Raw genomic sequence first — 114,703 nt, forward strand, 5'->3', positions numbered from 1 at the left:
CATTGCTGGCGTCGGCCGCGATCATCATTTCGCCGTTCGCAGCCGAGGCCCAGACCGAGCGATCGAATCTCCCGCCCGTGACCGTCACGGCGCCGGAACAAAAACGCGCCGCCGTTGCCCGCCCGCCGCGCACTGCCGCGCGATCGGCGCGCGCCGTTCGGGCGCCTACTCCCGCCAACCCGCCCCAGGTCCCCAGCGAAGGTCAGGGCGCTCGCGGCGCGCTCGCCGTGCTCAGCGCCCAGCAGGCGCTGACCGAGATCAACAATACCGCGGGCGGCGTCGCGATCGTGCCGGCCGCGGCCTACCGGAATTCGACCGTCGCCAACACCATCAAGGACGTTCTCGACTACGTGCCGGGCGTCTTCGCACAGCCGAAATGGGGCGACGATACCCGGCTGTCGATCCGCGGCTCCGGCCTGTCGCGCAACTTCCATTTGCGCGGCATCCAGCTCTACATGGACGGCATTCCGATCAACACCGCCGACGGCTATGGCGATTTCCAGGAGATCGAGCCGACCGCCTATAAATACGTCGAAGTCTTCAAGGGCGCCAACGCGCTTCAGTTCGGCGCCAACTCGCTCGGCGGCGCGATCAATTTCGTGATGCCCACCGGCCGCGATCCGTTCCCGAACGGCGCGTCCGTCGATTTCGGCGCATTCGGATTCAAGCGGCTGCAGGCCAATGCCGGCGGCGCCAACGGACCGTGGGACGGCTTCGTCACCGCATCGACGCAGGCCGCCGACGGGTTCAGGGACCACAGTTTCGGCAGCGCGACCCGCGTCAGCGGCAATGTCGGCTATCAGTTCTCGCCGGATGCCGAGACGCGGTTCTATTTCAACGCCAACGAGGTGCGTCAGCGCATCCCCGGCACCGTCACCAAGCAATCGGCGCTGACCAATCCCGAAGCTGCCGCGCCGGCGAATGTCGCCAACGACCAGCAGCGCAACATCGACACGGTGCGCGTCGCCAACAAGACCACGATCCGGTTCGATGACACCAAGGTCGAATTCGGCGCCTTCGGCGTCGACCGCCATTTGATGCATCCGATCTTCCAGTGGCTCGATTACAGCTACAAGGATTACGGCGGCTTCGCCAAGGTGACCGACGACCGTTTCATCGGCGGCTTCCGCAACCGCCTGGTCGCCGGCGTCAACGTGCTGAACGGCAGTATCGACAACCAGCAATTCGCCAATCTCGGCGGAGCAAAGGGCGCGCTGCAGTCGTCCTCGCTCGATCGTTCGAAGAACACCTCGCTCTATGTCGAGGACAGCTTCTACTTCCTGCCGAACGTGGCGGCGATTGCCGGCACGCAGTTCCTCTACGCCACCCGCAACCGGCAGGATCGCTTCCTTGGCAATGGTGACCAGTCAGGGGCGACCGAGTTCAATCTCTGGTCACCGAAGGCCGGCCTGCTCTGGAATATCGATCCGACCTGGCAAGCTTTCGCCAACATCTCGCGCAGCGCCGAAGTGCCGAGCTTTGGCGAAAGCTCCAGCGGAAGCGGCGGGACCCGGATCTTCGACTTCACCAAGATCCGCCCGCAGGTCGCCACCACCTACGAGATCGGAACGCGGATGAAGCGGCCCGATTACGCCTGGGAGATCACGGCCTATCGCGCCAATATTCGCGACGAACTGCAATGTCTCTTCGGCACCAGCGCCGCCACCGGCACCGGGACTTGCAATGTCGCCAACCTCGATCGCACCATTCATCAGGGCATCGAAGCCGGCGCGGGTGCTGCGATTTTCAGCGGCATTTTCGACAACGGCCCGGCGCCCGACAAGCTCTGGCTGAACGTGGCCTACACGTTCAACGATTTCCGGTTCGACAACGATCCGAACTACCGCAACAACCTGCTGCCGGGAGCCCCGCGCCACTACCTCCGCGCCGAGCTGCTGTACAAGAATCCGACCGGCTTCTATTTCGGACCCAATGTCGAATGGGTGCCGCAGGCCTATTTCGTCGACAACGCGAACACCACGAAGACCGAGGCCTACGCGCTGCTCGGGCTGAAGGCAGGCTTCGATAATGGCGGCCCGATCTCGGCCTATATCGAGGGACGCAACCTCACCAACAAGGCCTACATCTCGAGCACCAGCATCATCAACCAGGCGACCGCCACGTCACCATTGTTTGAACCGGGTAATGGCAGAGCTGTTTTTGCCGGGATGAAGTACAGATGGTAGGTATCCACCCGACGCAACCGTTGCGGAACCCGTTTGAACACGAAAGTCTGATCATGCAGAACATTAAGTACGCGCTGGCCGGCGTGGCCGCCCTGGTTTCACTCCTGGCTGCGCCCGCGCAGGCGCAGGAGGTCAAGGTCGGCGACCTCGTCATCACGCAGGCCTGGAGCCGGGCGACGCCGACCGGCGCCAAGGTGGCGGGGGGCTATCTCACGATCGAGAACAAGGGGGCGGCGCCCGACCGCCTGGCTAGCGGGTCGAGCGAGGTCGCCGGAAAATTCGAAATTCACGAGATGGCGATGAACAACGGCGTCATGTCCATGCGCCCGCTCGACAAGGGTCTTTCGATCGAGCCCGGAAAGACCGTCAAGCTGGCGCCCGGCGGCTATCATTTGATGCTGATGGATTTGAAAGCCCCGCTCAAGCAGGGCGACAAGGTGCCGCTGACGCTGGAATTCGAAAAGGCCGGCAAAGTCGTGCTGTCGCTGGACGTGCAGGGCGTCGGCGCGCAGGCGCCCGCCGGCGCCGGGCATTCCGGCGGCCAGCACGATATGAAGAAGTAAAGGGATAGCCGATGTCGAAGATCGCTCTTGCCGTCATCATCCTTGCGGCGCTTGGCGCCGCTCCGGCGGCCGCCCATGTCACCCTCGAAAAGCGGCAGGCGCCGGTCGGCTCGTACTACAAGGCGGTGTTTGCCGTGCCGCACGGCTGCGCGGGATCGGCGACGATCAAGCTGCGCGTGCAGATTCCGGAAGGCGTGATCGGCATCAAGCCGATGCCGAAGCCGGGCTGGACGCTCGAGACGGTGAAGGGTAAATATGCCACCGAGTACGAGTTTCACGGCAGCAGGCTCACCGAAGGCGTCAAGGAAGTGATGTGGAGCGGCGGCAAGCTGGCCGACGACAATTTTGATGAGTTTGTCTTCTCCAGCTATCTCACAGCAGGCCTGAAGCCGGACACCACGCTGTATTTTCCGGTGGTGCAGGAATGCGAACAGGGCGTCAGCCGCTGGATCGATATTCCCGCTCAAGGCGAAGGCGGCGGCCATGGTCCGGGCAGCAAGACGCCGGCGCCCGGGCTCAAGTTGACGACAAAACCGTAAGCGATCCCGATGGCGCGCGTGCTGGCCGGCCTTGCCGCGCTGCTGTCGGCTCTCTGCATCGCGAGCGCCGCGTGGGCGCACGCGACACTGGTCTCGTCGGAGCCGGCCGACGGCAGCGTGCTCGTTCAGCCGCCCAAGATGGTGCAGTTGCACTTCAACGAGGCCGTTGCGCCGGCTGCGATCGGCGTGATCGACGCCGCCGGCAAGTCGCGCGACGTCGCCGCCCAAGCGGCCGGCCATTCCGTGCTGATCGTTTTGCCCGACGAACTGCCGCAGGGGACGCAAATCGTCAGCTACCGCGTGGTTTCGGAGGACGGCCATCCCGTGGCGGGGTCGATGGTGTTCTCGATCGGCGCCGTCACCGGGGCTGCGCCACCGGCGAAAGCGGGGCCGTTGGCCGTGCTGATCTGGATGGCGCGGATCGGCGTCTATCTCGGAATGTTCGTCGGCGTCGGCGGCGTATTCTTTGCAGCCTGGATCGGGCGGGGGACAAGCGGGTCGATGATTGGCCGCGCTGCGCTCGCCGTCGGTTTGGTCGGCGCGGTGATTTCGCTCGGCTTGCAAGGCCTCGACCTTCTCAATCTTTCGCCGGGCGGCATCTTGATGGCGTCGCCATGGACGGCCGCGCTTGCGACCTCCCTCGGACCGTCGCTGCTGATCGCGACCGGCGCGATGGCCACTGCTTCTTATGCCGCTACACACTCGGGCATCGTGACAGCCCGGATGTTGAGTTCACTGGCAATAGCAGGCGTTGGCGCGTCGCTTGCCGCCAGTGGGCATGCCGCGACTGCTTCGCCGCAATGGCTGACCCGGCCGGCGCTGTTCCTGCACGGCATCGCCGTCGCTTACTGGGTTGGCGCGCTGGCCCCGCTGGCCGCCATGGTGCATCGGCGCAGCGAGCACCTGCCGCGCGCGCTTCGGCAATTCTCGGCCATCGCCGTGCCGCTGGTGGGACTGCTGGTGCTGAGCGGGGTGACGCTTTCAATCATCCAGCTCGGCAGCGTGCGCGCGCTGATCGAAACCAACTATGGCATCATTCTCTCGATCAAGCTGGCGCTGGTCATCCTGCTGCTCGCGCTGGCGACACTGAACCGGTTTGTCGCCACGCCTGCGGTGGTTGCCGATCACAACAACACCCGACTGCTGTCGGGTTCGGTGTTGACGGAGTGTGTTCTTGTTCTCGGTATCCTTGCCGTGGTCGCGGGCTGGCGCTTCACGCCGCCGCCGCGCGCGTCCGTCGCGCCCGTTGCCGCGCCGCTCTCGGTTCATATCCACACCGATGCCGCGATGTTCCAGATACTGGTGTCGCCGGGCAAGGTCGGCGCCAACGACTTCGAGCTGCAGTTGATGTCGGGCGACGCCGCGCTGCTGCCGGCCAAGGAAGCGACGCTGATCCTGAGCCTCCCTGAGCGTGGCATCGAGCCGATGGAGCGCCGCGCGACGCTCGGTCCGGACGGCAACTGGAATGTGCGCGGCGTCGCGCTGCCACAGCCGGGCCGCTGGCGGATGCAGATCGAGGCGCTGATCACGGATTTTCAGAAGATCACGCTGCAAGACGATTTACTGGTACAATGAAATGACCCGCGAAACCGTGCCAAAATAGCCTCAAATCCGCGTTTCCAGCGGCTTTTCACCTTTCCCGGCCTTGTCTTTTCGCACCCGATCCGGTTTCACTGCGTCTCTTCGCTTGGCCCCCCTGATTCCTTGAGCTGTCCCATGCGGTTGTCGCGGTTTTTTCTACCCATCCTGAAAGAGAATCCGAAAGAGGCGGAGATCGTCTCGCATCGGCTGATGCTGCGCGCGGGCATGATGCGGCAGGAAGCGGCGGGCATCTACGCCTGGCTGCCGCTGGGTTTTCGGGTGCTGAAGAAGATCGAGCAGATCGTCCGGGAGGAGCAGGACCGCGCCGGCGCATTGGAACTGTTGATGCCGACGCTGCAGCTCGCCGACCTCTGGCGCGAGAGCGGCCGTTACGACGCCTATGGCCCGGAGATGCTGCGCATCGCCGACCGCCACAAGCGCGAACTCTTGTACGGGCCGACCAACGAGGAAATGATCACCGAGATCTTTCGCGCCTACGTCAAATCCTACCGGAGCCTGCCGCTCAATCTCTATCACATCCAGTGGAAGTTCCGCGACGAGCAGCGTCCGCGTTTCGGCGTGATGCGCGGCCGCGAATTCCTGATGAAGGATGCCTATTCCTTCGACATCGACGAGGCAGCGGCGCGCCGCGCCTACAACAGGATGTTCGTGGCTTACTTGCGCACGTTCGCGCGGATGGGATTGAAGGCGATCCCGATGCGCGCCGAAACCGGCCCGATCGGCGGCGACCTCAGCCATGAATTCATCGTGCTGGCGGAAACCGGCGAGTCCGGCGTGTTCTGTGACAGCAACGTGCTCGACCTGCCGATTCCGGCCGACGATGTCGATTATGAAGGCGATCTCACCGGCATCATCAAGCAATGGACGTCGGTCTATGCCGCGACCGAGGATGTGCACGATGCCGCGCGCTATGAAAGCGAGGTGCCTGCCGAGCGCCGCGTCAACACCCGCGGCATCGAGGTCGGCCAGATCTTCTATTTCGGCACCAAATATTCCGACGCGATGAAGGCGCTGGTCGCCGGCCCCGACGGCGTCGACGTGCCGATCCATGGCGGCTCCTACGGCGTCGGCGTCTCGCGCCTGGTCGGCGCCATCATCGAGGCCTGCCACGACGATGCCGGCATCAAATGGCCGGAGGCGGTGGCGCCGTTCACCGCTGTCATCCTGAACCTGAAGCAGGGCGATGCTGCGGTCGATGGCGCCTGCGAGAAACTCTATCGCGAGCTTTCCGCCAAGGGCATCGACGTGCTCTATGACGATACCGACCAGCGCGCCGGCGCAAAATTCGCCGCGGCCGACCTGATCGGCATCCCCTGGCAGATTTTGGTCGGGCCGAAGGGCCTCGCCGAGGGCAAGCTTGAGGTCAAACGCCGCAGCGACGGTTCGCGGGAGAACCTCAGTCCGGCCGAAGTGGTGGCTAAGATCGCGGGATAGGCTTATCCACCGCGGCGGATATGTTAGCCATTGCGGCCACTTTTGGCCCGAATCATGGGATTATCGAGTAATGGATGAGACCATGACCGAGACCGTCCGAACCCCGCCCTTTGCGCCTTTCGAATGGCTGTTGTCCGGGCGTTACCTGCGCGCGCGCCGCAGGGAAGGCTTTATCTCCGTCATTGCCGGGTTTTCCTTCCTTGGCATCATGCTCGGCGTCGCCACGCTGATCATCGTGATGGCTGTGATGAACGGCTTTCGCAAGGAACTGCTGGACAAGATCCTCGGGCTGAACGGGCATTTGCTGGTGCAACCGCTGGAATCGCCGCTGACCGACTGGAAGGACGTCGCCGAGCGCATCAGCCAGGTCGATGGCATCCGCCTGGCCGCGCCGGTCGTGGACGGTCAGGCGCTGGCGTCCTCGGCCTTCAACGCTTCGGGCGTGCTGGTGCGCGGCATGCGCTCGGCCGACCTCAACAACCTCACCTCGATCGCCAAGAACATCAAGCAAGGCACGATGGAAGGGTTCGACGTGGGGCAGGGCGTCGTCATCGGACGCCGCCTTGCCGACCAATTGTCGCTGCATGCCGGCGACACCATCACGCTGGTCGCGCCCAAGGGCGCGGTGACGCCGATGGGCACGACGCCGCGCATCAAGCCCTACAAGGTGGCGGCGGTGTTCGAGATCGGCATGTCGGAATATGACGCCAGTTTCGTGTTCATGCCGTTGCCGGAATCGCAGGCCTATTTCAACCGCAAGGACGACGTGACCGCGATCGAGGTGTTCACCACCAATCCGGATCGTATCGACGCGTTCCGCAAGAGCGTGACGGAGGCGGCCGGACGGCCGGTATTCCTGGTCGATTGGCGGCAGCGCAACTCGACCTTCTTCAACGCGCTGCAGGTCGAACGCAACGTGATGTTTTTGATCCTGACCATGATCGTGCTGGTTGCCGCGCTCAACATCGTGTCCGGCCTGATCATGCTGGTGAAGGACAAGGGGCAGGACATCGCAATCCTGCGCACCATGGGCGCTTCGCAGGGCTCGATCATGCGAATCTTCCTGATCACGGGGGCGGCGATCGGCGTGGTCGGCACGCTGACGGGCTTCTTCGTCGGCATGCTGATCTGCCTGAACATCGAATCGATCCGGCAGTTCCTGTCCTGGATGACCAACACCGAACTGTTCTCGCCGGAACTGTATTTCCTGTCCCGGCTGCCGGCAGAGATCGATTTCGGCGAAACCACCGCTGTGGTGATCATGGCGCTGACGCTGTCGTTCCTGGCGACGCTCTATCCATCCTGGCGCGCCGCGCGCCTCGATCCCGTCGACGCGCTGCGGTACGAGTGAGGGCGAGATGGCCGAGGAGGCGCAGGAAGATGTACCGGTTATCTATCTCCACGAGATAAAGCGCGAGTACAGGCAGGGCGAGGCGACGCTGACCATTCTCAACGGCGCGAAACTCGCGCTATGGGCGGGGCAGTCGGTGGCGCTGGTGGCGCCATCGGGCTCCGGCAAGTCGACGCTGCTGCATATCGCGGGCCTGCTCGAAAGCCCCGACGATGGCGAGGTCTATGTCGCGGGCACGCCGACCTCGCAGCTATCCGACATGGACCGCACCCATATCCGGCGCTCCGACATCGGCTTCGTCTATCAGTCGCACCGGCTGCTGCCGGAATTCACCGCGCTTGAAAACGTCATGCTGCCGCAGATGATCCGCGGCCTCAAACGCTCCGAGACCATCAAGCGATCCGAGGAAATCCTGGCCTATCTCGGCCTCGGCGACCGCATGACGCACCGGCCCGCTGAACTTTCCGGCGGCGAACAGCAGCGCGTCGCGATCGCGCGCGCGGTCGCCAATGCGCCGCGGGCGCTACTCGCCGACGAGCCGACCGGAAATCTCGATCCGAACACCGCCGATCACGTCTTCAACGCGCTGATGCAACTGGTGAAGGCGACGCAGGTCGCGATGCTGATCGCCACCCACAACATGGAACTGGCCGGCCGGATGGACCGGCGGGTGTCGCTGGTCGACGGCCAGGTCGTCGAAATGGAATAGGGCGAGCGCTAGTAGCTGTCGCGGTGACGCTTGTGACGTCGCGGCGAGGGTTGCCGGGATGCGTGCGCGTAATACGGATTGATCTCGCATTGCGCCGAGCGGCCCGAAGCCGACAAGTTGCACTGGGGCAGCGAGGTATAGCTGCATTCGTAATAAGTGATCCTGCCATACACATGCAGGCAGACCGGATAGTTGGGATCGTAGGTCTGCGCCTGCGCCGGTGCCGCCGCCGAAGCGGCGGCGATCCCGAGGATGGCCAAAGTCAGGGCGCGCATCAAAATCTCCTTCAGAACGTGCGGCTGCGATCGATGGGCGCGTCCGCACTTGCGCTGGAACATGGGTTCGCGGCGCCGAAATCGTAGCCTCTGATACAGTAGGAAAATCGCGCGCGGGCGCGTCAAATCACGTTCGCGCGTTGTAGGCGTCAGCGGTGCGCAGCAGGCGCAACTCGCCGATCGTTCGGCGTGTCAGTATCTGCCGCCGGCGGGCGAGGGCGGCAATGCGCGGCCGGGCAGTGGGCGATAGGCGGACGGCGGCGGTTCGCCCTCGCTCATGTAATAGGGATTGGCGATGCAGTATAGAAAACGTCCCGAAGCGGTCGCCTGGCATTGTTCGTAACTGGTGAAGGTGCAGTAGCTCAGCCCCGGATGTTCCTGGCCCTGAAGGCAGAACGGATATCGGGTGCCGACCGCTTCGGCCGGCGCGGCGCCAAGTGAGGCCCATGCGCTCGCGGCCAGCCCGGCCAGAATCGCTTTACGCATTTCGAATCTCCTCATCGCGCTTTCCGGTTCCATTTCGTCGACACAAGCCGCACCGCAACGTTTACGTCAAGCTATACCACCTACTAATACCGGCGGAACCTGAATGTGGAATTTTTGCGGCGGGTTCCATTGCAAAGTTTCGAGTAACACTTGCGTTACAACATTAACTTGCGTTCTTACTGCGGCTCTTTGATGAGGGTTGTGGCCATGAGGTTACAGTAATTCGATCGAACGATGCTAATAGCCTGTCACGGCCTTGGGGGCTGTCTGAAAAGAAAACGGGATCTAAAGAATGAAGAAGTTTCTGCTCGTCACGTCCAGTCTGATCGCGCTCGGCGCGGCTGCGCCCGCTAGCGCCGCCGACATGGCTGCGCGTCCTTACACCAAGGCGCCCCCGATGGTTGCCGCCGTGTACGACTGGACCGGCTTCTACATCGGCGCCAACGGCGGTTGGGGTTCGAGCCGCAATTCATGGGATGCGGGTGTACTGTTCGGTTCCGAAGGTTCGCATGACGCGACCGGCGGCACGGTCGGTGGTCAGGTCGGTTATCGCTGGCAGGCCGGTACGTTCGTGTTCGGTCTCGAAGCTCAGGGCAACTGGGCCGATCTGTCGGGCAACAATGTGAGCCTGGCGTTCCCCGCTTTCCGCAACCACACCAACGTCGATGCCTTCGGCCTGTTCACCGGCCAGGTTGGCTACGCCGTCAACAACGTCCTGCTCTACGTCAAGGGCGGTGCTGCCGTGACCGCGAACTCGTATCGCGTCACCAACGTGGTGGGCGGTGCGCTCGCTGGCGTCACCGGCGATGACACCCGCTGGGGCGGCACGATCGGTGCGGGCCTCGAATACGCCTTCGCACCGAACTGGTCGGTCGGCGTCGAGTACAATCACCTGTTCATGCAGGATCGTACCTACACCTTCACCGCCCCCGGCGGCGGCCTGTTCGGCACCGATCGCATCCGTCAGGACGTCGATCTCGTCACGGCTCGCCTGAACTACCGCTTCGGCGGTCCGGCCGTCACGCGCTACTGATCTTTCGCACTCCTCGCGAAGAACAACGAAGCCCCGGAGCGTTGCTCCGGGGCTTTTTTGTCGGCGCGGCCGGTTGGCCGTTCGATGTGTCGCAGTTCCTCGGCTGGAAAAGCGATGAGTCCGTGCGCATATTTGCGGCATGGAAAACATACACAAATGCACATCCGCGCTACGCCCGCTGATCACGGAGGCCGAACCGAACGGCATTCCTCTGGCGGAAAGCGCCATCAACGAACTGGTCGCCACCACACCCGCGCCCGAGCGCAGGGATGCGCTGGAGAGTGTGCGATCGGCGGTAAAGGCCCACTGCGATTCGGACACCGGTTCGCAGTTCGACTTCGCCAATACCGTGAATGACTACATCGAGAAGCTGATCAGGGACCTCGTCTGACCGCCGGTCTGCTCGCAGGCCCCAACGGGAATTAACCAAGGGCTCCGGTCTCGGCATCCGCCGTCACGGGCCCGCTTGACTCCCGGAACGAAATGGGAACATTGTTCTTCATATGTTCTCATATCGTAGGGAGTCGGACGATGTTGCGGATGTTTGTGGAAGAGGCGGCGGCGCTGGCGTCGATTACGCTGTTTGTCGCGATGATTGCGGTCTGGGCGCAGGTGATTCCGCAGCTTTGAGGCGAGGCGAAGAGGGGCGTGTTGCCGGGCTGGGGATGTCGGGCACGGAGGCCGCGTTCCGCGTGGACTCCGCACCGCCGAGGCATCACGATTGCGGCTAGCGAGTCGGCGTGCAGACGCGGCCGGTGATCGCTTCCACCATGATGCGAGAGCCCGTCAAGCGCATGTCCAGTGCCGGATTTGTTCATCTCCACGTTCATTCGGCCTATTCGCTGCTGAAAGGCTCGATCAAGATCGCCAAGCTCGGCGAACTCGCCAAGGCCGATCGCCAGCCGGCGCTGGCGCTGACCGACACCGACAACATGTTCGGCGCGCTGGAATTCTCCGACAAGATGGCGGGCTACGGGATTCAGCCGATCGTCGGCTGCGAGCTCGCCATCGATTTCGGCGACCAGGACCCGAACGCGCGCAATGCGCTGGCCGCCGCACCGTCGCGAATCGTGTTGCTGGCGGCCAAGGAGCGCGGCTATCGCAGCCTGATGCGGCTGAACTCGCGGGCGTTTCTGGAAACGCCGGTGAATCAAGCCCCACACATCAAGCTCGAATGGCTGGAAGGCGATGCCGAGGATGTGATCGCACTGACCGGCGGCCCCGACGGGCCGATCTCGCTGGCGCTGCACGCCGATCAGGCCGCGCTCGCAGCCGACCGCTGCGAGCGGCTGGTTAGCCTGTTCGGAGATCGCCTCTATGTCGAATTGCAGCGCCACGGCATCGACAAGGAGCGCCGCGTCGAATCGGGCCTGATCGACCTTGCCTATGCCAAAGGGTTGCCGCTGGTCGCGACCAACGAGCCGTATTTCGCGACGAACGACGATTACGAGGCGCACGATGCGCTGCTGTGCATCGCCGGCGGCAAGCTGATCGCCGAGACCGATCGCGAACAGCTCACGCCCGATCACCGCTTCAAGACCCGCGCCGAGATGGCGGTGCTGTTCGCCGACATTCCGGAAGCGCTGGCTTCCACGGTCGAGATCGCGGAGCGCTGCTCGTTCCGTCCGAAGACGCGCAAGCCGATTTTGCCGCGCTTCACGGTGGGCGCCGCCTCAGGTTCGGACGCGGTGGGTGAGGAGGCCGCAGAACTCGAGCGTCAGGCCCAGGAGGGGCTCGCGCGGCGCCTGCGGGTGCATGGCCTGTCGCCCGGCACCACGGAGGAAGATTACGCAAAACGTCTCGCCTTCGAGATCAACGTCATCAACCGCATGAACTATGCGGGCTACTTCCTGATCGTGTCCGACTTCATCAAATGGGCCAAGGCGCATGACATTCCCGTCGGTCCGGGCCGCGGCTCCGGCGCCGGCTCACTGGTCGCCTATGCGCTGACCATCACCGATCTCGATCCGATCAGGTTCGGCCTGCTGTTCGAGCGCTTCCTCAATCCCGAGCGCGTCTCGATGCCGGACTTCGACATCGACTTCTGCCAGGACCGCCGCGGTGAGGTGATCGACTACGTGCAGCAGCGCTACGGCCGCGACCAGGTGGCGCAGATCATCACGTTCGGTACGTTGCAGGCGCGCGGCGTGTTGCGCGACGTCGGCCGCGTGCTGCAGATGCCCTATGGGCAGGTCGACAAGCTGACAAAGCTGGTGCCGCAGAATCCGGCAGCACCCGTGACGCTGGCGCAGGCGATCGAGAGCGAGCCGAAACTGCAGGCGTTCCGCGACGAGGACCCGGTGGTGGCGCGCGCCTTCGACATCGCCCAGCGCCTCGAAGGCCTGACGCGCCACGCCTCGACCCACGCCGCCGGCATCGTGATCGGCGACCGGCCGCTGAGCGAACTGGTGCCGCTCTATCGCGATCCCAAATCCGACATGCCGGTGACCCAGTTCAACATGAAATGGGTCGAGCCGGCGGGACTGGTCAAGTTCGACTTCCTCGGTCTCAAGACGCTGACGGTGCTCGATGTCGCGGTGAAACTGCTCCGGCAACGCAACGTCCATGTCGACCTGCCGACGCTGCCGATCGACGACGCGCCGAGTTATGCGATGCTGGCGCGGGGCGACGTGGTCGGCGTGTTCCAGGTGGAAAGCCAGGGCATGCGCCGCGCGCTGATCGACATGCGGCCGGACCGTTTCGAGGACATCATCGCGCTGGTGGCGCTGTATCGCCCGGGCCCGATGGCCAACATCCCGACCTATTGCGCGCGCAAGCATGGCGACGAGGAGCCGGAATATCTGCATCCCGTGCTGGAGCCGATCCTGAAAGAGACCTTCGGCGTCATCATCTACCAGGAACAGGTGATGCAGATCGCGCAGGTGATGTCGGGCTATTCGCTCGGCGACGCCGACCTGTTGCGCCGCGCGATGGGCAAGAAGATCCGCGCCGAGATGGAGAAGCAGCGCGCGATCTTCGTCGCCGGCGCGGTCAAGAACGGCGTGCCGAAGGGGCAGGCCGACACGATCTTCGAACTGCTGGCCAAGTTCGCCGACTACGGTTTCAACAAGAGCCACGCCGCCGCCTATGCGCTGGTGTCCTACCACACCGCCTACATGAAGGCGCATTACCCGGTGGAGTTTCTGGCGGCGTCGATGACGCTCGAACTCAACAACACCGACAAGCTGTCCGAATTTCGCGCCGAGGCGCAGCGGCTCGGCATCAAGGTCGAGGCGCCGAACATCAACCGTTCCGCCGCCACCTTCGAGGTCGGCGAGAATACGATCTATTACGCGCTGGCCGCGCTGAAAGGCGTCGGCCCGCAGGCGGTCGAGCAGATCGTCGAGGAGCGCAAGAAGGGTCTCTTCACCTCGCTGGCGGACTTTGCCGCCCGGGTCAATCCGCGCGCGGTCAACAAGCGCATCATCGAAAGCCTCGCCGCGGCCGGCGCCTTCGACACGCTGGAATCCAACCGCGCCCGTGTCTTTGCCGGCGCGGACGCCATTCTGGCCGCCTGCCAGCGCAGCCACGAGGCGGCGACGATCGGCCAGAACGACATGTTCGGCAACGCCGCCGACGCGCCGACCATCATGCTGCCGCAGATCGAGCCGTGGCTGCCGGCCGAAAAGCTCCGCCGCGAATACGATGCCGTGGGGTTCTTCCTGTCCGGCCATCCGCTCGACGATTACGCCACCGTGCTGAAGCGGCTGCGGGTGCAGAGCTGGGCGGAATTTTCCCGCGCCGTCAAAACCGGCGCGACCGCGGGCAAGGTCGCGGCCACGGTGGTGTCGCGGATGGAGCGCCGCACCAAGACCGGCAACAAGATGGGCATCATGGGGCTGTCCGACCCCACCGGCCATTTCGAGGCCGTGCTGTTCTCCGAAGGGCTGGCGCAATACCGCGACGTGCTGGAGCCGGGGGCTGCCGTGTTGCTGCAGCTCGGCGCCGAGCTGCAGGGCGAGGACGTGCGGGCGCGCGTGCTGCATGCCGAACCGCTCGATGACGCCGCGGCGAAGACGCAGAAGGGCCTGCGGATTTTCGTTCGCGACACCAAGCCGCTGGATTCGATCGCGCGCCGGCTCAACATGCCGGAGACCACAGCTTCGAATGGCTTGACGAAAGGCCAGCCGGTCAAGCCCGTGCCCGCGCCTTCGGGCGGCGCCGATGGCGACGTCTCGCTCGTCATCATGCTCGACCTGCAGACCGAGGTGGAGATGAAGCTGCCGGGACGCTTCAAGGTCTCGCCGCAAATCGCGGGCGCGATCAAGGCGGTGGCGGGTGTGGTGGACGTGCAGACGTTGTAGGCGGCGTCTGCGCAATTTTTTAAGGGAATGCGCAATGCAGCTAATGGGTGCTGTATGTATGTTTGCACCAAACTCCGTTACTTAAGATTGAAGTAGCGAGCAACGCCTAATCATGCGCCGCCGTCGAGCAGAACAAGCTGAAAGTGGTTGGCGGCATTCCGTGATGCGACCGTCGCTGCGTATTGCTTTGCTACTTCCTGATATTACCAACGTGCGCGCAGCGCCCCGGACGTACGACCCGGAGACGGAAGATATAAGGTCGATCCTTTCGGATCTGTGCAGAACTGTCGCGAAGGAGGGGCAATTTGTCGTTGCTGGATTTGGTCAAGATCGTTGGCCTGTCGATGTCGGTACCGATCTTGCAATTTTCTTAGAGCAGCTGCCGGATATCTTACGGGCGGTAAAAGCTGGTGCGGCAACTGAGATCGACTTCTACGAGCAAGGTATTGAGCGCAGAATAGAATTCTCTCCCGCAGGAAATGCCTACAAAGCGACGTGCATATCCCAGACGGAATGGCAGCCGAGCCCCGCAGTTGAGCAAGTGGACCGCGCAGTCCTGGAGGCAATGTTGGGGGGCGTGCACGAGGAGGTGGTGAGGCTCATAGAAGAGATCGCTCCCGATCTTGCCAAGCATGACTGGGTACGTAGATGGCGGGATGCGCCGATTGAGCGCTGATGCTTCAGGTCTCCACCAAACCAAAATGGGGGAATGTCGGATATTTTGTGTAAGAGCCCTCCGAAGGTTGAAAGTCTGGGGGCCTCGCTGGAAACGCGCTACAGCGACCGCGCGATCAACAGCTTCATGATCTCGTTGGTGCCGCCATAGATCTTCTGGATGCGTGCATCCACGAACATCCGCGAGATCGGGTATTCCTCCATGTAGCCGTAGCCGCCGTGCAGTTGCAGGCATTCGTCGGCGGTCTCGACCTGCTTCTGCGAGCACCAGTATTTCGCCATCGAGGCGGTGACGGTGTCGAGTTCGCCGGCAACCAGGCGTTCGATGCACCAGTCGACGAAGACGCGGCCGATCATGGCCTCGGTCTTGCGCTCGGCGAGCTTGAACGCCGTGTTCTGGAATTCGATGATCGGCTTGCCGAACGCCTGGCGCTCCTTGGTGTAGTCGGCGGTCAGCTTGACCGCACGCTCCATCGAGGCCACCGCGCCGACCGCGAGCGCGAGGCGCTCCTGCGGCAGTTGCTGCATCAATTGCGCAAAGCCGCTGCCTTCCTCGGCGCCGAGCAGGTTTTCCGGCGGCACGACTGCATTGTCGAAGAACAGTTCCGACGTGTCCGATGCGTGGAGGCCGATCTTGTCGAGGTTGCGGCCGCGGCGGAAGCCTGCGTTGCCCTCGGTCTCCAGCACGATCAGCGAGAGGCCCTTGGCGCCGGGGCCCCCGGTGCGCGCCACCACGATGATCAGGTCGGCGGCCTGGCCGTTGGTGATGAAGGTCTTCTGGCCGTTGATGACGTAGTTGTTGCCCTGCTTGCGCGCGGTGGTGCGCACGCCCTGCAGATCGGAGCCGGTGCCGGGTTCGGTCATCGCGATGGCGCCGACGAACTCGCCGCTCGCCATCTTCGGCAACCAGCGCAGCTTCTGCTCCTCGGAGCCGTAGTTCAGGATATAATGCGCGACGATGGCGCTGTGCACGGAGACGCCGGTCGTCATCTCGGGCACCACGGTTTCGATGTCCTCGAGGACGGCGGCGTCATAGGCGAAGGTGGCGCCGAGGCCGCCATAGGCTTCCGGCACGCTCGGCAGCAACGCGCCCATTTCCCCCAGCGCCCGCCACGCGAACCGGTCGACCATCTTCTGTTCGCGCCATTTTTCGCCGTGCGGCGCCAGATCCCTGGCGAGGAATTTCCTGAACTGGTCGCGAAACACGTCAAGTTCGTCGGTCATCCAGGATGAACGGTATTGCATCTGAGCCCTCGCATCGAACGATGAGACCGTCGCCGGCGACGATCGACCGACGGCTGGTATAGGCGTATTTCGGATTGCGTAACAGATGGCGACGTCGGTGATACCGCGCCGCCACAGCGTATGTTTTTCGCTTTGGATGCCGATGGGTTAAGTTGCAACCCCTCCGGGTTTTGGTTACTGAACCCTGGGGAATGGATTTTTGGGGTGTGCTGTGTTTTGGCGTGGCGTGGCGTTACTGATCTCGGTGTTGCTGCTGGGCGGCTGCGAGACACAGAGGGGCGGACTGGATTACTCGGCGATCTCCCGAAAAGTCGGTCCGCCCAAAGCAGGACATGCGCGTATCGTCGTGCTGCGTGAAAAAGGTTTTGGCGGCATCGTCGACGGCGCGTGGGACGTTCAGCTCGATGGCACGCCGATCGTTGGCCTTAAGACCGGGACTTTCGCCTTTGCCGACCGTCCGGGTGGCCAGCGTGAATTGACGGCGACGGAAGCCGCGTTCCCGGGCGTGACGCGCTACGCCATCACGGCGCAGCCCGGCCAGACTCATTTCTTCGTGGCGCGGATCAGCAAGCGAAAGAACGCCATGATGGCCGCCGCGGCCGGCACCGGCGGTGGCTTGCTGGGATTCGCGCTCAGCGCCGCATTGACCTCGGGTTACGACAATCCCGGACCGCTCGATTTCTTTCCCTTGGATGAGACGGCGGCGCGAACCACCATCGCCGAACTTCGGCTGGCCCAATAGAGGCCGCCTGTCCTGACTGAACGGAACCGGAAAGCGGCGGGATACCCGGCGCAATTTGGTCATGCTGCGCCTTGTTGCGAGCGCAATTGTTCAAGAAACGTTCAGCTGAATGCGCGTCCCATGCCGCGGGGCGGCGACAGGGTGGAATCCCATGCGTTTTGCAAGAAATTTTTCGATCCTCTCGGTTTGCCTGGTCGTGATATCGGGGCTGGCGGGACATTTGGATCGCGCCGCCGCGCAAGCGCCGGAAAAGCGCATTGCGCTGGTGGTCGGCAATGGCGCCTATGCGAAATCGCCGCTGGCGACCGCGGCCAACGACGCCGGCCTGATCGCGCAGACCTTGCAGGCGGCCGGCTTCGACGTGATCGGCGCCCGCGACCTCGACGGCGACACGCTGCGCAAGAGTTTTCGCGACTTCATCAACAAGGCCGAAAGCTCGGGACCGGATACGGTCGCGATGGTGTATCTGGCCGGCTACGGCCTGCAATTGTCCGGCGACAACTACTTTGTGCCGGTCGATTCAACGATCAACCGCGATACCGACGTTCCGGTCGAGGCGCTGCGCACCGGCGACTACATCCGCCAGCTCGCTTCGCTGCCGCTGAAGGCCGGCATCGTCGTGCTGGACGCGGCGCGGCAGCAGCCGTTCATCGAGGGGCAGATCGCCAGCGGCCTCGCGCTGGTCGAGGCGGACCCGCGCATGCTGATCGCTTTCAACGCCGCACCCGGAACGGTCGCGCCGGCAGAGCAGGGGGCGTATGGCGTCTACGCTCAGTCCTTGGCCGAAATGATCCGGACCGGCGGATTGCCGTTGCCGGAGGTGTTCAACCGCGTGCGGCTTCGCGTCAACGAGGCGAGCAAGGGCGCGCAGGTACCGTGGGACAGCCAGAAGGTCGATGCGTCCTTTACCTTCTTCGAGCGCGCACCGGATGCGCCCGCCGCGCCCGCTGCCGATCAGGCCGCTGCCGCCCGCAGCAGGCCGATCCGCGAGCTCGGCGTTCGGGACGCCTATGCCGCGGCGCTGGAACGCGACACGCTGCCGGCCTACGAGGATTTTCTGGCCGCCTATCCCGACGATCCCATGGCGAAGCGGGTGAGGGCGATCGCGGCGGCGCGGCGCGAGGCGATCACCTGGCGCCGCACCTATCGCACCGACACCCCGAACGCCTATTGGTCCTATCTGCAGCGCTATCCGCGCGGGCCGCATGCCGCCGACGCGCGCCGCCGGCTCGCCATTCTCACCGCGTCGCTGGAGCCGCCGCCGACCTTCGACGTCATCGAATACGACGTGCCGCCGCCGCCGCCGGATGAGCTGATGTATATTGACCGGCCGGTGCTGGCGTTCGGCGATCCCGAGTTCGATTTCGTGGCACCGCCGCCCGCGCCGATCTACTACCTGCCGCCGCCGCCGGACGATTTCGTGATCCTGGAGCCGCCGCCGCCGCCGATTGGACTGTTCATCCTGCCGCAGCCGTACTTCGTGCCGATCCCGGTCTATTACCGGCCGCCGCGTTATGTCGCGCCGCCGCCGAACAACATCATCTTTGCCAACATCCATAATCGCGCCGCCATCAACACTGTCATCAACCGGCGGCCCGGCGCCGGCGAGGGTAGTGCACCGGTGGGCGGCCCCGGCGGCCGGCCGAACGGACGTCCCGGCGCGCCGGTGGCGCCCGGTCAGGTCGGGGGCGCTACGCCAACACTGCCGCCCGCGGTGGCGCAGCGGGCAACGCTGATCCAGCAGGGCAAGGCGCCGGTGCCGCCGAGTGCCGCGATCAATCCTGCCGTGAGGACCGGCTTGCCCGGCGCTCCGGGGCAGGTTGGCCGGCCGAGCGCACCGTTGCCGGCCAACGCGCCCGCGGGGCTGCCTTCGAACCAAGTCTCGCCAAGGCCCAACCCGCTGCCAGTCCCGGGTGCCCGGGGCGCGCCGCCGCCGCCGAGCGCTGCCGTGCCGCCTGCAGGTGTCACGCCGAATGCAAGGGTGGCGCCGGGCGGCTCGCCACAGGGGGGTCCCGGGATGCGGCCCGGGCCCAGCGCGACCGATCCGATCGCTCCGGCGGGGCAGCCGAGGATGGCAGTCCCGCCACCCGGCGCACCGTTGCGGCCGTCGGCCGCCATTTCGCCAAGGCCTCAGCCTGAATTGCGGCGCGCGCCCCCGCCTTCGGCGGTGAATGCGGCAAGGCAGCCGCCACCGGCAGCCCGCATAGCTCCGTCGGCTCCGCCGCCTCGGATGGCAGCGCCGCCGCCGAGGATGGCAGCCCCGCCGCCAAGAATGGCCGCGCCGTCGCCGCCACCAAGGATGGCCGCGCCACCTCCGCGGATGGCTGCGCCGCCGCCGCCGCCGCCGAGGATGGCTGCTCCGCCGCCGCGCATGGCCGCACCGCCGCCTGCGCGTATGGCGGCTCCTCCGCCCCCGCGAATGGCGGCGCCCCCGCCGCCTCGGATGGCTCCGCCTCCGTCGCGTCCGGCGCCAGCGGCGAGAGCGTGCCCGCCGGGGGCGCGCTGCTGATTGATCGGCGCCCGCGTCTTTGCTGCCGCTGCGCTACAGCAGCGGCGCGATCGGCCGCGGCGCGCCATTTTGGTACGTGCGGTGTCGGATACCTGGCGAAAATCTGCGGATCTGGTCGCCGAGCACGTCCAGTTCGTCGGTCGCTCAGGATGAACGGTATTGCATCGGACAGGCCTCACACGATGAGGCCACCGCCGGCGACGATCACCTGACCGCTGATATAATTGGATTCAGGACTGCAGAACAAATAGACGGCATCCGCCGCTTCTTCGGGCGTGCCGCCGCGTCCGAGCGGAATCATCCGGGCCATGGCGTCGAGCATCTGCGGCTGGACCCCGACCTTGATGTCGCGGCCAGCGACGTCGATGGTCTTCTGCTGCGCCTCGATCGGCTGGGTGAGGCGGGTGTTGATCAAGCCAAAGGCGACGCAATTGACGTTCACCTTGTAGCGCCCCCATTCCTTGCACATCGTTCGTGTCAGTCCGATCAGGGACGCTTTGGCCGACGAATAGCTTGCTTGCCCCGCATTGCCGTAAAGTCCGGCAATCGAGGAGATATTGACGACCTTGCGGAACACTTCGCGGCCGGCCTCGGCTTCCTTCTTCGCCATGATCCGAATCGGCTCGGAAGCTGCGCGCAGAATCCGGAAAGGGGCCACGAGGTGGACGTCGAGCATGGCCTGGAATTGCTCGTCCGTCATCTTCTGGATCGTCGAGTCCCAGGTGTAGCCGGCGTTGTTGACGATGATGTCGAGCCCGCCGAAAGTATCGGTGGCGGCTTTGACGAAGCGGTCGGCAAAGCCCGGTTCGGCGACGCTGCCGTTGACCGCGATGGCTTCGCCGCCCGCCGCCCTGATCTCGGCAGCCACGGCATCGCCCGGCGCGGCGTCGAGGTCGTTGACGACGACGCGTGCGCCTTCGCTGGCGAGTTTCAGGGCGATGGCCCGTCCGATGCCGCGGCCCGATCCCGTGATCAGGGCGACTTTTCCCTTGAGCTTGGCCATTTGAAATCCTTCCGGTGCATAGCGTTTCCAGCGAAGTGGACCCGGGTCACGTCAAGAAAACGCGTCAAAATGAGAATCTAGATCGCGATGACGGCTTCGCCGGCAAGTTTGACGTCGCCGTTCTCGTCTTTGGTTGTCAGCGCCAGCTTCGCGCAGCGTTCGCCATTGTGTTCGACGAGTTCGGTGACATGGCCCTCGCAGGTCAGGCGCGCACCGAGTTGGGTGATGGCGATGAAGCGGGTTGCAAAGCTGCGCAGCCGCGGGGGATGGACCGCATCGGTCAGGGCCTGGCCGAGGCACGCCATCACGAACATGCCGTGCGCGAAGACATCGGGATATCCGGCGGCCTTGGCGAAATCCAGATCGACGTGAATCGGATTGTGGTCCCCCGATGCGCCGCAATAGAGCGCGAGCTTGTGACGGCTGATCGGCGGGAATTCCTTGCGCAGGACGCGGTCGCCGACCGCAAGCTGACGGTTGGAGGTCTCGCTCATGCGGCCACCTTGTTCCGCACCACGACCGTGCGGGAGCAGTCCGCGATATGGACTCCGTGCTGGTTGGTGACCTTGGTTTCGACGACGGCCAGGGTCATGGCGCCACCTTTCTTGTCGGTGATGCTGGCGATGCGCGGCTCGAAGCGCAGCGTATCGCCGACCATGACCGGGGCGAGGTAGGTGAAGCGCTGTTCGCCGTGCAGCACCTGCTTTAGGTCGGCGCCGAGCACGTCCAGGAATTCGAAGGCCTGTTCGGCGTCCATCATTTCCAGACAAAAGAGATAGGTCGGCGGCACCGGCAGTGCGGCGTAGCCGGCGGCTTTGGCGGCTTCGGCATCGGTGTAAACAGGATTGCGCTCGCCGAGCGTCTCCCGGAAAAACCGCAGCCGCCCGGGTTCGACATGTGCGGTAACCGGCGCGAGGCTTCGCCCGACAACGGAATGATCGACCATGTGCGGCCTCAGGCGCGTTCGTAGAGGGTGACGACGCAGGCGCCGCCGAGACCGAGATTGTGCTGCAATCCACGGCGGGCGCCATCGACCTGCGTGGCGTCGGCGGTGCCGCGCAACTGGCGGGTCAGCTCGTAGCATTGCGCCAGCCCGGTGGCGCCGAGCGGGTGGCCCTTGGATAGCAGTCCGCCGGACGGATTGGTGACGAACCTGCCGCCATAGGTGTTGTCGCCTTCGTCGATGAAGCGTTCCGCGCCGCCTTCGGGACAGAGGCCGAGGGCCTCATAGGTGATCAGCTCATTTTGCGCGAAACAGTCGTGCAGTTCGACGACGTCGATATCCTCGGGCCCGACGCCGGCGGCCTCGTACACCTTGTTGGCCGCGCTTTGCGTCATGTCGAAGCCGACCACCTTCATCATGTCGCCGGCGTTGAAGGTCGAGGCCGTGTCTGTCGTCATCGCCTGCGCGGCGATACGGACTTGCTGGTTCAGGCCATGCTTGCTGGCGAACCTCTCCGATACCAGCACGGCGGCTGCGGCGCCGCAGGTCGGCGGGCAGGCCATCAGGCGGGTCATGACCCCGGGCCAGATCACCTGATCGTTCATGACGTCGTCGGCGGTGACTTCCTTGCGGAACAGCGCCAGCGGATTGTTCCTGGCGTGTCGGCTCGCCTTGGCGCGGACCTTCGCAAACGATGACAGCGGCGTGCCGTATTTCTTCATGTGACTGAGGCCCGCGCCGCCGAAATAGCGCAGCGCCAGCGGTATGCCGGGGGCATCGACGAGCTGGTTGGCGGCCGCGTCGAACTCGTCGAATGCGCTGGGCCGGTCGGTGAACACCGCGCCGAGTGCACCGGGCTTCATCTGTTCGAAGCCGAGCGCCAGTACGCAGTCGAGCGCGCCGGATTCGATCGCCTGACGTGCCATGAACAGGGCGGTCGAACCGGTCGAGCAATTGTTGTTCACGTTGATGATGGGAATGCCGCTCATGCCGACCTGGTAGAGCGCGCGCTGGCCGCAGGTCGAGTCGCCATAGACATAACCGACATAGGCCTGCTGGATCATGTCGTAGCTGATGCCGGCGTCCGCGAGCGCGAGCCCGGTCGCTTCGGCGCCCATTGCCGGGTAGGGGGCATTTGCACCCGGCTTGACGAAGGGGATCATGCCGACGCCGGCAACATGGACGCTGGATGTCATGGTGCGCTCCCTTAAATTACCCAATGGACTTTTTCTTACCCATGGGTAATATACGGACAGCTTAATCGTCGAGTCAACCGCGCCGGGATCACTCAAGGATGGACGGATCAGCCCCTTCCCCGACCGGCCAGTCGCCCTGGATGCCGTTCGAGAGCCGACGTCGTGCCCGTGACGAGAAGCGTGAAGCCGTGCTGCGGACCGCCGTGGCGCTGTTTCTGGAGCAGGGCTATCACGGCACCACGCTCAACCACGTGGCCGAGCGGCTGAACATCACCAAGCCCGCGCTCTACAATTATTTCCGCAGCAAGGACGAAATCCTCTACGAATGCTGGGCGATCGGCGCCGAGCGTGTCGACGAGCGCATCGATGAAATCGCCGTTGCCGGCGGCACCGGACTGCAGAAATTGCGCAAGCTGATTGTCAGCTACGCCGAGACGATGACCACCGACTACGGCAAGAGCCTGGTGCGCTTCGATATCCGCGACCTCACCGAGCACAACCGCAAAATCGTTCGCTTGGCCAAGAAGAAGATCGACCAGGCCTTTCGCGACTATATCGGGCAGGGGGTCAACGACGGATCGATCAGGCCGTGCGACGTCAAGCTTTCCGCCTTTGCGATTGCGGGCGCGCTGAACTGGATCGGTCACTGGTACCTGCCGAACGGCGCGCTCGAAGCGGAGGCCATCGCCGGGGAATTCGCGATCCGCCTCACCGAGGGACTCGCGGTCAAATCAACACGGAAAAAGGCGGGCAAACCGTCAGTCGGGAAACGCAAGTCACGGGGAGTATCACGATGAACGTCACGCACGGGCTGCGGCGCGCGCTGCAGGTCAATCCGAACGGCCTTGCCATCGTCTGCGGCGATCGGCGCAAGAACTGGCGGGAGGTCGGCGACCGCGTGGCACGGCTGGCGGCCGGCATTCGGTCGCTCGGCGCGCAACCCGGCGACCGCGTCGCGATCCTGTCGCTCAATTCCGATCGCTATCTCGAACTCTATCTGGCGGCCGGCTGGTCCGGCACCGTGATCGTGCCGCTCAATATCCGCTGGAGCCCGCTGGAGAACGAAGACGCCATGCGCGACTGTCGCGCCGGCATCCTGTTCGTCGACAAGGCCTTCGCCGCGGTCGGCGCGACACTCGCGACCGCGATCCCGGGCCTCAAGCTGATTTATGCCGACGACGGCGACACGCCCGCCGGCATGGAGGGCCTTGAGGCGCTGATCGCGCGTTCCAGCCCGATGCAGGATGTGATGCGCGGGAGCAGCGACCTTGCCGGCATCTTCTATACCGGCGGCACCACCGGGCGCTCCAAGGGTGTGATGCTCAGCCACGGCAACCTGATGGTCAATGCGCTCAATGCGCTGGGCGAAGGTCTCTGGCCGAGCAGCACGGTCTACCTGCATGCCGCGCCGATGTTCCACCTCGCCAATGGCGCTGCGATGTATTCGGTGCTGCTGAGCGGCGGCTCCAACGTAGTCATCCAGGGGTTCACGCCGGACGGTGTCGCGTCGGCGATTCAGCGCGATCGCGTAACCGACGTGCTGCTGGTGCCGACAATGATTCAGATGCTCGTCGATCATCCGAAACTTGGCGATTACGACCTGTCGTCGCTGACCGGCGTCGCCTATGGCGCCTCCGTCATCAGCGATGCGGTGCTCAGCCGGGCCATGAAGGCTTTGCCCAATGTGCAGTTCACGCAAGCCTATGGCATGACCGAACTATCGCCGATCGCAACGCTGCTGCACTGGAAGGAGCATATCGGGGACGGTCGCGCCAAGGGCCGGCATCGCGGCGCCGGCCGGGCCACACTCGGCTGTGAGATCAAGATCGTCGATGCCGACGACAAGGCGGTACCCACCGGCACCGTCGGCGAGATCGCCGTGCGCGGCGACAATGTCATGATAGGTTATTGGGAGCGGCCGGAGGAAACCGCCAAGGCCGTCATCGATGGCTGGATGCATACCGGCGACGGCGGCTACATGGACGATGACGGCTTCGTCTACGTGGTCGACCGCGTCAAGGACATGATCATTTCCGGTGGAGAGAATGTCTATTCGGCCGAGGTCGAGAACGCGCTGGCGCAGCACCCGTCGGTGGCGCAATGCGCCGTGATCGGTATCCCGAGCGAGCGCTGGGGCGAGCAGGTTCACGCCATCGTCGTGGCCAGGCCCGGCGCGACGGCAACCCCCGACGAGTTGATGGATTTCTGCAAGACGTTGATCGCAGGCTACAAATGCCCGCGCAGTGTCGAGGTGACGCAGACCCCGTTGCCATTGTCCGGTGCAGGGAAGATCCTCAAGCGCGAATTGCGCAAGCCGTATTGGGAAGACCGCCAGCGCATGGTGAGTTGACGTCCGATCCCGCCTGAGCGGCCGACCGGCGGTGCCTAGGGCAACGGTTCGCCGGAGCCCGATCGTGAAAGGTATTATAAAACCTCTCGCGATCGGGGTTTCTACTTTGCATGGGGTTGTTTTCGCACTTTTTGTGTCGGGGCCTCGCGCTGCGGAAGGAGCCGGGTGCCTTGGAGGCACCATGCCGCCGATTGGCTGAGAACCGGCCGTATTTCCTTGCTTCTGGCTGAAATCCGGCTATACAGCGCGCCATCTCACACGGAAACATGGCTCTCAAAGGCCGTCCGGTGGCAACCGGGCCAGCAGGCTCGTTTGCTCACACGTTTCCGGAGGAACCAACCGGAGAACTATCACTATGGCGCTACCCGATTTTTCCATGCGTCAGCTCTTGGAAGCTGGCGTGCACTTTGGCCACCAATCGCACCGCTGGAATCCGAAGATGGCGGATTACATCTTCGGTGCCCGCAACAACATCCACATCATCGACCTCGCGCAGACCGTGCCGTTGTTGCACACCGCGCTGAAGGCGGTCAGTGACACCGTCGCCAAGGGTGGCCGTATCCTGTTCGTCGGCACCAAGCGCCAGGCGCAGGACGGCGTCGCCGATGCAGCGAAGCGTTCGGCGCAGTATTTCGTCAATTCGCGCTGGCTCGGCGGCACGCTGACCAACTGGAAGACGATTTCCGGCTCGATCAAGCGCCTGCGTCATCTCGACGAGGTGCTGGCGGGCGGCGAGGCCAACTCCTACACCAAGAAGGAGCGGCTGACGCTGCAGCGCGAGCGCGACAAGCTCGACCGTTCGCTGGGCGGCATCAAGGACATGGGCGGTCTTCCCGACATGATCTTCGTGATCGACACCAACAAGGAAGACATCGCGATCCAGGAAGCGCAGCGGCTCAACATTCCCGTCGCCGCGATCGTCGATACCAATTCCGACCCCAAGGGCATCACCTATGTGGTGCCGGGCAATGACGACGCCGGTCGCGCGATTTCGCTGTATTGCGACCTGATTGCGCGCGCCGCCATCGACGGCATCTCGCGCGCGCAGGGCGATCACGGCATCGATATCGGCGCCTCCGCCCAGCCGGCCCGCGAAGAGATTCCGGCGGCACCGCAGCCGACCGGCTTCCAGGGTCTGGCCGGTCCGCGCGGCACCGCCGACAACCTCAAGAAGCTCACCGGCGTGTCGGGGGCGATCGAGAAGAAGCTCAACGACCTCGGCATCTTCCATTACTGGCAGCTCGCCGAACTCGACCACGATACCGCGCACAAGATCGGCGAAGAGGTCGGTCTTCCGAGCCGCGCCGATGCCTGGGTTGCCCAGGCCAAGACGCTGACCGCGGAAGCGGAATAATCATCGGTACGCCGCGTGGCCGGGTCTTCCGGCCACCGGTTCTGATCCCCAGATTACGACATTCCCTGGAGCTTGAGGCGGCACGGCGCAAATTGCGCGCCGCGCCCGAGGCTCTCAGGCAAGAAGGATATCCGACGATGGCAACGATCTCTGCGGCGATGGTCAAGGAATTGCGCGAGTCGACCGGCGCAGGCATGATGGACTGCAAGGCAGCGCTGACCGAAACCAATGGCGACATGCAGGAAGCGCAGGATTGGCTCCGCAAGAAGGGCCTGTCGAAGGCCGCCAAGAAGGCCGGCCGGGTCGCCGCCGAAGGCCTGATCGGCGCGCTGACGTCAGGCACCAAGGGCGTCGTGGTCGAAGTCAACTCTGAAACCGATTTCGTGGCGCGCAACGAGCAGTTCCAGGGCCTGGTCAAGATGATCGCCCAGGTCTCGCTGCGCGTCGGCAGCGACGTGGAAGCGATCAAGGCGGCCAAGGTCGGTGACTTCACCGTAGAGACCGCGATTTCGGATGCGATTGCGACCATCGGCGAGAACATGTCGCTGCGCCGCGCGGCTTCGCTCGAAGTGACCACGGGCGTGGTGTCGAGCTACGTCCATGGCGCGGTAATCGAAGGCGCCGGCAAGATGGGCGTGCTGGTCGCGCTGGAATCCACCGGCAAGACCGATGAGCTCGGCCAGCTTGGCCGTCAGCTCGCGATGCATGTGGCCGCGACCAATCCGCAGGCGCTGGACCCTTCCGGTCTCGATCCGGAGACCGTGAAGCGCGAAAAGGACGTGCTGGCCGACAAGTACCGTCAGCAGGGCAAGCCGGAGAACGTGATCGAGAAGATCGTCGAGTCCGGCCTGAAGACCTATTACAAGGAAGTCTGCCTGCTCGAGCAGGCCTTCATCCACGACGAAAAGGGCAAGTCGGTCGCCCAGGCGGTGAAGGAAGCCGAAGGCAGGATCGGCGCGCCGGTGAAGATCACCGGGTTTGTGCGCTATGCTCTCGGTGAGGGAATCGAAAAGCAGGAATCCGATTTCGCAGCCGAGGTCGCGGCGGCCAGCGGGCAGAAGAAGCCGCCGGGAGATGCTGAAACGGTCGCGTAAATCTGGAGTTGCCGCGCGTCAAGGAAAGCGATCACGTCATGGCTGAGCCGGTCTATCGTCGCGTCGTGATCAAACTCTCGGGCGAGTATCTCGCCGGCAGCCACTCCTTCGGTATCGACCAGCCCACCATCGACCGCATCGCCGACGATTTGATCGCGGCCCAGAAGCTCGGCGTCGAAGTGGCCGTCGTGATCGGCGGCGGCAACATCGTCCGTGGCGTGGAAGTCTCCTCGCGCGGCGTGTCGCGCCCGACCGGCGACACCATGGGCATGCTCGCCACCATGATGAACTGCCTGGCGCTGGAGGCCGCGATCGAGCGCAAGGGTACGCCGGCGCGGACCCTGTCGGCGTTCGTGATGCCCGAGATTTCCGAGCTGTTTACCCGCAGTGCAGCGCACAAATACCTGTCCGAAGGGCGAATCGTGCTGCTCGGTGGCGGAACCGGCAATCCGTTCTTCACCACCGACACGACAGCGGTGTTGCGGGCGGCCGAGATCGGGGCGCAGGCCGTGCTCAAGGCCACCAATGTCGACGGCGTTTACAGTGCCGATCCCAAAAAGGACCCGTCGGCCAAGCGCTTCGATCGGCTGACGCATTCGCAGGCGCTTGCCGGCGACTATAAGGTGATGGATGCGACCGCATTCGCGCTTGCCCGCGAGACGTCACTGCCTATCATCGTATTCTCGATCGCCGAGCCGGGTTCGATCGGCGCGATCCTGCGCGGGACCGGCCACGGCACGGTGGTTGCCGGCTGAAATGGCCAGTGCTGCTTCGTACCGCCGGCCTTAAGACGCTGGCGGCTGGTTTCTAAGGAGGGGAGAGTGTTATGCCCACGCCCGGTTTTGACATCAACGAATTGAAGCGCCGCATGCAAGGCGCCACCCACGCGCTCAAGCACGAACTGGGCGGCTTGCGGACCGGCCGCGCGGCGGCGTCCATGCTGGAGCCGGTGCAGGTCGAGGCTTACGGCTCGCACATGCCCCTCAACCAGCTCGCGACCGTCAGCGTGCCCGAGCCGCGCCTGCTCTCCGTGCAGGTGTGGGACAAGTCCATGGTGAAGGCCGTCGAGAAGGCGATCGTCGATTCCAACCTCGGCCTGTCGCCTGCGACCGAAGGGCAGGTGCTGCGCTTGCGGATTCCCGAACTCAACGAGGAACGGCGCAAGGAACTGGTGAAGGTCGCGCATAAATACGCCGAAGCCGCCAAGGTGGCCGTCCGCCATGTCCGTCGTGACGGGCTGGATATCGTCAAGAAGCTCGAGAAGAATCACGAGATTTCCGAAGACGATCAGGAGCGGCTCGCCAACGAGGTGCAAAAGGCGACCGACGGAACGATTGCGGAAATCGATCAGTTGCTTGCGGCGAAGGAAAAGGAAATCCTCACCGTTTGACGGCAACGTCCAAGAATCGAGATTGGTCATCGATATTGGTCCTGGAATTCAGATAATGCCGAACGCCGCCGCCCCCGCCACGGAAGGACCGGATCGATCCGTCCCGTTGCATGTGGCGATCATCATGGACGGAAACGGGCGCTGGGCCGCCGCGCGCGGCCTGCCGCGTGCCGAAGGCCACCGCCGCGGCGTTGACGCGCTGCGCCGCGTCGTTCGCGCCGCCCATGAACTCGGTGTGCAATATCTGACGATCTTCTCGTTCAGCTCGGAGAACTGGTCGCGGCCGGCGACCGAAATCGGCGATCTGTTCGGGCTATTGCGTCGGTTCATCCGCAACGATCTGGCGACGCTGCATCGCGACGGCGTGCGCGTGCGCGTGATCGGGGAGCGGGCAGGGCTCGAGCCCGATATCTGCACGCTGTTGAACGAAGCCGAGGAACTGACCCGCGGCAACACGAAGCTCAATCTTGTCGTGGCCTTCAACTACGGATCGCGCCAGGAAATCGCCAACGCCGCGCAAAAGCTGGCGCGCGAAGTGGCCGAGGGCAAGCGCGATCCGGCGTCGATCGACGCCGATGCGCTCGGCCGCTATCTCGATGCGCCCGACATTCCCGATCCCGACCTGATCATCCGCACCAGCGGCGAGCAGCGGCTATCGAACTTCTTGATGTGGCAGGCGGCCTATAGCGAACTGGTTTTCGTGCCGATCCACTGGCCGGATTTCGACAAGGCGGCGCTGGAAAGCGCGATTGCCGAATACGCCAGACGGGAACGCCGTTTCGGCGGCCTGGCCGCGAAAACCGGCTCGTGACCGAGGACAAGGCCGCGCCGCCGGCAGGCCAATCCGATTCGCGAATTCGCGAATCCGATTCGCGCAATCTCATCATGCGTATCGCCGCGGCTGCGGTATTGATCCCGATTGCCGTCGCGATTGCCTATGCGGGTGGCTGGCTCTGGACCTCGCTGGTGACGCTGGCGGCCATCGGCCTGTTCGTGGAATGGCTCGCGGTCGTGGGGCTCGCCGGCGTGACGCGTGCGATGCTGCCCGGCGTGGCTGCGCTGGTCATCGCCGGGGTTTGTCTGGCGTCCGGCCGGCTCGATGCCGCGCTGGTCGTGCTCGGCGTCGGTTTCGTGGCGGTCGCGGCGATCGTGCCGGAGCGGCGAAACTGGGCGGCAGCGGGTTTTTTATACGCGGCGGCGGCCGAGATGGCCTCGGTGCTGTTGCGCCTCGATCCCGTCAAGGGATTCGCCGCGCTGATGTTCGTGCTGCTGATCGTATGGGTGACCGATAGCGGCGGCTATTTCGCGGGCCGTGGCATCGGCGGACCAAAACTCTGGCCCCGCGTCAGCCCGAAGAAGACCTGGGCGGGCGCGGTCGGCGGTCTGGCTGCCAGCCTCGCCGTGGCGGCAGGCTTTGCCGCCTTCGATCTGGGTCGAATCGGACCGCTATTGATGCTTTCGGGCGCGCTTTCGGCCGTCTCGCAGCTCGGCGACCTCTTTGAATCGGCCGTGAAGCGGCGTTTCGGCGTAAAGGACTCAAGTCACATTATTCCGGGCCACGGCGGGCTAATGGATCGCCTGGACGGGTTTGTCGCAGCCGTCGTTTTGGCGGCAGTTTTCGGCTTTCTCCGGGGCGGCGCGGATGGCGTCGGCCGCGGTCTTATGGTTTGGTGAAAATATGAGCGCAGTTCCATTGCGGAATAACAAGGTCCCGATGGGGGACGTACGCACCGTGACGGTGCTGGGCGCCACCGGTTCCATCGGCGACAGCACCATGGATCTGCTGCGCGGCGCGCGTGATCGCTATTCGGTCGTCGCGCTGACGGCGAATTCCAACGTCGATGCGCTGGCCAAACTGGCCAAAGAATTCGGCGCGCAGTTTGCCGCGATCGCCGATCCGGCGCGGCTCGGCGAACTGAAGAATGCGCTGGCGGGCACCGGCATCGAATGCGGCGCCGGCGAAAGCGCGGTCATCGAGGCTGCGGCGCGTCCTGCCGACTGGGTGATGGCGGCGGTGAGCGGCGCGGCTGGGCTGAAGCCCGCTTTGGCCGCGGTCGACCGCGGCGCGGCGGTGGCGCTCGCCAACAAGGAATGCCTGGTGTGCGCCGGCGATTTCTTCATGCAGCGCGCGGCCAAGGCCGGTGCCTGCATCCTGCCGGCGGATTCCGAACACAACGCGCTGTTCCAGGCGCTGTCGTCCGGCAATCGCGAGGAACTGGTGCGGGTGATCATCACCGCATCCGGCGGCCCGTTCCGCACCTGGGCCGCCAGGGACATCGAGCAGGCGACGCTGGCGCAGGCCCTCAAGCATCCGAACTGGAGCATGGGCCAGAAGATCACCATCGATTCGGCGTCGATGATGAACAAGGGCCTCGAAGTCATCGAGGCTTCCTATTTGTTCGCGCTGAGCGCCGATGAAATCGATGTGCTCGTGCATCCGCAGTCGATCATCCACGGCATGGTCGAATTCTCCGACCGCTCCGTGGTAGCGCAGCTCGGCGCCCCCGACATGCGCATCCCGATCGCGCATTGCCTCGGCTGGCCCGACCGAATCGTCGGCCCGTCGGCGCGGCTGGATCTCGCGAAAATCGGCCAATTGACCTTCGAGGCGCCGGATTTCGAGCGGTTCCCGGGCTTGCGGCTGGCCTACGAATCGCTACGTACGGGCCGTGGTGCGACGACGGTCTTCAACGCAGCCAATGAAGTGGCGGTGGCCGCGTTCATTGCCGGACAGATCAGGTTCGGGGCGATCGCGCGTCTCGTTGAAGCCACCCTCAACGACTGGATTCGCGGCGGGAACCTGGCGCCTTTGAACTCGGCCGACGACGCCATTTCCGTTGACCATAACGCGCGAAATCGAGCTGCCGTCCTATTGCCTCAAATCGCCTTAAAGGCATCCTAGAGGGTTGGGGGCGGAGCCATCGGCTCTTGTCGAGGGGAATCTGATGACCGACTTTTTTCTAAATACTTTCAATACGTTGGGCCATGGGCTCGTCGGCTACATCATCCCCTTTTTGTTCGTCCTGACCATCGTCGTGTTCTTCCATGAGCTCGGCCATTTTCTGGTCGCCCGCTGGGCCGGCGTGAAGGTGCTGACGTTCTCGCTCGGCTTCGGACCGGAACTCGCCGGCTTCAACGACCGCCATGGCACGCGCTGGAAGATTTCCGCGATCCCGCTCGGCGGCTACGTGAAGTTCTTCGGCGACGAATCGGAAGCCTCGACGCCGGCATCGGCAGAAACGCTCGCCCACATGACCGCAGAGGAGCGGGCCGGCAGCTTCCACCACAAGAAAGTCGGCGCGCGGGCAGCCATCGTCGCCGCCGGTCCGATCGCGAATTTCATCCTGGCGATCGTCATTTTCACCTGCCTTTTCACCTTCTTCGGCAAGCCGAGCACCACGGCGCGCGTCGATAAGATCGAAGCCTCCAGCGCCGCCGAGCGGGCCGGGTTCCAGGTCGGCGATATCGTCACCGCGATCGACGGCAAGAGGATCGGCAGCTTCTCCGACATGCAGCGCCTGGTCAGCACCCGCGCCGGCGACACCCTGACCTTCACGGTCAAGCGCGGCGATTCCACGCTGGAGCTGAAGGGCACGCCGGAACTGCGTGAAGTGAAGGACCCGTTCGGCAACACGCAGCGTCTCGGCATCCTCGGCATCACCCGCGCCACCTCGCCGGGCGAAGTCACCACCGAGAAGGTCGACCCGGCCACCGCGTTCTGGTTGGGAATCAAGGAAACCTGGTTCGTCATCGACCAGACGCTGACCTATATCGGCAACATCTTTACCGGGCGGGCGAGTGCGGACCAGATCGGCGGGCCGATTCGGATCGCGCAGATTTCGGGGCAGGTTGCCACCCTTGGACTGATTCCCTTGCTGCATCTGGCAGCAGTGCTGTCCATTTCGATCGGATTGCTGAACCTGTTCCCGGTTCCCTTGCTCGATGGCGGTCACCTTATGTTCTATGCGGCCGAGGTGCTTCGGGGTCGTCCCTTGTCGGAAAAGTCGCAGGAATACGGATTCCGTGTGGGTCTGGTCCTGGTTCTGATGCTGATGGTTTTCGCTTTCTATAATGATTTCCATCAGGTGCCGTGGCTGAAGGGGTTGTTCGGCAAATCCTAGCCGCGGCTTTTTTGTGACGTTGCCCATTGGCAACGTCTTGGAATGAAAATGGAATCGCACCGCGATGTCTGGTTTGCCGCCCTCTCGAAATTGGCTACAAGCGGAACGACTTTGGGAATCTGCCGGTTCGTAGGGGTGCGGATCGGCAAATGAATGACGAGGGCGCTTTGCGCATGATGTTGGGAATGCGAGTGCGGGGAGCTCTTTTGGGCGCTCTGATCATGGTTGCCGCGCCAATGGGGGGCGTGCTGGTTTCTGGGCCTGCTGTGGCGCAGACCGCGGCGTCGATCGCCGTTGAAGGCAACCGGCGTGTCGAGGTCGAGACCATCCGTTCCTATTTCAAGCCAGGCCCCGGCGGCCGGCTTGGGCAAGCCCAGATCGACGACGGCCTCAAGGCGCTGATCGAGACCGGCCTGTTCCAGGATGTGCGAATCAACCAGGTCGGTGGCCGGCTGGTCGTGACGGTGGTCGAAAACGCCGTGATCGGCCGCATCGCCTTCGAAGGTAACAAGAAGGTCAAGGACGAGCAGCTTTCGGCTGAAATCCAGTCCAAGCCGCGCGGCACGTTCTCGCGCCCGATGGTCCAGTCGGATGCCCAGCGTATCGCCGAAATCTACCGGCGCTCCGGCCGCTACGACGTGCGCGTGACCCCTGAAATCATCGAGCAGCCGAATAACCGCGTCGACCTGATCTTCACGGTTACCGAGGGCAGCAAGACCGGCGTGCGGTCGATCGAATTCGTCGGCAACGTCGCCTATTCCTCCTATCGCCTGAAGGACGTGATCAAGACCCGCGAATCCAACCTGCTGAGCTTCCTCGGCGGCGCCGACGTCTACGATCCGGACCGGGTCGAGGCTGACCGCGATCTGATTCGCCGCTTCTATCTCAAGAACGGCTATGCCGACGTGCAGGTGGTGGCCGCGCTGACCGAATACGATCCCGACAAGAAGGGCTTCCTGGTCACCTTCAAGATCGAGGAAGGGCAGCAATATCGCGTTGCCAATGTCGATTTCCAGACCTCGATCGCGACCCTCGATGCCACATCGATGCGCAGCTTCTCGCGGGTCACCGTGGGCTCGGTCTATAATGCCGAGGCGCTGGAGAAATCCGTCGAGGAAATGCAGATCGAGGCGTCGCGGCGCGGCTACGCATTCGCCGTGGTGCGCCCGCGCGGTGATCGCAATTTCGAAGCGCATACCGTTTCGATCGTGTTCGCCATCGACGAGGGTCCCCGCACCTATATCGAGCGGATCAATGTCCGCGGTAACACCCGCACCCGCGACTACGTGATTCGCCGCGAGTTCGACCTGTCCGAAGGCGACGCCTATAACCGTGCCTTGGTCGATCGCGCTGAGCGCCGCCTGAAGAACCTCGACTTCTTCAAGAGCGTGAAGATCGTGACCGAGCCCGGCTCGTCGACCGATCGCGTGATCCTGGTCGTCGATCTCGAGGAAAAGTCGACCGGCGACTTCTCGGTCTCGGGCGGTTACTCGACCACCGACGGCGCGCTGGCCGAAGTCAGCATCTCCGAGCGCAACTTCCTTGGCCGCGGCCTGTATGCGAAGGCAGCCGTGACCTACGGTCAGTATGCGCGCGGCGGTTCGCTGTCGTTCGTCGATCCGTATTTGTTCGACTATCGCGTCGCCCTCGGCCTCGACCTGTTCTATCGCGAGCAACTGGCCAACAGCTACATCGCCTACGGCACCAAGACGCTTGGCTTCAGCCCGCGACTCGGCTTCACCCTGCGGGAAGATCTGGCGCTCCAGTTGCGCTACTCGATCTATCAGCAGGAAATCCAGCTGCCGAGTTCGCTGGCGAACTGTAACAACAATTCGTCGAATTCGTTGCTCGCGTTCAATCCGTCGCCGGCGTATGCGAATCTGAACGGCGGCGTTAACGGCGGGACGCTCAACTCGGGCGGCCAGACCGCCACTGATACCTCCGGCACGGGCCTGTGGTGCTATAGCGACGGCGAAGCTTCGCTGCCGGTCCGTAGGGAGCTGCAAAGCGGCAAGGCGCTGACCTCGTCGGTCGGCTACTCGCTGAACTACAACACGCTGGACAACAACAAGAACCCGACCGACGGCTTGCTGATCGACTGGAAGCAGGACTTCGCCGGCGTCGGTGGCGATGTGAAGTACATCAAGTCGGCGATCGACGCGAAGTATTACACCCCGCTGGTTGCCGATATCGTCGGCCTGATCCGTCTGCAGGGCGGCATGCTGAACCAGTTCGGCGGCAGTGAACTGCGTATGCTCGATCACTTCCAGATGGGTCCGAACCTGGTTCGCGGTTTTGCGCCGAACGGAATCGGTCCGCGCGATCTCAATCCCTTCGGCACGCGTGACGCGCTTGGCGGCACCAAGTACTGGGGCGCTTCGCTGGAACTGCAGATGCCGTTCTGGTTCCTGCCGAAGGAAGTCGGGCTCAAGGGTTCGGTCTATGCCGACGCCGGCGGACTGTTCGATTACAAGGGGCCGACATCGTGGGCGGCGACGGGTGAGGTCAATACGCCCGGCTGCATCAAGCCGACCCAGGCGACGAACACGACGAATGCCAATGCCGGAACCTGCTTGGGACTGCAGTATGACAACGGCAACGTCGTTCGCAGTTCGGTCGGTGTCGGTATCATCTGGGCCTCGCCATTCGGTCCGCTGCGCTTCGATTACGCGGTTCCGCTTACCAAGGGCCAGTATGACCGCGTGCAGGAATTCAAGTTTGGCGGCGGCACCTCGTTCTGAGGTATCTTGAAGCGAACGGACCCAGATCCGCGTGACTGGGTCCGCGTGACAGGAACGCCCGACGCAAAAGGAGGCCGGCTCCGTTTTTCGGGGTCGGCGCTCTGATGTGAAGGCCGGCCAGACTTTGACGGATGGAATGGCGCAGCCGATATTCTTCAAGCAACCTGCCCCCACGACGCTGGCCGAACTGGCCGCGTTGACGGGAGTGGTATTGGCCGACCCTGCGCGCGGCGGTCAGAAGATCAGGGCGCTTGCGTCGCTCGACGAAGCCGGCCCCATGCATCTGGCGTTCTTCGACAACCTCAAATACGCTGACCAGCTCAAGGCGACCAAGGCCGGCGCGGTTCTTGTCAGCCCGCGATTCGAGGCCCAGGTGCCGGCCCACGTGGCGGTGCTGCGGGCGGCACAGCCGTTTCGTGCCTTCGTGAAGCTGGCGCGTGAATGGCACGCCGATGCACTTCGTCCGCAATCCTGGTTCGGCAATGACGGCATCGCACCGTCCGCCATCATCGACTCCTCGGCCCACCTCGAGGACGACGTTATCGTCGATCCGCTGGCGGTGATCGGACCCCGCGTCGAGATCGGCGCCGGCACCGTGATCGGCGCGGGCGCCATCATCGGCGCCGACGTCAAGATCGGCCGCGACTGCAATGTCGGCGCCCGCACCGCGATCCAGTTTGCCCTGATCGGCAACAACGTGCTGATCCACCCCGGCTGCAGCATTGGGCAGGACGGCTATGGCTTCATCTTCTTCGGTCCCGACGGCCATCTGAAGGTACCGCAGACCGGCCGGGTGCTGATCCAGAACCATGTCGAGATCGGCGCCGGCACCACCATCGATCGCGGCAGCCTTCGCGATACGGTGATTGGCGAAGGCACCAAAATCGACAATCAGGTCCAGGTCGGCCACAATGTAACCATCGGCCGGCACTGCTTGCTCGCGGCGCAGATCGGGCTCGCGGGCAGCCTGACGATTGGTGACAACGTTGCGCTGGGCGCCAAGGTGGGCATCAATAACCACCTCAAGATCGGCGACGGCGCCCAGGTCACGGCGATGAGCGGGGTGAAGGACGACATCCCGCCCAACGGCCGCTGGGGCGGATTCTTTGCAAAACCGACCAAGCAGTGGTTCAAGGAGATTATTGCAGTGGAGCGACTGGCGCAGCGTGGCACGGCCGATCCGAAAGGCGAGGGGCGGGAGTGATGGAGGAGGCCGCGGTCAGATTCGAGCTCGTGGATATCAACGAGATCCTCAAGACGCTCCCGCACCGTTATCCGATGCTGCTAATCGACCGGGTGATCAAGATCCGGACCGATTATTCAGGCATCGGAATCAAGAACGTCACCTACAACGAGCCGCCGTTCCTCGGCCATTTTCCCGAGCGGCCGGTCTATCCCGGTGTGATGATGATCGAGGCCATGGCGCAGACCGCCGGCGTCATCGGCATCAAGTCGGTCGAAGGCACCGAAAAACCGCGCGCGGTGTATTTCCTCACCATCGACAAGTGCAAGTTCCGGAAACCCGTGATGCCCGGCGATACCATCGAGTACCACATGCGCTCGATCGGCCGTCGCAAGGCGATGTGGTGGTTCCACGGCGACGCCAAGGTGAATGGCAGCGTGGTGGCCGAGGCCGATGTCGGCGCGATGCTGACGGATTGAATTTATCCGTCATACAACCGACCTCTTTTCTGATATTCTTGTTTCCTTACTTGTACTCGAACCAGCGCCGGGGCGATCGTGGAAGTCTCCTGACGGGGGTGGTCGGGGTCACGCTTTTCAACGGAGGCGTTCGTGAACAGGCTTTCATCCATCATCGTTTGTTTGCTCGTCATGCTGGTCGCGTCGCCGCCCGTTCGGGCAGCCGATCTCGACGCGCTGGTCGCGGCGCTGAGGGATGGCGGCTATGTCCTGGTGTTCCGGCACGGCGCCACCGATGACAGCCAGAAGGACGTCTACCCCTTCAAGTTCGAAGACATGAGCGCGCAGCGGCAATTGAGCGAAAAAGGCCGCCACATGGCGCGTGAGACCGGCGCCGCGCTCAAGAAGCTCGGCGTGCCGATCGGCGAGGTCTATACAAGCCGGCTCAATCGCGCAGTCGAAACCGGCAAATTGCTCGGCGGCAAGGACGTTTCCCCGGTCGACGCATTGACCGACAGCGGCGCGGGCAGTTTGTCCGCGATGGCAAATCCGGACGGCAAGAACGTCAAGGCCGGAGGTGCCGTGCGCGATCTGGTGAACGCGCCTCCGAAGGCCGGCGTCAACAATCTGGCGGTAACGCACAAGACCAACGTCGCCGATGCCTTCGGTAAGGAATTTTCCGATATCCGCGAGGGTGAGGCGCTTGTCTACAAGATCAGCGCCTCTGGTCCGGCCGTTCTGGTCGGGCGCGTGCAGGCCAGCGAATGGATCGCGCGCGCCGGCAGCTAGGTTTGGCCGGGCCATGAAAGACCGTGGCCCGACGACGACTTCGCAGCTCCGGCGCGAAGCGCATCGCAACATGACGTAACGATACGTCACTGGACAGCATCAGGATGCCGCGCTAACCACCCGAAAACGCGTGATATTCGCGTCCAAATCGATGGGCTGGCTGCTTGATGGGTACGATCGATCCAACCGCGCGGGTTGAGGATGGCGCTGTGATCGGCGAGGGGACCACGATCGGTCCCTATTGCATCATCGGGCCCAACGTCGTGATTGGCGCGAACTGCAAACTGATCGCGCATGTCTATGTCACAGCGCAGACCACGATCGGCGCGAACTGCACGATCTATCCGTTTGTCTCGCTCGGCGGAGCGCCGCAATCGTTGGGCTACAAGGGCGAACTGACCCGGCTGGAGATCGGTGCGGACTGCACGATCCGCGAATCCGCCACCATGAACGCCGGCACGGTTGCCGGCGGTGGCGTCACCCGCGTCGGTGCGCGCGGCTACTTCATGAACTGCAGCCATGTCGGGCATGATTGCCAGGTCGGCGATAACGCGATTTTCGCCACCTCCGCCACGCTCGGCGGGCATTGCGAGATCGGCGATTTCGTCTTCATCGGCGGGCTGTCGGCCGTGCACCAGTTCACCCGAATCGGGTCGCAGGTGATGGTCGGCGGCGTCTGCGGCGTGCGCGGTGACATCATTCCGTTCGGACTGGTCAACGGCCAGTACGCCGCGCTGGAAGGGCTGAACGTCATCGGCATGAAGCGCCGTCAGTTCACCAAGGCGCGGCTGGCAGCCGTGCGTGCGTTTTACCAGAAGCTGTTTCACGGCCCCGGCATTTTTGCCGAGCGGTTGAGCGAAGTGCAGCCACTTGCCGCTGAAGACCCGGCGATTGCCGAAATCCTCGCCTTCATCGCGAAAGGAAAGCATCGCCCGCTGTGTCTGCCTGCCGACGACGGCGGCAAGCCGTGACGACGGGATCGCCGCAGCCATGAATTCAGCGGCCTCCGAGCTTTCCTCGCCCGTCGGCGTCATCGCCGGCGGCGGCGCCATGCCGTTCGCGGTGGCGGAGTCGCTGAGCCAGCGCGGCATTGCGCCGGTGCTGTTTGCGCTGCGCGGCGCCTGCGATCCCGATCGCGTCGAACGCTTCCGCCATCACTGGATCTCGGTCGGGCAACTCGGCCGCGCCACAAAACTGTTTCGCAGCGAGGGCTGCCGCGACCTCATCTTCATCGGCACGCTGCAGCGCCCGGCACTGTCCGAAATCCGGCTCGACTGGGGAACGATCCGCGTTCTCGGCCGCGTCTTTGCGGCGTTTCGCGGCGGCGATGATCATTTGCTGTCGGGCATCGGCCGCATCCTCGAACAGGACGGTTTTCGGATGGTCGGCATCCGCGATGTCGCGCCTGACATGCTGATGCCGGAAGGAAACATCGCGCGCGCCGCGCCCGATGCCGCCTCGGTCGCCGATATCGCCAAGGGGCGGCAGGTGCTCGGCGCGCTCGGCCCGTTCGACATCGGCCAGGCGGTGGTCGTGATCGACGGACACGTGGTGGCGGTTGAGGACATCGAGGGCACCGACGGGCTGCTGGCGCGTGTGGCGCGGCTGCGCGAGGCCGGGCGTATCCGCGCCAAAGCGGGCCGCGGCGTTCTGGTGAAGGCGCCCAAGAGCAGCCAGGATCTGCGCTTCGACCTGCCGGCCGTGGGCGCGAAGACCATCGAAGGCGCGGCGCGGGCGGGGCTCGCCGGTATTGCCGTGATTGCCGGTCATACCATCGCTGCCGACGCACAGGCCATGATCGAGGCGGCCGGCCGCGCCGGCCTGTTCATCCAGGGCCTGCCGGCATGACGCCGTCCCGTGCCATCGCCGGGATGGAGCGGCGGATATTTCTGATCGCAACGGAGGAGTCCGGCGATCGGCTCGGCGCCAACCTGATGAAGGTGCTGCGCCAGCGCCTCGGCGACGGGGTGCGATTCGAAGGCGTGGGCGGCCGTGCGATGGCGCGCGAAGGGCTCGATTCGCTGTTCCCGATCGAGGAGCTCTCCATTATCGGGCTCGCCGCCGTCGTCAAGGAACTGCCGAAAATTCTCGGGCTGATCAAGGAAACGGCGATCGCGGTGACGGAAGCCGCACCCGACATTCTCGTCATCATCGACAGTCCGGATTTTACCCACCGCGTCGCGAAGCGGGTTCGCGCCAAGAATCCGCAGTTGCCGATCGTCAATTACGTCTCGCCCACGGTGTGGGCGTGGCGGCCCGGACGAGCGCGCGCGATGCTGAAATATATCGACCATGTGCTGGCGCTGCTGCCGTTCGAGCCGGAGGCCTACCAGAAACTGCGCGGGCCGCCCTGCAGCTATGTCGGCCATCCCCTGACCGAGCAACTGATGTCGCTGCGCCCGACCGACGATGAGGCCGCGCGGCGGGCGGAATCGCCGCCGGTGCTGCTGGTGCTGCCGGGCAGCCGCCGCAGCGAGATCCGTCACCACATGGCCGTGTTCGGCCAGGCGGTGGCGCTGCTGCAGGAGCAGGGCACGGCATTCGAACTGGTACTGCCGACCATGCCGCATCTGCAGGAAGCGGTGGTGGAGGCGGTCAAGACGTGGCCGGTGCAGCCGCAAGTCGTGATCGGCGAGCAGGAGAAGCGCGCCAAATTCCGCATCGCCCGCGCCGCGCTCGCCAAGTCGGGCACGGTGACGCTCGAACTGGCATTGGCCGGCGTGCCGATGGTGACGGCCTACCGGACCGGCAATATGGAGGCCTGGATCCTGCGCCGTGCCATCAAGGTGAATTCGGTGATCCTGGCCAATCTCGTGATCGGCGAGAACGTTATTCCCGAATTCCTGCAGGAGGATTGCACGGCGGAAAAACTCGCCGCTGCGCTGCGCGAGGTGCTCGGCGACGGCGAACTGCGCCAAAAGCAGGTGGAGGCGTTCGGCAAGATCGACGGGATTCTATCGACCGGCAACCAGCCGCCCAGCGTCCGCGCCGCCGATATCGTGCTGGCGACGATGTACAAGGGGCGGCGGGGATAGGACTTGCAGGTGAGGCAGCGCTGCGCGCGCCAACCCCACGACTGCAAACGAAAAAGGCCGGATGCGACGATCGCATCCGGCCTTTTGATTTGTCAGGTGACCGCCGCTTACTTTCGCTGGTCAATCGCCACGTAGTCGCGGCGGCCGACGCCGGTGTAGAGCTGGCGCGGACGGCCGATCTTCTGCTGCGGGTCTTCGATCATCTCGCTCCACTGGCTGATCCAGCCGACGGTGCGGGCGACGGCGAACAGCACGGTGAACATCGAGGTCGGGAAGCCCATCGCCTTCAGCGTGATGCCCGAATAGAAGTCGACGTTCGGGTAGAGCTTGCGGTCGATGAAGTACTGGTCGCTCAGCGCGATCTTTTCCAGCTCCAGCGCCACCTTCAGCATCGGGTCGTCGCCATGGCCGGTCTCGGCCAGCACGGCGTGACACATCTTCTGCATGATCTTGGCGCGTGGATCGTAGTTCTTGTAGACGCGGTGGCCGAAGCCCATCAGGCGGACTTCCGAGTTCTTGTCCTTCACCTTCTTGATGAACTCGGGAATCTTGTCGACCGTGCCGATGTCGGCGAGCATCGCAAGCGCAGCCTCGTTGGCGCCGCCATGCGCGGGGCCCCACAGGCAGGCGATGCCGGCGGCGATGCAGGCGAACGGGTTGGCGCCCGACGAGCCGGCGATGCGCACCGTCGAGGTCGAGGCGTTCTGCTCGTGGTCGGCGTGCAGGATGAAGATCTTGTCGAGCGCGTCAGCCAGCACCGGATTGATCTTGTATTCCTCGCAGGGCACCGCGAAGCACATGTGCAGGAAGTTCTCGGCAAACGAGAGCGAGTTCTTCGGATACATGAAGGGCTGGCCGATGGTGTATTTGAAGGCCATCGCGGCCAGCGTCGGCACCTTCGCGATCATGCGCATCGAGGCGATCATGCGCTGCTTTGGATCGTTGATGTCGGTGGAGTCGTGATAGAACGCGGCCAGCGCGCCGACCGCGGCGACCATGATCGCCATCGGATGGGCGTCGCGGCGGAAACCCTGGAAGAAGCGGGCCATCTGTTCGTGAACCATGGTGTGATGGATCACGCGATGGTCGAAATCCTGCTTCTGGGCGGGCGTCGGAAGCTCCCCGTACAGCAGCAGATAGCAGGTTTCCAGGAAGTCGCCTTTTTCGGCGAGCTGCTCGATCGGGTAGCCGCGGTATTCCAGCACTCCCGCGTCGCCGTCGATATAGGTGATCTTCGACTGGCAGCTGCCGGTCGAGGTGAAGCCGGGGTCGTAGGTGAACATTCCGGCCTGCGCATAGAGCTTGGCGATGTCGATGACATCCGGCCCCACCGTGCCGCTGAGGATCGGGAAATCGTAGGTCTTGTTGCCTACCGTGAGCGTTGCGGTCTTGTTGCTGGATTTTGCGTCCATCGTGGGTCCCCGATGAAATCGTTACGAAAAAGTGTGCCGACCGTGGTGCCTTTTTGCGGCGGCAGCAAGGGAGGCGGGTGTCAAGAAGCGACCTCAAAGGCGTAGCTTATTGCCCTGTGCGCTGCAAGATGTCGCAGTTGCCCCAATAATAGGCGTCAGCCGGCCGCCTGGTCGGCCAGCCGGGCCAGGCATTCCTCCCGCCCAAGGACCGCCAGAACGTCGAAAATACCCGGCGAGGTCGTGCGTCCGGTCAGCGCCACCCGGAGTGGCTGCGCAACGGCGCCGAGCTTGAGGCTGTTCTGCTCGGCGAAATTCCGCATGGCGGCTTCCGTGGTCCCCGCCTGCCAATCGCTAACGGTTTCCAGCGCGGTACGGAGCTCGCCAATCAGCGCCCGTGTCTCCGGCGTCAGCAAAGCGGCAGCCTTCGGCTCGACCTGCAGCGGGCGGTCGGCGAAGATGAAGTAAGCGCCCGAGATCAGCTCGATCAGGGTCTTGGCGCGCTCCTTCAGGCTCGGCATCGCCCGCAGCAACTGGCCGCGTGTGGTGTCGTTGAGTTTTGCCTTCAGCTCGGCGCCTTCGGGGACGTAATCCAGCACGCTCTCGAACTGGGATACCAGATCGCGGTCGTCGGCGTGGCGGATGTAATGGCCGTTGAGGTTCTCCAGCTTGGCGAAATCGAATCGCGCCGCGGAGCGCCCGATCGCGGGCAGATCGAACGCCTCGATCATTTCCTGCGTCGAAAAGATTTCCTGGTCGCCATGGCTCCAGCCGAGCCGGACCAGGTAGTTGCGCAGCGCCGCCGGCAGATAGCCCATGGCGCGATAGGCCTCGACCCCCAGCGCGCCATGGCGCTTCGACAATTTTGCGCCGTCCGGCCCGTGGATCAGCGGGATATGGGACATGTTCGGGATATCCCATCCCAGCGCGTCATAGATCTGCTTCTGGCGCGCGGCGTTGATCAGATGGTCGTCGCCGCGGATCACATGCGTGACGCCCATGTCGTGGTCGTCGACCACGACCGCCAGCATGTAGGTCGGGTTGCCATCGCCGCGCAGCAGCACGAGATCGTCGAGGTTCTCGTTCTGCCAGACCACGCGGCCCTGCACCTGGTCCTCGATCACGGTCTCGCCGGTCTGCTCGGCCTTCAGGCGGATGGTCGGCTTGACGCCGGCGGGCGCTTCGGCCGGATCGCGATCGCGCCACAGCCCGTCATAGAGGCGTGTGCGGCCTTCGGCGCGCGCCTTCTCGCGCATCGCCGTCAGTTCCTCCGCGGTGGCGTAGCAGCGATAGGCCTTGCCGCTGGCCAGGAGTTGCTCGGCGACTTCCCGGTGGCGAGCGGCGCGGCTGAACTGGTAGACGACGTCGCCGTCCCAATCGAGCCCCAGCCATTTCAGCCCGTCGAGAATGGCCGCAATCGCGGGCTCGGTGGAGCGCTCGCGGTCGGTGTCCTCGATCCGCAGCAGCATCTTGCCGCCGGTCTTTTTGGCGTAGAGCCAGTTGAAGAGCGCGGTGCGGGCGCCGCCGATATGGAGGAAGCCGGTGGGCGAGGGGGCAAAGCGTGTGACGACGGGAGAGGTCATATACCGGGGCGATCTGAGGTGAATTGGCGGTGGTGTATATCAGGAACGGTGCATAACTAAAGCCTTAGCCATCGGCAAAGTAGGCTTGGCTCGCAGGTGCTTATTTGGCAGAAGGTTCGCCAATCCCTAACAGGAACTCGGAATGACAACAGAACCGGTAGCGACAGAGGCGGGGCGCGATTTCATCCGCGACATCGTGCAGGCCGATCTCTCTTCCAAAAAGCACAGCCGGATCGTGACCCGATTTCCGCCGGAGCCGAACGGCTATTTGCACATCGGGCATGCCAAGTCGATCGCCCTGAATTTCGGCATCGCCCAGGAGTTCGCTGGCAAGTGCCATCTGCGCTTCGACGACACCAACCCGACCAGGGAAGAGCAGGAATATATCGATTCCATCCAGGCCGACGTGCACTGGCTCGGCTATGACTGGGGAACCGATCTCTATTACGCCTCGGACTATTTCGAGCGCCTGTACGATTGGGCGGAAGGCCTGATCAAGGAAGGCCACGCCTATGTCGACGACCAGTCGCAGGAGGAGATCCGCGTCAGCCGCGGCACGTTGACCGAGCCCGGCAAGAACTCGCCGTTCCGCGACCGCACGGTGGAGGAAAACCTCGATCTGTTCCGCCGCATGAAAGCCGGGGAATTCCCGAACGGCACGCGCGTGCTGCGTGCGAAGATCGACATGACCAGCGGCAACATCAACCTGCGCGATCCCGTGCTGTATCGCATCCTGCATGCCGCGCACCCGCGCACCGGCACCAAATGGTCGATCTACCCGAGCTACGACTACGCCCACGGCCAGTCGGACGCCATCGAAGGCATCACGCATTCGATCTGCACGTTGGAGTTTGAGGACCACCGGCCACTCTATGAGTGGCTGCTTGAAAAACTGCCGGTGCCGTCAAAGCCGCGCCAGTACGAATTCGCCCGCCTGAACCTGACCTATACGCTGCTCTCCAAGCGCGTGCTGACGCAGCTCGTGCGCGAAGGCCACGTTTCGGGCTGGGACGACCCGCGCATGCCGACCATCGCCGGGCTGAAGCGGCGCGGTGTGCCGCCGGCCGCGTTGCGCGAATTCGTCAAGCGCATCGGCGTCGCCAAGGCCAATAGCGTGGTCGATGTCGGCATGCTGGAGTTCTGTATCCGCGAGCACCTCAACAAGACGGCGCAGCGGCGGATGGCGGTGCTGCGGCCATTGAAGGTCGTGATCGAAAATTATCCGGAAGGGCAGACGGAGGAGCTTGAGGCCGTCAACCATCCCGACGATCCGGCTGCGGGCACGCGAAAAATCTCGTTCGGTCGTGAGCTCTATATCGAGCGCGACGACTTCATGGAGAACCCGCCGAAAAAGTTCTTCCGCCTGTCGCCGGGCAACGAGGTGCGGCTGCGTTACGCCTATTTCGTCAAATGCACCGGCGTCATCAAGAACGACGCAGGCGAAGTCGTCGAGCTGCGCTGTACCTACGATCCCGCTACCAAGGGCGGCAACGCCCCAGACGGCCGCAAGGTCAAGGCCACTATGCACTGGCTGTCGGCGAAGGATTCCGTGCCGGCGGAAATCCGCGTCTATAACCAGCTGTTCGCCAACCCGAGTCCGAATGCCGCGAATTTTGCCGCCGACCTCAACCCGGAATCGCTGGAAGTGCTGCCCGACGCGCGGATCGAGCCGTCGGTGGCCGCAGACAATTCGAACGAGGTGATGCAGTTCGAACGGCAGGGCTATTTCGTGCGCGACCGCGATTCCGCGCCGGGCAAGCCCGTGTTCAACCGCACCATCGGCCTGCGCGACACCTTTGCGAAGGAAGTCGGCGGGAAGGGGTGACGTCGACCATGGCATCCTCCGGACGCAGCGCGACCGACGACGTCGTCTCCGGCATCATGGGCAGATGGGCGGCGGCGTTCGGCAGACTGGACGCTACCGCGCTTGCATCGCTCTACGCAGGGAATGCGTTCTTCTTCGGCTCGAACCCGAAACTCTACCGCGGCAATGACGGCGTGCAGGCCTATTTCGAGGAACTGCCGCGATGGTCATCGCCAGTGGTGCAGTTTACCGACGTCAGGGCCATCCTCGCGGCGCCCGACGTAATCAACGTCGCGGGCACCGCGACCTTTCTCGTCGAGGCCAATGCCGAGCCGCTGCAGGTCAAGATCACCTGGGTCATCATTCGTGAAGGCGGCGAATGGAAGATCGTCAGCCATCACGTCTCGTCGAAGACGCCGCTAATTGAGCAGTAGGCGCGCCACATACTCCAGGAGTGGACAGTGTGACCACTACAATCCGAGTTTTGATCGTACGATGGGTGGACGACGAGCCACAGCCGGGAATCGTTGAATGCAAACTCACCGATCGATTCGGCAGAGACTGGTCGTTTATGGAGAAGTGCGCGGTCATCAGTCCGGGCGGGCTTTGCAACGACAGCACCTATCCCCAGTCAGGGGCGATTGGTTGTCACATCGTCTTCACCGGTCTCGACGACAACGGACGGGAATTTGCCGTAGTTGATACCGAGCAACCTTGGGGTATCAACGCAGTCAACGGCGACACCCGCTTTGAGGTCTTTGCCGATCAGATAGATCGAAGCTGACACTTGGTGCCCGCGCCCGGCGGCTGCGATCGGGCGAAATCTACTAGCAACCCCGGCAAATGCCCCGGATGGCTTTTGCCAGCTGGGCATCCTCCTCCGTGATCGGCTCATACGGTTTTGGCTGGGCGGCCGGTTGGGTTTCCAGAGCCTTCTGCCGGGCGGCCCGCGCCGTCTCCTGGCGCTGATAGCACCCCTCGCGCTCGGACCGCGTCTCGATGAAGCGGCATTGCTCAGGCGCAGCCTGTGCAGACGGCAAACCCGATATCGCCAGTGCAATCGAAATCCAGGCCGCAAGCTTCATGTAATCTCCGACCTTTGTCCGATTCCCGAGGTTCTGAAGTGTAGCGCCAGTCGATGTGCATTTCTTCCGGTTTCTGCATCCGTTCTGGTTCCCGCCTGTGTGCGACGTCCGGTAGTCTTGCGGCCTGCACAGTATCGGTAGGTGTGGTTGCGTGGCGGAGCAGGGCGACATTTGGGGCCGGAAGCGGGGCTATGCCGGGACCTGGCCGCCGCGCGCCGCGGCGCCGATCGGCGGGCTTGCGCCGTCGCGGCCCGCGTTCTGGCCGCCGCTGATCGAAACGTTGCGGGCGTGGGTCCGTGCAGAAGCCGGTGCCGGGCGGCTGCTGCCCTGGGTGCCGGTGGCGTTCGGGACCGGCATTGCGTTTTACTTTGCCGCAGATCATGAGCCGGTTTTGTCCGTGGCCGCTGTTTTGGCAATCGCGCTAGGCGCGGTCGCCGTGCTGCTGCGGCGGCACAAATTCTTTCCGGTCGCGGTGATGATCGCCGCTGCTGCAGCGGGCTTTGCGGTGGCGACCTGGAAGACGGCGCGGATCAGCCACGGCGTGCTGGCGCGGCCGATGTTTTCGGTGGCGCTGACCGGCTTTGTCGAGACCCGAGATATCCGCGAGCGCACCGACCGCTTCGTGCTTCGCGTCGTCACCATGGAAAGCGCGCGCGGCACGACAAAGCTCGAACGCGTTCGGCTGTCGGTGAAGAAGGGGACGGCGCCGGCGGTCGGCAGCTTTGTCGAGCTGAAGGCGCGGCTGCTGCCGCCGCTCACTCCGGTGCGGCCGGGCAGCTACGATTTCAGCCGCGACATGTTCTTCGCCGGCATCGGCGCCTCCGGCTTCGTGATGGGCGCGATCAAGGCAAAGGCGCCGCCGGAGGGCGGCGGATGGCGCCTGGGCTATTCGGCTGTGATGCAGGGCCTGCGCGATGCGATCGACACGCGGATCGGCACCACGCTGGAGGGCGACAAGCGCGCCATTGCCACCGCATTGCTGACCGGGCGGCGCGACGCCATCTCGCCGCCGGTGAACGATGCGATGTTCGTCTCCGGCCTTGGCCATGTGCTGTCGATCTCGGGCTATCACATGGCAGTCGTCGCCGGCGTCGTGTTCTTCGCGGTGCGCGCGGTGCTGGCGCTGTTTCCCGCGCTGACTGCCGGCTACGCCATCAAGAAATGGTCGGCGGTGGCAGCGCTGGTTGCCGCGGCGTTCTATCTGCTGCTGTCGGGCGCGGAAGTCGCGACGCAGCGCTCGTTCTTCATGACGGCGGTGGTTCTGATAGCCGTCATGGTCGACCGCCGGGCGATCACGTTCCGCACGCTCGCGGTCGCGGCCCTGATCGTGCTGACGGCGGCGCCGGAAGCGCTGGTTCATCCGAGTTTTCAGATGTCGTTCGCCGCCACGCTGGGCCTGGTGGCGCTGGTGCAGATCGGCATGCCGCGCCTGTTCGCAACGGTGGATCATACCGCCACCGCCCGTGCGGCGCTGTGGGGCGGCCGCGAACTGACGATGCTGTTGCTGGCCTCGCTGGTGGCGGGGCTTGCGACCATGCCGTATGCGGCGTTTCACTTTCACCGGATTACGCCCTACGGCGTGCTGGCCAATCTCGCGGCGATGCCGGTGGTGTCGGCCGTCGTGATGCCGGCGGGCCTGCTCGGCCTCGCCGCGATGCCGTTCGGCTTCGATCGCCTGTTCTGGGCGATCATGGGCATCGGTATCGACTGGATGATCTTCGTGACGCAATGGGTCGCGGCCGTGCCCGGTGCGGTCGGCCGGGTGCCGGCGTTCGGCATCGGCCCGCTGATCGCGGCCAGTTTTGGCATCATCCTGCTCGGCCTGTTGCGCACGCCGCTGCGTTGGTCGGGCGCCGCGCTGGTGCTGGCGGCGGCGCTGTGGGCGGCGCGGACGCCGCAGCCGGATATCCTGATCTCCGCCGACGGCCGCCATGTCGGCGTGCGCGGCGGCGACGGCAGGCTGCATCTGATGCACGCCGTCAAAGGCTCGCGTGATTCGTTCCTGCTCAAGCAATGGCTGGCGGCAGACGCCGATGGGCGCGCGGCGGCGGACGCGTCGTTGACCGAGGGCGTTTCCTGCGACGATCTCGGCTGCGTGATGCAATCGGCCGGCGGTGGCCTCGTCGCGCAGGCCTACAAGCCCGAGGCGCTGGCGGACGATTGCGAGCGCGCGGCGCTGATCGTGACGCTGCGTCCGGCACCCGCGTCATGTGCAGCGTCGGTCATCGATGCCGACCGGCTGCGGCGGCAGGGTGCGATGGCGCTGCGGCGGGGGCCGGAGGGTTTTGTCGTCGAGGCGGCGAGGCCGAGAGGCATCGACCGCCCGTGGTCGCCGGCCGCGGCCGATGAAGGAGAGGCAGACGCCAGCGTGCTGGCGCCTCGCATCGTGCCGCCGCGCGCGGTCGATGCCACCCCGGCGGAAGCCGATCTGCAGGCGGATGAATAGGACATCGCGTTTTCAAGCGAAGCGGAGGCCGGGTCGCGTCAAGAAAACGCGTCAAACAAAACTAATGCTCGTCGATCGCGGGCGCTGACGGATGAGCCGGTATTTCAAACGCGCCCAGATGATATTCCTCGGGCGCATCGGGGGACGAGGGCAGGCCGACCAGTGTGAACGACGCCTCCGGGAATTTCTGCCAGACCGCGAGATCGTCGGCCGTGACGGTGAGCCAGCCGTAGCGGAACATGTACCGCCCCGGCTCGGTCACTCGTCCAGCCTTCTGCCATGTAACCTTGTTGACCACCGATTGCCTCTCGGCGACGCGTAACCTGGAAAACATACCACGACGATCCACCGGCCGGAACCGGCGGATCGGAAGTGGGGTTAACGCGCGACGGTGGATTCGGTTCGGGGCGTTCCAGTCAGCTTCGCCGTGCGGTCGCTCCCGGTCACCGGCAATTGCAGAACGGTCGCGCGCTGGCCGCGGCAGAGTTGTGTCACCAACACGCGGCTTCCGTCCGGAAATTCGATCGCGTCATGGTGACGCTCGGCCACTTCGGTTTCGATCTGATTGAATTTCCCGACCCGCCAGTCGGAGGTTCGGGTCCAGATCCAGCGGCTGTCGTATCTGACCTCCTCGGCGAACGCGAGTTCAGTGCCCGGAAGCATGCAGACCGCGACCGCCGGTTCGCTTTCCGATGCAAAGCCGCGGGTCGATGTACCGCGGAAGGTAGTGGTGATCAGCGTCTCGCCGACCTGGGCAGGCCGGCTCGCGACGGCATGCAGGCTGTAGTCACACATCGGATGGCTCCCTCGATTGAGATAGCAGACCCGTGTCTGGAACGAGGCACCGGCCTCTATCAGAGTGGACTTGGCACCGAGACTTTTCCTGCTTCGGGGCATTTCTGCGGCCGGTGCACCGCGTGCTGATCACAAACGCGATACGCAGCCGCGCAGCAAAAACCCCGGCCGAAGGACCGGGGCTGGATTTGCGTCGCGGTGATGCCGGCGAACGGCAGCTCAGTATTTGCGGTACAGCCCGATCAGCTTGCCCTGGATCCGGACCCGATTGGGCGGCAGGATGCGGACCTCGTAGGCGGCATTCGCCGGCTCCAGCGCGATCGAGGCGCCGCGGCGGCGGAAACGCTTGAGCGTGGCTTCTTCCTCGTCGATCAGCGCGACCACGATATCGCCGGTGTCGGCATTCTCGTTGCGCTGGATCAGCGCCATGTCGCCGTCGAGAATGCCGGCATCGACCATGGAATCGCCTCGCACTTCGAGCGCATAGTGTTCGCCGGAGCCGAGCATGTCGGGCGGCACGCTGATGGTGTGGCTGCGGGTCTGCAGCGCCTCGATCGGCGTACCGGCGGCGATCCGGCCCATGACGGGCACCGCGACCGGACGCTCACCATCGTCTGCTGCAGCCGGCGCGCTGACCGTGCGCTTGCCGAGCGTGCCTTCGATGACGCTCGGCGTGAAGCCGCGGCGGCTGCCGGCGGCGGCGGCCAGTTCGGGCAGCTTGATGACTTCGATGGCGCGGGCGCGGTTGGGCAGGCGGCGGATGAAGCCACGCTCCTCCAGCGCCGTGATGAGGCGGTGGATGCCGGATTTCGAACGCAGGTCGAGCGCGTCTTTCATCTCGTCGAAGGAGGGCGGAACGCCGGCTTCCTTCAGCCGTTCATTGATGAAACGCAGAAGTTCATATTGTTTGCGCGTAAGCATCGCGAGCAATCCCCCGGGGTTGGCGTCGTCTTAGAGTTCCGAATCGTCATGTCCCTCGCAGAAGTCCCCAACCCCTGACAACAGACACTAGCAGTCGAAACAAATCATGAACGGACACTATATGTTCGATATGTGTTCCGCAACCACTTAATTTCTGGTGAACGCGTTCTGCCTCCGTCTCAAGATGCCGGCGGGGCGTCAGTCCGGCAACCGCAGGAATTCGCAACGCGAGCCCTTTACGGCAGCCGGCGCGAGCGGCGCACGTATCACAAGTGCCCGTGCCGCAGCGAGATTCCCCAACAGCGACGAATCCTGGTGGGTCACGGCTACCGCAACCGGCACACCGTCGGCGCGCTCCTCGAGCCATGCGCGCAAGTAGTCCTCGCGCTGGTCGTTGGCCGCCAGGTCGCGGCCCAGCACGGCGCGTTCGCGCACGTGATGGATGGTGTCGCGGCCCAACAGGGCGCGAATCAGCGGCACCAGAAACAGAAAGCCGCAGACATAGGAGGAGACCGGATTGCCGGGCAGGCCGATCACCCGCATCGCACCCAGCCGACCGTGCATCATCGGTTTGCCGGGGCGCATCGCGATGCGCCAGAACGCCATGTCGGTGCCTTCGGCCTCCAGCGAGCGTTTAACGAGGTCGTGGTCGCCGACGGAAGCGCCACCCATGGTGATCAGGATATCGGCTTCGAGCTCGCGCGCGCGGCGGATGCCTTCCGCGGTGGCGGCCAAGGTATCGGCGGCAATGCCGAGATCGGCGACCTCGGCACCCTCAGCGCGCGCCAGGGCCCGCAACGCATAGCCGTTGGAATACACGATCTGGCCGGGACCGGGGCTCGTTCCCGGCATCACCAGTTCATCGCCGGTGCCGAGCACGGCGACTTTTGGCCGGCGGCGCACCGCCAGCTCCGGATAGTTCATGCCGGCGGCGAGCGACAGATCGCGGTCGGTGAGGCGGCGTCCGCGCTTGAGCAGCACGTCGCCCTCGCGGAAATCGACGCCGGCGGCGCGGATATGCCGTCCCGGGACCGCTGCTTCGGTGATGGTGATGTGGTCGCCGTCGACGGCGGTGTCTTCCTGGATGATGACGGCGTCTGCGCCGTCGGGGATCACGCCGCCGGTGAAGATGCGTACCGCTTCGCCCTTGCCGACCTTGCGCTCGAACGGCCGCCCGGCGGCGACTTCGCCGATCACTTTCAGCCGCGCGCTGGTGTCGGCGGCATCCGACGCACGCACCGCGTAGCCGTCCATCGCCGACATTGCCTGCGGCGGTTGGGTTCGCCGTGCCGCGACGTCGCGCGCCAGCACACGGTGATAGGCGGCCTCGAGCGCGATCATTTCTTCAGGCAACGGTTCAGCGCCGGCAAGGATCGCAGCAAGCGCATCGGCGACAGGCATCAGGGCCACGGGCACAACTCCTAGACTTCGAGTGCGGTCAGGGCCTGCGCCACGTCATCCATCGACGTCACGTGGACGGCACGAAGGCCGCGCGCCCGCGCACCTTCGATATTGGCGGCCGAGTCGTCGAAGAACAATATCCGCGACGCCGGTACGCCGATCGCCTTTACCACGTGATCATAGGCCTCCGCGTCGGGTTTGCGCAAACCGATGCTGGACGACAGGAATATCTCGCGGAAATGGCCGAGCACACCGGCATAGGTTTTGGAAAAGTGTGCGACATGGGCCGGATTGGTGTTGGAAAACGCGTAGAGCGGAAGCCGTTGCGCCGCATCTGCCAGCAGCGGCGCGATGCCCGGCATCTCGCCGGCGAAGATCGCGTTCCAGCCTTCGAGGAACTGCGCATCTGACAGGCCGATGCCGAGCGACCGGCGCAGGTCCGCGAAGAACGCCGCGTCGTCGATCCGGCCGGTCTCGTGATGCTTGAAGCTGTCGTTGACGACGAAACGGCTGGCCAGCTCGGCCGGCGCACAGCCGGCGTGTCCCGCCCATGTCGCCATCACGGAATCGAAATTGATGTCGAGTACGACCCGGCCGAGATCGAACAGCAGGACGTCGACGGAGGAGGGCGTGAGCGGCAAATTCATGGCAATCGTTTACAAAACCGGGCCGGCCCGATCAACGGCCGTGCCGGGATTTGCCTCAAAGCCCGATCCAGACGCTTAAGCCCGTCCGCAAGCTGTGCTAAGGCTGTCGCCGAACTTCAGGGAGTTGTCGCATGCAAGCCGTGGGTAAAGTTCTGGGCGCCATGGCCGTGATCGGGCTGTTGACCGGGTCGGCGCTGGCCCAACAGGGTCCGGCCAAGTACGGCGAGGAGGACAAGCCGAAGACGCCAGCGCAAATCTCGGCCGAGAGGGAGGCCGAGCGGGCCTACCGCCGGTCGCTCGGCAACATCCCGGAACAACAGAAAACGGACCCCTGGGGAACGGTGCGCAGCGACAGCGCGCCGAAAGCCGCCACCAAGACGCCGCCAGCCAAGCCGAAGGCGAAGTCCGCCGAAGGCGCCGCCAAGCAATAACAACAAGCAATAACAAGAAGACACGGCCCGGCGTGGTGCCGGGACAACGATGTCTCAGCTGAGGAAATGACCATGACGGAAATGCTGCTGTTCTCCCCGATGACAATCCGCGGCGTGACGCTGAAGAACCGCATCGTGGTGCCGCCGATGCATCAATATTCGGCGGTGAAGGGTTTTCCGACCGACTGGCATCTGATGAACGCCGGCAAGTTCGCCGCCGGCGGCGCCGGCCTCGTGGTGGTGGAATCGACCAAGGTGGAGCGGCGCGGCTGCGGCACGGTCGGCGATCTCGGCATCTGGGACGATGCCTTTGTCGAACCGCTCGGGCGGCTGGTCAAATTCATCAAGCAGCAGAATTCGGTCGCCGGCATCCAGCTCGGCCATTCCGGCCGCAAGGCGCGCGCGACCCGGCCGTGGGAGGGCGACCGCCCGCTGCAGCGGACGGCTGATATCGACGACTGGGATGCCTGGTCACCGGTCGCGCCGAGCGCGATTGCCCATAGCGAGAAATGGCCGGTGCCGAAGGCGCTGGAGCGGAGCGAAGTGAAAGATCTCGTGCAGTCCTGGGGCAACGCGGCGCGGCGCGCGCATGACGCCGGGTTCGAGGTGCTGGAACTGCACGGTGCGCACGGCTACCTCGTGCATCAGTTTCTCTCGGAACGATCAAATCAGCGCACCGACGAATATGGCGGCTCCGAAGCCAACCGCATGCGCTTTATCATCGAAGTCACCGAAGCCGTACGATCGCACTGGCCCGCCGACAAGCCGCTGTTCGTCCGCCTCTCGGTCGAGGACAATGCGGGGTGGGGACCGGATGAGAGCGCGCGGCTGGCGAAGATCCTCAAGCCGAAAGGCGTCGACGTCATCGACTGTTCGTCCGGCGGCATCACCGAAGTGGCGCCGATCCTGGGTAAGGAAATCAAATACAGCTATCAGGTGCCGCTGTCGGAATATGTCCGCCGGCATGCCGACATCATGACGATGGCGGTGGGCCTCATCATCCATGGCGACCAGGCCGAACAGATTTTGCGCGACGGCCAGGCCGACCTGATCGCGGTGGGCCGCGAAATCCTCAACAATCCCAACTGGCCGATGGATGCCGCGCTCAAGCTCGGCGTCGAGGGGCCGTTCCGCAACGTTCCGCCGCAATTCGGCTACTGGCTCGGCACCCGCGCCAAGCGCGGGTTTGGAACCAGGCCCTCGACCTGGCAGAACGGCCTGCAGGAAGCCGAATAGACCGTCAAATCCGTAGCTTCCGTCACCCGCCTGCGGGCAAGTGGCATACGGGTAACACCCGCGCGCCGACAGAGCCGCTCCGACATGGCCGTAGTGGTCCGGGTCGGCCGTGCCTTGATCCGACCAAAAAGCCGTTGTGAGTTGGCGGTATCGGGACAGGGGCGCCGATTCAGGGGAATCGCGGGCGTCCAAATATCAAGAACAAGGGACGCCCCATCATGCGCAGGAATTTTGCCTTTGTTCTCGGCACGGTGACGGGCGTGTGTCTGACTCTCGCCGTGACGGGATCGCCGGGGACCAATTGGGTGGCAGCGGCGAAGGCCGCGGCGCGTTCCGACGCCTATACCCAGCTCAACCTGTTCGGCAACGTGTTCGAGCGGATCAAGACGAGCTATGTCGAGAAGCCCGACGATTCCAAGCTGATGGAAGGCGCCATCAACGGCATGATCTCCGCGCTGGATCCTCATTCGCGCTACATGAATGAGAAGGGCTGGAGCGACATGCAGGAGACCACGCATGGCGAGTTCGGCGGGCTCGGCATCGAAGTCACGATGGAAGACGGCCTCGTCAAGGTGGTGACGCCGATCGACGATACGCCGGCGGCCAGGGCCGGCATGCTGTCGGGCGACGTGATCACCCAGATCGACGACGAGCAGATCCAGGGCATGACCCTGGAGCAGGCGGTAGGCCGGATGAAGGGTCCCGCCAACAGCAAGATCCGCCTGAAGGTCGCGCGCAAGGGCGCTGCAGCGCCGATCGAAGTTGCCATCGTGCGCGAGATCATCCGGGTGCGGCCGGTCCGCCACCGCACCGACGGCGGCGACATCGGCTATATCAGGATTTCCCGCTTCAACGAGCAGACCACCGACGGCCTGAAGAAGGCCATCGCCACCATCAACAAGGAGATACCCTCCGACAAGCTCGCCGGCTATGTCGTCGACCTCCGCAACAATCCCGGCGGATTGCTCGACCAGGCTGTTTCCATATCGGGCGCCTTCATGTCGCGGGGCGAGGTGGTTTCGACCCGCGGCCGTACGCCCGAGGAAACCCAGCGTTTCACCGCGCGCGGCGGCGACATCACCAAGGGCAAGCCGCTGGTGGTGCTGATCAACGGCGGCTCGGCGTCGGCGTCCGAGATCGTGGCCGGCGCGCTGCGCGACCACAAGCGCGCCACGCTGATCGGCACGCGCACCTTCGGCAAGGGCTCGGTGCAGACCATCATCCCGCTCGGCTCAGGCAACGGCGCGCTGGCGCTGACCACGGCGCGCTACTTCACCCCGTCCGGCCGCTCGATCCAGGCCCAGGGCATCGCGCCCGACCTTGAGGTGCTGCAGGAGGTGCCGGACGAACTGAAGGGCCGCACCGATCTGAAAGGCGAAGCCTCGATGCGCGGCCACCTTGCCGCCGAGGGCGCCGAGCAGGCCGGCTCGCAGGCCTGGGTTCCGCCGAACGAGAAGGACGACAAGGCGCTGACCGCCGCGTTCAATTTGCTGCGCGGCGTCACGGTCAACGCAAACGGGCCGACCATGGCGAAGAGGGCGGTGCCGAACTAGGCGATCTGCACGGCGAAAGCCTGCCACAGCGTCGCGAGCCAACGGGTCGCGCGAATCCGCGCCCGATGACGGGCTTTGCGAAGCATCCATCACGCCTGTGACCACAGACGCAGAGATGGATTGCTTGGCGCTTCGCTCCTCGCAATGACGGAACTCGGGTGCGGTCGGACACGCGCGCGGGGCCCCAACCACAAAATCTGCAAAACAACCCCATGCAAAGTAGGATGGGTGTCCTTTTTTGAAACTCCGTCTCCGGGTCGGCCGTAGCTCGAGCGCAAGGCCTTTACCAGGCCGGTTCTCGCCGCCTGCGCGTTCAAACGGAGTGATCATGTCGAGACATTGGACTTTGCTGCCCCTGATCCTGTTCCTCGGTTCGACCGGAACGCTGCAGGCACAAGCGCTCGATTCTCCCGATGTCGTCTATATCGACGGACAACCCTGCAGCCGCGCGTGCCAGGCCTATATGGACTGGTCCTATCGGGCGCAGTCGGCGCGGCGTCACGAGGAGCGCGCGCTCATCGTCGCGGTTCCGCCCCAGGCCGAATTTGAGCGGGTCGAACCCGTGGCCCGCCCTCGCGCGGCAAAGCATGCTGCCCCCGTTGCTCGCAGCGCGCCGTCGGCCGGCAAGACAGCATCGAACGGCAACTTGTCCGGCGCCCAGACGTCGAACAGCAAGAAGATCGCCGCGCCCAACGCGGCCCGTCCGGCGCCCAACGCAATGCCGCCGGCCATGGCGGCCGCAATGCCGGCAAAGCCTCCCGAAGGGACCACCGCTTCCATTGAAAAGCCGGAGCCCAAGGTGGAGAGTGCCAACCCGCCGGCGACGCTCGAAGTTGCCGCCGCGCCTGCTGCGCCGCCTCCCGCCACGGCAGCCAACAAGGCCAGGGAGATCGCAAAGGCCGCGACCGCACCGCTGGATGATCCCGACAATCTGGTCGCGCTCGTGCTGGCGGGCCCCGACATCAGTTCATTGTCCGACCTGAACAACAAGAACATCGCGATCACCGAAAAACAGTCCGCCTCGAGCGGGCGCGTCAGCGCGGCGCTGATGGCGGCAGGTGCCGCCGAAGTCCAGTTCAGCGAAGCCAAGGCCAGTGCGATCGATCGGCTGATCAACGGTGAAGTGCCGGCCGCCGTCGTGCTGGCCCCGCGCGAAGTCGCCAACCTGTTTCCCGAGGTCGATGGGTTCAGGACGTTTCGGCTGCCGCTGAAGGCGAGGATGTAGCGGAGAGAGGGCGGGTGAGCGCTGCGATATCGGGGCGTCCGAATATCGCTGCGCTCACATGGACTATGGCCGTCACAAAAATCGTCGTGTCTCACCGACGGGGGGCCAGTCCGGCACGGGCACCGCCATCCCCACATGCGTTTGGCTTTTCGGTCATAGACCGATCGTCCTCTTGATCAATCAGTGCACGCGGTGTGGCAGCACGAAGGTTCCGTCCGCCTTCAGTTCAAAAGGTTCGACAGCGACGACCGCGCTCGGGTTGAGGGGCCCATAAATGTGCGGGTAAAGCTCTCCATTGCCAGCATCCTCGTACCGGACAGGTGAAGTCACGCGTCCCGGATCGATGGCGAGCAACAGAAGTCCGCGTTGGCCCCGAAATAGATGACTGGCCACCTCAATGAGTTGATCGGAAGTCGAGCAATGGATGAATCCCGCGCTTTCCAACGACGGACAACGATATTCGCTCTCCTTCGCCTTGGTCCATACGGCGGGAACACAGATGTGATAAATAAGCGAGTGTCGCAACTTGGTCTCCTACGCCCGAGGCTACGGCCGGGCATGCACTGTTGCAGTGGCCCGACGCATGACTGTTCGCGGATGGCACGTGTTTCCGGACAGCCCGCGTCGGGCCCGGCCATAACGGGTCACCCCGAAATGGCCGATCGAAATGCGCGTGGCTTATGGCAAGGCTGTATAGAGGACATCCGCCGCAAGATGGCGGGGCTGCTCCGGCCCGGTGCGTTCGACTGTCAACCTGTTGCCGGGTTGATCGGGCGCAGGCTCCGTCGGATGCCGCAAGAAGGGCAAGCCGCAGCGCAAGCGCGCTGACGCTGCCAAGGCAGAGATACGATACATGATGAGACATTCCTGATGCCGGCCAGCCATATCTGGCCCGCAATTCAACCCATCGGCAAAGCCGAAGCCGCGCCGATCACGAGGTAGGGCAGGTCAGGAATATGAAGGTGGCGCGCGCGCCTGCGCGTTCGAGCCGACCCTGAGGGGCGGCTGTGGCTTGGCGGCTTCCAGCCATGAGACAAGCTGGTAGTTGCGCTGCAGGGTGACGAAAACCGGTGACGGCGGATCGATGGCCAGGGCGCCGCCCTGACCCGCCGCGCAAACCGCGCAGCACTTGCCGCTATGATGCTGGGCCTTGGCGGGGTCGGTCTGTGAGCCATCCCGAGCGGATGCCATGCCCGCACAGATCGACGCCATGTAGAGCGGATCGGAGACGGCGTTGGCGACAACGCGAAATGCCGCGATCGGCGCCAGCAGCTGCACCGTGATCGCAAACAGTACGATTGGAATTAAGGCTTCCAGCCGCCGTCGCATCATCTTCCCCAAAATGCCAAGACCATCCTATTGCCGCGGCGGGCACCTTGTCGAGGTCCGTTGCCGCGCTTGGCCGGACCAAGGCGTGATCAGAGCTTCATCGTGGCGGATCGGCCACAAGAGAGATCGGGCCGGTTCTCGCCGCGTGCCCCCGGCGGGTCGCAATCGGCCCCTGCGGCTATGGCGATCACTCGGCAACCTAAGGCGGCAAGCGCTATGCACTGGCGCGAGCGAATGATCTCGTGCGCTTTCGGTTCGCCGGCGATCGGCACCGATCGGGCGATGGAGTAAGGACAACGATTGACGGCGAGATGCGACGCGGTTTGACGCAGCGCAATGCTGAGGCGGTCAAGGTCGGATGTTGTTCGCACTCATCTGCAGGAATCTCGATGTTCGACTTCGACCAACCTATTCTCCTTGCCGGATTGCTGCTCGGGCTGTCATCGAGCCTTCACTGCTTTGGGATGTGCTCCGGCATCGCCGCGAGTCTGCATTTCGCAGTCGACCTGGATCCCAATCGACCGGCGCGCGATCTCTTTACAACGACATTGCTGATCAATGCAGGGCGGATCCTCGGGTATGTAGCCGCGGGCGCGATCGTCGGCGGTTTCGGATCGAGCATATTCGGTGCGTTCGATCATTCGGTCGCCCATGCCGTCCTTCGTTGGGCAGCCGCCGCGGCACTCGGCTGGATCGGGCTTTCGATGCTCGGAATCGCGCCGCTTCCGGCGGTCCTGTATCGGATCGCGGCGGCTGTCAGCAACCTGATGAACGCCCTTGCCAGGACGGCTCGGCTGCCGGCAGAGATCGGATTGTTTCTTGGCGGGGCGGTCTGGGGGCTGCTGCCTTGCGCAATGGTTTACGCAGCCCTGTTCTACGCGATGGTTACCGGCTCATGGCTCGGAGGGGCGGTGGCGATGTCCGGCTTTGGTCTGGGCACCCTGCCTGTTCTTCTGGGGGCTGGCCTTGGGCTGCCTCTTCTCCGTCGCCGGGTTACCTCGGTGTGGCTGCGCAATGCCGTCGGGCTTGCCATCATCATGGTTGGGATCATCAGCGCCGGGATATCTCCGACGACGTTCGCGGCGTGGTGCCGGTCGAGCTTATAGGCGGTTGGCGCTCGCTTCAGGTCAACGCGAAAAGGGAGGCTTGGGACTGGCTGGCCTGGCGTCGTCGGCGCGGTGGCTCCCGTATTACGTTGACCATGCTGAACTGCACTGGACCAAATTCTCGAATGTAATTGATGTTGTGGCGGCAAGCCGATCACAGTGACTGCCGCCGGGTGTCCGTGACTAAGTACCCCTCGGCATTCAAGATTGCCGCAAGAACATTAGAGCCCGCCGTCTTGGCGAATTGAACCTCGGCGTCGGAGATGCCCACCAAGGAAAGAAATCGCACTATACCGGACGGCAAGTTGAAGCCAGGCCAAGTCTCTCCAACGGACGAGATCAGGAAATTGCGAAGCACGCATGTCGGTTCACCGTTAATCGGCGCGCGCAACGGAATCCGGTCTCCATCAGCCAACGGTGGCTTGCCGGCAAATCGGTTGGTGCGTAACAGGAGATCAAAAGCGAGGAGATTGAGCACCTCTCGAATAGCCCATTCACCTTGCTCCGTGGTGGCAAGGAGGAATTCCACGCCTGTCCCTGAAGGCCTGTTTGGGGCGTAAACGCCGGGCGCGTCGTCCCAAGGGTTGGAGTGACCCGAGGTGACGTAGACCCAGAACGGTCGCTTGCGCGTAGGCGCAAACTCGAAAACGCCGAGAAACAGCCATCGCGGATCCACGTCGGTTTGGCCGAACCGGTCTCTAAACTCGACTTGCGTCAATGTGAAGATGCCCCGGCTCGTACCACCGAACAAGGATGGGTACACTTCCTCCTCGCGAATACGCCAAATCTCTTCAAGGGTCATCTTTGTATCCCGATTATGTTCTGACAAGTTGCGAGCTTTGGACCAAACCCGCCTTGCCTCATTCCTTCCAAGCCAAATTACGGTTTTCGGTATTCTCGACCTTCAGCCCGCAGACTTTCTTGAGCAACTGGCTAAGCGATGAGTGTCCAATCCAGCCGTCTGAAATGCCCGGAAATTGATTGCGCAGCATATTGCCGAGCGTCGCCACGTTGGCCCGGTGTCCCTTTTCGGATTCTGCAAAATATCGATTGACGACGTCGGCTACTTTTTCGGGGCTCGGTTGATTGCTCGGGATACCCGCCGCTGTCGCCGCGGTTGCCCCGGTATCGGGGCTGAGGATTTCCAGCATGGACCGCTCGTCGATGATGGAGTCGCAGGCCGCGCGGTAGGCGACCGAGGTCTCCTTCGCGGCGTACACGATCGTGGTCTTCATATGCTTGCGCAGCCTGATGACCAGCGGCGTGTAGTCCGCATCCGCGGCCATGATCACGTACTCGTCGACGTGCGGATAGCGCGCGACGGAATCGAGAACGTCCATGACGATGTGCGTGTCGGCGCTGGTCTTGCCCTGGTTGGTGAGAGGCGGCGTATCGATGACTTCCCAGCCGTCGCGCACAAACGATTGCCGGAACGCCGAATAGGGCGAGCTGTTTCCCACGCGGCCCACCGGATTCATGTAGCAGCGCCGAATAACGAAATTATGGGAGGTGTCCTCGACCTCGGAACCGCGCATGCCCTGAAAGGCGCCGAGCCAGTTGGCCGGATCGGTGGCGAACTCCTTGGCTGCGTCCTTGGACTGTTTGAAAAGGGAACTGAAAACGTTATCGAAATCGAGAAAGATACCTGAGATGTATTTGGGCAAATCAGTTCTCCTCTTGATATTATCACATGGTGCGCAAATCTCTTCGGTTCGACCTATGACGGTGTCGGCGTCGGGCCGGCGGTTTGAGCGTAATTACCTCGATTGTGCAGTCTTATGCGGCAACTTCAAGCTGATTCGCCGGCTTTCTGCATGTCATGGGCGATAGGCTCCGTGCCATCGTCCGTCTTCGCAATCCCGCACTGGGACGGGCGATTTAGATTCCCGAGACAGCAATGACGGAAGCGATAAGATGCGGCGTGCCCGCCTTCGCGGTGTATGACGGTGTACGTTGCGGCGACAGAGAACGTCTGTCGAAAGCGCGTTGAGCAGCTACGCCGACCGCGCCATCGTCTTTTGCCCATGCAGCTGGCCCGGCTGCGCCGCGTCGCCGCCATGAGGTCCGCCAGGAGCAACAGCGGGCGGGTGTCGGCCGCCGGTTTGGGCGGGAATTACGATGAAAGCACTGGTACCGGAATTGCCGCGACCGGCATCGCGTCTCTTCCAGATCGAATGCTGTTCAGTGCATTGGGATTTGCCGATCCAGACCGATTCATCTCATCCGGCTGCTTGCCCGCGGACCCGATTCAGAAAAAGATTGAACTGGTTTTACTCGGGTCCAGTTCCGGATCTGGAAATCAGGTGAGTCGCATACGACCTCAGCGGAGCAAAGCTCGCACGTGTGTGCGCCGAGGACGCCGTTGGCAGCCTTGATCTGAACCGCACGATAGACGGCTCCGCACAATTGGCATCCGAAATAAACTTTCGTTTCCGTACCGCCCGGTTGCATTTTTTTCTTTCCGGAACATCGCGCCCACCTACGACGAGCAGCCGACGGGAGACGCCACTTACTGTACATCCGGCCAGGATTGGCCGCCTGTTGATGCGCGAAAGTGAGCGCGACCAGCTCCAGGCACTAAGAAGCCGGTATCCCATGATGACAATCATCTAGCGGCGGTGCGCTCAAGGGGGTACCCTCCCATTTTGGGAGGGGTGGTTGTGGGAAACCGGAGAGTTGCGTGAGTTCAGAAAGCCAGGTCGGGGATGATCTTATTCGCACTGTGTCGCGGCACACGCTCTCGTACGTGCTTTGTTCGATAAGTGAGCTGTTCCGCCACTATGAGTTTGATCCGATTGATCTTCTGATCATCCATGCGGTGTTGAATGGAAACGTGTTGAACGTGATGAAGGATCCGGTTTTGGATCGTCAGTTCGGCAGCGTCCATGCGGTTGAGCCCGACGTGGTCAAGCTCGGAGTTTCCCGCGGGTCGCTGGTGAGATTTCTCAATTTGCCAATGGAAACAATCCGTCGGCGTGCCAACCGCTTGATCAAGCAGGGCGTTCTTGAGGAAAGGCCGGATGGCCTGATCGTTTCGAAGGGAAATCAATTCCGGTTCGGTAACAACCACGAACTTCAGCGCAAGAACATCGTTTTTGTGAGAAAGCTTTTGAGAGATCTGGCCCGTGCCGGCGTGCACGGCGCGGACGACCTGTCTGGCCTTGATCGTGAAGCTCCGGAACCGCTTGCTGACCGCTAGTGCTCGTTCGCTACGCTCGATCCTTGTGTGGTGTTCAGCATTGGGTTGGCTGAGCGACACATAACGCAGCGCGTCAAGCGCTACGCCGACCGCGCCACCGGCTTTCGTCCAAGCGCCTGGCTCGGCTTCATCGCATCGCCGCCGTCCCGATCCCCCGTCAGCAGCGGGCGGATGTCGGCCGCCGGTTTCGGCGGGCTGAACAGGTAGCCCTGCATTTCCGAACAGCCGAGCTCGCGCAGCAGGTCGCGCTGCTGTGTGGTCTCGACGCCTTCGGCGGTCGTCGTCATGTGACGCTCGGTGGCGATGTTCACCACGGCCTGCACGATGCAGGACGAGCCGCCGGGCTCGGCGATGTCGGTGATGAAGCAGCGGTCGATCTTGATCTTGTCGAACGGAAAACGCTGCAGATAGCTCAGCGAGGAATAGCCGGTGCCGAAATCGTCGAGCGCGATGCGCACCCCGATGGCGCGCAAATCGTGCAGCACGGCGAGTGCCGCCTCGTCGTCGCGGATCAGCACGGCCTCGGTGATCTCGAGCTCCAGCCGGCTGGCGGCGAGGCCGGATTCGGCCAGCGCAGCCATCACCTTCAGCGCCAGCGTACCGCTCCGGAACTGAACCGGCGAGACGTTGACGGCGAGGCGGATGTTGCCGGGCCAGCGCGCGGCTTCCTTGCAGGCCGTGTGCAGCACCCATTCGCCGAGCTGGTTGATCAGGCCGGTGTCCTCGGCCAGAGGGATGAACTCGGCGGGTGAAATCATGCCGCGCTGCGGATGGCGCCAGCGCACCAGCGCCTCGCAGCCGGTGATCGCGTTGCTCTGCAGGCCGACGCAGGGCTGGTAATGGACCTCGAAACCGCCATCGATCAACGCCTGGCGCAGATCGATTTCCAGGCTGCGGCGGGCGCGAACCTCGGCCTCCATGTCGGTTTCGAAGAAGCGATAGGTACGGCGGCCGGCGGCCTTGGCGGCATACATCGCCAGATCCGCGTTCTTCAGGATGCGGTCGATGTCGGAGCCGTCGCGCGGCGCGATCGCGATGCCGATGCTGGCGTCGGTCGTGACCTGATGGCCGAGGCATTGATAGGGCGAGCGGATCGCCTGGAAGATGCGGCCGACGAGCGTCATGACGTCGTCGATATCGGTGATGCCGGTCTGCACGATGGCGAATTCGTCACCGCCGAGCCGGGCCACGAAATCGGATTTGCGCACGCAGCCGGCGAGGCTGGCAGCGACCGTTTTCAGCAACGCGTCGCCGATCATGTGGCCGAGCGAGTCGTTGACGCTCTTGAACTCGTCGATGTCGATGTAGAGCACCGCCAGTTGCCGGTCCGGCGTGGCCTCGGACAGTTCGTGCTTGAGCCGTTCGTGGAACAGCGCGCGGTTCGGCAGGTCGGTCAGCGCATCATAGTGGGCGAGGTGGGTGATGCGCTCCTCGGCGCGGCGGCGTTCGGTGATGTCTTCATGGGTCGCCAGCCATCCGCCGTCGGGCACCGGTTCGTTGACGACCTGGATCGAGCGTCCGTCCGGCGTCGAGATGACCATAGAATTGCGCTTCGCGACGTCACTCAGCACCGCGTCGATGTAGGGATCGATGTCGCCGACGAACGAGCCGGTTTCCTTGCGGTGGGCGATCACCTGGCGAAAACTGCAGCCCGGCTTCACCACGTCGGCCGAAAGCCCGTACATGTCGAGATAACGCTTGTTGCAGATGACGAGCTTCTGGTCAGCGTCGAACAGCAGCAGGCCCTGCGTCATGTTGTTGACGGCGGTGTCGAGGCGCTGCTTCTCCAGCGACAGCCGCTGCTTCGACCTGCGATGCTGCTGCGACAGCTTGCGGACGACGAGAAACAGCAGCACGGCGATCGCCAGCACGGCAAGTGCGGTGACCGCGATCAGGATCGCGATCTGCTCGCGCCAGTCGGCCAGCGCGGCCGATGCCGTCGTCGAGGCCACGATCACAAGCGGAAAATTCGTCAGGGCGCGCGAGGCGATCAGCCGGTCCTGGCCGTCGAACGGGCTGGTGAGGCGCGAGGTGGTGCGCGGCTGCTCGAAGATCCGCCGCTGCACGGCCGGTCCGGTCTTGAAATTGTTGCCGACCAGTTCCGCCACGTGCGGGTAGCGGGCGAGCAGCGTGCCGTCGATGTGGTGCATGGCGATGGTGGCGCCGGGCCCGAGGACGACGGTCGCGAAGAATTTTTCGAAGTTGGTAGGTTCGATGCCCCGGCCGATGGCGCCGAGAAATTCCCCGTTCGGTCCGGTGATCTTGCGCGCGATCACCGTGGTCCACATGCCGGTGATGCGGCTATGGACCGGCTCGACCAGCATTTCCGGCGAATGCGGGTCGGACTTGAAGGTTTTGAAATAGGGACGGTCCGCGACGTTGACGGGGGGCAGCGGCCAGACGGCCGACGCGTTGATCAGATTGCCTTCGGCGTCGAAGACGTTGACGCCGCCGACATAGGACATCGCCTCGATCTTGGATTTCAGCATCAGGTGGACGTCGTGGCCGGACATCCGCCGCTTGTAGTTCTCGACCGTCGAAATCTTGCCGGCGCGCATGAACGCGATCAGGTCCTTCTGCACGACCTGGTAATCTTCGAGCTGCTGGTCGAAATGGCGGGCAAGCAGCAGCACGGTGTTTTCCAGTTCGCGTTCGCTGTTGCGCAGCGCGCGCTCGCGGAAATTGCCGGCCGTCACGGTCGCCCCGATGGCGATGGCGACGATCAGCAGTACGCCGCCGAGGATCAGCCAGCGGATCGGGCCGCCGCGGAACACGGAGATCATTCGGAATGAAAGGCTGCCGCTTGAGGCCATTGAACGCAATCGCTGCCGAGGAAACGAACTGTCCGGAAGCGGAGTTCTCACACTCCCCCGGCATCCATCTGCGATACCGCGCCGAAATGGAGGTGACGTTAGGAAGTCTGGTTAATGAAACGTTATCCGGTGGCGCGGCGTGCCGCCGGCAACCACAGCGGATCGGCGCTGGCCCCCGGCAAGGCCGTCGCGCTCACCGGCCGGCGCGGTAGTGTCCGGACTTGCCGCCGATCTTCTCGACCAGATGGATGCCTTCGATCCGAACCCCGCGTTCGACCGCCTTGATCATGTCGTAGATCGTCAGACACGCGACCGACACGGCGGTCAGCGCCTCCATCTCGACGCCCGTCGGGCCGGTGACCTTGACGGTGGCGCGGACGATGCAGCCGGGCAGCTTCTTGTCGGGCACGATGTCGAGCGTGACCTTCGACAGCGCCAGCGGGTGGCAAAGCGGGATCAGGTCCGAAGTGCGTTTGGCGGCCATGATGCCGGCAATGCGGGCCGCGCCCAGCACGTCGCCCTTTTTGGCGTTGCCGGAGACGATCAGGTCGAGCGTCGCCCTGGTCATGACGACGCGACCCTCGGCCACCGCGGTGCGCTCGGTTGCCGCCTTGTCCGAGACGTCGACCATCCGCGCTTCGCCCGACGCATCGATGTGGGTCAGCGCAGAGCCGGCTTTGGCGGCTTTTGGTCTGGAATCCTTGCCGGCCATCCGCTAGCCGGTCCCGGTGGCGCGCGGGCGATCGGCGCGGGCCAGCAAGGCGCGCGTGGCCGCCGTCACGTCTTGCTGCCGCATCAGGCTTTCGCCGACCAAGAAGGTCGACATGCCGACGCGCTCGAGCCGTGCGAGATCATCCGGCGCGAAGATGCCGCTTTCGCCAACCATCAGGCGGTCGCGGGGGATCAGCGGCGCCAGCGCCTCGCTGGTCGCCAGCGTGGTCTCGAAGGTTCGCAAATTGCGGTTATTGACCCCGATCATCGGCGAGCGAAGCTTGAGCGCACGGTCGAGTTCGGCGCGGTCGTGGATCTCGATCAGCACGTCCATGCCGAGCGCCAGTGCCGCGTCCTCGATATCTTTCGCTGCCGTGTCGTCGAGCGCGGCCATGATGATCAGGATGCAGTCCGCGCCATGGGCGCGCGCCTCGATCACCTGGTAGGTATCGAACAGAAAGTCCTTGCGCAGCACCGGCAAATTCGTCGCCGCGCGCGCCGCCACCATGAAGTCGAGATGGCCCTGGAAGGAGGGCGTATCCGTCAGCACGGAGAGACACGCCGCGCCGCCTTCCTCGTAAGCCCTGGCGAGCGCCGGCGGATCGAAATCGGCGCGAATGAGCCCCTTGGACGGCGAGGCCTTCTTCACCTCGGCGATGAGCGCGTAGTCGCCCCGCGCAAGCTTTTCGCGGATCGCGCGCAGAAAACCGCGCGGCGGCGAGGCGGCCTTGGCGCGGGCCTCGATCTCGGACAGCGGATGCGCCTGCCTGGCGGCGGCGATTTCCTCGCGCTTGTAGGCCTCGATCTTGGTCAGGATATCGGACATCAGGGATGCTCCCAGCGATCAGCCGCGCGAGACCGCGATCAAATGTTTCAGCCGCGCCGCCGCGGCGCCGCTGTCGAGCGATTTTGCGCCGATCGCGACGCCTTCCCTGAGGTCCTTGGCGCGGCCGGCGACGATCAGCGCCGCGGCGGCGTTCAGCAGCGCGACGTCACGATAGGCGCTGGGCTTGCCGTTCAGCACGCTTTGCAACGCGACCGCATTGGCGTCGGCGTCGCCGCCCTTCAGCGCATCGGCGCCGCAGCGGGTGAGGCCGGCGTCCTCCGGTTTCACCTCGAATGTCGTGATCTCGCCGTTGTGGAGGCTCGCGACGAAACTCGGGCCTGTGAGGGTGATTTCGTCGAGTCCGTCGGAACCATGCACCACCCAGACGGATTCGGAGCCGAGGTTTTTCAAGACCTGCGCCAGGGGCTGCACCCATTGCCGGGAGAACACGCCGACCATCTGCCGTTTGACGCCGGCCGGATTGGAGAGCGGGCCGAGCAGGTTGAAGATCGTGCGGGTGGCGAGCTCGACCCGGGTCGGGCCGACGTTCTTCATCGCCGGATGATGCGCAGGCGCGAACATGAAGCCGATGCCGGCTTCCGCCACGCAGCGGCCGACCCGTTCGGGCGTGAGGTCGATCTTGACGCCGAGCGAGGCCAGTACGTCGGCCGCGCCCGAGCGCGAGGACAGCGCGCGGTTGCCGTGCTTGGCGACCGGCACGCCGGTGCCTGCGACGATGAAAGCCGCGCAGGTCGAGACGTTGACCGAACCGGAGCCGTCGCCGCCGGTGCCGACCACGTCGACGGCGTCCGCCGGCGCCGTGACGCGCAGCATCTTGCCGCGCATCGCCGACACCGCGCCGGTGATCTCGTCGACGGTCTCGCCGCGGACTCTGAGCGCCATCAACAGCCCGCCCATCTGCGAGGGCGTGGCTTCCCCGGACATCATGGCGTCGAAGGCGGAAGCCGCCTCGTCGCGCGACAGCGTCGCGCCGGTGGCGACCTTTCCGATGATCGATTTCAGGTCATCCATCGCTTGTCGTCCATGGCTTAAGCAATATGGCTTGGGCTTTTCAGGAATGTCAGTTGTTAGCGCCCGTCACCTGCGCGAAGGCGGCCTGGTTGATGGTGGTACCGATCTCGGATTCGATCTTCCTCACATATTGCGCGACCTGTTCGTCGGCGAGGCCGCGCTCCAGGAGGTCCTTCAGCTTCTTCATCTCGTCGGAAGCGGCGTCGACCGGCGGCACGGTCACGTCGGTGACGCGGAACACGATCCACTCGCTGCCGCCTGAGCCCGAGGTCTGTCCGACGCCGTCCTTGGGCGTCCGGAACGCGGCCGTTATCGCGGAGGAGGGGACGCCGGACAACGAAGCGTCGCGGCGGAAACCGGTGGCTGTTTCAACTTTCGATCCGACCGCGGTTGCCTCAGCGGCGAGCGTGGCGCCTTGCTCGACCTTCTTCACCATCTCGGCCGCCATCGTGCGCAGCTTGTTCGAGATCTGGTCTTCGCGCCATTTCGCCTCGACCTGGGCGCGGACCTCGTCGAGCGGGCGTTCGCGCGAGGGCGTGACGCCGAGCACGTCGTACCAGGCATAGCCGCCGGCAAACTGGATCGGCTCGTTGTCGACGCCGACATCGCTGTTGAACGCCTGGGAGACGACGTCGAGGCCGCGCGGGATGTTGGTGACCAGTTGCCCATCGGGCTTGCGGCCGGAGCGGTCGACGGCGTCGATCGTGACGGCGGTCAGGCCGAGCTTTTGCGAGGCCTCCACCACATTGGCGCCGCCGGAGCGCTCGTCTTCCATCTTGTTCTGGATCTCGCCCATCCTGACGCGCGCCCGCTCGGTCGCAAGTTCCTTTTTCACCTGCGCGGCGACGCTCTCATAGGTCGGCGTTACGCCCGGCTCGATCTTGCCAATCTTGACCAGCGCCACGCCGAATTGGCCCTTGATGGGCTGGCTGACTTCGCCTGACGGCAGCGCGAACGCCGCGTCCGCAATCGCCGGATCAATGATCGCGCTCTTGGCGATCAGGCCGAGATCGACGTCGGCCAGATTAAGATTGCGTTCCTTGGCGACGTCGTCGAACGACGTGCCGGACGTGATGCGGGCGCGCGCGGCCTGCGCCTCGGCCTCGTTCGGAAACACCATCTGCGACACTTCACGCTTCTCCGGCGTGCCGAGCTGGTCGCGGCGCTGCTCGAAGATTTTCTTGGCGTCCTCGTCGGAGACCTCGGTCCATTTGCCGATCTCTTCGGGGCTGATCACGACAAAGGACAGCTTGCGGTATTCGGGCGCGCGGAACTGCGTCTTGCGCTCCTCGAAATAGGCGGCCAGCGCCTCGGGCGAGGGGGCGTCGATGGTGCCGGCCTGCGCGGTCTCGAGCTTGACGTATTCCATCGAGCGCTGCTCGTTCTGGAAACGCGTCATGGCGTCGAGCAGGACTTTTGGCGGCTCCACGCCGGCGGACACGGTGCTGGCGATCTGGCGCCGCAGGCCGAGCCGGCGCTGTTCGGCCAGATAGCGCTGCTCGGTGTAGCCGAACTGGCGGATCGTGGCCTGGAAGCGCTGGGGATCGAACTTGCCACCCAATCCCTTGAAATTGGGATCGTTGTAGATCAGCCGCATGGTTTCTTCCTGCGACTGGGCGAGGCCCATGCGGCGTGCTTCCTCATCCAGCGCGGCTTCCTGGATTGTCTGCTGCAGCACCTGCCGATCGAGCCCGAAGGCGCGGGCCTGTTCGGACGTGAGCGGCCGGCCAAAGCTGCGCCCGAGTTGCTGCAGCCGTTCGGTATAGATCTGGCGGAACTGCTCGGTCGAAATCTCGGTCTTGCCGATCTTGGCGAGCGACGACTGGCCGAACCCCTTGAAGATGTCGGCAATGCCCCAGACCGCGAAACTGACAATCAAAACGCCCATCACGGTGGCCATGACAATCTTGCCGAGCCAGTTTGATGAGGCTTTCCGAATTCCTCGAAGCATGGGTGCGTCTTCTATCTTGCAATTAAGGGGCTGATTTTATTCGTCTTTTCGGAGTTTCCGCCCGCACCTCAGCCGTGGGTGCGAGAATATCTTCTCTAAGCGTCTTGCCGGGCACGGTCTAACTTGCCGATGGCCCCCGCCGCAAGCCTGCCTCGGGTCGCGCTGGCGGTACAGAGGGTCGCATCCGTCCCCAGAACAGGCGGCTCCAACCCGTTTTTTGTCGTGGTTGCCACCGCGATTGGCGTGCGCCCAGGGATGATCTCCGAGGCCGTCGGCGGGGCTTGGCCCGTCAAGGTCAGGCTCTTCAACATTAAATCGAGGCAAGCTGTAGCAACGATTCCCATGATGCCGCGTCGACGTCAGGGACGATCGGTGACTAACAGGAGTTTCAAATATGTTTCGTAAGATCATGCTGGCCGTTACGGCGGTCGGTGCACTTGCGCTGCTGGCGCCAACGGATGCTTCGGCACGTGGCGGATTTGGCGGCGGCGGATTCCGTGGCGGTGGCTTCCACGGCGGTGGTTTCCATGGTGGCGGTTTCCATGGCGGCGGTGGCTGGCGCGGCGGCGGGTGGCGCGGCCCCGCGATCGGTCTGGGCGTCGGCCTGGGTCTCGCCGGTGCCTATGGAGCATACGATGGTTACGGCGGCTATGGCGGATACGGCTATGGCTATCCCGCGAGCTACGCCTACGGTGGTGATGATGGATGCTACATCAGCAAACGCCGCGTGAGGACCAATTACGGTTGGCGCCTGCAACCGATCCGCGTCTGTGGATACTGACGCATGAAAAAGCCAAGGCGGCTCATGCCGCCTTGGCCATCACTTTGGGCGCTTACAATTGCGCCCCCGACAACATCATTGCATCTGCCGGTATGCGAACATGAAGCTGAGCTGAAATAGAGAACCATTGCGGTCCCGAACCTCAACGGACATTGGATCAGCCGCCCACGCCGCTTCGGCGAATTTTCAGGAGCTGCGGCGACATCAGGGGCTGCTGACGGTGCGGCCATAGTACGCCATCAAGCCAGTCCTGCTCCCGGGCCAGTGCCAGCCAGCCCTCTGCCATCCGCTGGAAGCGCTTCAGGGATGGTTGATCCGATCGGGCCTCCGCAAGCTTCAGGCAGTTTTCGGCGTTTTCTCTAAAAATGTCAGATTGTTTCATGGCACTGATGTGGGGGGTAAGCGCGCGAGTGCAAATCAGCTATTCGTGAAGCATTCAACGTCAGTCCTCACGCCACCGCCTTCGTGTGTGGTCCGATGCTCGGCATTTCTGGCGGGCCTTGCAGACATCACGGAAACTTAATCCATCCAACCGAACTTTTTTGCCGACCCGATCCGTATCTTGAGCGTCGGCAAAGCGTGCCGCACACGCTCTGCCGGCCCGGCGGTCCCATCTTCATCAGTCGCCCCTTGGGTGGGACCGTCTGCCGCGCGTGCAGAGCATCAGGAACAGTTCGGACTCGCCAGCGTCTCCTGACGGGCGTCCGCATAATGAATGATTGGAAACATAGATGATGCGTAAGACAACCCTGGCTATTGCGACCGGCTTGCTTGCCGTTGCCTCTATCGCCGGCGCCGCGCCTGCCTCCGCTTACGACTATCCGTACTGTCTTCAGGGCCGCGGTGTCGGCATCCCCGGAGACTGCTCCTACCGGACCTATTCGCAATGTCAGGCAAGCGCGTCCGGGCGTGGGCTCACATGCAACATCAACCCGCGAGTAGCGTTTCAACAGTCCCGGATGCGGGTGATCAGGAGCTACTGATCGCCTTCTGTAAGTGACCAGAATGTGGTGAGTGGCTTCGCTCGCAAGCCAGACGGAGCGGCTTGCTCCCGCACCATGGATGAAACACCTCAAAGGGGGCGATCTCGCAACTGTCAACGTGGGCCGGGCCTTAGGGCGCCGAGCGGTCTGGAATTGGTCGCGCAGCTCTGCTAGCGCATCCGGGACACTGACAATTGCGGGATAGTCGCTATGACCGATGCCATCCGCCACCTGATCGCCGGCAACTGGAAAATGAACGGCCTGAAATCCTCTTTGGCCGAGTTCGAAGCCATGATCGCCGGCGCGGGCGCGTTGGCCGGCAAGGCCGACCTGCTGGTTTGCCCGCCGGCCACCCTGATCGCCGGTTTCGCCGACCGGGCGCGCGGCTCGAAACTGGCCGTCGGCGCCCAGGATTGCCACGCCAAGGCTTCCGGCGCCCATACCGGCGACCTTTCGGCGGAAATGCTGGCGGATGCCGGCGCCAGCGCCATCATCGTCGGACATTCGGAACGGCGCGCCGACCATGGCGAGAGCGATGCGCTGGTCCGCCAGAAGGCGGAAGCGGCGTGGCGGGCGGGGCTGGTGGCGATCGTCTGCATCGGTGAAACCCAACAGCAGCGCGATGCCGGCCAGACGCTGGATATCTGCGGCGGTCAGCTCGCGGGCTCGCTGCCGGATGGCACGACGGCGGCCAATCTGGTGGTGGCCTACGAGCCGGTCTGGGCCATCGGCACCGGGCTGACGCCGACGCCCGCGGATGTCGAGCAGGTCCATCGCTTCATCCGCGGCGTCCTCACCAGCCGCTTCAAGGCGGAAGGCGGCAAGATCCGGATTCTGTACGGCGGCTCGGTAAAGCCTTCCAATGCGGCGGAACTGATGGCGGTGAGCGACGTCAACGGCGCGCTGGTCGGCGGCGCCAGTCTGAAGGCTGTTGATTTCCTGGCGATTGCGGAAGGGTGCTAGGCCCCCGTACGTTTCTCAGCGAAACCCGAAATGCTCAATTTGCCGCGCCTTTTTGAGAAGCTCTCGCCGGAAGCAAAACGATCGCGGCGACGATGGCGGCTAAGGCGGCCAGTGTCGCCAGAGCGAACGGTGCCGCAAACGCCGTTGCCATGTCGGCCCTCGCGAGCGTTGCTCCCAGCGCTGCAATGCTGATGGCAAAGCCGGCTTGACGAACGACCAGCGTCACGGCCGAGGCCATGCCGGTTTGCGTGGGTGGTGCGAGCGCCAGGACCACGCTCGACATTTGCGGATTTGCCAAGGCGGCACCGACCCCGATGGTAAGCATTCCGCCGACGGTTGCGGCAAGGCGCATTACCGGGCTGCCGCATACGGCAGCTAGCGCAAGCAATGCGTCTCCCGCGGCGATGAGGCCGAATGCAATAACGAAGAAGCGCTTCCATCCCCACCGCGTAACCAAGTGGCCGCCGATCAGTGGTACTGGCAGCATCGGCAAGGTTGCCGCAAGCAAGGCTACACCTGCCACCTCCATGCTCACCAGGAGCCCGGCGCTCAGGAACAGCGGCAAGTAGACAATCACGGCCCAGTAGCCAAACTGAATGGCCGTGAGCAACGCGCCGACCCCGGCCATTACTGGTGTTGCGAATACACGGGGGTCGAGCACCGGACGCGAACTGCGCCGTTGCTGCACAACGAACATGATCGCCGCCATTGCGCCACCGGCGAGACAAGCAGCGCGAACTGGCAACGAGCCGTCTCGCCTGAGCAATGCATCGATCGTCAAGCCCAGCGATATCGTCAGCAACGCGATTGCCACGGGGTCGAGCGGGGGCGCGTTCGGATCATTCGCCTCGGCAACCAGCCGCGGCACGGCGAAGGTCAGCAAAAGGCAAAAGGGGATATTGGCGTAAAAGATCCAACGCCAGCCGAACCACGAGGCGAGCAAACCGCCCAAGGTCGGGCCCAATGCCATCGCGACCCCGGAAATGACCCCGATGATGCCGAACGCCCGTGCCCGCTGACCAGGATCCGGAAATTCACCGGCGACGAGCGCGATTGCGCCGGTGACGACGAAAGCGGCTCCTGCGCCCTGTACGACTCGTGAGGCCAACAGCATGGCGCCATCCGTCGACAGGCCGCATGCGATTGAAGCCGCCAGAAACACAGCGTTGCCGGTCAACATCGAACGGCGGCGACCGAAGCGGTCTGCCAGCGCCCCGGAGGCGAGGAGGGCGCCGGTGAAGGCAAGGCTGTATGCGTCGATGACCCAGGCGGCGCCGGCGACGGCCAAGCCGAGGTCCTTCGCAAGGCCGGGCATGGCGACCACGACTGCGGTCACGTCAAACAGCATCAGAAATATGCCGAGGCCAAGGGCAGATGTGATTGGGACTATTCGCCCGTCCGCCATATCAGATGTACGTTGGTGCATGCCGGCCATCGAATTCGGTGATAGAAGGCGGTCTGGAATTGAGGACGCGACGCGCAACGGGAGCGGATACGCGCGTGCTTAAGTCAGGCCTGCTGACAGCGTGGTGTCAGCAGCCCGTGATGCGACGCCCTGAATTCTTCATCTGGCTGACTGAGAGAGCTATGCCAGCATAGCTTCCTGCAACCGCTTCCAATAGATAAGCGTGCCGGTGAGGCCGCCATGCGGCTTGAGTGCGTAGTCCGGAATCAATCCGGTCAGCTTGAATCCCATCCGCTCGTAGAGCCCGGCCGCGCCCTCGTCCTCGGCGGTATCGAGCACCAGCAGCCAGCGTTGGCGCGCGAGCGCGATGCGTTCGGCCTCGCGCAGCAGCGCGGTGGCGACGCCGCGGTGGCGGTGGCTGACGCGCGTCATCATTTTTGCGATCTCGGCGCGGTGCGGCTGGTTCGGCGGCAGGTCGAGCAGCAGCGTGACCGTGCCGACCAAGTCGTTGCCATCGAAGGCGCCGAGGATGATCCGCTCGCCGCGGTCCGCGGCGTTCAGCGCATTCGACCAGAATGTTTCGGCTGTTTTCTCTGACAGCGGATGCATGAAGCTGACCGAGCCGCCATGCGCCACCGTTTCGATCAGCATGTCACAGAGTGCCGAGCAGATGTCCGGCGAAGATTTCAATGCTTCGATCTGGAACTCGGCCATTAATTGTCAGCTCCGGGCCAACGCGACGACATACGTGCAGGGTGCGGCGCTCTCGTTGGCAAACGTCACTTCCGCGGGCGGGCCGAAGCCGAGGCAATCGCCGGCCTTCAGTTCATGGCGTTCGCCGCCGTCGGTCAGCACGAGCGCGCCGGACAGGACCCACAGCACCTGACGGATGTGCGCATAGGACGAGGCGGGCAGGGTGACGCGCTGCTTCGCCGGCATCTCGACCTTGATAAGCTCAACGGGATGATCGGGCCGGCTGAAAACCTGCGTGCGCAGATAGCCGGTCTCGGGATCGCGCCACACGGGTTGATCGGCGGCGCGGGAAAGCCGGTCGCCCTGGCCCTCGGCGCGCAGCATCAGGCCGGCAAGGGTGAGGTCGAAGGCACTGGCGAGCCGGACCAGCACCACCGCGGTCGGGCTGACCTCGGCGCGCTCGATCTTGCTGATGGTCGCCTTGGAAACCCCTGCGCGCCCGGCGAGGTCGGCCAGCGACCAGCCGCGGCTGTCCCGTTCGAGCCGGAGGCGCTGGGCGAGCCGGGTGCTGAGATCATCTATCAAAGTATCCATTTGTCTATTATAATGGATATCTCCGCGACCTCAAGCTCCCGTATCGGGGGGGCCTACGAGGCTGGGGACGGCCTTGCCGCGGCGCCTGCGGCAATTATCTCCTCGTCGGCGGTTGGGGGTGACAATGCCCTGTCCGATCGTGTAACACCGCGCAACTTCAGGAAAACCCGCGAGCCCTTGCTGCTGCCGAAGCCCGGCGCTCTTGGCTTGTGACAGAAGGTTTGAGATGCAGACCGTCATCATCGTCATCCACCTCATGATCGTTTCCGTGCTGATCGGCGCGGTTCTGCTGCAGAAATCCGAAGGCGGCGGCCTCGGCATGGGCGGCGGCGCCGGCTTCATGTCGAGCCGCGGCACGGCGAATCTCCTGACGCGGACGACGGCTTTCCTGGCGGCGGTCTTCTTTGTCACCAGCATGGCGCTGGCCTATCTCGCCGGCGCCGACCGCAAGCCGTCCTCGATTCTCGGCACCGCGCCGGCGACACAGTCGCAGCCCGGTGGTGCGACGCCAGTTGTCCCGCCGACCTCCGGCGGCGTACTCGATACGCTCAAGAAGGTGGACGAGCAGCAGGCGCCGTCCGGCCCGCAGGCGCCACGTTCGCAATAAAGCATTGTGGCTATGCAGGACGGCTGCCACCGTCCTGCATCAGAATTTTCCGTCAATGCTTTGATATCGCTTCAAATTTAACGTCACCCACAGCCCGGCAAAATGTTTGCCCGCGCATGCGATTCGTTTTGGAGAATCGGGGCAGTGGCCTTAAAGGTAGGCTCCCATGGCGCGGTATATATTCATCACCGGCGGCGTGGTTTCTTCGCTCGGAAAGGGTCTGGCTTCAGCGGCACTCGGTGCCCTGCTGCAGGCCCGCGGGTACAAGGTACGTCTCCGAAAGCTCGACCCTTATCTCAACCTCGATCCCGGAACGATGTCGCCGTATCAGCACGGCGAAGTGTTCGTGACCGATGACGGCGCCGAGACCGATCTCGATCTCGGCCATTACGAACGCTTCACCGGGCGTCCGGCCACCAAGGCCGACAACATCACGACCGGGCGCATCTACCAGGACATCATCACCAAGGAACGCCGCGGTGATTATCTCGGCGCGACCATTCAGGTGGTTCCGCACGTTACCAACGCGATCAAGGAATTCGTGCTCTCGGGCAACGACGACTATGATTTCGTGCTGGTCGAGATCGGCGGCACCGTCGGCGACATCGAGGGCCTGCCGTTCTTCGAGGCGATCCGCCAGCTCAAGAACGAGCTGCCGCGCGATCATGCGGTCTACATTCATTTGACGCTGCTGCCGTTCATCCCGAGCGCCGGCGAACTGAAGACAAAACCGACCCAGCATTCGGTCAAGGAGTTGCGCTCGATCGGCATCCAGCCGGATATCTTGCTGTGTCGGACCGACCGCGAGATTCCGAAGGAAGAGCGGCGCAAGCTCGGCCTGTTCTGCAACGTGCGCGAAAGCGCCGTGATCGAGGCGAGGGACGTTGACAACATCTATGCGGTGCCGGAGGCCTATCACGCGGCCGGCCTCGACGACGAGGTGCTGGCCGCGTTCGGCATTCAACCCAAAATTCCGCCGGCGCTGCAGAGCTGGAACGTCATCAACGAGCGCGTCCGCAACCCGGAAGGCGCGGTGACCATTGCCATCGTCGGCAAGTACACCGGCATGAAGGACGCGTATAAATCGCTGATCGAGGCGCTGTCGCATGGCGGCATCGCCAACAAGGTGAAGGTCAACCTCGACTGGATCGAAAGCGAAGTGTTCGAGAACGAGGACCCGACGCCGTTCCTCGAACACGTCAACGGCATTCTGGTCCCCGGCGGCTTCGGCCAGCGCGGCGCCGAGGGGAAAATCCGCGCGGCGCAGTTCGCGCGCGAGCGCGACGTGCCGTATTTCGGCATCTGCTTCGGCATGCAGATGGCGGTCATCGAGGCCGCGCGCAATCTCGTCGGCATCGAAGAGGCCAACTCCACCGAGTTCGGCCCCACGAAGGAACCGCTGGTCGGCCTGATGACGGAATGGCTGCGCGGCAACGAGCTGGAGAAGCGCTCGAAATCCGGCGACCTCGGCGGCACCATGCGGCTCGGCGCCTATCCGGCCGCGTTGAACCGCGGCAGCCGGGTGTCGGAAGTCTATGGCGGCGCACTCGAAATCTCGGAGCGCCATCGCCATCGCTACGAGGTCAACACCGCCTATAAAGACCGGCTCGAACAGCACGGCCTGCGCTTCTCCGGGCTTTCGCCCGACGGCGTGCTGCCGGAGATCGTCGAATACGAGGACCATCCCTGGTTCATCGGCGTGCAATTCCATCCCGAGCTGAAATCGCGCCCGTTCGAACCGCATCCGCTGTTTGCGTCGTTCATCCAGGCGGCGGCCAAGCAGAGCCGGCTGGTGTAGTTTTTCGTAGGGTGGGCAAAGCGCAAGCGTGCCCACCATTTCACCACGCGCTTCGAACGAATGGTGGGCACGTCGCTTCGCTCCTCTGCCCACCCTACGAAACGCACGCTCCGCCTTTGACGAGGGCGTCGATTGTTGCGACAACTTCCGCCCGCAAGAACAACAACCTTGGGAGCACCACCGATGATCATGGAAATGCGCGTTTATCGCTGCCTGCCGGGCCGCCTGCCGGCGCTGATGAAGCGCTTCGATACGCTGACGCTGAAACTGTGGGACAAGCACGGCATCAAGCAGGCCGGCTTCTACACCACGCTGATCGGGACCTCCAATCAGGAACTGACCTATTTCGTCGCGTGGGACTCGCTGGCCGACCGCGAGAAGAAGTGGACCGCGTTCCAGAGCGATCCCGACTGGATCGCCGGCCGCGCCAAGAGCGAGGAAGACGGCCAGATCATCGACAACATCGTCAGCCAGTTGCTGGTGCCGACGGCGTTCTCCTCGGTGAAATAGCCGCTCGTGCAACCCTGATATTCAGGGGTTAAACGGGGTTGCTCCCAGAGCATTTTCTGTCAAGAAAATGCTTCGAAAGCGCGGACCGGCATGGTCCGCGCTTAACGCGAGGAAAATCCTGTGAACGCGAATCTCGGCGCAGCCCCGGTTGTCACCGTTGGATCGGTCAAGTTCGGCAATGACCTGCCGATTTCGATCATTGCGGGGCCGTGCCAGCTCGAGAGCCGGGCGCATGCGCTGGAAGTGGCGGGTGCGCTGAAGGAGATCGCCGGCCGCCTCGGAATCGGGCTCGTCTTCAAGACCTCGTTCGACAAGGCCAATCGTACCTCGGGTTCAGCCGCGCGCGGCGTCGGGCTGGCGCAGGCGCTGCCGATCTTTGCCGAAATCCGTTCCTCGCTCGGCTTGCCCGTGCTGACCGACGTGCACGAGGCCGCACAGTGCGCAGAAGCCGCGCAGGCGGTGGATATCTTGCAGATCCCGGCCTTCCTGTGCCGGCAGACCGATCTGCTGCTCGCAGCCGCGGCGACCGGCAAGGCCGTCAATGTCAAGAAGGGCCAGTTCCTGGCGCCGTGGGACATGGCGAACGTCGTCAGCAAGATCACCGGCGGCGGCAATCCAAATGTGCTGCTGACCGAACGCGGCGCCTCGTTCGGTTATAATACATTGGTCTCCGACATGCGCGCGCTGCCGATCATGGCGCAGACCGGCGCGCCTGTCATTTTCGACGCCACCCATTCGGTGCAGCAGCCGGGTGGGCAGGGTGCTTCATCCGGCGGCCAGCGCGAATTCGTGCCGGTGCTGGCGCGGGCGGCGGTGGCCGTCGGCGTCGCCGGCCTGTTCATCGAGACCCATCCCGATCCCGATTCCGCGCCGTCGGACGGACCCAACATGGTGCCGCTGCGCGAGTTCGAAGCGCTGCTGAAGCGGCTGATGGATTTTGACGCGCTGGCCAAGAACGTTGCGGTCAAGAACGCGCCGAAGAACGCCTAAGCCGTGCCCGCATCGAGCCGCCTGCCGCCGGCCCTCAATATCATCACCCTCGCAACCTTCGCCGCCAGCCTGTCGGCCCGCGCGCTCGATCCGGTGCTGCCGCACGTGGCGGACGAGTTCAGCGTCAGCATCGCGGCTGCCGCCGGCTTCGCCGCGGTGTTCGCCTTCACCTTTGCGATCATCCAGCCGGTGCTGGGGGCTGCTGCCGACCTGTTCGGCAAGGCGCGGCTGATGATCGTGTGCCTTGTGCTGCTGGGGCTCGCCAATATCCTCGGCGCGATGGCCAATTCGTTCTGGCTATTGTTCGCGTCGCGCATCCTTGCCGGCGTCGGCTCCGGCGGCGTTTTCCCGGTTGCACTCAGCCTGACCAGCGACCTGGTCGGGCCGGAAAAGCGCCAGATCGCGATCGGGCGCACGCTGATGGGCTCGATGACGGGCAACCTGCTGGGCGCCTCCGTCTCCGGCCTGATCGGCGATTTTTTGGGCTGGCGCGGCGTTCTCGCTGTGCTTGGCGTTCTGGTGATCGTGGCCTCGATCGCGGTCGCCGCGGGCTTTCGCGGCGCGGCGTTGACCCGTCCGCCGAAGACCAACTTTGCGGCGCTCCGGCAGGGCTATCGCACCATCTTCTCCAACCCCAACGCGTTTTGTTACGTGGCGGTGTTCGTCGAAGGCTGCTGCGTGCTCGGGCTGTTTCCCTACATTGCGGCGTTCCTGTTCGAACTCGGCGAAACCAGCCTGTCGATCGCCGGCCTCGTGATCGCCGGTTTTGCGGTAGGGGGCCTATTCTACACGCTGAGCGTTTCGCGATTTCTGCCGTGGTTCGGCGTCAAGGGCATGATGATCGCAGGGGCAGCGCTGGTGGGCTTGAATCTCGCCGTCGTCGCCTTCGGCCCCAGCGTAAAGATCCATGCGGTCAGCCTGCTGTTCATGGGCTGGGGTTTTTACATGATTCACGGCTGCCTGCAGGTGTTCGCCAGCGAATTGTCGGTCGAAGCCCGCGCGACCGCGCTGTCGCTGCATTCCTTCTTCTTCTTCATGGGGCAGACCGTCGGCCCGATCGCCTACGGCTTTGGCATCCAGCATGCCGGCAAGGCTCCGACCCTGCTGACCGCGGCGGCGGTCATGATCACGCTCGGGATCGTCTGCGCCAGGATACTGCGACAGACGCGGCCGGCGGACCAGGCGGCGAGCTAGGGGCGCCGCTGTGCGTTGCATTCAACGCGTATCGAGCGCCGCTGACAATAACTTCTCGGCCTGCCGGGTCGCCTCGGCGAAGAATGGCCGGTTGGGCGCATTCTGGGTGAAGCAACGCTTGTAGGCGTCCTCGCCCTTTTGTCTGAGGTCGCCGAGCTTGTTGTAGGCCTTGCGGGCAATTTTTCCGGTCCGGAGATCGTCGTCAGCCTGGTCGGCCTTCCCGAGATAGTCGCGCCGGATCGCGAGGCAGTCCGGCGCCTGCACCGGCGGGTCGATCAATCCGTAGGCGATGTAGACCTTGCCGTTGGCGATCGCTGCGACGAACACATGGTCGGCGGCCTCGGGAAGTTCGGATTGGGTTCGCCCTGCCAGCATGGCGTGGGCAAAACTTGCGGTGGGCGGCTTCTCGATCGGCAGCGAATTGAAGTTAACCACCGCGGCGCCGCTCGATATCGCCTGGGTGTAAAAGCTCTCGTGCTTCAGCGCCGCGGCGATCTGCTGCGGCACGTTCTTGCTGTTCTTGCCCCACCAATCCTTGTGGGCGCGCAACCAGCGTTCGAACAGCGCCTGCGTCGTCACGATGATGTGCGACTTCGGCTCGACATATTGGCCGTCGGCGCCGTTCTGGCCGGCCATCTCGCCGTTCATGCCGAGTTTGGCGTCGAATCGCAACCCGTCGAGCGTGCCGAAACCTTCGTCGCCCTTGGAGAAGGTGTCGATGTTCAGCTTCGCCGGACCGAAACCATCGCGGTCGGGCTCAGCGAGAATGACGCGCATCTGCCCCAGGAGATCGGCGCTCGCCGCCTCTTCGGCCTTGCGCGCGGCATCGGCCCGGTCGCCGGCGTCGTAGATCGCAGAGATATTCGCAATCGCGGCGTCGCGCGCGGCAATGTAGCGGTCTTCGGCGATCCTGGTCGGTGGTGCGGCGGATGCGATGGTGGCGGCGAGGACAAACGGGAGCGTCAGCCCGAGCACGTAGGAATGGGTATTCTGCATATGGGGTGGTCTGCCCTAAGGGTCGTCTGGTTCAACGCAAGGGATTCCGATCGGTTCACTCTCGCGTTGCAGTAAACGCGCTCAGCCCTTCAGGCCCCGAAGATCAGGCGCTGCTGTCGGTCAAGACGCTGTTGCCGGGCGGGCATCGAGAGATCCGGGACGCGCCATCGCCAAGCCTGTGAACGCTCGCGCGTCACGGCATCGGGCTGGATGATCGATGCGGGCCCCGCGGCGGGCTGATTGCAGCGAGTATAAGCAGAAATTTTGCTGCCCATCAGAATTTCAAAGTCGCTATTTCGGGGTGCGTCAGTCAATTTGCGCGTCGATCCATCGAACGCTGACAATTGCTGCATGGAGCGAGGCCAGCTTGAACCGGTTCAAGGCGATCATGTTCGACGTCGACGGAACCATGGCCGAGACGGAGGAATTTCATCGACGTGCATTCAACGAGGCCTTCAGCCATTTCGACCTGCCGTGGCATTGGGACGTCACAACGTATGGCCGGCTGCTGCGGGTCGCAGGTGGACGCGAGCGCATTCGCCATTTTGTCAAGTCGCTGCCCGATGATCGCTTGAACCTGTCAGACGGCCGCATCAACGATCTGCACCGCTTCAAGACGCGACGATACGGGGAGCTTGTCCAAGGCGGTGCCTGCGGACTCCGACCGGGTGTCACCGACCTGATCCATCGAGCCCGCGACGGACGATTACGGCTGGCGATTGTCACGACCACTTCGCGCGATAACATCCACGCACTGTTGAGCCGACATCTCGGGCCGGATTGGACGCGGAGGTTCGAAGTGATCGTTTCCGGAGACGACGTGCCCAACAAGAAGCCGGAACCGGACGCCTATCACGCGGCGATCCATGCGCTCGGGCTGCCCGCCGCGGGGTGCCTGGCAATCGAGGATTCCCGCAACGGTCTGTTGGCCGCGGCCTCCGCCGGCGCGCCGGTGCTGATTACCCGCAGCTTGTACTTTCGCGACGAGGATTTCACCGGCGCACTTGAAGTCACGGACGATCTGACCGACTTGTCCGACGACTTCTGGTGTGATCCCGACCTCTGATCCCGTGACGGCGCCCTGGCGAAGCCGACCGGACATGAGGGCAGGACCATCTCGGCTGTTCTACCCCCTCCCGCGATAGGGCGCGACGCCCTGGTCGGGCACCCACATTCCCTTGGGCAGCTTGCCGGTCTGCCAGAATACGTCGATCGGGATGCCGCCGCGCGGATACCAGTAGCCGCCGATGCGCAGCCATTTCGGCTTGATCTCGTTCGCGATCCGCTTGCCGATCATGACCGTGCAGTCCTCGTGAAAGGCGCCGTGGTTGCGGAAGCTCGCGACATAGAGTTTTAGCGATTTGGATTCGAGCAGCCACGGGCCCGGCGCGTAGTCGATCACCAGATGCGCAAAATCAGGCTGGCCGGTGACCGGGCAGATCGAGGTGAATTCCGGCGCGGTGAATCGCACCAGGTAATTGGTGTCGGCCTGCGGGTTGGGCACCCGGTCAAGCTGCGCCTTTTCCGGGCTGTCGGGCCATTCCACGGCGCGGCCGAGCTGCAATGATTTTGGCGATGATTTCTTGGCCATCATGATCGTCCTTTGCGGGGCTGACATGGACGCAACCGGCTGCGCTCGTCAACCGGCCTGGAGGAGGGGCGGCGACAAAGCACGGTTTCGGGAAACCGATGGAGATTCATCGCGTTAAGCCGGTATGCCAAAGTAAAGGGCCTGAGGCTCCGAGGGCGTCTTTTCCCAAAGCGTTCACATTTGCCTGCGCGCCGTGTAAGACGCCCCCGAAACCTGACCCGCCATCTTCCAGGAAAGTTTTGGACATGACCGCCATCGTCGACATCATCGGCCGCGAAATTCTCGATAGCCGGGGCAATCCCACCGTCGAGGTGGACGTGGTGCTGGAAGACGGCTCGATCGGCCGGGCGGCGGTGCCGTCGGGGGCCTCTACCGGCGCGCATGAGGCGGTCGAGCTGCGGGATGGCGACAAGAAGCGCTACCTCGGCAAGGGCGTGCAAAAGGCGGTCGAGGCCGTCAACGGCGAGATATTCGAGGCTTTGAGCGATCAGTCGGTCGAGGAGCAGGTCCAGATCGACCAGATCATGATCGATCTCGACGGCACCCCGAACAAGAGCCGGCTCGGCGCCAACGCCATCCTCGGCGTTTCGCTGGCCTGCGCCAAGGCGGCGGCGGAATCCTTCGACATGCCGCTCTATCGCTATGTCGGCGGCACCTCGGCGCGAACGCTACCGGTGCCGATGATGAACATCATCAATGGCGGCGCGCACGCCGACAACCCGATCGACTTCCAGGAATTCATGATCCTGCCGGTGGGAGCCGAGAGCTTTGCCGAAGCGCTGCGCTGCGGTTCCGAGATCTTTCACACGCTGCGGGGCGAGCTGAAGAAGGCCGGCCACAACACCAATGTCGGCGACGAGGGCGGCTTCGCGCCGAATATCCCGTCGGCGGACGCCGCGCTCGAGTTCGTGATGAGCGCCATCGGCAAGGCCGGCTACAAGGCCGGCAGCGACGTGATGCTCGGGCTCGACTGCGCGGCGACCGAGTTCTTCAGGGACGGCGCCTATGTCTATGGCGGCGAGAACAAGACCCGCTCGCGTTCAGAGCAGGCAAAATATCTTGCCGATCTGGTCGCGCGCTATCCGATCGTCACCATCGAGGACGGCATGTCGGAAGACGACATGGAGGGCTGGAAGGAACTGACCGATTTGATCGGCAGCAAGTGCCAGCTGGTCGGCGACGATCTGTTCGTCACCAACGTCACCCGCTTGGCCGACGGCATCAAGAACGGCCGCGCCAACTCGATCCTGATCAAGGTCAACCAGATCGGCACGCTGACCGAGACGCTCGCGGCGGTCGAACTGGCGCACAAATGGGGCTACACCTCCGTGATGTCGCACCGCTCCGGCGAGACGGAAGATTCCACCATCGCCGACCTCGCGGTCGCCACCAATTGCGGCCAGATCAAAACCGGCTCGCTGGCGCGCTCCGACCGCACCGCGAAGTACAACCAGCTCCTGCGCATCGAACAGCAGCTCGGCGAACAGGCGATCTATGCCGGCAAATCGGCGCTGAAGGCACTGGCGTAACGCTTCGGCGTATCCAGATACTACCAACACAAAATCGGGGGAGACGTGCGATGAGCGACGGCAAGAGCGGGTTTCAATTGCGTTCGCTGCTCAAGAAGAGCGGTGAACTCGAACTGTCGCTGGTAAATATCCCGACGCCGGAGCCGGCCGACGACGAAGTCGTGGTCCGGGTCGAGGCGACGCCGATCAACCCGTCCGATCTGGGTCTTCTGATCGGTCCGGCCGACATGTCGACGGCCAAGGTTTCCGGCAGCAAGGACGCGCCGGTGGTGACCGCCAAGATGCCGGAAGCGGCGATGCGGATGATGGCAGGACGGCTCGACCAGTCGCTGCCGGTCGGCAACGAGGGCGCCGGCGTCGTGATCCGGACCGGGGCCTCGGATGCCGCCAAGGCGCTGATGGGCAAGAACGTCTCGATGATCGGCGGCGCGATGTACTCGCAGTACCGCACCGTGAAGGTGCGGGATGCCATGGAGCTTCCCGCCGGCTGCACGCCGGCCGACGGTGCGTCATGGTTCGTCAATCCGCTGACCGCGCTCGGCATGACCGAGACGATGCGGCGCGAAAACCACAAGGCGCTGGTGCATACCGCCGCTGCCTCCAACCTCGGGCAGATGCTCAACAAGATCTGCATCAAGGACGGCATCGGCCTCGTCAACATCGTGCGCAGCAAGGAGCAGGCGGATATCCTGCACAAGATCGGCGCCAAATATGTCGTCGATTCCACTGCTGAAACCTTCATGGACGACCTGACCGCCGCGCTCGTGGAGACCGGCGCCACGATTGCGTTCGACGCCATCGGCGGCGGCAAGCTGGCGGGGCAAATCCTCACCTGTATGGAGGTCGCGGCCAACAAGACTGCCAAGGAATACAGCCGCTACGGTTCCAACGTGTACAAGCAGGTCTACATCTACGGCGGCCTCGACACCCGTCCGACCGAGCTGAGCCGCGCGTTCGGACTGACCTGGGGCGTCGGCGGCTGGCTGCTGACACCGTTCCTGCAGAAGATCGGCCCCGCCGAAATCGGCCGCTTGCGCCAGCGGGTGGCAAGCGAGCTCAAGACCACCTTCGCCAGCCACTACACTCAGGTGGTGTCGCTGCAGGAGGCGCTGCAGCTTTCCAATATCGCCGTCTACAACAAGCGCTCGACCGGCGAAAAATTCTTGATCAACCCGAGCAAGGGCTGACGATTGACGGCATGCGATGGGGCAGGCGGTCCGCGCGGGCGGCTTGCTTCGTCGGCATGATATCCCGAAGCAAACGCAGCGTTTCCGGAACTGCGCTGTTCATGCACTTGCATCTTTTAGCCGATCCGGCTTAAGAGAGTGCAGGCGCTTTTGCTTCACAGGGGATATCCCATGGCCACCCACACCATCGTCACGATCGTCGGTTCGCTTCGCAAGGAGAGCTTTTCGCTCAAGGTCGCCAATGCGCTGGCCAAGCTGGCGCCGGCCTCGCTGAAGCTCGAGGTGACGACGCTGGAGGGCATTTCCTTCTTCAACCAGGATCTGGAAGCCAATCCCCCGGCCGACTGGCTGGCGTTCCGCGAAAAACTGCAGAAGTCGAACGGCGTGCTGTTCGTGACGCCGGAATACAACCGCTCGATCCCCGGCGTGTTGAAGAACGCCATCGACGTCGCCTCGCGTCCCTATGGGAAGAGCTCGTTCCTCGGCAAGCCGATCGGCATCGTGGGCAACGCGCCCGGCGCGCTCGGCGGCGTCAGCGCCGTGAAACATCTGCAGAACATCCTGCCGGGTATTGCCGGCCCGATCCTCGGCCAGCCCGAAGTCTACCTGAACGGCATCGGCGACGCCTTTGACGACAAGGGCCAGCTCACCAAGGAAGCGGTGCAGAAGCTGCTGCAGCAGTACATCGATGCGTTCGCGGCCTTCGTCGAGAAGCAGAACGGGTAAGCGGACTTTCGGCTGCCCCGGCAATAACGGTGGGGGACCGGTGCCCCCTCCGGCCATTTTAGGATTCCATTAACCCGGCCGTCGCATCTTGGGCCCATGGTCTCCCGTACGCGTCTAAAGTCTATCCTCACCGGCCTCGCCCTCTACACGATGGCGGCGCTGATGGTCGGCTATTTCGGCATCAACGCCTATACCGGCAAATACGGGCTGAATGCGCGCCAGGAGCTCGATCAGGAGATCATCGCGCTGACCTCGGAACTGGCCCGGCTTAAGCGGGAGCGGGCGGAGGGCGAGCAGCGGGTTTCACTGTTGCGGTCCAACCGGGTCGACCCCGACATGCTGGACGAGCGGGCGCGCTACCAGCTCGACTACGCCAATCCGCGCGACCTGATCCGGCCCCTGAAGCCGAACTGATTTCTCGTCCGCTGTCACGCGGTTTTGCTTGGGCTGAAGCCAGGCTCGCCGGTCCGCAAATTTCAAAAAACCGCAAAATCAGTTTCGAAAATGTCGCACCACGCTGCACTGCGGCATAGCATTATTTTCCTGAGCGCAGGCAATCCTTTCGCAGGGGTTTGAGTTGGGATAGAGAGGGCTGACCGTCTCACTTATCCGGATTTGCCATGGCCGCACCCAAGAAGAGCGTCGACAAGGAATCAGGGCAGAAGGCAAGCGGATCCCCACCGGAATTCACCAAGGCGCAGGAACTGGCCGCGCTGCGGGACATGCTGTTGATCCGCCGCTTCGAGGAAAAGGCCGGCCAGCTCTACGGCATGGGGGCGATCGGCGGCTTCTGCCATCTCTATATCGGCCAGGAAGCCGTCGTGGTCGGCATGCAGATGGCGCTCAAGCAGGGCGACCAGGTCATCACTGGCTACCGCGACCACGGCCACATGCTGGCCTGCGGGATGGACGCCAACGGCGTGATGGCCGAACTGACCGGGCGGCGCGGCGGCTATTCCAAGGGCAAGGGCGGCTCCATGCACATGTTCAGCCTGGAGAAGAATTTCTTCGGTGGACATGGCATCGTCGGTGCCCAGGTCTCGCTCGGGACCGGGCTGGCGTTTGCCAACCGCTACCGCGGCAATGACTTCGTCAGCGTCGCCTATTTCGGCGATGGCGCCTCCAACCAGGGCCAGGTCTATGAGAGCTTCAACATGGCGGAGCTGTGGAAGCTCCCGGTGATCTATGTGATCGAGAACAACCGCTATGCCATGGGTACGTCGGTGACGCGCTCCTCGGCGCAGACCGACTTCTCCAAGCGCGGCATCTCCTTCAACATTCCGGGCCAGCAGATCGACGGCATGGACGTCCGCGCCGTCAAGGCCGCGGGCGACGAGGCGGTCGCCTGGTGCCGTGCCGGCAAGGGCCCGTTCATCCTGGAAATGCAGACCTATCGCTACCGCGGCCACTCGATGTCCGATCCCGCCAAATACCGGACCCGCGAAGAGGTCGAAAAGATCCGCCACGACCAGGACCCGATTGAACAGGTTCGCAACCGCCTGCTGGCCGCAAAAGTCAGCGAGCAGGAATTGAAGGCCATCGACGCCGAGGTACGCGAGATCGTCAATGCCTCGGCGGATTTCGCCCAACGCGATCCCGAGCCCGATGCTTCCGAACTCTGGACCGACGTCTATCGCTGATTCAAGCCACGCGCAGATAAACTGAGAAGAGTGATTTCGGGAGCCGATATGCCCATTCAAGTGCTGATGCCTGCGCTGTCGCCCACCATGGAAAAGGGCAATCTTGCGAAGTGGCTGAAGAAGGAAGGCGAGACCATCAAGTCCGGCGACGTCATCGCCGAGATCGAGACCGACAAGGCGACGATGGAAGTCGAGGCGACCGATGAGGGCACGCTCGGCAAGATATTGATCCCGGAAGGCACCGCCGACGTAGCTGTCAACACGCCGATCGCGACCATTCTGTCCGACGGCGAGAGTGCCGCCGATCTCGGCAAGGCGCCGGCGGCCGCTCCTTCGGTGGAGGCCAAGGCCGAGGCGCCCAAATCTGCTGAAGCACCCAAGTCCGCTGAAACACCCAAGGCTGCTGAGGTGCCGCAGGCTGAGAAGGTGCCGGCTGCGGTTGCCGCGCCCGATCCGGAAGTCCCCGCCGGCACCGAGATGATCACCCAGACCATCCGCGAAGCGTTGCGCGATGCGATGGCGGAAGAGATGCGGCGCGACGGCGACGTATTCCTGATGGGCGAAGAGGTCGCCGAATATCAGGGCGCCTACAAGGTCAGCCAGGGCCTGCTGCAGGAATTCGGCGCGCGCCGCGTGATCGATACCCCGATCACGGAGCACGGTTTTGCCGGCATCGGCGTCGGTGCGGCGATGTCGGGCTTGAAGCCGATCGTCGAGTTCATGACCTTCAACTTCGCCATGCAGGCGATCGACCAGATCATCAACTCCGCGGCCAAGACGTTGTACATGTCCGGCGGCCAGATGGGCTGCTCGATCGTGTTCCGCGGGCCCAACGGTGCCGCGTCCCGCGTCGCCGCCCAGCACAGCCAGGATTACTCGGCCTGGTATTCGCAGATTCCGGGGCTGAAAGTGATCGCGCCGTTCTCCGCCGCCGATTACAAGGGCCTCCTGAAGGCCGCGATCCGCGATCCCAACCCGGTGATCTTCCTCGAAAACGAGATGCTGTACGGCCATTCCGGCGAGGTGCCGAAGCTGGATGACTATGTCATCCCGATCGGCAAGGCGCGGGTCGTTCGCTCGGGCAAGGACGTGACGCTGATTTCATGGTCGAACGGCATGAGCTACGCGCTGAAGGCCGCCGATGAACTGGCCAAGGAAGGCATCGAGGCCGAGGTGATCGACCTGCGCACGCTGCGCCCGATGGACACTGAGACCATCGTGGCGTCGGTGAAGAAGACCGGCCGCGCGGTGACGGTGGAAGAGGGCTGGCAGCAGTCCGGCGTCGGCGCCGAGATCGCCGCCCGCATCATGGAACACGCCTTCGACTATCTCGACGCGCCGGTGGCGCGGGTGTCCGGCAAGGACGTGCCGATGCCCTATGCGGCCAACCTCGAAAAGCTCGCATTGCCGAACGTGGCCGAGGTGGTCGCGGCCGCCAAAGCCGTTACCTATCGGTAAGGTCATGGCCGGTCCCACCGAACAGCCGCTGCCGCCCGACGTCATCGGCCGCGAGGACGCCGTCGAAGTGCTGCGCGCCTTCGTGGTCGACGGCGGGCTCTCGATCGCGTTCCAGCGCGCCTTCGAGGAGCCGGACATGTGGGGCATGCTGCTGGTCGATATCGCGCGCCATGCGGCCCGGGCCTATTCACGCGAGAGCGGCTACACCGAGGACGAGGCGCTGACGCGGATCGTCGACATGTTTGAAGCCGAAATCAACCGGCCGACCGATATGGGCTCCACCATGCCGCGGTCGCAACAAGGTCACTGACAATGCCGATCAACATTTTGATGCCCGCGCTGTCGCCCACGATGGAAAAGGGCAACCTTGCCAAGTGGCTCAAGAAAGAGGGCGACAAGGTCAAGTCCGGCGACGTGATCGCGGAGATCGAGACCGACAAGGCGACGATGGAAGTCGAAGCCGTCGACGAGGGCACGATCGCGAAGATCCTGGTGCCCGAGGGCACGCAGGATGTTCCGGTGAACGACGTCATCGCGGTGCTGGCCAGCGACGGTGAGGACGTGAAGGCGGCCGGCAGCGGCGCGGCCGCGGCTCCCGCGTCCAAGCCTGCTGAAGCTCCGGCGGCAAAGCCTGCTGCTGCGCCGGCACCGGTCGCAGCCGCGCCCGCCCCGGCTCCTGCCGCCCCAGTGGCGGCTACGGCACCGGCGCCCCAGGCTGCCGCAGCGTTTGCCAAGGCCAATGGCCACGCGCGCGTCTTCTCATCGCCGCTTGCCCGTCGCCTCGCCAAGGAAGCCGGCATCGACATCGCGCGGATCGACGGCTCCGGCCCGCATGGCCGCATCGTCGCCCGCGACGTCGAAGGCGCCAAGTCGGGCAAGGGCCTGAAGGCGCCCGCCGCGGCCCCCAGCGCAGCGCCCGCCGTCGCGCCGGCGATGTCGGACAAGCAGATCCTTTCGCTGTTCGAGGAAGGCTCCTACGAGATCGTGCCGCACGACGGCATGCGCCGCACCATTGCGCAGCGTCTCACCGCGGCGACACAGATCGTTCCGACCTTCTACCTCACCATCGACTGCGATATCGGCCGGCTGCTCGACGCGCGCGAGCAGATCAATGCGGCCGCGCCGAAGGACAAGGAAAAGAAGCCGCTCTACAAACTGTCGGTCAACGACTTCGTCATCAAGGCGCTCGCGGTGGCGTTGCAGCAGGTGCCGGATTGCAATGTCAGCTGGACCGAAGCCGGCATGATCAAGCACAAGCATTCCGACATCGGCGTCGCCGTCGCCATGCCCGGCGGGCTGATCACGCCGATCATCCGCAACGCCGAGAGCAAGTCGCTGTCGACCCTTTCCAACGAGATGAAGGACCTGGCGGCCCGCGCGCGCACGCGAAAACTCAAGCCGCAGGAATATCAGGGCGGCACGTCTTCGGTGTCCAACCTCGGCATGTTCGGCATCAGCCACTTCACCGCGGTCATCAACCCGCCGCAGTCGACCATCCTCGCGGTCGGCGCCAGCGAGGAGCGGGCGGTGGTGCGCAACGGCAAGATCGAGGCCGCCCACATCATGAGCGTGACGCTGTCCTGCGATCACCGCGCCATCGACGGCGCGCTTGGGGCGGAGTTGATCGGCGCATTCAGGCGGCTGGTTGAAAACCCGGTCATGATGATGGTTTGAGCCGCGGACGGTGAATCGTAGGGTGGGCAAAGGCGCGAAGCGCCGTGCCCACCCTATTTCATAGCGTTGGAAGGCGGTGGGCACGCTTCGCTTTGCCCACCCTACGAGGTAAGTTGAACGGGAGCCGCCATGGCCGACACATCCTTCGACGTCATCATCATCGGCTCCGGCCCCGGCGGCTACGTCACCGCGATCCGCGCCGCGCAGCTCGGCTTCAAGACCGCGATCATCGAAAAATCCTATCTCGGCGGCATCTGCCTGAACTGGGGCTGCATTCCGACCAAGGCGCTCTTACGCTCGGCGGAAATCTACCACTACATGCAGCACGCCAAGGATTACGGGCTCTCCGCCGAAAACGTCTCGTTCGATCCGAAAGCCGTGGTGGCGCGCTCGCGCGGCGTTGCAAAACGTCTCAATGACGGCGTCGGCTTCCTGATGAAGAAGAACAAGGTGACAGTGATCTGGGGCGCGGCCGCGATCGACGCACCCGGCAAGGTCACGGTGAAAAAATCCAGCGTCGAGGCGCCGAAGGGCGCGCTGGGCGAGGGGACGTATCAGGCCAAGCACATCATTGTCGCGACCGGCGCGCGGCCGCGCGTGCTGCCGGGCCTGGAGCCCGACAAGAAGCTGGTCTGGACCTATTTCGAGGCGATGGTGCCGGAGCGGATGCCGAAATCGCTGCTGGTGGTCGGCTCGGGCGCGATCGGCATCGAGTTCGCCTCGTTCTTCCACACCATGGGCGCCGACGTCACCGTGGTCGAGGTGCTGCCGCAGATCCTCCCGGTCGAGGACGCGGAAATCGCAGGTCTCGCGCGAAAACGGTTCGAGAAGCAGGGCATCAAGATCCTCTCCAACACCAAGGTGACAAAGCTGGAGAAGAAGGCCGACAGCGTCGTCGCCACCATCGACGACGGCAAGCAGCCGCAGACGGTCGAGTTCGAGCGGGTGATCTCCGCCGTCGGCGTGGTCGGCAACATCGAAGGGCTCGGCCTGGAAAAGCTCGGCGTCAAGACCGACCGCGGCTGCGTCGTGATCGACGGCTATGGCAAGACCAATATCCCCGGCATCTATGCCATCGGCGATGTCGCCGGCCCCCCGATGCTGGCGCACAAGGCCGAGCACGAGGGCGTGGTCTGCATCGAGGCGATCAAGGGCCTGCATCCGCACGCCATGGACAAGAACCTGATCCCCGGCTGCACCTACTGCCACCCGCAGATCGCCTCCGTCGGCCTGACCGAGGCGAAAGCGAAAGAGGGTGGCCGTGAGATCCGTGTCGGCCGCTTCCCGTTCGTCGGCAACGGCAAGGCGATCGCGCTCGGCGAGGACCAGGGTCTCGTCAAGGTCATCTTCGACAAGAAGACCGGGCAACTGCTCGGCGCGCACATGATCGGCGCGGAAGTCACCGAGCTGATCCAGGGCTATGTGGTCGCGATGAATCTCGAGACCACGGAAGAGGAATTGATGCACACGGTCTTCCCGCATCCGACGCTGTCGGAGATGATGAAGGAAGCGGTGCTCGATGCCTATGGCCGCGTGCTGAACGTCTAAACCAGTCCTCAACCGTCATGCGCGGGCTTGACCTGCGCATCCATCACGCTTCACGAGAGTCTTGCGAGGGAGATGGATTGCCGGGGTCAAGCCCGGCGATGACAAGCAAACGAGAAAGAACAATCGTGAAAGACAACGACAACCTGACCATCGAACGTCCGACGTTCGTAACCCATCTCGAATGCGCGATGGAAGGCGATCACTATCCCGCCGACCAGATCCATAACCTCTCGAAAGCGGGCAAACCGCTGCTGGTGCGCTATGACCTCGCCGGCGTGAAGCAGGCGCTGACCAAGGATGCGCTGGCCCAACGCCCCGCCGACATGTGGCGCTACCGCGAACTGCTGCCGGTTCGGAAAGTCTCTGACATCGTCAGCCTCGGCGAGGTCATGACGCCGCTGATCCGGCTGCCCAAGCTTGGCAAGAAGCTCGGCGGCGGTGAGATCATCGTCAAGGACGAGGGCCGGCTGCCGACCGGCTCGTTCAAGGCCCGTGGCCTTGTCATGGCGGTGTCGATGGGCAAGGCGCTCGGCATCAAGCACATGGCGATGCCGACCAACGGCAATGCCGGCGCGGCGCTGGCGGCGTATGCGACGTCCTGCGGCATCAAGACCACGATCTTCTGCCCGGCCGATACGCCGGAAGTGAACGTCAGCGAAATCGAGTTGCAGGGCGCGACCGTCTATCGCGTCAATGGGCTGATCGACGATTGCGGCAAGATCGTCGGCGAGGGCAAGGCCAAGGCCGGCTGGTTCGATACCTCGACGCTGAAGGAGCCGTACCGGATCGAGGGCAAGAAGACGATGGGCCTCGAACTGGCCGAACAGCTCGGCTGGGAGGTGCCCGACGTGATCTTCTATCCGACCGGCGGCGGCACCGGCCTGATCGGGATGTGGAAGGCGTTCGCCGAACTGGAAGCCCTCGGCTTCATCGGTTCCAAACGGCCAAGGATGGTCGCGGTGCAGGCCTCGGGCTGCGCGCCGATGGTGCGTGCTTTTGAAGCAGGCACCGAGCACGCGCCGCGCTGGGAAGATGCTCACACCATCGCATCCGGCATCCGTGTGCCGCAGGCGGTCGGAGATTTTCTGATCCTGCGCGCGGTCCGCGAGAGCAAGGGATTTGCCATTGCGGTTCCGGACGAGAAGATTTCTGCTGCGCTCAACGAAGTGGCGCGCGAGGAGGGGCTGCTGTTGTGTCCGGAAGGGGCGGCGACGTATGCTGCCTATCAGCAAAGCCTCGCCGATGGCCGGGTCACGAAAAGCGATCGCGTCATGCTGTTCAATTGCGCGACAGGGCTTAAATATCCGCTGCCGCCGGTCACGCGCACGCTCGATCGTCACCAGCCGATCGACTACGCGCAGTTCTAAGGCCGCCCTCATCGTGAGGAGGCGCGAAGCGCCGTCTCGAAGGATAGCCGCGAGTCCGGTGGCTCATGGTTCGAGACGCGCGGCGTGCCGCGCTCCTCACCATAAGGTCTGAAATACATGAGTGGGGTTGCTGTGTAGGTTGTTCGACGCGAAAATAAAAAAGTTCAAGGGAGGAATGTCTTGCGTAAGGCTATCTGGGCCGCGTTGGCGGTATTGATGACCATCGGCGGCCAGGCGTCCGCCCAGAACTATCCATCGCGTCCCGTCACCATCATCGTGCCGTTCTCGGCCGGCGGGCCGTCGGATGCGATGGCGCGGATTCTGGCCGAGCGTATGAAGACCGCGCTCGGCGAAACCCTGCTGGTCGAAAACGTGACGGGGGCGGGCGGATCGGTCGGCGTCGGCCGCGCGGTGCGCTCGCCGGCTGACGGTTATACGATCAGCTTCGGCCATCTCGGCACCCACGTCGCCAACGGCGCGATCTACAAGCTCGGCTACGACCTCGTCACCGATCTCGAACCGGTGGCCTTGCTGCCGAGCAACCCGATGATCATCGTCAGCAAGAAGGATGTCCCGGCAACGTCGCTGAAGGAATTTGTGGCGTGGCTGAAGGCGCAGCCGTCGCCGCCGACGGCGGGCACTGCGGGCGCGGGCTCCGGAAGCCACATCGCCGGGCTCTATTTCGAGAACATTGCCGGCGTGAAGCTGCAATACGTACCGTATCGCGGCACCGGCCCGGCGATGAACGATCTCGTCGCCGGCCAGATCGATTTGATCGTCGACCAGACCTCGAACTCGCTTCCGCAGGTGCGCGCCGGCAACATTCGCGCCTATGCCATCACCGATTCCAAGCGCGTCGAATCGGCACCCGATATCCCGACCGTCGACGAAGCCGGCCTGCCCGGATTCCACATGACGCTGTGGTCCGGGCTGTGGGTGCCCAAGGATACGCCAAAGGACGCGGTCGCAAAACTCAATGCGGCGGCGGTGGAGGCACTGAATGATCCCGCGGTGCGCAAGCAGCTCGAGAATCTCGGCTTGGAGATGCCGCCGAAGGACAAGCTCACGCCGGAGGCGCTGGGCGCCTGGCAGAAGGCCGAAATCGCCAAATGGTGGCCGATGATCAAGGCTGCCAATGTCAAGGTGGATTGACCGGCTGTAGTCGGCGGCCGCCCATATCCGGCGCGGCGAACCTATCGTGCGGCGTTTGCCGGCCCGGGCGCGGCGTTGGTCTCCCGCGTGACGACCCGCGCGTCGGTCTTCGCCGTCGTTGATGCCGTCGTGCCGTCGTCGAAACGGACGCGGTATACCGCCAGGTTTTCGATGACGCGCTGGACGTAATTGCGCGTTTCGGAAAACGGAATGCGCTCGACCCAGTCAACCGGATCGACCTTGGGATCGCGCGGGTCGCCATAGGCCTTGACCCAGTCGCGTACACGGCCCCTGCCGGCATTGTAGCCGGCGAAAGTCATGATGTGATTGCCCTTGTACTCCGATAGCAGCGCGCTCAGTTCGGCCGCGCCGATTTGCGTGTTGTAGACCGGATCGGAAACCATCCGGTCCCAGTCATATTCGATCTTGAAACGTTTGGCCGTATCGCGCGCCGCTTCCGGCGTCACCTGCATCAGGCCGACGGCATTGGCCGCGGACTTGTCGCGCTGGTCGAACGCGCTCTCGGTGCGCGCCACCGAATAGATCATGCTGTGCTCGATCTCGGGGGCGACCTGGCGGTGCGGCGGAATACCGATGGTCGGAAACGCATAGTGGTCGAGCGGCAGCCCGCGGCCGAGCGAGGGCTTTCCGACCTGCAGCATCGCGCGGGCGTCGTTGCGGCGGCCGGTCAGGTCGCCGAGCGCTTCGAGCACGACGATGTTCGAGCTCTGCTGGCCGAGATCGGCGGCAAAATACAGCACGACATCGCGCTCGCCGATCTCGTAGAGCATGTCGGCGGCGCGCAGGCGCTCGTCGGAGGCCGGCGCTTCCGCGGATGCGAGATCGGGCAGGGGGGCGCGCAGCTCGATCTCGCCGAGTCCGAGCCTGGCGCGCGCGAGCTGCCCGTAATAGGCGGTCGGGTAGCGCGCGGCAGCCTCGTAGCTCTTCCGCATCGCATCCACCTGGCCAAGGGCTTCGGCCGCGCGGCCGCGCCAGTAGTTGGCCCGCGCCAGCACGGTCGGGTTGCTCGCGCCTTCGTCGATGCGGGCAAAATGACCGGCTGCGGTCTTGGGATCATCGAGATAGCGGAGTGCGATCCAGCCGCACATGAAGTGGACGTCGGCCCGGTAATATTCGTTGGCCGGCATTGCGGCCGGGCGGACGACATCATAGGCGGTCTGGAACTTGCCCTGGTCGAGCAGCTTGCGGGCCAGCGAGCGCCGCTCGCGCCACCATTGATCGGTGTCCTGCAGCGCCATGGTCTCCGGCGCGGCCGCCACCATCAGGCGGGCGGCCTCGTCGATCTGGTCCTTGGCGACCATGAACTGGATGCGACAAAGGGTGTATCCCAGATCCTGTCGCGCCGTGACCGCGACATCGTCGAGCGCATCCTTGGCCTTGTCGGCTTTTCCCCTGACCGCGGCGCAGGCCTTTACGATCGCCAATTCGTCGGCGCCGAGACGTTGCGCCGCGCGTTTGGCGCTGGCGAGGTCCTTGGCGCCGATGCGTCGGTCCATGCGCGCGCGGTGGTCTTCGCGCGTGAGAAGGTCGGGGAACGTCGCGAGCACGTCGGTCTCCAGGCGCTCCGACAAATCGTCCGCCCGCCATGCGTCGCGCGCCAGCCGTGCCGCGCCGTCACGATCGCCGTCCGCGAGCATCACGCGCGCCAGCGCCAGCTTGCCCTTGGCGCTGACGGGCCGCTCGCCGGTGAAGCTGCGGATGGTCGCCGCATCGCTGCGCTGTTCCCACAGCCGCGCCTCGGCGCGCCGGCGCAGCAATGCCGCACTCGGCCATTCCGGATTAGCGGCAAGGAACGCGGCGTAACGGCTGAACGGTGCGATCGTTTCCGGATGGCGCAGGATGTACCACTCGACGAGTTTTTGCGCGGCCGGATCCGCGATCCGGTTCCTGACGTCCGTCGCCTCCTGGGTCTTGGCCTTGCGCGCGAGGTCGATGGCTTCCTTCACCAGCGCCAGATCGCCGGTCAGCGGCGGAGCAGCTTCCTTGGAAGGAGGCGGCGTGTTCGCAACGGTCTTGTTCGCAACAGTCTTGCGGGGGGTGGCAGCGTGCCTGACAGGTTTGCCTTTTTTGAGTGCCGCACGGCGATGGGGGCGGGCTTCCTTCGCCGCATGCTGCTTCTTGGCGGCGGCCGGCGCCTTCTGGGCTTGCGGCTTGTGGCTCGTCCGCGCGGTCGCATCCGTCGAAAACAGGGCGAGGCCGGCGATGGTGAAAAAACACGACAGCAAATGTAAGCGCCGGTTCATTCCATGGTCTCCCCTGCGAAACCAACGTCACAAACACAAACCACCAGAACGTTGGGTGGTGCGCGGCCCTGGGTGGCCGGGAAATTAGCACATAACGCGAGCTGCAAGCGGAACGATTGAACAAAAAAAGGCGCGCAAAATGAGGCGGGTGGAACCCGGAAAGGTTCCCGCTCAGGCGTGATATTCGCGGTGGTATCAAACAAGCTGCGCGGCGTGCCGGCGCAAAACGGACTCCAGCGCCCGGTGACGCGCGAACTCGACGCCGGACGCTGGAGAACAAGGGCCGGGAGGCGGCCCTTGTCGGTGATGTGCCGTATCTATGTTGGTTTACATGTACATGCCGGCCATGTGGGCTTCCACACCGCCATCGGGCAGCACGCCGTTGTCCTCCACTTGGAAGTGGACGCCTTCCGCGAGCGTGTCCACGCCTTCGTAGGCGCCGTACACGGTTTGAGTAACCGCGATATCGCTTTGCTGTACCAGGTTGCCGTAGACGGTGATGGTGCCGAGCAGATCCTCGTCATGCGCGCCGGCATCGCCCTGCTGGCTGATGACGGTGATCACGCTGTAGTCGTTCCTGCCGTCGCCGTTGCTGTCCTTGTGCTCGATCGACTTGACTTCGGCGGTGTGCGCCGAGATCTCGATCTTGTCGCCCTGGGCGCGGTTGAAGTCGCGGATCACGTCGTTGCCGAAGCCGTCGACCCAGTGATCGTGCGTGGCGCCGTTCTCGCCGGTGACGCCGACCCAGTCGATGGTGCCGTCGTCATTGACGTGCTTGGCGACGATTTCGTCCTTGGCGTTGACCATGCCTTCGAAGCGGAAGGTGTCGCCGCCGGCGCCGCCGGTCAGGGTGTCGTTGACCGCCTTGAACGCAGCCGATTCGGCACCGAAGATGATGGTCGTACCGTCCTGGGCCGCGACCATTTCGCCCGCGTCCGACCGGCTGAGCAGGACGTCGTTGCCGGAGCCGCCATCCATGCGGTCGGCGCCGAAGCCGCCGACGAGAACGTCGGCGCCGGTGCCGCCCGCCAGGTTGTCGTTACCCGAGCCGCCCCACAGATTGTCGGCGCCGGAGCCGCCATTGAGCGTGTCGTTGCCGGCCATGCCCGCAACATTGTCATCGCCTCCGCCAGCGAACAAGGCGTTGCCGCCCGTCGTCCCGTTCATATCATCATGCCCGGCAGAACCGCCGCCGAACCTGGCGAAGAAATCCTCGAAGCGGCTATTGTCGAGGAAGCCGTTCAGATTGAAGCGTGCCATTTATTCAAACCTCTTACTCAGAGGCCTCACGAGGTAAAAACGACCACCATGGATTTTGGGAATCATGAGGTGATGCGCGCGGGGAGAACGTGAGGCAGGATTCCCTCACCCGCATCGAAGAATGAGCAGCCAAACGGGTCCGTGGCTGGACGTGCAGACGGCGGATTTGCGCGCGGCAGGGGCAATATGGTGACGCGAAAGGCATTCGTGCGGCCGATCTTCAGGCGCGTGCCTCATTTCCGGCGACGATCAAAGTGCCTCCTGCAAATTGCGCGGGATCGGGTTCCGCCTGTCCGGGAAGGCGAATCCGTGATCGATGATGCTCGCCGCGGCGACGTCATTGCGTGACGAAAACAAGCGCAAAAAGTGCCGGCCGCACAAAAATGTCGCGATCCCGTTTCGAACTGCATGGGCGAGGGACATCGCAAAGCGCCGCCTGCAACGGCCGGAAATCAACAGCGGACGCTGTCAGGCCCGCGAATCGCGTTGTTCGCCGCTCCGCTACGCGCGTTCTTGCCTTTCAGCGGGCTGTCGGGATCGTGCAAGGCTATCCCGCCCGGAAAAATTCGGTGATCGATTCCTGCCGAGGCTTTGCACCGGGTCCGAAGCGAAGGCAGCTCCAGATGAGCAAGGACGGCACAAGAGATCGAACGCGTGCAAATCGATGGTTGCTGTCGCGCCACGAATGTTGCGTGGCCGCAACAGTAGGCGAACATTTGGTTAACGGCCCCGTCCCCTCTTGCCTGCGCCGCTATTTAGCCACACCCCTGCATGAAACCATTTCTTTCAGCTGATTTGGCCTCGGTGGCCAACGAAGGCGACGGGAAATTGCTCCCGATACCGACTTGGGAAATGGCTGGGAAGACAGGTTCCGCGGATGGACGCCAAGACCGACATCAAAAAGAGGTTGCCGAGCCGTCACGTGACGGAGGGGCCCGAGCGCGCGCCGCATCGGTCGTACCTCTACGCGATGGGGCTGACCACCCAGCAGATCCACCAGCCCTTTGTCGGCGTCGCGTCCTGCTGGAATGAGGCCGCTCCCTGCAACATCTCGCTGATGCGCCAGGCGCAGGCGGTCAAGAAGGGCGTGGCTTCTGCCGGCGGTACCCCGCGCGAATTCTGCACCATCACCGTCACCGACGGCATCGCCATGGGTCATGACGGCATGCGTTCGTCGCTGCCGTCGCGCGAATGCATCGCCGATTCGGTCGAGCTGACGGTCCGCGGCCACGCCTATGACGCGCTGGTCGGGCTTGCCGGCTGCGACAAGTCGTTGCCGGGCATGATGATGGCGATGGTCCGGCTCAACGTGCCCTCGATCTTCATTTATGGCGGCTCAATCCTGCCGGGTAATTTCCGCGGCCAGCAAGTCACGGTGCAGGACATGTTCGAGGCCGTCGGCAAGCACTCGGTCGGCGAAATGTCGGATGCCGATCTCGACGAAATCGAACGTGTTGCCTGCCCCTCGGCGGGGGCGTGCGGCGCACAATTCACCGCCAACACGATGGCGACGGTGTCCGAGGCGATCGGACTAGCCTTGCCATATTCTGCCGGCGCACCAGCGCCTTACGAAATCCGCGACGCCTTTTGCACCGCCGCAGGCGAGAAGGTGATGGAGCTGATCTCAGCCAACATCCGGCCGCGCGACATCGTCACCCGCCGTTCGCTGGAGAACGCCGCCGCCGTCGTCGCGGCCTCCGGCGGCTCGACCAATGCTGCGCTGCACCTACCGGCCATTGCCCACGAGTGCGGCATTAAGTTTGACTTATTCGACGTGGCCGAAATCTTCAAAAAGACACCGTATGTCGCTGATTTGAAGCCAGGGGGCCGTTATGTTGCCAAAGACATGTTCGAGGTTGGCGGCATACCGCTTCTGATGAAGACGCTGCTCGACAATGGCCACCTCCACGGAGATTGCATCACCGTTACAGGCCGTACGATCGCCGAAAACCTCAAGAGCGTGAAATGGAATCCGCACCAGGATGTGGTGCGGTCCGCCGACAACCCGATCACCGTTACGGGAGGGGTTGTCGGGCTAAAGGGTAATCTCGCTCCGGAGGGTGCGATCGTGAAGGTCGCGGGCATGTCGAAGCTGAAATTTACTGGTCCTGCCCGCTGCTTCGATCGGGAAGAAGACGCGTTCGAGTCGGTCCAGAAGCGGACCTACAAGGAGGGCGAGGTCATCGTGATCCGCTACGAGGGGCCGCGCGGCGGTCCCGGGATGCGGGAGATGCTCTCGACCACGGCGGCGCTGACCGGGCAGGGGATGGGCGGCAAGGTCGCCCTGATCACCGACGGCCGGTTCTCCGGCGCGACGCGCGGGTTCTGCATCGGCCATGTCGGGCCGGAGGCGGCCGTGGGCGGTCCGATCGCGCTGTTGCAGAACGGTGACATTATCGAGATCGACGCCGAGGTCGGTACGCTTAACGTGAAATTGACCGAGGCCGATCTCGCCGATCGCAAAACCAAATGGATGCCCCGACAGACTAACCACACGTCGGGTGCGCTGTGGAAATATGCCCAACAAGTTGGGCCGGCGGTGGACGGGGCTGTGACCCATCCGGGTGGTGCGCACGAGAAGCAATGCTATGCGGACATCTAGGCGTATCATATTCGCGTTGATGCTGGGGGCCACGCCGGTGGCCGCCCCCGGCTTCGCATTCGATGGCGCGCCGGTGAAGCCGGACGCGACGCTTCCGATGGCCAATCAGCCGGCCGCCGCCCGCGCCGTCACGGCCCAGGCCCTGAAGAAGGTGCCGGCGCCGCCGTCCACCACCGCGGCAGCCGTCGCCACGCCCTCGTTGAATTCGCTGCAATACGCCGCCGAGGGAGGCCATCCCGTCGCCCAGTGGAAACTCGGCCGGATGTATGCCGATGGCGATGGCGTCATCCAGGACGACCTGCGCGCCTTCGAGTATTTCAGCCGCATCGCCAACGCGCATGCCGAGGATAGCCCCTCGGCGCCGCAGGCCACGATCGTGGCGAACGCTTTCGTCGCGCTGGGGCGCTACTATCTCAATGGCATCCCGAACTCCAAGGTCAAGCCGGACACCGACCGCGCGCGGGAGATGTTCTCCTATGCCGCGTCCTATTTCGGCAACGCCGACGCGCAATACGATCTGGCGCGGCTTTATCTGAAGACTCCGGACGCTTCGCGGGACGATTTCCGCTATGGCGCGCGCTGGCTGGGTCTGGCGGCCCAGAAGGGCCAGCATCAGGCGCAGGCCATGCTCGGCCAGATGTTGTTCAACGGCGACCGGCTGCCGCGGCAGGCCGCGCGCGGCCTGATGTGGCTGACCTTGGCGCGCGACAACGCCGCCCCCGACGAGACCTGGATCCGCGAAAGCTACAACCGCGCTTTCACCAAGGCCTCCGACGAGGACCGCGCATCAGCGCTGCAGATGCTCGAGCACTGGGTGCAGGGCAAGCGGGACTGAGGCACTGACACAGGCCATGTAGCCCGGGCGAGCGAAGCGACCCCGGGACGACTGGTCCCGCATGTCGCTGGCGCGGGCTAGTCTGACTCCGCCTATGCCCTCTCGAGATCGAAATCCGCCCACACCGGCACATGGTCGGACGGCTTCTCCCAGGCGCGGACGTAACTGTCGATGCCGACATTGGTCAGCCGGTCGCTGGCCTGCGGCGACAGCAGCAAGTGGTCGATCCGGATGCCCCAGTTCTTCTGCCAGGCGCCGGCCTGGTAGTCCCAGAACGTGTAGAGGTTCGGCTCGTCCGTCACCGCGCGCAACGCGTCCGTCAGCCCGAGTCCGAGCAGCGACTGGAATGCCTCGCGGGTTTCCGGGCGGAACAGGGCGTCGTTGGCCCAGGCGGCGGGGTTATAGACGTCGCGGGCGGCTGGAATGACGTTGAAGTCGCCGGCAAGCACCAGCGGTTCTTCCGCTTTAAGCCGCTCCCGCGAGTACTCAAGAAGACGTGACATCCATCTGAGCTTATAAGGATATTTGTCGGTATCCGGCGGGTTGCCGTTGGGCAGATAGAGGCAGGCGATCCGCATCACGCCGCTCTTCAGCGTCACCACGCCTTCGAGGAACCTGGCGTGGGCATCCTCGTCGTCGCCGGCGAGGCCCGATTTGGTCTCCTCGAACGGCAGTTTCGAGAGCAGCGCCACGCCGTTGAAGGTCTTCTGGCCGTGGGTGACGACGTTGTATCCGAGCGCCTCGATTTCCAGCCGCGGGAACGCCTCGTCGACGCATTTGATTTCCTGCAGGCACACGATGTCCGGCGAGCACTCCTTGAGCCAGGTCAGGAGATGCTCGATCCGCTGCCGGATCGAATTGACGTTCCATGTGGCGATTCGCATGAATGGGGGACCCGGGCTGGAGTATTTCCGGGAAATCCCGGTTTTTCGTCAACGTGGTAACTACACATTTTCGAGTAGTGGCATACCATGTGCAGGAAGCCTGTGATAACCGTTTAGAAATAAGGCGCTACAGTCGCCGTCAAGGGGCATGAAGAGAACCGTGCGGCCCTGTCGGTTGGGCGGGCGAGAAAACGATGAAGAAACGTACCTTGATACTTGTCGCCGGCACCATCGCCATCGCGACGGCGGCCGGGTTCATCACCCGGTCCTCATGGATGGGCGGCAGCAGCAACGCCCAGGCGCCGCAGCGGCCGCGGATGGTTTCCGTCGAACTGGCCAAGGCGGAGCGCAGGTCCATGCCGGTCGACGTCGATGCCAACGGGATCGTCGCGCCGATATCGAGCGTGGCGTTGAAATCACGGCTGGAAACCACCATCGTCGCAGTTCATTTCGAGGACGGCGCCAAGGTCAATGGAGGCGATCTGCTGTTCACGCTCGACAGCCGCCAGATCGATGCGCAGATCGAACAAGCCGAAGGCGTGCTGGCCCGCGACCAGGCGCAGCTCGAGGGCGCCCAGCGCGACCTCCGCCGATTCACCGATCTCGTCGGCAAGGGCGCAACCACGCAGGTCAATGTCGATAACGCCAGGACGCAGTCCGACATCCTGGCTGGCTCCATCAAGGCCAATCAGGCTGCGCTCGACAATCTGAAGGTCCAGAAAAGCTACACCATGATCCGCGCGCCGTTCTCGGGGCGGATCAGTGTGGCCAATGTGAAGGTCGGAAATTTCGTGCGCCCGGCGGATACAACGCCACTTGCCGTCATCAACCAGATGGCGCCGGTCTACGTCACCTTCGCGGTTCCGCAGCGCGTGCTGGTCGATTTGCGCGAGGCGATGGCGAAAGGGGGCTCCAGTGTCACCGCGACCATCCCGGGCCACCAGCGTTCGGAAACCGGTAAGGTCGCGATGGTCGAAAACACCGTGGACGCGACGACCGGCATGGTCACCGTGCGCGGCATCATGAACAACGCGAACGAGACGTTGTGGCCGGGGACCCTGGTCGCGACCAAGCTGATCATTCGCAACGAGGATGCGATCGTGGTGCCGACGGTGGCCGTGCAGCGCAGCCAGAGCGGCAACTTCGTCTTCGTCATCAAGGACGGCACGGCCAAGGTCCAGCCGGTCAAGGTCGATCGTACCGCGCAGGGCCTGTCGGTGATTTCAGAGGGACTTGCCGGCGACGAGAGCGTCGTGGTCGACGGGCAGTTGCTGTTGTCGGACGGCTCGCGGGTCGAACCGCGCACCAAAAAGGCCGGGGCATAACAAATGACCCTGTCCGAGCTCTGTATCCGACGGCCGGTCATGACGACGCTGATCACGGCGTCGATCATCGCGTTCGGCATTTTCGGCTTCCGCCTGCTGCCGGTCTCGGCGCTGCCGCGGGTCGATTTCCCGACCATCGCCGTCACCGCGACCTTGCCGGGCGCGAGCGCGGACACCATGGCGTCGTCGGTGGCCGGCGTCATCGAGCGCCAGCTCTCGACCATCGCCGGCATCTCGTCGATGTCGTCGAACTCCTCGCAGGGCACCAGCCAGATCACCATCCAGTTCGATCTCAACCGCAACATCGATTCCGCCGCGCTCGATGTGCAGACCGCGCTGACGATTGCACAACGGCGGTTGCCGATCGAGATGAGGATTCCACCGAGTTTCCGTAAAGTGAACCCGGCCGAGTTCCCGGTGCTGTTCGTCGTGCTCGGCTCGTCCACGCTGCCGCTCTCGGCGGTCAACGAATATGGCGAGATCACCATCGGCCAGACCCTGTCGCAGATTCCGGGCGTAGCCCAGGTCAGCGTCTACGGCGCGCAGAAATTCGCCGTTCGCGTCCAGGCCGATCCGGAAGCCGCCGCGGCGCGCGGGTTGTCGATGGAAGACATCCGTATTGCAGTTTCGGCCGCCAATTCCTCGACCCCGGTCGGGACGCTGAACGGACCGAAACAGGACGTCGCGCTGCAGGCCTCCGGCCAGATGGACAAGGCGATGGACTATCGCCAGATCGTGGTGGCCTGGCGCAACGGCTCTCCGGTCAAGCTTGAGGAGGTCGCGCGGATCTATGACAGTGTCGAGAACGAGCGGATCGCAAGCTGGCTGAACGGCGACCGTTCCATCGTGCTCGGCATCCAGAAGCAGCCGGACGCCAACACGGTGGCGGTGGTCGATTCCATTCTCGCCAAACTGCCGGTGTTGCGGGCGCAGATCCCGCCGTCGGTCTCAATCAACGTGCTCATGGACCGCTCGGTTTCCATTCGCCAGGCGGTGGCCGACGTCGAGGAGACGCTGCTCATCGCGATCGGGTTGGTCATCCTGGTGATCTTCCTGTTCCTGCGCTCGGCGTCGGCGACCTTCATTCCGGCGTTGGCGGTTCCGATCTCGCTGTTCGGCACCTGTGCGGTGATGTACGCGCTGGATTATTCCATCAACAACATGACGCTGCTGGCGCTGACGCTGTCGGTCGGCTTCGTGGTCGACGACGCCATCGTCATGCTGGAAAACATCGTCCGCCACATCGAGAACGGCATGCGGCCGTTCGAGGCCGCGCTCAAGGGCGCGCGCGAGATTGGCTTTACCATCATCTCGATCACCTTCTCGCTGATCGCCGTGTTCATTCCGGTGCTGCTGATGGGAGGCATCGTCGGCCGCGTGTTCCGCGAATTCGCGGTCACGGTGTCGGTCGCGATCATCGTGTCCGGCTTCGTCTCGCTGACGCTGACACCGATGCTGTGTGCGCGGGTGCTGCGGGCGCACGACGCGACCAAGCGGCCCAATATCGTGTTTCGCGCCTTCGAGGCGATGTTCGAATCCTGGCTGCGCGCCTATGAGTGGACGCTCGATTGGGTGCTGGCCCGAAAATTCCTGATGCTGATGGTGACGCTGGCCACCGTCGGCGGCACCGTCTACCTCTACGTGATCGTGCCGAAGGGCTTCTTTCCGCAGGAAGACACCGGATTCCTGATCGGTGTCACCGAGGCTGCCACGGACACGTCCTTCGACGCGATGAAAGAGCGGCAGCAGGCGCTGGTCGAGGTGCTGAAATCCGATCCGGCGATCGAATACATCAATTCCACCGTCGGCGCCGGCGGCCCGAACACCACCGCGAATTACGGACGCCTGTTCATCGCGCTGAAGTCGAAAAAGGAGCGCGATAGCCTCAACGTGATCATCGCGCGGCTGCGCGCCCAGGCCCGCCAGATTCCGGGCATGCAGGCGTTCTTCCAGCCGATCCAGAATCTCAATATCGGCGGCCGGATCTCAAAGAGCCAGTATCAGTATGTGATGCAGAGCGGTGACACCGAGTCACTGTACCGGCTGGCACCCGAGATGCGCGAAAAGATTGAGAAGCTGCCAGGCCTGCTCGACGTCACCACCGATCTCTACATCAAGAACCCGCAGATGACGGTCGACATCGACCGCGAGAAGGCCGCGGTCTACGGCGTCACGGTCGATCAGGTCCGCAACCAGCTATATAACGCCTACGGCTCGCGGCAGGTCGGCACCATCTACATGCCGTCGAACGACTACCAGATCATCCTGGAAGTGCAGCCGCAGTTCCGGGTCGATCCGTCCGATCTGTCCAAGCTCTACATGAAGACCCAGAACAACCAGACCATCCCGCTGTCGGCGGTGGCGAAGCTGGTTCCGACAGTCGGTCCGCTGCAGATCAACCACCAGGCGCAGCAGCCGGCGGTGACGATCTCCTTCAACCTCCTGCCTGGCTATTCGCTGGGCTACGCGGTTGACGAGATCACCAAGCTCGAGCAGAGCTCGAACCTGCCGGCGACGATCGCCACGGGCTTCTCCGGCACCGCGCAGGTGTTCCAGGAATCGCTGCGCGGGCAGGGCGTCCTGATCCTCGCGGCGGTATTCGCGGCCTTCGTCATTCTCGGCATTCTCTACGAGAGCTTCATCCATCCCATCACCATCATCTCCGGCCTGCCGTCCGCCGGCATCGGCGCGATCGTCACGCTGATGCTGTTCGGGATGGAGATGTCCGTGATCGCGATGATCGGCATCGTGATGCTGGTCGGCATCGTCAAGAAGAACGCGATCATGATGGTGGACTTTGCGCTGGAACGCCGACGCGTCGGCCTGAGCGCCGAGCATGCGATCCGCGAAGCGGCGCTGTTGCGGTTCCGCCCCATCATGATGACGACGTTTGCGGCGATCTTCGGCACGCTGCCGATTGCACTCGGTGCCGGCGCCGGCGCCGAACTGCGCCAGCCGCTCGGTATCGCCGTGGTCGGCGGCCTCTGCCTGTCGCAACTGCTGACGCTCTACATCACGCCGGTGATCTACATCTATCTCGACCGCATCGACCGGCGCCTGAAGCGCAAGCTCGAACCGCAACTGGAGGAGACCGAGGGCGAGCGGCCTCGCGTCGTCGCCGCCGAATGACGGCGTTCGGACGCGCGATGCGGCTGCCCGCGCGGGGTGTGGCGATATTGGCTGTTCTGGCGTTGATTGCCGGTCCGGCTCGGGCTGCCGACGAGCCGATCGAGATCTTCGACGCCCATATGCACTACAACTGGGAGCCGAAGCCTTACTTCGGTGTCGACGAAGTTCTGGCGCTGTTTCGAAAGCACCGCGTCACCGGGATCCTCGCGACCAGCCGTCCGAACACCGGCACGCACGCGCTTGTAGAAGCGAAGCCCGCCGGCCTGCAGATCGTTCCCTTCATCCGTCCCTACCGGGTGCGCGCGGATATCCAGACCTGGTTCGGCGATCCCTTCATTTTCGACCTCGTGCAAGAGGAATACAAACGCGGCTATTACCGCGGCATCGGCGAATTTCATATTTCGGGGAAGGCGGCCGAAAATGAGTGGGTGAAAAAGACCGTCGATTTCGCCGTCGAGCACGACCTCTTCCTGCACGCCCATGCCGACGACATCGCCGTCGAGATACTGATGCGCCATAATCCGCGCGCCCGCATCATCTGGGCCCATACCGGGTTCGGGCTTGCGACCGACCGCGTCGCGGAGATGCTGTCGAAATACCCGAAACTGTGGGGCGAACTGTCGTACCGCAGCGGCATCGTCGACGGCGGCGGCAAGCTGACGTCCGAATGGCGCGCTTTGTTCGAGCGCCATCCCGATCGCTTCCTGCTCGGCTCCGATACCTGGATCAACGAGCGCTGGCAGAGCTACGGCGATATCATCGCCGGCTATCGGGCGTGGCTCGCGCAGCTGCCGCCAAAGACCGCCGTGCAGATCGCGCACGGCAACGCGCGGGCGCTGTTCGGAATCGGGCCGTGAGCGCGCCCCTTTGGGCTTTTCTCCCGTAGTAATACGGAGGCGTGCTTTAACGACGTGGAATGTCTGCCGGGCTCATTCTCCGACCTTGCGAGAAGGTCTGGGGTATCATGGAACGTTTGGACGGCCTGGCTGCCGATCGGTTAACGCTTAGTCGGTCGTTGCGGGCATTGATGCGCTATGTCGGTGGTTTTTCGGCCGTAGCTCCGCTGGATGCCAACGAAATCAGCGACAGCGAGATGGGCCGGATTCGCGCCAAGCAGATCGACGCGGTTACCCAGCTCGTGCCGCTCACCATGACCGTCAATTTTATCAACATGGCGGTCATCCTGGTCCTGTTTTGGGATACCGGCTCGAACCTGTTTCTCAGCCTGTGGGGGCTCTCGATTGCGGCGATGATCGCGGCCGCGGTGAGGACATGGCTGCGCATTCGTCGCGTGCGTCCCGTGACGGCTTCGCCGCGCGCCGCACGGCGGATGGTCCTGCAGGCCTTTTTCCTTGCGGTTATCTGGGGCGCATTGCCGCTGGCATTGCTCGCGAAATCCGATCCGACCGATCAGATGATCATTGCCTGCCTGATGGCCGGAATGATCGCGGGCGGCGCGATCACGTTTTCCACGGTGCCGCGGGCGGGGCTGGTCTACACTTGGACGATGGCATTTGCTTCGGCGGTAGCGCTGCTGATGTGCGGCGACAAGGTTCATCTTTTTACCGCGCTATTTCTCCTGGTCTATTCGGCCTTCATGGTGCGCAACATCGCCTCGCACGGCAATCTTTTCCAGGACAATCTGCGGGCGCAATTGCAGCTTGAGCGGCAAACGGACATCATCTCGCTGCTGCTGAAGGAATTCCAGGAAAATGCCAGCGACTGGCTCTGGCAGACCGACGCGGCGGGCCGGCTGAGCGACGTGCCCGAGCGGTTCGCCGAAGTCGCGCAGATGCCGCTGCCGCTGCTGAAGGGCGCGCATTTTGCCGAGCTGCTGGAAATGCTCTGCCCCGAGGATGCCATCACCGCCTCCAACATCACCGCGCTGATGAACCGGCAAGCACCGCTTCACGAGATCAACCTGCGCGTGGTGGCAGGCGGAAAGACCCGGCAGTGGTCGTTGACCGCAAAACCCAAGTTCGACGGCGATGGCCATTTCCTCGGCTATCGCGGATTTGGCCGCGACGTGACCGAGCGCTGGCGCGCCGAGCAGGCGGAAGCGCAGAACAAGGCCAAATCCGATTTCCTGGCGGTGATGAGCCACGAAATACGCACGCCGATGAATGGCGTGCTCGGTCTCGCCGGCCTGCTGCTGGAAACCACGCTCGATCCGGACCAGCAGCAGGCGGTCAAGACCATCAGGGATTCCGGCGACAATCTGCTGCGGGTCCTCAACGACATTCTGGACCTTTCGAAACTGGAGGCCGGGCGGTTTCAGTTCGAGGCGGCCGAATTCTCGCCCAGCGCCATGGTCGACGCGGTCGCCGCCGTGGTCCGAACCAATGCCGGCAATAAGGGGCTGGCCGTGGAAGTCGAACTCGATCCCGGTCTGCCCGTTGCGCTGCGCGGCGATGACGCCCGCATCCGCCAGGTGCTACTGAATCTGGCGTCCAACGCCGTCAAGTTCACCGAACGCGGCGCAGTGAAGATCAAGGCCGTCTGCCATTCCCGTGGCGACATGCTGGCCCGGGTGGAGTGGTGCGTGTCGGACACCGGCATCGGCATCGCTCCCGACAAGATCGGCCGTCTGTTCACCGATTTCGAGCAGGCAGATGCCTCCATCAACCGTCGTTTCGGGGGCACCGGGCTGGGTCTGGCGATTTCCCGGCGCATCATCGAGCAGATGGGCGGCACGATCGGCGTCACCTCGGAGCCGGGACAAGGTTCGACGTTCCATTTTTCGCTGACATTGCCCTGGAGCGACACGGCCGTTGCCGATCCATCAGCCGATCGGACCGGGGCGGACGAACTGAAGAGGCGCATCGCGCAACTGGGACGCCCGCTGCAGGTCCTGATCGCCGAGGACGACGCCACCAACCGCATGGTGGTCACGCGGATGCTGAAGGAATTCGATCTGCAGGCGCATGTCGTGACCGACGGCGAGCAGGCCGATCAGGCTGTATTGGAAGCCGGGTACGACATGGTGCTGATGGACGTGCAAATGCCTGTCATGGACGGCTTCACTGCAACGAGATCGATCCGCTCGCGCGGTTTCGCGTCATTGCCGATCATCGCGCTGACTGCCAACGTGTTTCCCGAAGACGTCAAACGGTGCCGCGACGCCGGCATGTCGGACTTCCTGGGAAAACCGCTGCGCAAGCCGCTGCTGGTGAATGCGATATTGCGGGCCATGGAAGCCGCCCACCCAGACGCGGTTTCGTCGCCGAGCCTCGTTCCATCGCAAGCGTCAGCCTCCGTTCAGGCGAACGACGCTCAACCGGTAGGATAACGAAAAGCGCGCGCAAGCGGACGCCTCAATCGGCAAACTGTCCGGCGGCGCGGATCAGCGGCGCCCAGCGGTCCACCTCGCTGACCAACTGCGCCTTCAGCGCTTCCGGCGTGGCCTGATCCTGCGGCGCCGGTTCGGTGTTGATCTCGTTGAACCGTTTGACGAGGTCCGGGTCGCGCAGCGCCTCCTGCAACGTCCTGGACAGCTTCTGAACGATGTCGTCGGGCGTTCCCTTCGGGGCGTAGACGCCATGCCAGGCACCGACCTCAAACCCCTTCAATCCCGCTTCGTCGGCGGTCGGAAGGTCGGGCATCGAGCCCAGACGAGTCTTGGTCGTGATGGCGTAGCTCTTGATCAGTTTCGAGGCGATCGGCGCGGTCGTATTGGTGGTCTGGTCGCAGGAGAGGTCGATCTGCTTGCCGATCAGGTCGTTCATGATCGGCGCGTTGCCTTTGTAAGGCACGGTGAGGACTTCCTTGCCGACCGCGGTCATGAACAGCATGCCGCAGAGGTGCGAAGCGGCCCCGAGTCCGGCATTGCCAAAGGTCATCTTGTCGCCGTTGGCCTTGATGTAGGCGATCAGTTCGACCAGCGTGTTCGGTGGCAGGTCGGGCCGCCCGATGATGGTCATCGGCGCGTTGGTGACGAGGCCGATCGGCGCGAACGCGGTCTTGGTGTCGTAGGGCAGCTTGCGGTACAGCGTGGCGGCGGTGGAGATGCCGATGTGGTGGATCAGCAGCGTATAGCCGTCCGGCTCCGCGCGCGAGGCCCGCGTCGCCGCGATCGTGCCGCCGGCGCCCAACGCGTTCTCGATGACGATGGGCTGGCCAAGCAGTTTGGACATCGACTGCGCGGTCACTCGCGCCACCGTATCGGTGGCGCCGCCGGCGGCGAACGGCACCAGCAGCGTGATCGCCCGGTTCGGATAGTTTTGCGCGAGGCCAGCGGTGCTGACCATGGCGAACGTCAGCGCAATGGCGGTTGTCTTCCTGATCTGCATCGGTGCCTCCCTGAGTTTCTGTTTTTATTTTTTCGCGGCCGGTTCTTCGTGACCGGCGGCGGCCGTCACACGTTGGAGCTATGGATCGCCTCGACCACGGCTGCGGTGACGTCCCTTGTCGTCGCGGTGCCGCCGACATCGGGCGTCGTGACGCCGGCGCCCGTGACCTTCTCGACGGCGTGCATCAGTCTGGCCGAGGCTTCGGTCTCACCGAGATGATCGAGCATCTGCGATGCGGTCCAGAAACTCGCGACCGGGTTGGCGATGCCCTTGCCGGTGATGTCGAAGGCCGAGCCGTGGATCGGCTCGAACATCGAGGGGAAGCGCCGCTCGGGGTCGATGTTTGCGGTCGGCGCGACGCCGAGGCTGCCGGCCAGCGCGCCGGCGAGGTCGGACAGGATATCGGCGTGGAGATTGGTCGCCACGATGGTGTCGAGGCTCTGCGGCTTCAGCGTCATCCGCACCGTCATCGCATCGACCAGCATCTTGTCCCAGGTGACATCGGGAAACTCTTTCGAGACTTCTTCGGCGATCTCGTCCCACATCACCATGCCGTGCCGCTGCGCGTTCGACTTGGTCACGACGCACAGCAGCTTGCGCGGACGCGACTGCGCCAGCTTGAAGGCGTAGCGCATGATGCGCTGGACCCCGACGCGGGTGAAAATCGCAACCTCCGTGCCGACTTCCTCCGGCAAGCCCCGATGCACCCGGCCGCCGCAGCCGGCATATTCGCCTTCGGAGTTTTCCCGTACGATCACCCAGTCGAGATCACCGGGGCCGGCGTGTCGCAGCGGCGAGGTGATGCCGGGCAGGATCCGCGTCGGCCGCACGTTGGCGTATTGGTCAAAGCCCTGGCAGATCGGCAGCCGCAGCCCCCACAGCGTGATGTGGTCGGGAACGTCGGGCGCGCCGACCGCGCCAAAGTAGATCGCATCGAATTTCTTCAGCGTGGCGAGGCCGTCGGCCGGCATCATGACGCCATGCTTGCGATAGTAGGCGGAGCCCCAATCGAAGGTTTCAACGTTGAATCTTATGTCGCCGAGCCGCTTCTGTAGCGCCGCGAGCGCCTGCACGCCGGCGGCGATCACCTCGGGGCCGATGCCGTCGGCCGGAATAGCCGCGATGGAATATTCCCGCATTGTTTCTTCCCTCGATTTCCACGCATTTGACGGCCTGGGCGCAGCTTGCGACCGCGGCGGGCGAGTGGCAATCGCTTCGCATTTATACAAAAAATTGATATAATCCGGTCCGGGAGGATCGATGGACCTGCATCATCTGCGCTGCTTCGTGGCGGCCGCCGAGGAACTGCATTTCGGCCGGGCGGCGCAGCGGCTCGACATGCTGCCGTCGGCGCTCGGCCGTTTCATCCGGTTGCTCGAGGATGATCTCGGGACGCAGCTGATGACGCGCACGACGCGAAGCGTCGCGCTGACCGACGATGGCGCCATGCTGCTCAAGGAGGCGAGGGCATTGCTGGCGCAGGCCGACGCGCTGGCCGGCCGCTTCCGCACCAAGGGCCGCAAGCGCGCCGCGGTCATTCGCATCGGCGCCATCGACAGCGCCGCCGCCGGGCTGTTGCCGCGCCTGCTGCATGATTTCCGCAAGCAACGGCCCGATGTCACGGTGCAACTGACCGAGGACAAGTCGGTGCGTCTGTTGCCGCGGCTGTTGTCCGGCCGGCTCGATCTCGCCTTCGTGCGCCCGCCGCAGCGCGCAGACAAGCGATTGGAGTTTCTGTTCCTGCTGCACGAGACGGCCGTCGTCGCCGTGGCCGAGCGGCATCCGCTGTCGCAGCGCAGGCGCGTGACGATCGCCGATCTCGAAGGCGCGCCGCTGATCGTGCCCGAACGCCGCTCGCGTCCGCACAGCCACGACCTCACCATGAAACTGTTCGCCGAAGCCGGCCGCGAGGCGCG

Annotated in this window: 103 protein-coding genes (2 of these 103 cut by a window edge); 67 read left to right on the forward strand and 36 right to left on the reverse strand. The window is 64.0% G+C overall.

What is annotated here, in order from left to right; all coding sequences use genetic code 11:
• From QUH67_RS16555 to QUH67_RS16585, 7 genes are all read left to right on the forward strand, one after another.
• On the forward strand, positions 1-2,186 hold the 3' portion of the coding sequence (locus QUH67_RS16555; protein WP_300947725.1) for a TonB-dependent receptor family protein. The gene continues 40 nt to the left of window position 1, outside the view; only the last 2,186 of its 2,226 coding nucleotides appear in the window; the start codon falls outside the window, past its left edge; it ends in the stop codon at positions 2,184-2,186.
• Between the two features lie 53 nt (positions 2,187-2,239).
• The gene (locus QUH67_RS16560; protein WP_300947726.1) at positions 2,240-2,749 is read left to right on the forward strand and encodes a copper chaperone PCu(A)C; all 510 of its coding nucleotides are present in this window, start codon (positions 2,240-2,242) and stop codon (positions 2,747-2,749) included.
• 11 nt (positions 2,750-2,760) lie between these two features.
• Positions 2,761-3,288 carry a YcnI family protein gene (locus QUH67_RS16565; RefSeq protein ID WP_300947727.1) on the forward strand — a complete coding sequence of 176 codons (528 nt, stop codon included), beginning with the start codon at positions 2,761-2,763 and terminating at the stop codon, positions 3,286-3,288.
• Positions 3,289-3,297: 9 nt separating this feature from the next.
• Positions 3,298-4,863, forward strand: coding sequence for a copper resistance CopC/CopD family protein (locus QUH67_RS16570; RefSeq protein WP_300947728.1), 1,566 nt, complete (start codon positions 3,298-3,300; stop codon positions 4,861-4,863).
• A gap of 141 nt (positions 4,864-5,004) precedes the next feature.
• Positions 5,005-6,324: a proline--tRNA ligase gene (proS, locus tag QUH67_RS16575; protein ID WP_300947729.1), complete on the forward strand. Its 1,320-nt coding sequence runs from the start codon at positions 5,005-5,007 to the stop codon at positions 6,322-6,324.
• 70 nt (positions 6,325-6,394) lie between these two features.
• The gene (locus QUH67_RS16580; protein ID WP_300947730.1) at positions 6,395-7,675 is read left to right on the forward strand and encodes a lipoprotein-releasing ABC transporter permease subunit; all 1,281 of its coding nucleotides are present in this window, start codon (positions 6,395-6,397) and stop codon (positions 7,673-7,675) included.
• Positions 7,676-7,682: 7 nt separating this feature from the next.
• Positions 7,683-8,384: an ABC transporter ATP-binding protein gene (locus QUH67_RS16585; RefSeq protein ID WP_300947731.1), complete on the forward strand. Its 702-nt coding sequence runs from the start codon at positions 7,683-7,685 to the stop codon at positions 8,382-8,384.
• Positions 8,385-8,392: 8 nt separating this feature from the next.
• Here the strand turns inward: QUH67_RS16585 and QUH67_RS16590 are convergent, their stop codons facing one another.
• A complete protein-coding gene (locus tag QUH67_RS16590; protein WP_300947732.1) occupies positions 8,393-8,659 on the reverse strand; it encodes a DUF3551 domain-containing protein in 267 nt (88 codons plus the stop codon).
• A 192-nt stretch (positions 8,660-8,851) separates the two neighbouring features.
• Entirely contained in the window at positions 8,852-9,145 is a 294-nt protein-coding gene (locus QUH67_RS16595; RefSeq protein WP_300947733.1) for a DUF3551 domain-containing protein, read from the reverse strand.
• A 292-nt stretch (positions 9,146-9,437) separates the two neighbouring features.
• Between QUH67_RS16595 and QUH67_RS16600 the strand changes: the two genes are divergently transcribed.
• From QUH67_RS16600 to QUH67_RS16615, 4 genes are all read left to right on the forward strand, one after another.
• Complete coding sequence (locus QUH67_RS16600) at positions 9,438-10,178, forward strand: outer membrane protein (protein WP_300947734.1); 741 nt, start codon at positions 9,438-9,440, stop codon at positions 10,176-10,178.
• A gap of 139 nt (positions 10,179-10,317) precedes the next feature.
• Positions 10,318-10,569 (forward strand): hypothetical protein, encoded by a 252-nt coding sequence (locus tag QUH67_RS16605; RefSeq protein ID WP_300947735.1) that lies wholly within the window; start codon positions 10,318-10,320, stop codon positions 10,567-10,569.
• A 403-nt stretch (positions 10,570-10,972) separates the two neighbouring features.
• On the forward strand, positions 10,973-14,482 hold the full coding sequence (gene dnaE / locus QUH67_RS16610) for a DNA polymerase III subunit alpha (RefSeq protein WP_300948067.1): 3,510 nt from the start codon (positions 10,973-10,975) through the stop codon (positions 14,480-14,482).
• A 112-nt stretch (positions 14,483-14,594) separates the two neighbouring features.
• Positions 14,595-15,158 (forward strand): hypothetical protein, encoded by a 564-nt coding sequence (locus tag QUH67_RS16615; RefSeq protein WP_300947736.1) that lies wholly within the window; start codon positions 14,595-14,597, stop codon positions 15,156-15,158.
• A 98-nt stretch (positions 15,159-15,256) separates the two neighbouring features.
• Here QUH67_RS16615 and QUH67_RS16620 read toward each other — a convergent pair whose 3' ends face one another.
• The gene (locus QUH67_RS16620; protein WP_300947737.1) at positions 15,257-16,402 is read right to left on the reverse strand and encodes an acyl-CoA dehydrogenase family protein; all 1,146 of its coding nucleotides are present in this window, start codon (positions 16,400-16,402) and stop codon (positions 15,257-15,259) included.
• Positions 16,403-16,613: 211 nt separating this feature from the next.
• Between QUH67_RS16620 and QUH67_RS16625 the strand changes: the two genes are divergently transcribed.
• Both QUH67_RS16625 and QUH67_RS16630 read left to right on the forward strand, forming a co-directional pair.
• Entirely contained in the window at positions 16,614-17,144 is a 531-nt protein-coding gene (locus QUH67_RS16625; RefSeq protein ID WP_300947738.1) for a hypothetical protein, read from the forward strand.
• 151 nt (positions 17,145-17,295) lie between these two features.
• A complete protein-coding gene (locus QUH67_RS16630; protein ID WP_300947739.1) occupies positions 17,296-19,653 on the forward strand; it encodes a caspase family protein in 2,358 nt (785 codons plus the stop codon).
• 175 nt (positions 19,654-19,828) lie between these two features.
• Here the strand turns inward: QUH67_RS16630 and QUH67_RS16635 are convergent, their stop codons facing one another.
• From QUH67_RS16635 to QUH67_RS16650, 4 genes are all read right to left on the reverse strand, one after another.
• Entirely contained in the window at positions 19,829-20,656 is an 828-nt protein-coding gene (locus QUH67_RS16635; protein ID WP_300947740.1) for an SDR family NAD(P)-dependent oxidoreductase, read from the reverse strand.
• Between the two features lie 77 nt (positions 20,657-20,733).
• Positions 20,734-21,150 (reverse strand): MaoC/PaaZ C-terminal domain-containing protein, encoded by a 417-nt coding sequence (locus QUH67_RS16640; RefSeq protein WP_300947741.1) that lies wholly within the window; start codon positions 21,148-21,150, stop codon positions 20,734-20,736.
• Positions 21,147-21,602, reverse strand: coding sequence for a MaoC family dehydratase N-terminal domain-containing protein (locus QUH67_RS16645; protein WP_300947742.1), 456 nt, complete (start codon positions 21,600-21,602; stop codon positions 21,147-21,149). The genes QUH67_RS16640 and QUH67_RS16645 overlap by 4 nt, the downstream gene beginning before the upstream one ends.
• 8 nt (positions 21,603-21,610) lie before the next feature.
• Positions 21,611-22,795 (reverse strand): lipid-transfer protein, encoded by a 1,185-nt coding sequence (locus QUH67_RS16650; RefSeq protein WP_300947743.1) that lies wholly within the window; start codon positions 22,793-22,795, stop codon positions 21,611-21,613.
• A gap of 98 nt (positions 22,796-22,893) precedes the next feature.
• Between QUH67_RS16650 and QUH67_RS16655 the strand changes: the two genes are divergently transcribed.
• From QUH67_RS16655 to lpxB, 17 genes are all read left to right on the forward strand, one after another.
• Complete coding sequence (locus QUH67_RS16655) at positions 22,894-23,592, forward strand: TetR/AcrR family transcriptional regulator (protein ID WP_300947744.1); 699 nt, start codon at positions 22,894-22,896, stop codon at positions 23,590-23,592.
• Entirely contained in the window at positions 23,589-25,145 is a 1,557-nt protein-coding gene (locus QUH67_RS16660) for an acyl-CoA synthetase (RefSeq protein WP_300947745.1), read from the forward strand. The genes QUH67_RS16655 and QUH67_RS16660 overlap by 4 nt, the downstream gene beginning before the upstream one ends.
• Positions 25,146-25,500: 355 nt before the next feature.
• Complete coding sequence (locus tag QUH67_RS16665) at positions 25,501-26,499, forward strand: 30S ribosomal protein S2 (protein WP_300947746.1); 999 nt, start codon at positions 25,501-25,503, stop codon at positions 26,497-26,499.
• Between the two features lie 137 nt (positions 26,500-26,636).
• On the forward strand, positions 26,637-27,593 hold the full coding sequence (tsf, locus tag QUH67_RS16670) for a translation elongation factor Ts (RefSeq protein ID WP_300947747.1): 957 nt from the start codon (positions 26,637-26,639) through the stop codon (positions 27,591-27,593).
• Positions 27,594-27,631: 38 nt separating this feature from the next.
• The gene (pyrH, locus tag QUH67_RS16675) at positions 27,632-28,348 is read left to right on the forward strand and encodes a UMP kinase (RefSeq protein ID WP_300947748.1); all 717 of its coding nucleotides are present in this window, start codon (positions 27,632-27,634) and stop codon (positions 28,346-28,348) included.
• A gap of 71 nt (positions 28,349-28,419) precedes the next feature.
• A complete protein-coding gene (frr, locus tag QUH67_RS16680; protein ID WP_057843034.1) occupies positions 28,420-28,983 on the forward strand; it encodes a ribosome recycling factor in 564 nt (187 codons plus the stop codon).
• A 55-nt stretch (positions 28,984-29,038) separates the two neighbouring features.
• Positions 29,039-29,794: an isoprenyl transferase gene (locus tag QUH67_RS16685; RefSeq protein WP_300947749.1), complete on the forward strand. Its 756-nt coding sequence runs from the start codon at positions 29,039-29,041 to the stop codon at positions 29,792-29,794.
• A complete protein-coding gene (locus QUH67_RS16690; protein WP_300947750.1) occupies positions 29,791-30,657 on the forward strand; it encodes a phosphatidate cytidylyltransferase in 867 nt (288 codons plus the stop codon). Before QUH67_RS16685 ends, QUH67_RS16690 begins: the two co-directional genes overlap by 4 nt.
• A 4-nt stretch (positions 30,658-30,661) precedes the next feature.
• The gene (gene dxr / locus QUH67_RS16695) at positions 30,662-31,885 is read left to right on the forward strand and encodes a 1-deoxy-D-xylulose-5-phosphate reductoisomerase (RefSeq protein WP_300947751.1); all 1,224 of its coding nucleotides are present in this window, start codon (positions 30,662-30,664) and stop codon (positions 31,883-31,885) included.
• 43 nt (positions 31,886-31,928) lie between these two features.
• Complete coding sequence (gene rseP, locus QUH67_RS16700) at positions 31,929-33,104, forward strand: RIP metalloprotease RseP (RefSeq protein ID WP_300947752.1); 1,176 nt, start codon at positions 31,929-31,931, stop codon at positions 33,102-33,104.
• Positions 33,105-33,277: 173 nt separating this feature from the next.
• Entirely contained in the window at positions 33,278-35,845 is a 2,568-nt protein-coding gene (gene bamA / locus QUH67_RS16705; RefSeq protein ID WP_300948069.1) for an outer membrane protein assembly factor BamA, read from the forward strand.
• Between the two features lie 136 nt (positions 35,846-35,981).
• A complete protein-coding gene (lpxD, locus tag QUH67_RS16710; RefSeq protein ID WP_300947753.1) occupies positions 35,982-37,049 on the forward strand; it encodes a UDP-3-O-(3-hydroxymyristoyl)glucosamine N-acyltransferase in 1,068 nt (355 codons plus the stop codon).
• Positions 37,049-37,507 carry a 3-hydroxyacyl-ACP dehydratase FabZ gene (fabZ, locus tag QUH67_RS16715; protein WP_300948070.1) on the forward strand — a complete coding sequence of 153 codons (459 nt, stop codon included), beginning with the start codon at positions 37,049-37,051 and terminating at the stop codon, positions 37,505-37,507. Before lpxD ends, fabZ begins: the two co-directional genes overlap by 1 nt.
• A gap of 132 nt (positions 37,508-37,639) precedes the next feature.
• A complete protein-coding gene (locus QUH67_RS16720; RefSeq protein ID WP_320416146.1) occupies positions 37,640-38,275 on the forward strand; it encodes a histidine phosphatase family protein in 636 nt (211 codons plus the stop codon).
• Between the two features lie 167 nt (positions 38,276-38,442).
• Complete coding sequence (lpxA, locus tag QUH67_RS16725) at positions 38,443-39,246, forward strand: acyl-ACP--UDP-N-acetylglucosamine O-acyltransferase (protein ID WP_300947754.1); 804 nt, start codon at positions 38,443-38,445, stop codon at positions 39,244-39,246.
• A 19-nt stretch (positions 39,247-39,265) separates the two neighbouring features.
• On the forward strand, positions 39,266-40,123 hold the full coding sequence (locus tag QUH67_RS16730) for an LpxI family protein (protein ID WP_300947755.1): 858 nt from the start codon (positions 39,266-39,268) through the stop codon (positions 40,121-40,123).
• Positions 40,120-41,310 carry a lipid-A-disaccharide synthase gene (gene lpxB, locus QUH67_RS16735; RefSeq protein ID WP_300947756.1) on the forward strand — a complete coding sequence of 397 codons (1,191 nt, stop codon included), beginning with the start codon at positions 40,120-40,122 and terminating at the stop codon, positions 41,308-41,310. Before QUH67_RS16730 ends, lpxB begins: the two co-directional genes overlap by 4 nt.
• Positions 41,311-41,417: 107 nt before the next feature.
• Here lpxB and gltA read toward each other — a convergent pair whose 3' ends face one another.
• Entirely contained in the window at positions 41,418-42,722 is a 1,305-nt protein-coding gene (gene gltA / locus QUH67_RS16740; protein ID WP_300947757.1) for a citrate synthase, read from the reverse strand.
• Between the two features lie 155 nt (positions 42,723-42,877).
• Positions 42,878-44,302 carry a glutamate--tRNA ligase gene (gene gltX / locus QUH67_RS16745; protein WP_300947758.1) on the reverse strand — a complete coding sequence of 475 codons (1,425 nt, stop codon included), beginning with the start codon at positions 44,300-44,302 and terminating at the stop codon, positions 42,878-42,880.
• Positions 44,303-44,444: 142 nt separating this feature from the next.
• Between gltX and QUH67_RS16750 the strand changes: the two genes are divergently transcribed.
• From QUH67_RS16750 to QUH67_RS16760, 3 genes are read left to right on the forward strand one after another with little or no spacing between them, the layout of a single operon-like run.
• Positions 44,445-46,127 (forward strand): glutamine--tRNA ligase/YqeY domain fusion protein, encoded by a 1,683-nt coding sequence (locus tag QUH67_RS16750; RefSeq protein ID WP_300947759.1) that lies wholly within the window; start codon positions 44,445-44,447, stop codon positions 46,125-46,127.
• A gap of 8 nt (positions 46,128-46,135) precedes the next feature.
• Positions 46,136-46,540: a nuclear transport factor 2 family protein gene (locus QUH67_RS16755; protein ID WP_300947760.1), complete on the forward strand. Its 405-nt coding sequence runs from the start codon at positions 46,136-46,138 to the stop codon at positions 46,538-46,540.
• A gap of 29 nt (positions 46,541-46,569) precedes the next feature.
• Positions 46,570-46,890, forward strand: a complete 321-nt coding sequence (locus QUH67_RS16760; protein WP_300947761.1) for a hypothetical protein — start codon at positions 46,570-46,572, stop codon at positions 46,888-46,890.
• 43 nt (positions 46,891-46,933) lie between these two features.
• On the opposite strand, the gene QUH67_RS16765 is transcribed toward QUH67_RS16760, so the two are convergent.
• Positions 46,934-47,191 carry a hypothetical protein gene (locus QUH67_RS16765; protein WP_300947762.1) on the reverse strand — a complete coding sequence of 86 codons (258 nt, stop codon included), beginning with the start codon at positions 47,189-47,191 and terminating at the stop codon, positions 46,934-46,936.
• 151 nt (positions 47,192-47,342) lie between these two features.
• Here QUH67_RS16765 and QUH67_RS16770 point away from each other — a divergent pair, with 151 nt between their 5' ends.
• Positions 47,343-49,637 carry a ComEC/Rec2 family competence protein gene (locus tag QUH67_RS16770; protein WP_300947763.1) on the forward strand — a complete coding sequence of 765 codons (2,295 nt, stop codon included), beginning with the start codon at positions 47,343-47,345 and terminating at the stop codon, positions 49,635-49,637.
• Positions 49,638-49,698: 61 nt separating this feature from the next.
• Here QUH67_RS16770 and QUH67_RS16775 read toward each other — a convergent pair whose 3' ends face one another.
• The 5 genes from QUH67_RS16775 to QUH67_RS16795 form a co-directional block, all read right to left on the reverse strand.
• Positions 49,699-49,971, reverse strand: coding sequence for a hypothetical protein (locus QUH67_RS16775; RefSeq protein WP_300947764.1), 273 nt, complete (start codon positions 49,969-49,971; stop codon positions 49,699-49,701).
• A gap of 44 nt (positions 49,972-50,015) precedes the next feature.
• Positions 50,016-50,432 (reverse strand): hypothetical protein, encoded by a 417-nt coding sequence (locus QUH67_RS16780; RefSeq protein ID WP_300947765.1) that lies wholly within the window; start codon positions 50,430-50,432, stop codon positions 50,016-50,018.
• Between the two features lie 219 nt (positions 50,433-50,651).
• Positions 50,652-51,353, reverse strand: a complete 702-nt coding sequence (lexA, locus tag QUH67_RS16785) for a transcriptional repressor LexA (RefSeq protein WP_300947766.1) — start codon at positions 51,351-51,353, stop codon at positions 50,652-50,654.
• Positions 51,354-51,551: 198 nt separating this feature from the next.
• On the reverse strand, positions 51,552-52,763 hold the full coding sequence (locus QUH67_RS16790; protein WP_300947767.1) for a molybdopterin molybdotransferase MoeA: 1,212 nt from the start codon (positions 52,761-52,763) through the stop codon (positions 51,552-51,554).
• Between the two features lie 11 nt (positions 52,764-52,774).
• Positions 52,775-53,401 (reverse strand): HAD-IA family hydrolase, encoded by a 627-nt coding sequence (locus QUH67_RS16795; RefSeq protein ID WP_300947768.1) that lies wholly within the window; start codon positions 53,399-53,401, stop codon positions 52,775-52,777.
• A 131-nt stretch (positions 53,402-53,532) separates the two neighbouring features.
• On the opposite strand from QUH67_RS16795, the gene QUH67_RS16800 reads away from it, so the two are divergent.
• The 4 genes from QUH67_RS16800 (at position 53,533) to QUH67_RS16815 (ending at position 57,846) form a co-directional block, all read left to right on the forward strand.
• Positions 53,533-53,832, forward strand: coding sequence for a hypothetical protein (locus QUH67_RS16800; RefSeq protein ID WP_300947769.1), 300 nt, complete (start codon positions 53,533-53,535; stop codon positions 53,830-53,832).
• A gap of 72 nt (positions 53,833-53,904) precedes the next feature.
• The gene (locus QUH67_RS16805; protein ID WP_300947770.1) at positions 53,905-55,068 is read left to right on the forward strand and encodes an NADH:flavin oxidoreductase/NADH oxidase; all 1,164 of its coding nucleotides are present in this window, start codon (positions 53,905-53,907) and stop codon (positions 55,066-55,068) included.
• 218 nt (positions 55,069-55,286) lie between these two features.
• Positions 55,287-56,621 (forward strand): S41 family peptidase, encoded by a 1,335-nt coding sequence (locus tag QUH67_RS16810; RefSeq protein WP_300947771.1) that lies wholly within the window; start codon positions 55,287-55,289, stop codon positions 56,619-56,621.
• Between the two features lie 328 nt (positions 56,622-56,949).
• Positions 56,950-57,846, forward strand: a complete 897-nt coding sequence (locus tag QUH67_RS16815) for a hypothetical protein (protein WP_300947772.1) — start codon at positions 56,950-56,952, stop codon at positions 57,844-57,846.
• 180 nt (positions 57,847-58,026) lie between these two features.
• On the opposite strand, the gene QUH67_RS16820 is transcribed toward QUH67_RS16815, so the two are convergent.
• Together QUH67_RS16820 and QUH67_RS16825 are read right to left on the reverse strand one after the other, a co-directional pair.
• Positions 58,027-58,371, reverse strand: coding sequence for a DUF952 domain-containing protein (locus tag QUH67_RS16820; protein ID WP_300947773.1), 345 nt, complete (start codon positions 58,369-58,371; stop codon positions 58,027-58,029).
• 423 nt (positions 58,372-58,794) lie between these two features.
• Positions 58,795-59,175, reverse strand: coding sequence for a DUF2946 domain-containing protein (locus QUH67_RS16825; protein WP_300947774.1), 381 nt, complete (start codon positions 59,173-59,175; stop codon positions 58,795-58,797).
• A gap of 389 nt (positions 59,176-59,564) precedes the next feature.
• Here QUH67_RS16825 and QUH67_RS16830 point away from each other — a divergent pair, with 389 nt between their 5' ends.
• The gene (locus QUH67_RS16830) at positions 59,565-60,281 is read left to right on the forward strand and encodes a sulfite exporter TauE/SafE family protein (RefSeq protein ID WP_300947775.1); all 717 of its coding nucleotides are present in this window, start codon (positions 59,565-59,567) and stop codon (positions 60,279-60,281) included.
• Between the two features lie 154 nt (positions 60,282-60,435).
• Here QUH67_RS16830 and QUH67_RS16835 read toward each other — a convergent pair whose 3' ends face one another.
• Together QUH67_RS16835 and QUH67_RS16840 are read right to left on the reverse strand one after the other, a co-directional pair.
• Complete coding sequence (locus QUH67_RS16835; protein ID WP_300947776.1) at positions 60,436-61,083, reverse strand: suppressor of fused domain protein; 648 nt, start codon at positions 61,081-61,083, stop codon at positions 60,436-60,438.
• Positions 61,084-61,141: 58 nt separating this feature from the next.
• Positions 61,142-61,945, reverse strand: coding sequence for an NYN domain-containing protein (locus QUH67_RS16840; protein ID WP_300947777.1), 804 nt, complete (start codon positions 61,943-61,945; stop codon positions 61,142-61,144).
• A gap of 1,016 nt (positions 61,946-62,961) precedes the next feature.
• On the opposite strand from QUH67_RS16840, the gene QUH67_RS16845 reads away from it, so the two are divergent.
• Positions 62,962-63,480, forward strand: a complete 519-nt coding sequence (locus tag QUH67_RS16845) for a hypothetical protein (protein ID WP_300947778.1) — start codon at positions 62,962-62,964, stop codon at positions 63,478-63,480.
• 80 nt (positions 63,481-63,560) lie between these two features.
• On the opposite strand, the gene QUH67_RS16850 is transcribed toward QUH67_RS16845, so the two are convergent.
• The 5 genes from QUH67_RS16850 to QUH67_RS16870 all read right to left on the reverse strand — a co-directional run bounded on the left by QUH67_RS16850 (position 63,561) and on the right by QUH67_RS16870 (position 70,813).
• On the reverse strand, positions 63,561-66,293 hold the full coding sequence (locus QUH67_RS16850) for a bifunctional diguanylate cyclase/phosphodiesterase (protein ID WP_407080438.1): 2,733 nt from the start codon (positions 66,291-66,293) through the stop codon (positions 63,561-63,563).
• Between the two features lie 193 nt (positions 66,294-66,486).
• Positions 66,487-67,005 carry a cyclic pyranopterin monophosphate synthase MoaC gene (gene moaC, locus QUH67_RS16855; RefSeq protein ID WP_300947780.1) on the reverse strand — a complete coding sequence of 173 codons (519 nt, stop codon included), beginning with the start codon at positions 67,003-67,005 and terminating at the stop codon, positions 66,487-66,489.
• A 3-nt stretch (positions 67,006-67,008) separates the two neighbouring features.
• Complete coding sequence (gene trpC, locus QUH67_RS16860) at positions 67,009-67,830, reverse strand: indole-3-glycerol phosphate synthase TrpC (protein WP_300947781.1); 822 nt, start codon at positions 67,828-67,830, stop codon at positions 67,009-67,011.
• Positions 67,831-67,848: 18 nt separating this feature from the next.
• Complete coding sequence (gene trpD, locus QUH67_RS16865; protein WP_300947782.1) at positions 67,849-68,862, reverse strand: anthranilate phosphoribosyltransferase; 1,014 nt, start codon at positions 68,860-68,862, stop codon at positions 67,849-67,851.
• Between the two features lie 49 nt (positions 68,863-68,911).
• Complete coding sequence (locus tag QUH67_RS16870) at positions 68,912-70,813, reverse strand: peptidylprolyl isomerase (protein ID WP_300947783.1); 1,902 nt, start codon at positions 70,811-70,813, stop codon at positions 68,912-68,914.
• Between the two features lie 394 nt (positions 70,814-71,207).
• Between QUH67_RS16870 and QUH67_RS16875 the strand changes: the two genes are divergently transcribed.
• On the forward strand, positions 71,208-71,594 hold the full coding sequence (locus QUH67_RS16875) for a hypothetical protein (RefSeq protein ID WP_300947784.1): 387 nt from the start codon (positions 71,208-71,210) through the stop codon (positions 71,592-71,594).
• Positions 71,595-71,751: 157 nt separating this feature from the next.
• Here the strand turns inward: QUH67_RS16875 and QUH67_RS16880 are convergent, their stop codons facing one another.
• Complete coding sequence (locus tag QUH67_RS16880; protein ID WP_300947785.1) at positions 71,752-71,976, reverse strand: hypothetical protein; 225 nt, start codon at positions 71,974-71,976, stop codon at positions 71,752-71,754.
• Between the two features lie 352 nt (positions 71,977-72,328).
• Here QUH67_RS16880 and QUH67_RS16885 point away from each other — a divergent pair, with 352 nt between their 5' ends.
• Positions 72,329-72,577 (forward strand): DUF3551 domain-containing protein, encoded by a 249-nt coding sequence (locus QUH67_RS16885; protein ID WP_300948073.1) that lies wholly within the window; start codon positions 72,329-72,331, stop codon positions 72,575-72,577.
• A 210-nt stretch (positions 72,578-72,787) separates the two neighbouring features.
• On the forward strand, positions 72,788-73,540 hold the full coding sequence (gene tpiA, locus QUH67_RS16890; protein ID WP_300947786.1) for a triose-phosphate isomerase: 753 nt from the start codon (positions 72,788-72,790) through the stop codon (positions 73,538-73,540).
• Between the two features lie 34 nt (positions 73,541-73,574).
• Here the strand turns inward: tpiA and QUH67_RS16895 are convergent, their stop codons facing one another.
• From QUH67_RS16895 to QUH67_RS16905, 3 genes are all read right to left on the reverse strand, one after another.
• The gene (locus tag QUH67_RS16895) at positions 73,575-74,975 is read right to left on the reverse strand and encodes an MFS transporter (protein ID WP_320416147.1); all 1,401 of its coding nucleotides are present in this window, start codon (positions 74,973-74,975) and stop codon (positions 73,575-73,577) included.
• A gap of 150 nt (positions 74,976-75,125) precedes the next feature.
• The gene (locus QUH67_RS16900) at positions 75,126-75,659 is read right to left on the reverse strand and encodes a GNAT family N-acetyltransferase (protein ID WP_300947787.1); all 534 of its coding nucleotides are present in this window, start codon (positions 75,657-75,659) and stop codon (positions 75,126-75,128) included.
• A 6-nt stretch (positions 75,660-75,665) separates the two neighbouring features.
• Positions 75,666-76,232: a helix-turn-helix domain-containing protein gene (locus tag QUH67_RS16905; RefSeq protein ID WP_300947788.1), complete on the reverse strand. Its 567-nt coding sequence runs from the start codon at positions 76,230-76,232 to the stop codon at positions 75,666-75,668.
• 226 nt (positions 76,233-76,458) lie between these two features.
• On the opposite strand from QUH67_RS16905, the gene secG reads away from it, so the two are divergent.
• The 5 genes from secG to QUH67_RS16930 all read left to right on the forward strand — a co-directional run bounded on the left by secG (position 76,459) and on the right by QUH67_RS16930 (position 81,331).
• Positions 76,459-76,839 (forward strand): preprotein translocase subunit SecG, encoded by a 381-nt coding sequence (secG, locus tag QUH67_RS16910; RefSeq protein ID WP_300947789.1) that lies wholly within the window; start codon positions 76,459-76,461, stop codon positions 76,837-76,839.
• A gap of 166 nt (positions 76,840-77,005) precedes the next feature.
• Complete coding sequence (locus QUH67_RS16915; RefSeq protein ID WP_300947790.1) at positions 77,006-78,637, forward strand: CTP synthase; 1,632 nt, start codon at positions 77,006-77,008, stop codon at positions 78,635-78,637.
• A 183-nt stretch (positions 78,638-78,820) separates the two neighbouring features.
• Positions 78,821-79,147 (forward strand): NIPSNAP family protein, encoded by a 327-nt coding sequence (locus tag QUH67_RS16920; RefSeq protein WP_192739554.1) that lies wholly within the window; start codon positions 78,821-78,823, stop codon positions 79,145-79,147.
• 120 nt (positions 79,148-79,267) lie between these two features.
• A complete protein-coding gene (gene kdsA, locus QUH67_RS16925; protein ID WP_300947791.1) occupies positions 79,268-80,137 on the forward strand; it encodes a 3-deoxy-8-phosphooctulonate synthase in 870 nt (289 codons plus the stop codon).
• 3 nt (positions 80,138-80,140) lie between these two features.
• The gene (locus QUH67_RS16930; protein ID WP_300947792.1) at positions 80,141-81,331 is read left to right on the forward strand and encodes an MFS transporter; all 1,191 of its coding nucleotides are present in this window, start codon (positions 80,141-80,143) and stop codon (positions 81,329-81,331) included.
• A 21-nt stretch (positions 81,332-81,352) separates the two neighbouring features.
• Here QUH67_RS16930 and QUH67_RS16935 read toward each other — a convergent pair whose 3' ends face one another.
• Positions 81,353-82,327 (reverse strand): hypothetical protein, encoded by a 975-nt coding sequence (locus tag QUH67_RS16935; protein WP_300947793.1) that lies wholly within the window; start codon positions 82,325-82,327, stop codon positions 81,353-81,355.
• An 89-nt stretch (positions 82,328-82,416) separates the two neighbouring features.
• Positions 82,417-82,680: a hypothetical protein gene (locus QUH67_RS16940; RefSeq protein WP_300947794.1), complete on the reverse strand. Its 264-nt coding sequence runs from the start codon at positions 82,678-82,680 to the stop codon at positions 82,417-82,419.
• A 14-nt stretch (positions 82,681-82,694) separates the two neighbouring features.
• On the opposite strand from QUH67_RS16940, the gene QUH67_RS16945 reads away from it, so the two are divergent.
• Positions 82,695-83,393, forward strand: coding sequence for an HAD-IA family hydrolase (locus tag QUH67_RS16945; protein WP_300947795.1), 699 nt, complete (start codon positions 82,695-82,697; stop codon positions 83,391-83,393).
• 60 nt (positions 83,394-83,453) lie between these two features.
• Here QUH67_RS16945 and queF read toward each other — a convergent pair whose 3' ends face one another.
• Positions 83,454-83,921: a preQ(1) synthase gene (queF, locus tag QUH67_RS16950; protein WP_407080463.1), complete on the reverse strand. Its 468-nt coding sequence runs from the start codon at positions 83,919-83,921 to the stop codon at positions 83,454-83,456.
• 242 nt (positions 83,922-84,163) lie between these two features.
• Here queF and eno point away from each other — a divergent pair, with 242 nt between their 5' ends.
• From eno to QUH67_RS17005, 11 genes are all read left to right on the forward strand, one after another.
• Entirely contained in the window at positions 84,164-85,447 is a 1,284-nt protein-coding gene (gene eno, locus QUH67_RS16955) for a phosphopyruvate hydratase (RefSeq protein WP_300947797.1), read from the forward strand.
• A gap of 50 nt (positions 85,448-85,497) precedes the next feature.
• Entirely contained in the window at positions 85,498-86,634 is a 1,137-nt protein-coding gene (locus QUH67_RS16960) for a zinc-binding dehydrogenase (protein WP_300947798.1), read from the forward strand.
• Positions 86,635-86,805: 171 nt separating this feature from the next.
• The gene (locus QUH67_RS16965) at positions 86,806-87,360 is read left to right on the forward strand and encodes an NADPH-dependent FMN reductase (RefSeq protein WP_300947799.1); all 555 of its coding nucleotides are present in this window, start codon (positions 86,806-86,808) and stop codon (positions 87,358-87,360) included.
• Between the two features lie 96 nt (positions 87,361-87,456).
• Positions 87,457-87,774: an FtsB family cell division protein gene (locus QUH67_RS16970; RefSeq protein ID WP_300947800.1), complete on the forward strand. Its 318-nt coding sequence runs from the start codon at positions 87,457-87,459 to the stop codon at positions 87,772-87,774.
• Between the two features lie 206 nt (positions 87,775-87,980).
• Positions 87,981-89,000: a pyruvate dehydrogenase (acetyl-transferring) E1 component subunit alpha gene (pdhA, locus tag QUH67_RS16975; RefSeq protein ID WP_300947801.1), complete on the forward strand. Its 1,020-nt coding sequence runs from the start codon at positions 87,981-87,983 to the stop codon at positions 88,998-89,000.
• A 48-nt stretch (positions 89,001-89,048) separates the two neighbouring features.
• The gene (locus QUH67_RS16980) at positions 89,049-90,458 is read left to right on the forward strand and encodes a pyruvate dehydrogenase complex E1 component subunit beta (protein WP_300947802.1); all 1,410 of its coding nucleotides are present in this window, start codon (positions 89,049-89,051) and stop codon (positions 90,456-90,458) included.
• Positions 90,459-90,462: 4 nt separating this feature from the next.
• Positions 90,463-90,768 carry a DUF5076 domain-containing protein gene (locus tag QUH67_RS16985; protein WP_300947803.1) on the forward strand — a complete coding sequence of 102 codons (306 nt, stop codon included), beginning with the start codon at positions 90,463-90,465 and terminating at the stop codon, positions 90,766-90,768.
• Between the two features lie 2 nt (positions 90,769-90,770).
• Complete coding sequence (locus QUH67_RS16990) at positions 90,771-92,132, forward strand: pyruvate dehydrogenase complex dihydrolipoamide acetyltransferase (protein WP_300947804.1); 1,362 nt, start codon at positions 90,771-90,773, stop codon at positions 92,130-92,132.
• 129 nt (positions 92,133-92,261) lie between these two features.
• The gene (lpdA, locus tag QUH67_RS16995; protein ID WP_300947805.1) at positions 92,262-93,680 is read left to right on the forward strand and encodes a dihydrolipoyl dehydrogenase; all 1,419 of its coding nucleotides are present in this window, start codon (positions 92,262-92,264) and stop codon (positions 93,678-93,680) included.
• A 125-nt stretch (positions 93,681-93,805) separates the two neighbouring features.
• Positions 93,806-95,047: a threonine synthase gene (locus QUH67_RS17000; protein ID WP_300947806.1), complete on the forward strand. Its 1,242-nt coding sequence runs from the start codon at positions 93,806-93,808 to the stop codon at positions 95,045-95,047.
• A 180-nt stretch (positions 95,048-95,227) separates the two neighbouring features.
• Complete coding sequence (locus QUH67_RS17005) at positions 95,228-96,199, forward strand: tripartite tricarboxylate transporter substrate binding protein BugD (protein ID WP_300947807.1); 972 nt, start codon at positions 95,228-95,230, stop codon at positions 96,197-96,199.
• Between the two features lie 41 nt (positions 96,200-96,240).
• Here QUH67_RS17005 and QUH67_RS17010 read toward each other — a convergent pair whose 3' ends face one another.
• Positions 96,241-98,463: a lytic transglycosylase domain-containing protein gene (locus QUH67_RS17010; RefSeq protein WP_300947808.1), complete on the reverse strand. Its 2,223-nt coding sequence runs from the start codon at positions 98,461-98,463 to the stop codon at positions 96,241-96,243.
• A 327-nt stretch (positions 98,464-98,790) separates the two neighbouring features.
• Complete coding sequence (locus QUH67_RS17015) at positions 98,791-99,723, reverse strand: calcium-binding protein (RefSeq protein WP_300947809.1); 933 nt, start codon at positions 99,721-99,723, stop codon at positions 98,791-98,793.
• 877 nt (positions 99,724-100,600) lie between these two features.
• On the opposite strand from QUH67_RS17015, the gene ilvD reads away from it, so the two are divergent.
• Both ilvD and QUH67_RS17025 read left to right on the forward strand, forming a co-directional pair.
• On the forward strand, positions 100,601-102,325 hold the full coding sequence (ilvD, locus tag QUH67_RS17020; RefSeq protein WP_300947810.1) for a dihydroxy-acid dehydratase: 1,725 nt from the start codon (positions 100,601-100,603) through the stop codon (positions 102,323-102,325).
• Positions 102,312-103,160 (forward strand): tetratricopeptide repeat protein, encoded by an 849-nt coding sequence (locus tag QUH67_RS17025; RefSeq protein ID WP_300947811.1) that lies wholly within the window; start codon positions 102,312-102,314, stop codon positions 103,158-103,160. Before ilvD ends, QUH67_RS17025 begins: the two co-directional genes overlap by 14 nt.
• A 92-nt stretch (positions 103,161-103,252) precedes the next feature.
• Here QUH67_RS17025 and xth read toward each other — a convergent pair whose 3' ends face one another.
• A complete protein-coding gene (xth, locus tag QUH67_RS17030; protein WP_300947812.1) occupies positions 103,253-104,044 on the reverse strand; it encodes an exodeoxyribonuclease III in 792 nt (263 codons plus the stop codon).
• 194 nt (positions 104,045-104,238) lie between these two features.
• On the opposite strand from xth, the gene QUH67_RS17035 reads away from it, so the two are divergent.
• The 4 genes from QUH67_RS17035 to QUH67_RS17050 all read left to right on the forward strand — a co-directional run bounded on the left by QUH67_RS17035 (position 104,239) and on the right by QUH67_RS17050 (position 111,787).
• The gene (locus QUH67_RS17035; protein ID WP_300947813.1) at positions 104,239-105,369 is read left to right on the forward strand and encodes an efflux RND transporter periplasmic adaptor subunit; all 1,131 of its coding nucleotides are present in this window, start codon (positions 104,239-104,241) and stop codon (positions 105,367-105,369) included.
• A gap of 3 nt (positions 105,370-105,372) precedes the next feature.
• A complete protein-coding gene (locus tag QUH67_RS17040; protein WP_300947814.1) occupies positions 105,373-108,498 on the forward strand; it encodes an efflux RND transporter permease subunit in 3,126 nt (1,041 codons plus the stop codon).
• Positions 108,499-108,515: 17 nt separating this feature from the next.
• Positions 108,516-109,355, forward strand: a complete 840-nt coding sequence (locus tag QUH67_RS17045) for an amidohydrolase family protein (protein ID WP_300947815.1) — start codon at positions 108,516-108,518, stop codon at positions 109,353-109,355.
• Positions 109,356-109,462: 107 nt separating this feature from the next.
• The gene (locus QUH67_RS17050) at positions 109,463-111,787 is read left to right on the forward strand and encodes a hybrid sensor histidine kinase/response regulator (RefSeq protein WP_407080439.1); all 2,325 of its coding nucleotides are present in this window, start codon (positions 109,463-109,465) and stop codon (positions 111,785-111,787) included.
• Positions 111,788-111,812: 25 nt separating this feature from the next.
• Here the strand turns inward: QUH67_RS17050 and QUH67_RS17055 are convergent, their stop codons facing one another.
• Positions 111,813-112,787 (reverse strand): tripartite tricarboxylate transporter substrate-binding protein, encoded by a 975-nt coding sequence (locus QUH67_RS17055; protein ID WP_300947816.1) that lies wholly within the window; start codon positions 112,785-112,787, stop codon positions 111,813-111,815.
• A gap of 65 nt (positions 112,788-112,852) precedes the next feature.
• Positions 112,853-113,926, reverse strand: coding sequence for a tartrate dehydrogenase (locus QUH67_RS17060; protein ID WP_300947817.1), 1,074 nt, complete (start codon positions 113,924-113,926; stop codon positions 112,853-112,855).
• Between the two features lie 121 nt (positions 113,927-114,047).
• On the opposite strand from QUH67_RS17060, the gene QUH67_RS17065 reads away from it, so the two are divergent.
• Positions 114,048-114,703, forward strand: partial view of a LysR family transcriptional regulator gene (locus tag QUH67_RS17065; RefSeq protein ID WP_300947818.1) — the 5' portion only. The gene runs 250 nt beyond the window's last position; only the first 656 of its 906 coding nucleotides appear in the window; it begins with the start codon at positions 114,048-114,050; its stop codon lies beyond the right edge, outside the window.

Source organism: Bradyrhizobium roseum, from assembly GCF_030413175.1.
GTDB classification, from domain to species: domain Bacteria; phylum Pseudomonadota; class Alphaproteobacteria; order Rhizobiales; family Xanthobacteraceae; genus Bradyrhizobium; species Bradyrhizobium roseum.

Bases quoted from the DNA above. Each gene is read 5' to 3' on its own strand.
- QUH67_RS17060 (WP_300947817.1), bottom strand. From the start codon at position 113,926: ATGCGGGAATATTCCATCGCGGCTATTCCGGCCGACGGCATCGGCCCC.
- QUH67_RS16800 (WP_300947769.1), top strand. From the start codon at position 53,533: ATGCAAGCCGTGGGTAAAGTTCTGGGCGCCATGGCCGTGATCGGGCTG.
- QUH67_RS16780 (WP_300947765.1), bottom strand. From the start codon at position 50,432: ATGTGTGACTACAGCCTGCATGCCGTCGCGAGCCGGCCTGCCCAGGTC.
- QUH67_RS16600 (WP_300947734.1), top strand. From the start codon at position 9,438: ATGAAGAAGTTTCTGCTCGTCACGTCCAGTCTGATCGCGCTCGGCGCG.
- QUH67_RS16915 (WP_300947790.1), top strand. From the start codon at position 77,006: ATGGCGCGGTATATATTCATCACCGGCGGCGTGGTTTCTTCGCTCGGA.
- QUH67_RS16965 (WP_300947799.1), top strand. From the start codon at position 86,806: ATGGCCACCCACACCATCGTCACGATCGTCGGTTCGCTTCGCAAGGAG.
- QUH67_RS16655 (WP_300947744.1), top strand. From the start codon at position 22,894: ATGGACGGATCAGCCCCTTCCCCGACCGGCCAGTCGCCCTGGATGCCG.
- pdhA (WP_300947801.1), top strand. From the start codon at position 87,981: ATGGCCGCACCCAAGAAGAGCGTCGACAAGGAATCAGGGCAGAAGGCA.
- lpdA (WP_300947805.1), top strand. From the start codon at position 92,262: ATGGCCGACACATCCTTCGACGTCATCATCATCGGCTCCGGCCCCGGC.
- QUH67_RS16775 (WP_300947764.1), bottom strand. From the start codon at position 49,971: ATGTTTTCCAGGTTACGCGTCGCCGAGAGGCAATCGGTGGTCAACAAG.
- QUH67_RS16905 (WP_300947788.1), bottom strand. From the start codon at position 76,232: ATGGATACTTTGATAGATGATCTCAGCACCCGGCTCGCCCAGCGCCTC.
- QUH67_RS16580 (WP_300947730.1), top strand. From the start codon at position 6,395: ATGGATGAGACCATGACCGAGACCGTCCGAACCCCGCCCTTTGCGCCT.
- eno (WP_300947797.1), top strand. From the start codon at position 84,164: ATGACCGCCATCGTCGACATCATCGGCCGCGAAATTCTCGATAGCCGG.
- QUH67_RS16830 (WP_300947775.1), top strand. From the start codon at position 59,565: ATGTTCGACTTCGACCAACCTATTCTCCTTGCCGGATTGCTGCTCGGG.
- tpiA (WP_300947786.1), top strand. From the start codon at position 72,788: ATGACCGATGCCATCCGCCACCTGATCGCCGGCAACTGGAAAATGAAC.
- QUH67_RS16795 (WP_300947768.1), bottom strand. From the start codon at position 53,401: ATGAATTTGCCGCTCACGCCCTCCTCCGTCGACGTCCTGCTGTTCGAT.
- ilvD (WP_300947810.1), top strand. From the start codon at position 100,601: ATGGACGCCAAGACCGACATCAAAAAGAGGTTGCCGAGCCGTCACGTG.
- QUH67_RS16895 (WP_320416147.1), bottom strand. From the start codon at position 74,975: ATGGCCGGCATGCACCAACGTACATCTGATATGGCGGACGGGCGAATA.
- lpxB (WP_300947756.1), top strand. From the start codon at position 40,120: ATGACGCCGTCCCGTGCCATCGCCGGGATGGAGCGGCGGATATTTCTG.
- QUH67_RS16585 (WP_300947731.1), top strand. From the start codon at position 7,683: ATGGCCGAGGAGGCGCAGGAAGATGTACCGGTTATCTATCTCCACGAG.
- moaC (WP_300947780.1), bottom strand. From the start codon at position 67,005: ATGGCCGGCAAGGATTCCAGACCAAAAGCCGCCAAAGCCGGCTCTGCG.
- QUH67_RS16590 (WP_300947732.1), bottom strand. From the start codon at position 8,659: ATGCGCGCCCTGACTTTGGCCATCCTCGGGATCGCCGCCGCTTCGGCG.
- QUH67_RS16870 (WP_300947783.1), bottom strand. From the start codon at position 70,813: ATGCTTCGAGGAATTCGGAAAGCCTCATCAAACTGGCTCGGCAAGATT.
- QUH67_RS17025 (WP_300947811.1), top strand. From the start codon at position 102,312: ATGCGGACATCTAGGCGTATCATATTCGCGTTGATGCTGGGGGCCACG.
- QUH67_RS16765 (WP_300947762.1), bottom strand. From the start codon at position 47,191: ATGAAGCTTGCGGCCTGGATTTCGATTGCACTGGCGATATCGGGTTTG.
- QUH67_RS16635 (WP_300947740.1), bottom strand. From the start codon at position 20,656: ATGGCCAAGCTCAAGGGAAAAGTCGCCCTGATCACGGGATCGGGCCGC.
- QUH67_RS16730 (WP_300947755.1), top strand. From the start codon at position 39,266: ATGAATTCAGCGGCCTCCGAGCTTTCCTCGCCCGTCGGCGTCATCGCC.
- QUH67_RS16805 (WP_300947770.1), top strand. From the start codon at position 53,905: ATGACGGAAATGCTGCTGTTCTCCCCGATGACAATCCGCGGCGTGACG.
- QUH67_RS16750 (WP_300947759.1), top strand. From the start codon at position 44,445: ATGACAACAGAACCGGTAGCGACAGAGGCGGGGCGCGATTTCATCCGC.
- fabZ (WP_300948070.1), top strand. From the start codon at position 37,049: ATGGAGGAGGCCGCGGTCAGATTCGAGCTCGTGGATATCAACGAGATC.
- lpxA (WP_300947754.1), top strand. From the start codon at position 38,443: ATGGGTACGATCGATCCAACCGCGCGGGTTGAGGATGGCGCTGTGATC.
- bamA (WP_300948069.1), top strand. From the start codon at position 33,278: ATGATGTTGGGAATGCGAGTGCGGGGAGCTCTTTTGGGCGCTCTGATC.
- lexA (WP_300947766.1), bottom strand. From the start codon at position 51,353: ATGCTTACGCGCAAACAATATGAACTTCTGCGTTTCATCAATGAACGG.
- frr (WP_057843034.1), top strand. From the start codon at position 28,420: ATGCCCACGCCCGGTTTTGACATCAACGAATTGAAGCGCCGCATGCAA.
- QUH67_RS16920 (WP_192739554.1), top strand. From the start codon at position 78,821: ATGATCATGGAAATGCGCGTTTATCGCTGCCTGCCGGGCCGCCTGCCG.
- QUH67_RS16985 (WP_300947803.1), top strand. From the start codon at position 90,463: ATGGCCGGTCCCACCGAACAGCCGCTGCCGCCCGACGTCATCGGCCGC.
- QUH67_RS17055 (WP_300947816.1), bottom strand. From the start codon at position 112,787: ATGCAGATCAGGAAGACAACCGCCATTGCGCTGACGTTCGCCATGGTC.
- QUH67_RS16630 (WP_300947739.1), top strand. From the start codon at position 17,296: ATGCGTTTTGCAAGAAATTTTTCGATCCTCTCGGTTTGCCTGGTCGTG.
- dxr (WP_300947751.1), top strand. From the start codon at position 30,662: ATGAGCGCAGTTCCATTGCGGAATAACAAGGTCCCGATGGGGGACGTA.
- QUH67_RS16900 (WP_300947787.1), bottom strand. From the start codon at position 75,659: ATGGCCGAGTTCCAGATCGAAGCATTGAAATCTTCGCCGGACATCTGC.
- QUH67_RS16825 (WP_300947774.1), bottom strand. From the start codon at position 59,175: ATGCGACGGCGGCTGGAAGCCTTAATTCCAATCGTACTGTTTGCGATC.
- gltX (WP_300947758.1), bottom strand. From the start codon at position 44,302: ATGACCTCTCCCGTCGTCACACGCTTTGCCCCCTCGCCCACCGGCTTC.
- QUH67_RS16595 (WP_300947733.1), bottom strand. From the start codon at position 9,145: ATGCGTAAAGCGATTCTGGCCGGGCTGGCCGCGAGCGCATGGGCCTCA.
- QUH67_RS16650 (WP_300947743.1), bottom strand. From the start codon at position 22,795: ATGACATCCAGCGTCCATGTTGCCGGCGTCGGCATGATCCCCTTCGTC.
- dnaE (WP_300948067.1), top strand. From the start codon at position 10,973: ATGTCCAGTGCCGGATTTGTTCATCTCCACGTTCATTCGGCCTATTCG.
- proS (WP_300947729.1), top strand. From the start codon at position 5,005: ATGCGGTTGTCGCGGTTTTTTCTACCCATCCTGAAAGAGAATCCGAAA.
- QUH67_RS16990 (WP_300947804.1), top strand. From the start codon at position 90,771: ATGCCGATCAACATTTTGATGCCCGCGCTGTCGCCCACGATGGAAAAG.
- QUH67_RS16935 (WP_300947793.1), bottom strand. From the start codon at position 82,327: ATGCAGAATACCCATTCCTACGTGCTCGGGCTGACGCTCCCGTTTGTC.
- QUH67_RS17010 (WP_300947808.1), bottom strand. From the start codon at position 98,463: ATGAACCGGCGCTTACATTTGCTGTCGTGTTTTTTCACCATCGCCGGC.
- QUH67_RS16640 (WP_300947741.1), bottom strand. From the start codon at position 21,150: ATGAGCGAGACCTCCAACCGTCAGCTTGCGGTCGGCGACCGCGTCCTG.
- QUH67_RS16645 (WP_300947742.1), bottom strand. From the start codon at position 21,602: ATGGTCGATCATTCCGTTGTCGGGCGAAGCCTCGCGCCGGTTACCGCA.
- QUH67_RS17040 (WP_300947814.1), top strand. From the start codon at position 105,373: ATGACCCTGTCCGAGCTCTGTATCCGACGGCCGGTCATGACGACGCTG.
- QUH67_RS16620 (WP_300947737.1), bottom strand. From the start codon at position 16,402: ATGCAATACCGTTCATCCTGGATGACCGACGAACTTGACGTGTTTCGC.
- QUH67_RS16560 (WP_300947726.1), top strand. From the start codon at position 2,240: ATGCAGAACATTAAGTACGCGCTGGCCGGCGTGGCCGCCCTGGTTTCA.
- pyrH (WP_300947748.1), top strand. From the start codon at position 27,632: ATGGCTGAGCCGGTCTATCGTCGCGTCGTGATCAAACTCTCGGGCGAG.
- QUH67_RS16880 (WP_300947785.1), bottom strand. From the start codon at position 71,976: ATGAAACAATCTGACATTTTTAGAGAAAACGCCGAAAACTGCCTGAAG.
- QUH67_RS16980 (WP_300947802.1), top strand. From the start codon at position 89,049: ATGCCCATTCAAGTGCTGATGCCTGCGCTGTCGCCCACCATGGAAAAG.
- QUH67_RS17035 (WP_300947813.1), top strand. From the start codon at position 104,239: ATGAAGAAACGTACCTTGATACTTGTCGCCGGCACCATCGCCATCGCG.
- trpC (WP_300947781.1), bottom strand. From the start codon at position 67,830: ATGTCCGATATCCTGACCAAGATCGAGGCCTACAAGCGCGAGGAAATC.
- QUH67_RS16970 (WP_300947800.1), top strand. From the start codon at position 87,457: ATGGTCTCCCGTACGCGTCTAAAGTCTATCCTCACCGGCCTCGCCCTC.
- QUH67_RS16660 (WP_300947745.1), top strand. From the start codon at position 23,589: ATGAACGTCACGCACGGGCTGCGGCGCGCGCTGCAGGTCAATCCGAAC.
- QUH67_RS16885 (WP_300948073.1), top strand. From the start codon at position 72,329: ATGCGTAAGACAACCCTGGCTATTGCGACCGGCTTGCTTGCCGTTGCC.
- QUH67_RS16960 (WP_300947798.1), top strand. From the start codon at position 85,498: ATGAGCGACGGCAAGAGCGGGTTTCAATTGCGTTCGCTGCTCAAGAAG.
- queF (WP_407080463.1), bottom strand. From the start codon at position 83,921: ATGATGGCCAAGAAATCATCGCCAAAATCATTGCAGCTCGGCCGCGCC.
- QUH67_RS17050 (WP_407080439.1), top strand. From the start codon at position 109,463: ATGGAACGTTTGGACGGCCTGGCTGCCGATCGGTTAACGCTTAGTCGG.
- secG (WP_300947789.1), top strand. From the start codon at position 76,459: ATGCAGACCGTCATCATCGTCATCCACCTCATGATCGTTTCCGTGCTG.
- QUH67_RS17015 (WP_300947809.1), bottom strand. From the start codon at position 99,723: ATGGCACGCTTCAATCTGAACGGCTTCCTCGACAATAGCCGCTTCGAG.
- QUH67_RS16815 (WP_300947772.1), top strand. From the start codon at position 56,950: ATGTCGAGACATTGGACTTTGCTGCCCCTGATCCTGTTCCTCGGTTCG.
- QUH67_RS16565 (WP_300947727.1), top strand. From the start codon at position 2,761: ATGTCGAAGATCGCTCTTGCCGTCATCATCCTTGCGGCGCTTGGCGCC.
- QUH67_RS16685 (WP_300947749.1), top strand. From the start codon at position 29,039: ATGCCGAACGCCGCCGCCCCCGCCACGGAAGGACCGGATCGATCCGTC.
- QUH67_RS16810 (WP_300947771.1), top strand. From the start codon at position 55,287: ATGCGCAGGAATTTTGCCTTTGTTCTCGGCACGGTGACGGGCGTGTGT.
- QUH67_RS16665 (WP_300947746.1), top strand. From the start codon at position 25,501: ATGGCGCTACCCGATTTTTCCATGCGTCAGCTCTTGGAAGCTGGCGTG.
- QUH67_RS16605 (WP_300947735.1), top strand. From the start codon at position 10,318: ATGGAAAACATACACAAATGCACATCCGCGCTACGCCCGCTGATCACG.
- QUH67_RS16570 (WP_300947728.1), top strand. From the start codon at position 3,298: ATGGCGCGCGTGCTGGCCGGCCTTGCCGCGCTGCTGTCGGCTCTCTGC.
- lpxD (WP_300947753.1), top strand. From the start codon at position 35,982: ATGGCGCAGCCGATATTCTTCAAGCAACCTGCCCCCACGACGCTGGCC.
- QUH67_RS16940 (WP_300947794.1), bottom strand. From the start codon at position 82,680: ATGCAGCAATTGTCAGCGTTCGATGGATCGACGCGCAAATTGACTGAC.
- QUH67_RS16835 (WP_300947776.1), bottom strand. From the start codon at position 61,083: ATGACCCTTGAAGAGATTTGGCGTATTCGCGAGGAGGAAGTGTACCCA.
- tsf (WP_300947747.1), top strand. From the start codon at position 26,637: ATGGCAACGATCTCTGCGGCGATGGTCAAGGAATTGCGCGAGTCGACC.
- rseP (WP_300947752.1), top strand. From the start codon at position 31,929: ATGACCGACTTTTTTCTAAATACTTTCAATACGTTGGGCCATGGGCTC.
- QUH67_RS16615 (WP_300947736.1), top strand. From the start codon at position 14,595: ATGCGCCGCCGTCGAGCAGAACAAGCTGAAAGTGGTTGGCGGCATTCC.
- trpD (WP_300947782.1), bottom strand. From the start codon at position 68,862: ATGGATGACCTGAAATCGATCATCGGAAAGGTCGCCACCGGCGCGACG.
- xth (WP_300947812.1), bottom strand. From the start codon at position 104,044: ATGCGAATCGCCACATGGAACGTCAATTCGATCCGGCAGCGGATCGAG.
- QUH67_RS16850 (WP_407080438.1), bottom strand. From the start codon at position 66,293: ATGGCCTCAAGCGGCAGCCTTTCATTCCGAATGATCTCCGTGTTCCGC.
- QUH67_RS16875 (WP_300947784.1), top strand. From the start codon at position 71,208: ATGTTTCGTAAGATCATGCTGGCCGTTACGGCGGTCGGTGCACTTGCG.
- gltA (WP_300947757.1), bottom strand. From the start codon at position 42,722: ATGGACGCAAAATCCAGCAACAAGACCGCAACGCTCACGGTAGGCAAC.
- QUH67_RS16755 (WP_300947760.1), top strand. From the start codon at position 46,136: ATGGCATCCTCCGGACGCAGCGCGACCGACGACGTCGTCTCCGGCATC.
- QUH67_RS17045 (WP_300947815.1), top strand. From the start codon at position 108,516: ATGCGGCTGCCCGCGCGGGGTGTGGCGATATTGGCTGTTCTGGCGTTG.